The 81,732-nt window shown below is 69.2% G+C and carries 72 protein-coding genes and 1 tRNA gene (1 of these 73 running past the window's edge); 42 read left to right on the top strand and 31 right to left on the bottom strand.

Annotated elements, in window-relative coordinates; all coding sequences use genetic code 11:
* Positions 1–336 precede the first annotated feature (336 nt).
* Positions 337–1,017 (top strand): DedA family protein, encoded by a 681-nt coding sequence (locus FV560_RS05495; RefSeq protein WP_159620195.1) that lies wholly within the window; start codon positions 337–339, stop codon positions 1,015–1,017.
* On the opposite strand, the gene FV560_RS05490 is transcribed toward FV560_RS05495, so the two are convergent.
* Positions 1,006–2,490, bottom strand: coding sequence for a carboxylesterase/lipase family protein (locus FV560_RS05490; protein WP_159620193.1), 1,485 nt, complete (start codon positions 2,488–2,490; stop codon positions 1,006–1,008). The genes FV560_RS05495 and FV560_RS05490 overlap by 12 nt on opposite strands.
* A gap of 3 nt (positions 2,491–2,493) precedes the next feature.
* Positions 2,494–3,459, bottom strand: coding sequence for a type I pantothenate kinase (coaA, locus tag FV560_RS05485; protein WP_200837539.1), 966 nt, complete (start codon positions 3,457–3,459; stop codon positions 2,494–2,496).
* 56 nt (positions 3,460–3,515) lie between these two features.
* Here coaA and glmS point away from each other — a divergent pair, with 56 nt between their 5' ends.
* From glmS to FV560_RS05420, 13 genes are all read left to right on the top strand, one after another.
* Entirely contained in the window at positions 3,516–5,375 is a 1,860-nt protein-coding gene (glmS, locus tag FV560_RS05480; protein WP_159620189.1) for a glutamine--fructose-6-phosphate transaminase (isomerizing), read from the top strand.
* Between the two features lie 28 nt (positions 5,376–5,403).
* Entirely contained in the window at positions 5,404–5,754 is a 351-nt protein-coding gene (locus FV560_RS05475) for a holo-ACP synthase (protein ID WP_159620298.1), read from the top strand.
* The gene (locus FV560_RS05470; protein ID WP_159620187.1) at positions 5,754–7,484 is read left to right on the top strand and encodes a bifunctional ADP-dependent NAD(P)H-hydrate dehydratase/NAD(P)H-hydrate epimerase; all 1,731 of its coding nucleotides are present in this window, start codon (positions 5,754–5,756) and stop codon (positions 7,482–7,484) included. Before FV560_RS05475 ends, FV560_RS05470 begins: the two co-directional genes overlap by 1 nt.
* Positions 7,485–7,635: 151 nt before the next feature.
* Complete coding sequence (gene alr / locus FV560_RS05465; RefSeq protein WP_159620185.1) at positions 7,636–8,775, top strand: alanine racemase; 1,140 nt, start codon at positions 7,636–7,638, stop codon at positions 8,773–8,775.
* Positions 8,772–9,314, top strand: a complete 543-nt coding sequence (gene tsaE, locus FV560_RS05460; RefSeq protein WP_159620183.1) for a tRNA (adenosine(37)-N6)-threonylcarbamoyltransferase complex ATPase subunit type 1 TsaE — start codon at positions 8,772–8,774, stop codon at positions 9,312–9,314. The genes alr and tsaE overlap by 4 nt, the downstream gene beginning before the upstream one ends.
* Before the next feature lie 98 nt (positions 9,315–9,412).
* A complete protein-coding gene (gene tsaB, locus FV560_RS05455) occupies positions 9,413–10,111 on the top strand; it encodes a tRNA (adenosine(37)-N6)-threonylcarbamoyltransferase complex dimerization subunit type 1 TsaB (protein ID WP_159620296.1) in 699 nt (232 codons plus the stop codon).
* Positions 10,108–11,493 (top strand): ribosomal protein S18-alanine N-acetyltransferase, encoded by a 1,386-nt coding sequence (gene rimI, locus FV560_RS20595; protein ID WP_159620172.1) that lies wholly within the window; start codon positions 10,108–10,110, stop codon positions 11,491–11,493. The genes tsaB and rimI overlap by 4 nt, the downstream gene beginning before the upstream one ends.
* A 75-nt stretch (positions 11,494–11,568) precedes the next feature.
* Complete coding sequence (gene tsaD / locus FV560_RS05445; protein WP_159620169.1) at positions 11,569–12,633, top strand: tRNA (adenosine(37)-N6)-threonylcarbamoyltransferase complex transferase subunit TsaD; 1,065 nt, start codon at positions 11,569–11,571, stop codon at positions 12,631–12,633.
* A 32-nt stretch (positions 12,634–12,665) separates the two neighbouring features.
* The gene (locus FV560_RS05440; RefSeq protein WP_159620167.1) at positions 12,666–14,324 is read left to right on the top strand and encodes a glycoside hydrolase family 3 N-terminal domain-containing protein; all 1,659 of its coding nucleotides are present in this window, start codon (positions 12,666–12,668) and stop codon (positions 14,322–14,324) included.
* Between the two features lie 320 nt (positions 14,325–14,644).
* The gene (locus FV560_RS05435; RefSeq protein ID WP_159620165.1) at positions 14,645–14,989 is read left to right on the top strand and encodes a PadR family transcriptional regulator; all 345 of its coding nucleotides are present in this window, start codon (positions 14,645–14,647) and stop codon (positions 14,987–14,989) included.
* The gene (locus FV560_RS05430) at positions 14,986–15,654 is read left to right on the top strand and encodes an HAAS signaling domain-containing protein (RefSeq protein WP_159620163.1); all 669 of its coding nucleotides are present in this window, start codon (positions 14,986–14,988) and stop codon (positions 15,652–15,654) included. Before FV560_RS05435 ends, FV560_RS05430 begins: the two co-directional genes overlap by 4 nt.
* Complete coding sequence (locus FV560_RS05425) at positions 15,651–16,280, top strand: HAAS signaling domain-containing protein (RefSeq protein WP_159620161.1); 630 nt, start codon at positions 15,651–15,653, stop codon at positions 16,278–16,280. The genes FV560_RS05430 and FV560_RS05425 overlap by 4 nt, the downstream gene beginning before the upstream one ends.
* Complete coding sequence (locus FV560_RS05420; protein ID WP_159620159.1) at positions 16,277–16,906, top strand: HAAS signaling domain-containing protein; 630 nt, start codon at positions 16,277–16,279, stop codon at positions 16,904–16,906. Before FV560_RS05425 ends, FV560_RS05420 begins: the two co-directional genes overlap by 4 nt.
* A gap of 156 nt (positions 16,907–17,062) precedes the next feature.
* Here the strand turns inward: FV560_RS05420 and FV560_RS05415 are convergent, their stop codons facing one another.
* Both FV560_RS05415 and FV560_RS05410 read right to left on the bottom strand, forming a co-directional pair.
* Positions 17,063–18,214 (bottom strand): glutamate--cysteine ligase, encoded by a 1,152-nt coding sequence (locus tag FV560_RS05415; protein ID WP_159620157.1) that lies wholly within the window; start codon positions 18,212–18,214, stop codon positions 17,063–17,065.
* Positions 18,215–18,252: 38 nt separating this feature from the next.
* On the bottom strand, positions 18,253–19,458 hold the full coding sequence (locus FV560_RS05410; RefSeq protein WP_159620155.1) for a THUMP-like domain-containing protein: 1,206 nt from the start codon (positions 19,456–19,458) through the stop codon (positions 18,253–18,255).
* Between the two features lie 189 nt (positions 19,459–19,647).
* Between FV560_RS05410 and FV560_RS05405 the strand changes: the two genes are divergently transcribed.
* Entirely contained in the window at positions 19,648–21,027 is a 1,380-nt protein-coding gene (locus FV560_RS05405; RefSeq protein ID WP_159620152.1) for a PrsW family intramembrane metalloprotease, read from the top strand.
* 122 nt (positions 21,028–21,149) lie between these two features.
* The gene (locus FV560_RS05400; protein ID WP_159620150.1) at positions 21,150–22,262 is read left to right on the top strand and encodes a PrsW family intramembrane metalloprotease; all 1,113 of its coding nucleotides are present in this window, start codon (positions 21,150–21,152) and stop codon (positions 22,260–22,262) included.
* A gap of 23 nt (positions 22,263–22,285) precedes the next feature.
* Here the strand turns inward: FV560_RS05400 and FV560_RS05395 are convergent, their stop codons facing one another.
* From FV560_RS05395 to FV560_RS05375, 5 genes are read right to left on the bottom strand one after another with little or no spacing between them, the layout of a single operon-like run.
* Positions 22,286–23,428, bottom strand: coding sequence for an ROK family transcriptional regulator (locus FV560_RS05395; RefSeq protein ID WP_159620148.1), 1,143 nt, complete (start codon positions 23,426–23,428; stop codon positions 22,286–22,288).
* Positions 23,429–23,437: 9 nt separating this feature from the next.
* Positions 23,438–25,753 (bottom strand): glycosyl hydrolase family 95 catalytic domain-containing protein, encoded by a 2,316-nt coding sequence (locus FV560_RS05390; protein WP_159620146.1) that lies wholly within the window; start codon positions 25,751–25,753, stop codon positions 23,438–23,440.
* A gap of 5 nt (positions 25,754–25,758) precedes the next feature.
* The gene (locus FV560_RS05385) at positions 25,759–26,682 is read right to left on the bottom strand and encodes a carbohydrate ABC transporter permease (RefSeq protein ID WP_235019940.1); all 924 of its coding nucleotides are present in this window, start codon (positions 26,680–26,682) and stop codon (positions 25,759–25,761) included.
* On the bottom strand, positions 26,672–27,610 hold the full coding sequence (locus FV560_RS05380) for a carbohydrate ABC transporter permease (protein WP_159620144.1): 939 nt from the start codon (positions 27,608–27,610) through the stop codon (positions 26,672–26,674). The genes FV560_RS05385 and FV560_RS05380 overlap by 11 nt, the downstream gene beginning before the upstream one ends.
* The gene (locus tag FV560_RS05375; protein ID WP_159620142.1) at positions 27,607–28,869 is read right to left on the bottom strand and encodes an ABC transporter substrate-binding protein; all 1,263 of its coding nucleotides are present in this window, start codon (positions 28,867–28,869) and stop codon (positions 27,607–27,609) included. Before FV560_RS05375 ends, FV560_RS05380 begins: the two co-directional genes overlap by 4 nt.
* A 284-nt stretch (positions 28,870–29,153) precedes the next feature.
* On the opposite strand from FV560_RS05375, the gene FV560_RS05370 reads away from it, so the two are divergent.
* Positions 29,154–30,125, top strand: coding sequence for an acetylxylan esterase (locus FV560_RS05370; protein WP_159620140.1), 972 nt, complete (start codon positions 29,154–29,156; stop codon positions 30,123–30,125).
* A 264-nt stretch (positions 30,126–30,389) separates the two neighbouring features.
* On the opposite strand, the gene FV560_RS05365 is transcribed toward FV560_RS05370, so the two are convergent.
* Positions 30,390–33,458: a glycoside hydrolase family 2 TIM barrel-domain containing protein gene (locus FV560_RS05365; protein ID WP_159620138.1), complete on the bottom strand. Its 3,069-nt coding sequence runs from the start codon at positions 33,456–33,458 to the stop codon at positions 30,390–30,392.
* Between the two features lie 135 nt (positions 33,459–33,593).
* Here FV560_RS05365 and FV560_RS05360 point away from each other — a divergent pair, with 135 nt between their 5' ends.
* Together FV560_RS05360 and groES are read left to right on the top strand one after the other, a co-directional pair.
* A complete protein-coding gene (locus FV560_RS05360; protein ID WP_200837538.1) occupies positions 33,594–34,421 on the top strand; it encodes a TetR/AcrR family transcriptional regulator in 828 nt (275 codons plus the stop codon).
* 177 nt (positions 34,422–34,598) lie between these two features.
* Positions 34,599–34,895: a co-chaperone GroES gene (groES, locus tag FV560_RS05355; RefSeq protein WP_159620136.1), complete on the top strand. Its 297-nt coding sequence runs from the start codon at positions 34,599–34,601 to the stop codon at positions 34,893–34,895.
* Positions 34,896–35,130: 235 nt separating this feature from the next.
* On the opposite strand, the gene FV560_RS05350 is transcribed toward groES, so the two are convergent.
* Entirely contained in the window at positions 35,131–35,421 is a 291-nt protein-coding gene (locus FV560_RS05350) for a WhiB family transcriptional regulator (protein ID WP_159620134.1), read from the bottom strand.
* Positions 35,422–35,673: 252 nt separating this feature from the next.
* On the opposite strand from FV560_RS05350, the gene FV560_RS05345 reads away from it, so the two are divergent.
* Together FV560_RS05345 and guaB are read left to right on the top strand one after the other, a co-directional pair.
* Positions 35,674–36,603, top strand: coding sequence for a MerR family transcriptional regulator (locus tag FV560_RS05345; RefSeq protein ID WP_235019939.1), 930 nt, complete (start codon positions 35,674–35,676; stop codon positions 36,601–36,603).
* A 52-nt stretch (positions 36,604–36,655) separates the two neighbouring features.
* Positions 36,656–38,197 (top strand): IMP dehydrogenase, encoded by a 1,542-nt coding sequence (guaB, locus tag FV560_RS05340; RefSeq protein ID WP_159620290.1) that lies wholly within the window; start codon positions 36,656–36,658, stop codon positions 38,195–38,197.
* Positions 38,198–38,307: 110 nt separating this feature from the next.
* Here guaB and FV560_RS05335 read toward each other — a convergent pair whose 3' ends face one another.
* The 3 genes from FV560_RS05335 to FV560_RS05325 all read right to left on the bottom strand — a co-directional run bounded on the left by FV560_RS05335 (position 38,308) and on the right by FV560_RS05325 (position 41,438).
* On the bottom strand, positions 38,308–40,116 hold the full coding sequence (locus tag FV560_RS05335) for an ABC transporter ATP-binding protein (protein WP_159620130.1): 1,809 nt from the start codon (positions 40,114–40,116) through the stop codon (positions 38,308–38,310).
* A gap of 90 nt (positions 40,117–40,206) precedes the next feature.
* On the bottom strand, positions 40,207–40,953 hold the full coding sequence (locus FV560_RS05330; RefSeq protein WP_159620128.1) for an exonuclease domain-containing protein: 747 nt from the start codon (positions 40,951–40,953) through the stop codon (positions 40,207–40,209).
* 95 nt (positions 40,954–41,048) lie between these two features.
* A complete protein-coding gene (locus FV560_RS05325; RefSeq protein ID WP_159620126.1) occupies positions 41,049–41,438 on the bottom strand; it encodes a VOC family protein in 390 nt (129 codons plus the stop codon).
* Between the two features lie 85 nt (positions 41,439–41,523).
* Here FV560_RS05325 and FV560_RS05320 point away from each other — a divergent pair, with 85 nt between their 5' ends.
* The 6 genes from FV560_RS05320 (at position 41,524) to FV560_RS05295 (ending at position 45,829) form a co-directional block, all read left to right on the top strand.
* A complete protein-coding gene (locus FV560_RS05320) occupies positions 41,524–42,393 on the top strand; it encodes a hypothetical protein (RefSeq protein WP_159620124.1) in 870 nt (289 codons plus the stop codon).
* A 3-nt stretch (positions 42,394–42,396) separates the two neighbouring features.
* On the top strand, positions 42,397–42,768 hold the full coding sequence (locus FV560_RS05315; RefSeq protein WP_159620122.1) for a GntR family transcriptional regulator: 372 nt from the start codon (positions 42,397–42,399) through the stop codon (positions 42,766–42,768).
* Positions 42,769–42,838: 70 nt separating this feature from the next.
* Positions 42,839–43,306: an aminoacyl-tRNA deacylase gene (locus FV560_RS05310; RefSeq protein ID WP_159620120.1), complete on the top strand. Its 468-nt coding sequence runs from the start codon at positions 42,839–42,841 to the stop codon at positions 43,304–43,306.
* 38 nt (positions 43,307–43,344) lie between these two features.
* Entirely contained in the window at positions 43,345–44,181 is an 837-nt protein-coding gene (locus FV560_RS05305; RefSeq protein ID WP_159620118.1) for a uracil-DNA glycosylase, read from the top strand.
* A 139-nt stretch (positions 44,182–44,320) separates the two neighbouring features.
* The gene (locus tag FV560_RS05300; protein ID WP_159620116.1) at positions 44,321–45,724 is read left to right on the top strand and encodes an NAD(P)/FAD-dependent oxidoreductase; all 1,404 of its coding nucleotides are present in this window, start codon (positions 44,321–44,323) and stop codon (positions 45,722–45,724) included.
* A 31-nt stretch (positions 45,725–45,755) separates the two neighbouring features.
* A tRNA-Leu gene (locus FV560_RS05295) sits at positions 45,756–45,829 on the top strand.
* A 135-nt stretch (positions 45,830–45,964) separates the two neighbouring features.
* Here FV560_RS05295 and FV560_RS05290 read toward each other — a convergent pair.
* Positions 45,965–47,740: a serine/threonine protein kinase gene (locus tag FV560_RS05290; protein WP_159620114.1), complete on the bottom strand. Its 1,776-nt coding sequence runs from the start codon at positions 47,738–47,740 to the stop codon at positions 45,965–45,967.
* 107 nt (positions 47,741–47,847) lie between these two features.
* Between FV560_RS05290 and FV560_RS05285 the strand changes: the two genes are divergently transcribed.
* The gene (locus FV560_RS05285) at positions 47,848–48,711 is read left to right on the top strand and encodes a hypothetical protein (RefSeq protein WP_159620112.1); all 864 of its coding nucleotides are present in this window, start codon (positions 47,848–47,850) and stop codon (positions 48,709–48,711) included.
* Here the strand turns inward: FV560_RS05285 and FV560_RS05280 are convergent.
* The 5 genes from FV560_RS05280 to FV560_RS05260 are packed head-to-tail and all read right to left on the bottom strand — an operon-like array spanning position 48,693 to position 53,140.
* On the bottom strand, positions 48,693–49,271 hold the full coding sequence (locus tag FV560_RS05280; protein ID WP_235019938.1) for a GNAT family N-acetyltransferase: 579 nt from the start codon (positions 49,269–49,271) through the stop codon (positions 48,693–48,695). The genes FV560_RS05285 and FV560_RS05280 overlap by 19 nt on opposite strands.
* Positions 49,268–49,942 carry a response regulator gene (locus tag FV560_RS05275; protein WP_200837537.1) on the bottom strand — a complete coding sequence of 225 codons (675 nt, stop codon included), beginning with the start codon at positions 49,940–49,942 and terminating at the stop codon, positions 49,268–49,270. The genes FV560_RS05280 and FV560_RS05275 overlap by 4 nt, the downstream gene beginning before the upstream one ends.
* A complete protein-coding gene (locus tag FV560_RS05270) occupies positions 49,939–51,270 on the bottom strand; it encodes a sensor histidine kinase (protein ID WP_159620110.1) in 1,332 nt (443 codons plus the stop codon). Before FV560_RS05270 ends, FV560_RS05275 begins: the two co-directional genes overlap by 4 nt.
* Positions 51,271–51,320: 50 nt before the next feature.
* On the bottom strand, positions 51,321–52,187 hold the full coding sequence (locus FV560_RS05265; RefSeq protein ID WP_159620108.1) for an ABC transporter permease: 867 nt from the start codon (positions 52,185–52,187) through the stop codon (positions 51,321–51,323).
* Positions 52,184–53,140, bottom strand: a complete 957-nt coding sequence (locus tag FV560_RS05260; RefSeq protein ID WP_159620106.1) for an ABC transporter ATP-binding protein — start codon at positions 53,138–53,140, stop codon at positions 52,184–52,186. Before FV560_RS05260 ends, FV560_RS05265 begins: the two co-directional genes overlap by 4 nt.
* Before the next feature lie 367 nt (positions 53,141–53,507).
* On the opposite strand from FV560_RS05260, the gene FV560_RS05255 reads away from it, so the two are divergent.
* The 3 genes from FV560_RS05255 to FV560_RS05245 all read left to right on the top strand — a co-directional run bounded on the left by FV560_RS05255 (position 53,508) and on the right by FV560_RS05245 (position 56,069).
* Positions 53,508–54,386: a Bax inhibitor-1/YccA family protein gene (locus FV560_RS05255; protein WP_159620104.1), complete on the top strand. Its 879-nt coding sequence runs from the start codon at positions 53,508–53,510 to the stop codon at positions 54,384–54,386.
* 108 nt (positions 54,387–54,494) lie between these two features.
* The gene (locus tag FV560_RS05250) at positions 54,495–54,896 is read left to right on the top strand and encodes an FKBP-type peptidyl-prolyl cis-trans isomerase (protein ID WP_159620102.1); all 402 of its coding nucleotides are present in this window, start codon (positions 54,495–54,497) and stop codon (positions 54,894–54,896) included.
* An 18-nt stretch (positions 54,897–54,914) separates the two neighbouring features.
* Entirely contained in the window at positions 54,915–56,069 is a 1,155-nt protein-coding gene (locus FV560_RS05245) for a glycoside hydrolase 5 family protein (RefSeq protein WP_159620100.1), read from the top strand.
* Positions 56,070–56,144: 75 nt separating this feature from the next.
* Here FV560_RS05245 and FV560_RS05240 read toward each other — a convergent pair whose 3' ends face one another.
* Positions 56,145–57,824, bottom strand: a complete 1,680-nt coding sequence (locus tag FV560_RS05240) for an acyltransferase (protein WP_159620098.1) — start codon at positions 57,822–57,824, stop codon at positions 56,145–56,147.
* Positions 57,825–58,059: 235 nt separating this feature from the next.
* Here FV560_RS05240 and FV560_RS05235 point away from each other — a divergent pair, with 235 nt between their 5' ends.
* Entirely contained in the window at positions 58,060–59,709 is a 1,650-nt protein-coding gene (locus FV560_RS05235) for an extracellular solute-binding protein (RefSeq protein ID WP_159620096.1), read from the top strand.
* Positions 59,710–61,036: 1,327 nt separating this feature from the next.
* Here FV560_RS05235 and FV560_RS05230 read toward each other — a convergent pair.
* Complete coding sequence (locus tag FV560_RS05230; protein WP_235019937.1) at positions 61,037–61,984, bottom strand: carbohydrate ABC transporter permease; 948 nt, start codon at positions 61,982–61,984, stop codon at positions 61,037–61,039.
* Entirely contained in the window at positions 61,981–63,018 is a 1,038-nt protein-coding gene (locus FV560_RS05225; protein WP_159620094.1) for an ABC transporter permease, read from the bottom strand. Before FV560_RS05225 ends, FV560_RS05230 begins: the two co-directional genes overlap by 4 nt.
* A 246-nt stretch (positions 63,019–63,264) precedes the next feature.
* Between FV560_RS05225 and FV560_RS05220 the strand changes: the two genes are divergently transcribed.
* The 4 genes from FV560_RS05220 to FV560_RS05205 all read left to right on the top strand — a co-directional run bounded on the left by FV560_RS05220 (position 63,265) and on the right by FV560_RS05205 (position 69,480).
* Positions 63,265–64,272 (top strand): LacI family DNA-binding transcriptional regulator, encoded by a 1,008-nt coding sequence (locus FV560_RS05220; protein WP_159620092.1) that lies wholly within the window; start codon positions 63,265–63,267, stop codon positions 64,270–64,272.
* Positions 64,273–64,416: 144 nt separating this feature from the next.
* Complete coding sequence (locus tag FV560_RS05215) at positions 64,417–66,681, top strand: hypothetical protein (protein WP_159620090.1); 2,265 nt, start codon at positions 64,417–64,419, stop codon at positions 66,679–66,681.
* Between the two features lie 38 nt (positions 66,682–66,719).
* Positions 66,720–68,033 (top strand): polysaccharide pyruvyl transferase family protein, encoded by a 1,314-nt coding sequence (locus FV560_RS05210; protein WP_159620088.1) that lies wholly within the window; start codon positions 66,720–66,722, stop codon positions 68,031–68,033.
* A gap of 115 nt (positions 68,034–68,148) precedes the next feature.
* A complete protein-coding gene (locus tag FV560_RS05205; RefSeq protein WP_159620087.1) occupies positions 68,149–69,480 on the top strand; it encodes an AI-2E family transporter in 1,332 nt (443 codons plus the stop codon).
* A gap of 120 nt (positions 69,481–69,600) precedes the next feature.
* Here FV560_RS05205 and greA read toward each other — a convergent pair whose 3' ends face one another.
* Together greA and FV560_RS05195 are read right to left on the bottom strand one after the other, a co-directional pair.
* On the bottom strand, positions 69,601–70,080 hold the full coding sequence (gene greA, locus FV560_RS05200; protein ID WP_159620085.1) for a transcription elongation factor GreA: 480 nt from the start codon (positions 70,078–70,080) through the stop codon (positions 69,601–69,603).
* A gap of 212 nt (positions 70,081–70,292) precedes the next feature.
* Entirely contained in the window at positions 70,293–70,766 is a 474-nt protein-coding gene (locus tag FV560_RS05195) for a DUF4307 domain-containing protein (protein ID WP_159620083.1), read from the bottom strand.
* A 114-nt stretch (positions 70,767–70,880) separates the two neighbouring features.
* Here FV560_RS05195 and mca point away from each other — a divergent pair, with 114 nt between their 5' ends.
* The 3 genes from mca to FV560_RS05180 are packed head-to-tail and all read left to right on the top strand — an operon-like array spanning position 70,881 to position 72,783.
* Positions 70,881–71,726, top strand: coding sequence for a mycothiol conjugate amidase Mca (gene mca, locus FV560_RS05190; RefSeq protein ID WP_159620282.1), 846 nt, complete (start codon positions 70,881–70,883; stop codon positions 71,724–71,726).
* Complete coding sequence (locus FV560_RS05185) at positions 71,723–71,989, top strand: hypothetical protein (RefSeq protein ID WP_159620081.1); 267 nt, start codon at positions 71,723–71,725, stop codon at positions 71,987–71,989. The genes mca and FV560_RS05185 overlap by 4 nt, the downstream gene beginning before the upstream one ends.
* On the top strand, positions 71,986–72,783 hold the full coding sequence (locus tag FV560_RS05180; protein WP_159620079.1) for a nitrilase-related carbon-nitrogen hydrolase: 798 nt from the start codon (positions 71,986–71,988) through the stop codon (positions 72,781–72,783). Before FV560_RS05185 ends, FV560_RS05180 begins: the two co-directional genes overlap by 4 nt.
* Positions 72,784–72,878: 95 nt before the next feature.
* Here FV560_RS05180 and FV560_RS05175 read toward each other — a convergent pair whose 3' ends face one another.
* On the bottom strand, positions 72,879–73,880 hold the full coding sequence (locus FV560_RS05175; protein ID WP_200837536.1) for a PPK2 family polyphosphate kinase: 1,002 nt from the start codon (positions 73,878–73,880) through the stop codon (positions 72,879–72,881).
* A gap of 157 nt (positions 73,881–74,037) precedes the next feature.
* Entirely contained in the window at positions 74,038–74,721 is a 684-nt protein-coding gene (gene trhA, locus FV560_RS05170) for a PAQR family membrane homeostasis protein TrhA (RefSeq protein ID WP_159620077.1), read from the bottom strand.
* Between the two features lie 176 nt (positions 74,722–74,897).
* On the opposite strand from trhA, the gene FV560_RS05165 reads away from it, so the two are divergent.
* The 3 genes from FV560_RS05165 (at position 74,898) to FV560_RS05155 (ending at position 79,181) form a co-directional block, all read left to right on the top strand.
* Entirely contained in the window at positions 74,898–75,659 is a 762-nt protein-coding gene (locus FV560_RS05165; RefSeq protein ID WP_159620075.1) for an isoprenyl transferase, read from the top strand.
* A 477-nt stretch (positions 75,660–76,136) separates the two neighbouring features.
* Complete coding sequence (locus FV560_RS05160) at positions 76,137–77,468, top strand: PhoH family protein (protein ID WP_235019948.1); 1,332 nt, start codon at positions 76,137–76,139, stop codon at positions 77,466–77,468.
* 162 nt (positions 77,469–77,630) lie between these two features.
* A complete protein-coding gene (locus tag FV560_RS05155) occupies positions 77,631–79,181 on the top strand; it encodes a UDP-N-acetylglucosamine 1-carboxyvinyltransferase (RefSeq protein ID WP_159620073.1) in 1,551 nt (516 codons plus the stop codon).
* Positions 79,182–79,262: 81 nt separating this feature from the next.
* On the opposite strand, the gene FV560_RS05150 is transcribed toward FV560_RS05155, so the two are convergent.
* The 4 genes in view from FV560_RS05150 to xseA are tightly spaced (at most 4 nt apart) and all read right to left on the bottom strand, a layout consistent with a single transcriptional unit that may run on beyond the window.
* A complete protein-coding gene (locus FV560_RS05150) occupies positions 79,263–79,922 on the bottom strand; it encodes a carbonic anhydrase (RefSeq protein ID WP_235019936.1) in 660 nt (219 codons plus the stop codon).
* Positions 79,919–80,845 carry a carbohydrate kinase family protein gene (locus FV560_RS05145; protein ID WP_159620071.1) on the bottom strand — a complete coding sequence of 309 codons (927 nt, stop codon included), beginning with the start codon at positions 80,843–80,845 and terminating at the stop codon, positions 79,919–79,921. Before FV560_RS05145 ends, FV560_RS05150 begins: the two co-directional genes overlap by 4 nt.
* 1 nt (position 80,846) lies before the next feature.
* The gene (locus FV560_RS05140) at positions 80,847–81,170 is read right to left on the bottom strand and encodes an exodeoxyribonuclease VII small subunit (protein WP_159620069.1); all 324 of its coding nucleotides are present in this window, start codon (positions 81,168–81,170) and stop codon (positions 80,847–80,849) included.
* A 4-nt stretch (positions 81,171–81,174) separates the two neighbouring features.
* Positions 81,175–81,732, bottom strand: partial view of an exodeoxyribonuclease VII large subunit gene (gene xseA, locus FV560_RS05135; RefSeq protein WP_200837535.1) — the end only. Its footprint extends 741 nt past the window's final position; 558 of the gene's 1,299 nt are visible here — the last part of the coding sequence; the start codon falls outside the window, past its right edge; the stop codon is at positions 81,175–81,177.

Genomic DNA, 81,732 nt, shown 5'->3' with positions numbered 1-81,732 from the left:
CGCCGGACACCCATTCCAACAAGGGCCACCCCACCGGGGTGGCCCTTGTTGCGTTCGTGCTCTGGGTGCGTGCCCGCTGTGGGCGTCCTCGCTGACACTGGCCCCGATAGTGCACCACGCCCGACAAGTAGCTGCGCCGACAAGGTGCCGGGTCGTGGCGGGTCAGAGGGTCCGCTACCGTCCGCTACCGAGGGAGTACCTCCGGCTCGCACCAGCCCACCTGGAGTGTGATGACGCATCGGCCCGCCTTCAGGGATGATTCAGGGAAGACCCCGATGACGTCAGGCATGGGCTTGCGTACGGTGGGATCTCCCGAAGAGAACGCGAGGAGCGCAGGTGCTAGACGCCGTTGAAGGTCCCATCCTGGAGCTGGCGGCTTCGCCGTGGGTACTGCTTGTCCTTCTTGCCTGCTGCATCATCGACGGCTTCTTCCCACCGATCCCGAGCGAGTCGGTGGTGATCGCCCTGACGAGTCTGTCGATCTCCCACGAGGCTCCGAGTCTGTGGTGGATCGGGATCGTCGCGGCAGCCGGTGCGTTCATCGGCGACAACATCGCCTATCTCATCGGCACGCGACTGCCGATCCACCGGTTCCGCGTCTTCCGCAGCAGACGGGGTGCCAAGACGCTGGCGTGGGCAGAAGGTGCGTTGGCCCGCCGCGGTGCGGTGTTCATCCTCGCTGCGCGCTACATCCCCATCGGGCGCGTCGCGGTGAATATGACGGCGGGTGCGGTGGGCTACCCCTATCGGCGCTTCGTGCCGATCGCTGCGGTAGCGGCGGTGATGTGGGCGGTGTACTCCATTGCGCTGGGAGCCGGCGCCGGAGCAGCACTGCACGCCAATCCGTTGCTGGGTGTGGTGGTGGGCGTCGTCCTCGGCGTGGCGATGGGCTTTCTGGTGGATGGCGTGGTCCGGCTGGTCCTGAGGCGCCGTGGTGTCGACCCGGTCGCGGAGATCCGGCAGGCGGAGGTACGGAAGGAAGCAGCCGATACAGGCTCCTTGGAGTCACGATCCTGAGAGCACCCCGAGGGCGATCCGTTCGAATCGGAACGGATCGCGCCCTGTCCATGCCGGGGTGTCCCAGACCCGCGCCGACGGCTGCTCCGTCGTGAACGTCTGCCATCCGGGGCTGCCATCGCTGACGAATCCCGCAATCGCCGAATGCACCTCCCGTGCCAAGGTCTCGGGTGGACTCGTTCCCGCGATCCGCTCCACGCGGTCGGCGTCCAACCGCCCCCACGCGAAGGGCAGATCGACGCAGTGCACGGCGCGATCGGTGACGGGGGAGCGCCACCGGAAGTCCCACAACCACGTGCAACTTGCTGGTGATGCTGCGCGCGCAGTCGCGACCCGGACCGCCGGGATGCGGAAGACCCGGTCTGTGACAGCCTGGCCCAGCAGCTCGGCCGGGCTCCAGGCCGGGAACGCACGAGGATAGGCACGCGCCAAGGCTGGAGGCACGCCGAGACCCATCAGCACCGCGCCACCCACGCCCCGAGCGAGATACCGCTCGATCGGCGCCGTGACCCGATTGAACTCGTGGCTGGTGGCACCGAGCATCAGGGGGATACGGGGATCGCCTCGGAGCAGGTCCTGTGGGTCCTCGGGAAGCAGATCGCCGTCCAGTACCGGGCCGAACGTCGTAACCGGTTCCTCCCCGGCGAGCATCCGGTACAGGTTCGCGAGCGCGGAGAACAGATCGGCCGATCCGGTGGCCCGTTCGGCAGCCACGATGTCTGCGCGAGGAACGGCGCGCCACCCATCCAGCGTGTGCTCCACCCCGCACGCTGCGGCAAGGTCGCGACCGACCCGCTGCGCCGTGGCGACATCGATATCCGGCAGTGGAGCGGAGTGCGACACGGCACGCTGGAACAAGCCCGCGGCACGTGGCGCAGCGAGGAGGGCCAGCACGGCTCCTGCCCCGGCGCTCTGTCCGCCCAGGGTCACCTGACCGGGGTCGCCGCCGAAGGCCCCGATGTTCTTCTGTACCCACTCCAGCGCCGCGATCATGTCCCGCAGCGCACGGTTCGACGGCGCGCCGGGCACGTCGCCGTACCCTTCGAACCCGAGCCGGTAGGTGATCGTGACGACGACCACGCCGGAGGCGTTGAACGAGGCTCCGTCGAACCACGGCCCCCCGGGTGAACCACCCACGTAACTTCCGCCGTGCACCCACACGTAGACCGGCAGCTGGCCCGCCGTGTCCGGGGTGAACACGTTGAGATTGAGCACCTCGTCCCCGCCGACCACGGGTTCGGGGATCGAATAGGTGTCCCCGACTGGCCCCAGCGACGGTGTCGGCCCGTTCTCCAGCGCGTCTCGGACGCCGTCCCATCCCGGGTGCGGTGCCGGCGCAGCGAACCGCAGCTCGCCCACGGGTGCCGCTGCGTACGGGATGCCGCGGAACGCCAGCGACCCCGGCCGCACCACACCGCGTACGGTGCCGGCCCGGGTGGCCACGAGCACGGTGTCCTGCGTTCCAGCAGCCACGACTCAGATCTTCCGCAGGCCGAAACGACTGAGCCGGTGGTCGGAATCCTTGGTCAGCACCAGCGTCGCCCGTCCACGCGTCGGCAGTACGTTCTCCACCAGGTTGGGTTCATTGATCGACTCCCAGATCTGCAGCGCCCGGGCGCGCGCCTGCGCATCGTCCAGGGCGGCGTACCGGTGGAAGTACGAGCGCTCGTCGGCGAATGCCGTCTGCCGCAGGTCGAGGAACCTGTCGACATACCAACGCCGGATGTCCTCGGTCGCAGCGTCGATGTAGATCGAGAAGTCGAAGAAGTCGCTGACGGCGAGCGACGCCTCTCCCTGCGCCGTCACGCGCGCCGGTGCCAGCACGTTCAGGCCTTCCACGATGAGCACCTCGGGTGCCCGCACCTCGACCGTGCGGTCCGGCACGATGTCGTAGGTGAGGTGGGAGTACACCGGTGCGCTCACGCGATCGGCTCCGGCCTTGACCTGAGTGAGGAAGTCGAGCAGGGCTCGCCGGTCGTAGGACTCCGGGAAACCCTTGCGGTCCATCAGCCCTCGGCGCTGCAGCTCGGCATTGGGGTGCAGGAATCCATCCGTGGTGACCAGTTCCACCCGCGGCGTCTCCGGCCACCGACGCAGCAGTTCACGGAGGACCCGCGCCGCCGTCGACTTCCCCACCGCGACCGAGCCGGCGATGCCGATCACGAACGGCGTACGGTGCGTGCGCTCACCAAGAAAGGTCGACGTCGTGGCCCGCAACCGCTGCGAGGCGGCCACGTAGAGCGTCAGCAGTCGCGAGAGCGGGCGGTAGGCAGTGTCCACCTCGGCCAGATCGATCGGATCGCCCAGACCGCGTAGGTGCTCGACGTCATCGGCGGTCAGCGGGAGCGGTGTGGAGGCGGACAGGCGGCTCCAGGCCGTCCGGTCGAACTCCACGTACGGACTCACCGGAATGTCGGCACGAGTGAGGTCGGAAGCAGTCACACGCCTACTCTTCCACTCTTGCGCCTCGCGCGCGTACACGCCGTTACGCTGTGCGCATGTGCGGAATCGTCGGATACGTCGGCCCCGCGGCTGCCAGCAGCCGCCCGCTCGACGTGGTCATGGAGGGCCTCGGCCGGCTCGAGTACCGAGGGTATGACTCGGCTGGGATTGCGATCGCCACGCCCGGCGGCCTGGTATCGGCCAAGAAGGCGGGCAAGCTGACCAATCTCACCCAGGAGCTCGACGCGCGCCCGCTGCCTGAGGGCACGGCCGCGATCGGTCACACCCGGTGGGCCACCCACGGCGCACCGACGGACGCCAACGCTCACCCGCACCTCAGCGGCGACGGTCGCCTCGCCGTCATCCACAACGGGATCATCGAGAACTTCCACTCACTCAAGAGCGCGCTGGTCGCCGACGGGACGCAGTTCCACTCCGAGACCGATACCGAGGTGGTCGCCCACCTGCTCGCGGGCGCCTACGACGAGACCGGTGACCTGACCGAGGCGATGCGCCAGGTCGTGCGTCGTCTCGAGGGGGCCTTCACCCTGCTCGCCGTGCATGCTGACCAGCCCGGCACCGTGGTCGGCGCCCGCCGCAACTCGCCGCTCGTGATCGGCCTGGGCGAGGGCGAGAACTTCCTCGGCAGCGACGTCTCCGCGTTCATCGCCTTCACCCGCGAGGCCATGGAGATGGGGCAGGACGAGGTCGTCACCATCACCGGCGGTGACGTCGTGGTGACTGACACCGCCGGCACCGTCGTCCAGCCGCGCCGGTTCACCGTCGACTGGTCCGCCGACGCCGCCGTCAAGGGTGGCTTCGAGACCTTCATGAACAAGGAGATCCACGACCAACCGCAGGCCGTGGCCGACACTCTCCTGGGAAGGGTCGGAGAGAAGGGCGAGTTGATCCTGGACGAGATGCGTATCTCGGAGACCGTGATGCGCTCGGTCGACAAGATCGTGGTCATCGCCTGCGGGACTGCCGCCTATGCCGGGCACGTCGCCAAGTACGCCATCGAGCACTGGTGCCGCATTCCGGTGGAGGTTGAGCTGGCGCACGAGTTTCGCTACCGCGACCCGGTAGTCAGTGAGAAGACGCTGGTCGTCGCGATCTCCCAGTCCGGGGAGACCATGGACACCATCATGGCCGTCCGGCACGCACGCGAGCAGGGGGCCAAGGTGCTGGCCATCGTCAACACCCACGGCTCCACCATCGCGCGCGAGTCCGACGCCGTGCTCTACACCCACGCCGGCCCCGAGGTCGCCGTCGCCTCCACGAAGGCATTCCTCGCTCAGATCACCGCGTGCTACCTGCTCGGGCTCTACCTCGCTCAACTACGCGGCAACAAGTTCCCCGACGAGATCGCCGAGGACCTCGAGGAACTGCGGCTGATGCCCGAGCGCATCCAGCAGGTGGTCGACACCGAGGGCCACGTGCAGGCCGTCGCTCGCGAGCTCGCCGAGGAGCGCACGGTGCTGTTCCTGGGCCGGCACGTGGGATTCCCGGTCGCCCTGGAAGGGGCGCTCAAGCTCAAGGAACTCGCCTACATTCACGCCGAGGGGTTCGCCGCCGGTGAGCTCAAGCACGGTCCGATCGCTCTGGTCGAGCCTGGGCAGCCGGTCTTCGTCATCGCCCCCTCCCCGCGCGGGCGCGACGCCCTTCACGCCAAGGTGATCTCCAACATCCAGGAGATCCGTGCCCGTGGCGCCCGCACCCTGGTGATCGCCGAGGAAGGCGACGACGCCGTCGAACCGTTCGCGGACGTCGTCTTCCGGGTCCCTCAGACACCGACACTCCTAGCGCCGTTGGTGACTGTGGTTCCGCTGCAGATCTTCGCCGCGGCTCTGGCCACGGCGAAGGGGCTCGATGTCGACCAGCCGCGCAACCTCGCCAAGTCGGTCACCGTCGAGTAGGCGGACAGTCGGAGAGGTGCGTGATCGAGTGATAGTGGGTGTCGGGATAGACGTGGTGGACGTCGAGCGCTTCCTCGCCACGCTCGACCGTGCCCCCGGCTTGAGGGAGCGGCTGTTCACCCCGGCCGAGCGTGAGCTCCCGCCCTCCTCGCTTGCCGCCCGGTTCGCGGCCAAGGAGGCGATCGCGAAGGCGCTCGGCGCCCCAGGCGGGATGAGCTGGCAGGACGCTACCGTGCACCGCGTGGTCGGCGGCGCGCCCGTCGTCGACCTCAGCGGTACCGTGCTCGCGGCCGCTGAGGCACGTGGGGTGAGTTCCTGGCACCTGTCGATCTCCCACGACGCCGGTATCGCCTCCGCGGTCGCGGTCGCGGAGGGCTGATGATCCGCGGCTACGGCAGGCAGGCGGTCCAGGCAGCGGAAGAACGGCCGCTCGCTGCCGGCCGGCCGTTGATGCGCTGGGCCGCCCGCGGCATCGCCGCAGCCGTCCGGGAAGAGCTCGATGACCTCGCCACTCCGCGGAGCACGGCGCGTGTGCTCGTGCTCGTGGGAGGGGGTAACAACGGCGGGGACGGCCTCTTCGCGGCCGGCCTCCTCGCCGAGCGTGGTGTGGTTGTCTCAGCGCTGCTCCTGCGCGAGCAGGTCCATGCGGACGGCCTCGCCTTCGCGCGGCGCCATGGCGTGCGGATTCTGCACGCCGGCTCCCACGACGGCGACCCTCACCTTCCCGGAGCCGTCTCCGGTACCGGTGCGCAGCCCGTGGAGAACCCCGACGGCGTCCCGCACCTGCCGAACATCCCGGATGACTGCGAGTGGGCCGGCGAGGCGAGGCACGCTCACGTGTGGGTGGACGCGATGGCCGGTATCGGCGTCCGGGGCGGTCTGCGCGGGCCGAGCGCCGTCGTCGCCGGCGTGCTGGAGCAGATCCGTTCGATCCGTTCGACCCAGTCGTCAGCCAGCTCTGTGCGCGTGATCGCCGTCGACACCCCGAGCGGGCTCGGTGCTGACGACGGTGTGGTGCCCGGGCCGGTGCTACGCGCCGACCGGACCGTGACCATGGGGGCGATGAAGGCGGGTCTGCTGCTGCCGCCGGCGGCCGGGCTCGCGGGCAGGGTGGAGGTGCTGGATCTCGGACTGCAGTCCGAGATCGCCACCCAGCCGGTCGCCGTGGAACGGCTGGAGGCGGCGGATGTGGCGCGGCTGTGGCCGGTACCGGTGGAGTCGGACCACAAATACACCCGCGGCGTGCTCGGTGTGGTCGCCGGTTCCGCGACCTATCCGGGCGCGGCTGTGCTGACCGTCGGGGCCGCGCTGCGCACCGGCTGCGGCATGGTGCGCTACCTGCCCGGTGATGCGCCCGAGGTCGCCGATCGCGTGCTCGACCACTACCCCGAGACCGTGACCGCCCCCGGCCGGGTCCAAGCACTGGTCCTGGGGCCGGGCCTGTCGGTCGAGGCCGACCGGGATCGGGTCCGGGCGCAGGTGGCCGAGGCGGATGAGCTGGCCGGCGCGGCGGGCGCGCCGCTGCCGGCGCTGGTTTACGACGCCGGGGCACTGGCGGCACTCCCGCAGGATCCGCAGGTCAACCGACGCCGCCGGATCGTCCTCACCCCGCACGCGGGGGAGCTCGCCGAGCTGCTGACCGCGCGCGGGACGCCGGTCGACCGTTCCGAGGTGGAAGGTGACCCCGCTCGCTGGGTGCGTACCGCCGTCGAGGTCACCGGCGCCACGGTGCTGCTCAAGGGGGCGATCACACTGGTCGCCGGACCGGAGGGCAGTCCGTTCGAATCCACCTCCGCCGATGGAAGCCCGCTGCGGTCTACCGGATCGGGATTCGAGCGCGGGAACGGGATTCGGACGGGCGCGGCCGTGCTGCTGAGTCAGGCGGGCGGGCCGCCCTGGTTGGCCACCGCCGGCTCCGGAGACGTGCTCGCCGGGATCCTCGGCGCGCTGCTGGCCACCAGCGAGGCACCGGTGCCGCTCCTGGCCGCGATGGCGGCGCTGGTGCACGGCCGCGCCGCGCACCGGGCGAACCCGGGCGGCCCGGTCACGCCGTCCGACCTCATCCGTGCGCTCCCGGGGACCCTCGCGCAGATTCTCACGCTCCGATAACCGCCGCTGACACCCACATCGACACCCACAGTCGGTCCTCGAGCGTTGCCGCACTCTGTCGTCCACGGCGCGGCACTGGCGACGGAACGGGGCAACGCGCTGAGTTGTCGCTGACCTCGACCGGTCACGACGCGGTGGCAGACTGAGAGGCGTGACCTACTACCCGGGACGCGCCGTCGTCGACCTGGACGCCATCGCTGCGAACGTCGGCCGGTTGCGCGAGTGTGCCCCGACCGCGCAGGTGATGGCCGTCGTCAAGGGGGACGCCTACGGCCATGGCCTGGTGCCCGCGGCCCGGGCCGCACTGCGCGGGGGCGCGACGTGGCTGGGGGCTGCGCAGGTGCCCGAGGCACTCGCCCTGCGGGCCGCCGGGATCACTGCCCCCGTCCTCACCTGGCTATACGGCCCGGGTGCACCGCTGGACGAGGTCCTGCGCAGCGACATCGATATCTCCGCTCCCGCACCCTGGGCGCTGGCCGAGATCGCCCACGCTGCACGTACCACCGGGCGCACGGCCCGGCTCCACCTCAAGGTCGACACCGGCCTCGGCCGCGGCGGATCCTTCCTCGACACCTGGACCGAGATGCTCGAGGAGGCGATGCGCCTGCAGGCGGAGGGACTCGTGCGGCTGGTCGGCGTCTGGTCGCACCTCGCGCGCGCCGACGAGGTCGACCACCCCAGCGTGCGTGAGCAGTTCGGCGTCTTCGCCGAGGCGGTCCGCCGCGCAGAGAACGCCGGAGCCACGCTGGAGGTGCGGCACCTGGCCAACTCGGCGGCCACCATCAGCCTCCCCGAGGTGCACTACGACCTGGTGCGCCCCGGGATCGCCATCTACGGACTCTCCCCGATGCCGGTGACGCACCCGTCACCGCAGGTGGGGCTCACCCCGGCGATGCGGTTGGAAGCCGATCTGCACGTGGTCAAGAGCGCGGCCGCCGGACAGGGCGTCTCCTACGGGCACACGTACACCACCTCCTACCCGACCACCCTGGCGACGGTGCCGCTGGGGTATGCCGACGGCATCCCACGGCGGGCGAGCAACGCCGCGCCCGTGCAGGTGGCCGGTCAGCAGGTGCGCATCGCCGGGAGAGTGTGCATGGACCAGTTCGTGCTGGACGTACGTGACCTTCCCGTGGCCGCGGGCGACACCGCGGTCCTGTTCGGCAGCGGCTCCCAGGGTGAGCCGACCGCGCAGGACTGGGCGGACGCCGTCGGGGGAATCAGCTACGAGATCGTGACGCAGATCGGCCCGCGAGTGCCGCGGGTCTACACCGGGCAAGGAGCAGCATGACGGCGCACAGCGGGATCACGACCGGGAGCACAGGTGGCGTGGAGTCCACCCTGACGGACGCCTCCGCCACCCAGGAGCTGGGGCGCCGCCTCGCGCAGGTGCTGCGAGCCGGGGACCTCGTGATCCTCACCGGGGACCTGGGTGCCGGCAAGACCACCCTGACGCAGGGGATCGGGGAGGGCCTCGGCGTGCGCGGCCGGGTCGCCTCGCCGACGTTCATCATCGCCCGCGAGCACGCCCGGACCGGATCCGGGCCCGGGCTCATCCACGTGGACGCCTACCGTCTGGGTTCGATCGCCGAGGTCGACGCGCTCGACCTGGACTCCTCGATGGCCGAATCGGTGACCGTGGTCGAGTGGGGTGCCGGTCTGGTCGAGGGGCTGGCGCAGGACCGGCTGGAGATCGAGCTGGAACGTCCGCGCGGGGTGGGTGAGGGCTCCGGCACCGACGTGGCCGAGGCCGCGGCGGCTGACCAGCCGCGGCGAGTGATCCTGCGAGGCGTCGGAGAGCGGTGGGCGGGAGTCGACCTGCCGGTGTGAGCCACCGATTCCATGACCAACCCGATGCCGGCAGTCAGGCCGAGGCTCCGCGGATCGACGCAGAAGTATCCGTGCGCTCGTAGAGTAGGTGCGTGACCATGACCTCCACTCTGCTGTGCCTGGACACCTCCGACGGGGCGGCCGTGGCCGTGCTGCGCGACGGGCAGACGCTCGCCGCGGCCCGCAGCGATGACCCGCGCCGACACGTCGAGCACCTGGCACCCCTGATCGTGGGCTGTCTGGACACCGCCGGTATCACCGCCGCCGACCTCACCGCGATCGCCGTGGGAACCGGACCCGCGCCGTTCACCGGACTGCGAGTCGGCCTGGTGACCGCCCGCACCTTCGCGCAGGCGCGCGGGTTGCCGATCCACGGTGTCAGCTCCCTCGACGCGATCGCTGCCGATGCGCTGGCCGAACAGGACGTCGAGGACGTGCTCGTGGTGACCGATGCCCGGCGCCGCGAGGTCTACTGGGGTCGCTACCGCCGCGACGAGGCGAACGTCGTTCACGCCGTGGCCGGACCGGGCGTCGACACCGCCGCCCAGGTCGCGACCGACCACGCCGACCTCGTCGAGGCAGGACAGGTGACCGGCCGGGGACTTGCGCTCTACCCCGCGGACCTCGCGGGCGGGGTGGTGAGCGACGACGAGAGAGCAGCGGACGCCGTCGTGGATGCGTCGCGACTGGGCCACCTCGCCCTGATGCGGGCCCGTGCCGGGGTGGCACAACCGACCGAGGCGCTGTACCTGCGCCGCCCCGACGTCCACGTGCCGGGGCGGGCCACGGGCAGGTGACTGTCCCACCCCCCGGGCTGCGCCCCCTGCGCGCCTCCGACCTGCCGGAGGTGATGCGCCTCGAACCGGTGCTGTTCGGGGCTGGGCAGTGGAGCCGGGCGGTCTACCAGGACGAATTGGCGCTGCCGGATCGTTCCTATGTGGCCGCCGTCGAGGGCGCGCGGCTGGTGGGCTATGCCGGCCTGGCCCACGGGATCGATGCCTCGGTGATGACGATCGGGGTGGACCCGGCCTTCCGCCGCCGGGGGCATGCGGCCCGGATGCTGGCGGAACTGGTTGCACGGGCGCGTGCGGCCGGGTCGGAGAGCGTCTTCCTCGAGGTGCGGGCCGCCGACGGCGGAGCACAGGCTCTGTACGTCTCGTTCGGATTCGAGGCGCTGGGTATCCGGCGCGGGTACTACCAGCCGGAGGGGGCTGACGCGCTGGTGATGCGGCTACGGTTGAGGCCGGACCCGAGTCCCGGACCGGTGGGGGCGGAGGCAGTCGAGGAGGCGGAGACGATGGGCAGCGCGGACACGATGCGGCGGAGCGTGCTGGTCACGGCCGAGGAACTGGCTGAGCAGCTCTCGGAATCTGATCCCGCCCGGCGCCCGGTGCTGCTGGATGTGCGCTGGTCCCTCGCCGAACCGGACGGCCGGCGCTTCTACCTCGCCGGTCATGTGCCCGGTGCCCAGTACGCGGATCTCGATCACGACCTCGCCGGCCCCGCCAGCCGGGAGGAGGGCCGGCACCCGTTGCCCGATCTGGAAACACTCCAGGCAGCGGCGCGCCGCTGGGGGATCGACGACGGGGACCCGGTGGTGGTCTACGACGACACGGGCGGCACCTCCGCCGCCCGTGCCTGGTGGCTGCTGCGCTGGGCCGGTATCGCCGATGTGCGCATCCTGGACGGCGGTCTGCGGGCCTGGAGCGAGAGCGGGGGGATCCTGGAGGACGGGGATGTGCAGGTGGCACCCGGTGCGGTCACTCTCTCCTCCGGTCACATGCCGGTGGCCGACGCCGAAGAGACGGCGGCCGTCCCCTCCCACGGGGTACTGCTGGACGCTCGGGCCACCGAGCGCTACACCGGTGAGGTCGAACCTGTGGACCCGCGGGCCGGGCACATCCCGGGCGCGGTGAGCGCTCCGACAGCGGAGAATCTCGACTCCGAGCAACGGTTCCGGCCCAGCGAGGATCTGCGGCGGCGCTTCACCGCCGTGGGTGCCGGCGATGCCGAGGACGTGGTCGTCTACTGCGGTTCTGGAGTGACCGCGGCGCACGAGGTGGCGGCGCTGGCAGCGGTGGGGGTGGCTGCACGGTTGTATCCGGGGTCCTGGTCGCAGTGGTCGGCCGACGAGGCGCGTCCGGTGGCTACCAGTGAAGGAACCGGTTCTCGGGGGTGACCCCGGCCCTGAGCCCGGTGGGGCCACCCGGTGCGGGTGCAGGCGGCCCGGCGGGCGGGCGTAGGCTTGGTGGTCATGGCAGCAGCGCATGATCACCCGCCCCTCGTCCTCGGGATCGAGACCTCCTGCGACGAGACCGGGATCGCCCTGGTCCGCGGGCAGGAATTGCTCACCGACGTGACCGCCTCCTCGATGGACGAGCACTCCCGCTTCGGCGGGATCGTCCCGGAAGTGGCCAGCCGTGCGCATCTGGAGGCCTTCGGTCCCACCCTCAGTGCCGCCGTCGAGCGGGCGGGAGTCGGCCTCGGGGACATCGACGCGGTCGCCGTGACCTCCGGGCCCGGTCTGGTCGGGTCGCTCACGGTCGGTGTGGCCGCGGCAAAATCCCTCGCGCTCGCGCTCGGCGTACCGCTGTACGGGGTCAACCACATCCTCGGCCACGTGGCCGTGGACGTCCTGGTGGACGGCCCGTTCCCGGAGGAGTTCCTCGGTCTGGTGGTCTCGGGCGGGCACTCGAGTCTGCTGCACGTGCGCGACATCGCCACCGACGTCGTGGAGCTGGGCCAGACGCTCGACGACGCCGCCGGCGAGGCCTTCGACAAGGTGGGCCGGCTGCTCGGGCTGCCCTATCCGGGCGGACCGCACGTGGACAAGCTCGCCCAGCAGGGCGACCCAGCGGCGTTCGCGTTCCCGCGCGGGCTCTCCCGCCCCAAGGACATGGCCGCCCACGCCTACGACTTCTCCTTCTCCGGCCTCAAGACCGCCGTCGCCCGGGTGGTGGAAGGCTTCACCGACCGAGGTGAGGAGGTACCCGCCGCCGACGTCGCAGCCTCCTTCTCCGAGGCTGTCGCCGACGTGCTGGTCACCAAGACGCTGGCCGCGTGCGAGCGTCACGACGTCGGGTGCGTGGTGATCGGGGGAGGGTTCTCCGCCAACAGCAGGTTGCGCGAGCTGGCCGCGCAGCGGTTCGGCGAGGCGGGGATCGACGTGCGCATCCCGCCGATCCGGTATTGCACGGACAACGGGGCGATGATCGCTGCCCTCGGCTCGGCCGTGGTGGCCGCTGGGTTGCCGGCCTCGGAGTTCGACATCACCATCGACTCCCAGATGCCGCTGACGCGGGTGCTCGCGACGGCATGATGGTGACCAGCTGGCTCCGGCGAGGTCGAGCGGTGACGGTGCTGGCCGCCGTCGGGCTGCTCGCCTTGGCAGGGTGCACCTCACCCACCGGCGACGGCGCAGGCTCGCCCTCACCGTCGACGTCACCGAGCGCATCGCCCGGGCAGAGCGAGGAGCCCACCTCCTCCGCCTCCCCGACCGGTGAAACCCTGACCTGGGGGCCCACCGAGGGTGACGTGGCGGCGGCCACCGCACTCGCTGCCGGGATGAGCCCGGAGGAGGTGGCCGGGCAGGTGATCCTCGCTCGCTATCCGGGCACGGATCCCGACGCTGCCGCCGCCGAGCTCACGCAGTACGATCTCGGTGGACTCGTGGTCTTCGGAGCCAACGTGGACTCCACCGAACAGGTGGCTCAGACGGCGGCCGCCGTGCAGGAGGCGCAGGCCGACCTCGGCCGGGACTGGCCGGCGATCATGGCGGTGGACAACGAGGGCGGGCTGGTGCAGCGCCTGTCTGCCGCGACGGGCGACTGGACGTCGTTCCCGCCGTTCATGGCCGCAGGGGCCGCCGACGATGCTGCGGTCGTCTCGGATGCGGCTGAGGCGATGGCGACCGAACTGCGGGCCACGGGTATCAACTACGACTTCGCACCCGTGGCGGACGTGACGATCGGCTCGGCGGACCCGGTGATCCGGGACCGGTCGCCTGCCGGCGACACCGACCGGGCTGCGCGGGCAGTGGAGGCGGCGGTGCAAGGTTTCGCCGACGGCGGCGTACTCTCCAGCCTCAAACACTTCCCCGGGCACGGGGCGCTGACGGTGGATTCTCACGAGGACCTGCCGGTGCAGTCGGCATCTGCGGACGAGCTCGCCGAACGAGATCTCGCTCCCTTCCGGGCCGGGATCGAGGCGGGCGCTCCGACGGTGATGATGGGGCACATCTCCGTCGAGGCCTGGGACCCGGGAGTGCCGGCGTCGCTCTCCCCGGAGGCGTACCGGGTGCTGCGGGAGGAGCTGGACTTCACTGGTGTGGCGATCACCGACGGACTCGACATGGGAGCACTGACGCAGACCCGGACCTCGGCCGAGATCGCAGTGGAGGCGCTCGCGGCCGGTGCCGACCTGTTGCTCGGGCCCGTGGACGTGGCCGAGGCGCATCACGGGATCGTCAGCGCACTCGAGGACGGGACGTTGGAACGTGACCGCGTCGACGAGGCGGCCGGGCGCGTGATCGCGCTCATGCAGTGGCAGGAGCAGTCTGCTGCGGATGCCGGGGCGGTGGATCTGGCCGAGTCGGAGTCAGGGGCGCAGGCCTCGGCCGCGCTGAGCGAGGCGGCCGTGACAATCGTGCAGGGCGAGTGCTCGGGCGCGCTCGCCGGGCCACGGATTCACGTGCGCGGCGGATCAGCGGACGACTGGGATGCCTTCGTGGCCGCGGCCGAACGGGCCGGATTGCAGGTGGTACCGCTCGAGCAGCCCGCGGACACCGACGTGCGGTTGATCACGGGGGCGACGCCGTCGGGGACGGGCGACGTGGCGGTGAGCCTCGACGCGCCGTGGTTGCTCACCGGGACGGACGCGCCGGTGCGGGTCGCCGCCTTCGGCAGGACGACCGGGGCGATGGGCGCGGTTGCCGCCGTGCTCGCGGGTGAGGCGCCTGCGCCGGGGAGCCTGCCGATCGACGTGGAGGGGCTGGCGGCGACCGCCTGCTGAGGCTGCTGCCGTTCCCTCCGTACGCCGGTGGAACTGCTCTCGACCCTCTCGGCGGGCCCAGGACCGCGATCACTGTTGCCCGTGACCGGGCCGACACGGGTGCGACAGTCTGCGGCAGCATGGCCCCGCACTCCACGCATTCGTGTCGCTCCGGTCACGGCTCCAGCCGACGTGCCCAGCACTCGCAGCTTCAGGGGGCTGGGGCCCCTGGAGCCGCACACGGCCGAACAGTCGAGGAGCCAAGCGCGGAAGCTGCGCGCTTCGCCGGAGGGGCGGTCGAGGGGTTGCGAGGGTGCTTGTCGCTAGGTACCTTGTGAGGCATGGTACCTAGCGAGGAGGGCATCCTCACCAACCTGCGGCGGGGCGCGGTGGAGTACTGCGTGCTGGCATCGCTGCGCGGTGGGGCCTCCTACGGCCGGGACATCGCCCAGCAACTCAGTGCTGACGGGGTGCTGATGAACGGCGAGGGAACGCTGTATCCGCTGCTCGCGAGGCTGCGGAAGTCAGGGCTGGTGGAGACGCACTGGCAGGAATCGACATCCGGGCCGCCTCGGAGGTACTACGCGCTCACCGGGGAGGGGGAGCGGGCGCTCGAGGTGTTCATCCGCGCCTGGTCGCCGTTCCGGTCTGCAGTCGACTCCAGTTTGGGGGAGGGAGAGCAATGACGGAGAGAACCCAGCGGCTCGCCCGCTATCAGGACGATCTCGCGCGTCTGCTTGCGGCATTGGAGCCCGCGGAGCGTGCCGAGGTGCTGGACGGCGTGCGTGAGCACATCGAAGGCGCACTCGCCGAGGTGCCGGGGGAGGCGTCCGAGGCGGACGTGAACCGGATCCTGGCCGACCTCGGATCGCCGGGGCAGGTGGCCGAGGCGGCGTTGGCTGAGCGGCCGGCGACGGGGCCCTACACGCCGGGCGCAACTGGCGTCGTCACCACGATCGACCTGCTTCGGTCGAAGCTGGTGGGCCGATGGGTACCGCCCGTGGCCTTGGTGGCTGTGATGGTCGGTGGGGCGTTCATCTTCTGGGGCTTCCCAGCCATTCTGCTGGGTGCGGGAATCCTGGCGATCGCGATCTCTCCGCTGTGGACCGGAGCCGAGCGAGTGTGGGGTGCCATCGGGTTGCCCGTCTTCAGCTTCATGATCTTCGGCAGCTTCTTGATACTGCATCGCTGGGAAGCGTCGGTCGCCGGCCTGGGTGTCCACACGATCAGCTTCTACCTCTTTGCGGCACTGTCGCTCGCCACCTTCATCGTCCTGTGGATCCGCGGCACCCGACGCGCCACGAGACTCTCACGCGATGTCAGCCATCAGAGTGACGGGAGGTTGGTATGAGTGAGGCAGCCCAGCGGCTGGCCCGCTATCAGGACGATCTCGCGCGTCTGCTTGCGGCATTGGAGCCCGCGGAGCGTGCCGAGGTGCTGGACGGCGTGCGTGAGCACATCGAAGGCGCACTCGCCGAGGTGCCGGGGGAGGCGTCCGAGGCGGACGTGAACCGGATCCTGGCCGACCTCGGGTCGCCGGGGCAGGTGGCCGAGGCGGCGTTGGCGGACCGGCCGGCAGCGCAGCATTTGGTCACTGCTGCCGGTGGATCCGGCCGCTGGCGAGAACAGCTGATGGGGCGCTGGGTTCCACCGACCGTCACGATCGGCCTGCTTGTCATCGGACTGCTCTCGTTCACTCCGTTCGTGTGGATACCCCTTGTCGTCGTTCTCGCCGTGCTTGTGGCATCACACCTGTGGTCGGTGCCGGAGAAGGCCCTCGGCGTGGCGATAGTCCCGACCGGATTGGCGCTTATGTCGCTCTACTGGATCACGGGCAAGGACCGTCTGCTGTTCGGGCTCGGTCTAGGACTGGTCGCCATTGTTCTTCTCGTCGTTCTCGCCATCCGCGGCTCCCGGCGCGCCGCCCAGCACGCCCATACCCAACGCTCAGCCCCTGCTTCAGGAGGAGTGTCATGACCATGACCACCGACCACACCGGCCGCACCGCCCGCTACCTGGACGATCTCGCCCGCCTGCTCGACCCGCTGGATCCGATCGAACGCGCCGAGGTGCTCGATACCGTCCGGGAACACCTCGACTCCATGATCGCCGAGCTGGATCAGGAGCCGACCGATGCCGATATCGACCGCATCCTCACCAGTCTCGGGGCACCCGGTCAGGTGGCTGAGGCGGCCCTTGCCGACTGGACCAACCGCACCGCATCGTCCACGACGCCAGCGCCGCAGCAGCGACCGGCCCTGAGCCGAGTATGGGTGCCGCCCGTGGCACTGGCCGCGATCGTGCTCGGCTCATTGTCCGCACCGTTCCTCGTGCCGATCCTCGTGCTCGTCGCCGGCGTGGTGCTGCTGTGCGTGTCGCCTTTGTGGTCGCCCTGGCAGAAGGTGCTGGGAGCCGTCGGTATCCCCCTCGGGCTGGTCCCGGTGCTCCTGGCCACCCTGGTGGTGATGCGCACCACCAGTGCCGGCGAGCAGGAGAGCCTGAACGCGTGGGCCGTGATCGTGCCGGCCAGCGCGATTCTCTCCCTGGCTATCACCGCGTACGTGCTGGTGGTGGGCATCCGCCGTGCATCTCGCTGGGAGTAGCTCATGGCTTCGTGATGGCCATAGCCGCGGTAGGTGCCGTTCATCGTCGCTATACCTGGCTTGAGTCGACGAGTAGTGGCACCTACCCACCTTCACTGACGCGGCAGGTGCCATCCCTCGTCGCCATGCCCGGGCCAGACCGACGAGGAGTGGCGCCTACCTGGGATCGAGCGGACGCCCCGCGTGGAACTCGGCCACCAGGTGCGCCACCACCGGTGCCAGATCCCCGGGTGCCGACGCCGCCGCGATCGTGCGCTGCCGTGCCGCGGACCCGCCGGTGCGGACGATCTCACGCACGCCCTCCAGCTCCTCTGCACACCCCAGCTCCGCCGCGATCGGCGCAAGATCAGCAAGCACCGCCTCGAGCGAGTCGGTCACAATCTCCTCGTTGCCCGCCTCGTCCAGGATGATGATCGCCTCCATCCCGTACCGGGCCGAACGCCACTTGTTCTCGGCCAGGAACCACGGTGAGATCCGCGGCAGCTCCTCGCCGGCATCGATCATCCGGGAGAACTTCTCCACCAGGCAGTGCGTCAGCGCCGACACCGCCGCGAGCTCGAGCGCGTTGGAGATCCCGTCGCAGATCCGCATCTCCAACGTTCCGAACTTCGGTGAGGGCCGTAGGTCCCACCGCACCTCGTCGAACTCGTCGATCACCCCGGTGAGCAGCATGTCGTCGACATACCGTTCCAGGTCTGCCCACGTGGCGATGGACGTGAACGGAAGCCCCGCCGTCGGGAGTTGCTGGAAAAGGAGCGCACGGTTGGAGGCGTAGCCGGTATCGCGCCCGTCCCAGAACGGTGAGGAGGCCGAGAGTGAGAGCAGGTGCGGGTAGTACGTCAGCAGCGCGCCCAGGATCGGCAGCACCTTGTCGCGCTCCTCGATGCCCACGTGCACGTGCACGCCATAGATCAGCATCTGCCGCCCCCACCACTGGGTGCGGTCGATGAGGGTGGCGTACCGCTCCTTGTCCGTCACGCGCTGGTTGCCCCAGTGGCCGAAGGGGTGGGTGCCCGCGCACATCAGCTCCACCCGCAGCGGGTCCGTGACCTCCCGCACGAGCGCGGTGGAGCGCTCCAGATCAGCCATGGCCTCCGGCACCGACCGGCACACCCCGGAGACGATCTCCACCGTGTTCAGCAGGAGTTCCTGCCGGATCGTCGGGTGCTGGGAACCGTCCGCAGGCGCGACGGCATCGAGGACCGTCTGGGCCACCTGGCGCAGGTCGCCGGTATCGGTGTCCACGAGCGCCAGCTCCCACTCGATCCCGAGAGTGGAACGCGCCGAGGGCGAGAACTCGATCGTCACGTGGTCATCCTTCCACCCACGCCCGTTGCATGTGCCGCTCAGCCCCGCGGCAGCGGTTCGACCACGATCACGCTCTGCTTGCCGCGCAGCCGGGTGAGCACGATCGTGGCTTCGTTCGGCCCCCGTAATCCCAGCTGCTGGCGAAGCTGGTCAGGCACGACGGCGGTGCCTCGCTTCTTGATCGTGACTCGCCCGACCTCCCGCGTGCGCAGGTAGGCCCGGAGCCGCTTCAGTCCGAAGTCGAAGGAGTCAAGGACCCGATATCCGACGGCGAAGGGCGTCTCGTGCGCGCTCGCGGTGCTCACGTAGGCGATGGACTCGTCCACGAGGTGTCCCTCGATCCGCTCCGCGAGCTGGGCCACCAGGCCGGCCCGGATGACGGCACCGTCGGGCTCGTACAGGTAGGCGCCCAGATCGGCCGCGGGGGCCTGCACGGGCCGGGCGTCGGCGTCGCCCGGTGCGGACATGACGTGGGCGCTCTCGCCGGAGAGCAGCAGTGCGCTCCTTCCTGCCCCCTCGGTCGCCAGGTCCCCGAACCACAGCCCTGCCTCGACGACGTTGCCGTCCACGCTGACCCACTGGGCGTGAGTCTGGGACGGGAGGGCCGTGTACGGGATTCCGGGGCCGACCTTGAGCCCGAGATTCGGCACCTGGTGACGTAGCCCGAGCAGAGTGTCGAGATCGGGGGAGTACGCGCGGGGGTCGAACACACGAGCCCCGGACCGGGTGCGTCGGGCCGGGTCGGCGAAGACGGCGTCGATACCGTCGGCGGCCAGATCCACCTCGGTCGCATCGGCGAGGCGCACCTGCGCGTGCTCGAAAGCGCGCAGGTTCACAGTCGCGAGCGTGGCGGTCTCCTCGTCGAGCTCCACAGCCAGCACCCGCAATCCGAGTGCGGCCATCGCCATCGCGTCGCCGCCGAGCCCACATCCGAGGTCGGCGACGTGCTGGACCCCGGCGTCGGCGTAGCGGCGTGCGTGCCTGGCGGCGACTGCCAATCGCGTGGCCTGTTCGAGCCCGCTCTCGGTGAAGAGCATCTCGCCGGAGAACTCGCCGAACTTGCTTCGCGCGCGGCTGCGAAGGCGGCTCTGCGTGAGAGCGCCGGCGACGAGGTCGGGATCGAGCCCCCGAGCCCGCAGCCCTTCGGACAGCCGCAGCGCCTGCTCTTCGTCGTAGGGTGGGAGTTGGGCGAGCAATGCCCACCCCTCCGGGGAGAGCAGCTGAGAGAGAGTCCGGCGATCCACTCCCCGATCCTGCCACGTGGATGGGCAGATCAGCCCACTCGGGTGCTCGCCCACTACGGGGGAACCCACTAGCGTTCGGCTGTGAGCTATCAACCGCCGAACCAACAACCTCCCGCGCGACAGCCTGACGGACAGGGTCAGCAGCCGGCCCAGGCATCGCCGGTGCAGCAGGCTCCCCAGGGTTACCCAGTGCAGAATCCGCCTCAGCACCAGCAGGCGCCGCCTCAGGGCTACCCGGTGCAACAGAGTGCACCGCAGCAACCGCAGCAGGGCTACCCGGCACAACAGGCTCCGCAGGGTGCACCGCACCAGCCCTATCAAGCCTCCTATGGCGGGCCGGCTCACCCGCAGCAACGGTCGGCCTACGGCAGCCACCTGCAGTATGCGCAGGCGCCTGCCCCCGTCTCGGTGGCACCGCCATCGGAGCAGTACGCCCCGTCAGCGCAGCACGGGTGGGTCGCCGCGCCCGCTCGTCGGCACCCCCGCCGCCGGGTGGTCTTCGAGATCCTGGTGCTGGCCCTGGGCACCCTCGGCGTGCTGTCCTCCGTGGCGGTCACCGCCCTCGCCTTCGGGGTCGGGAACAGCTTTACCGCGACCTTCGTCGCGTTGATCCCGCTGGCCATCGTCGGCTTCGCCGTGATCTGGGTGGACCGATGGGAGCCGGAACCGCGGCTGCTCCTCGCCGCAGCTTTCGTGTGGGGAGGCGGTGTGGCCGTGTGGCTGTCCAGCCTGCTCAACGGTGCCGTCGGCACAGCCCTCGGCAGCAACTTGGCGCCGTCGATGCCTCCTGAGGTGTTACCGGCGGTCTTCGGCGCCCCGGTCGTGGAGGAGTTCTGGAAGGGCCTGGGAGTGCTGCTGATCTTCCTCATCCGGCGTCGTCACTTCAACGGCCCTGTCGATGGGATCGTCTACGCCTCGGTGATCGCCGCCGCCTTCGCCTTCGTCGAGAACATCCAGTACCTGAGCAGCGCCGGCGACCAGATGGCCTTCATGTTCGTCCTGCGGGGGCTGCTGTCCCCGTTCGGACACCTGATCTACACCGCCTGCATCGGCGTCGCACTCGGGCTGGCGTCCCGCCACAAGAGCAAGCTGGCCTGGCTGTGGATGATGCCGATCGGCTACCTGGGCGCCATGCTGCTGCACGGTGCCTGGAACGGCGCCGCCTCGTTCGCCGGTGGCCTGGGCGGGCTCGCGGCCATGTTGGTCTTCCTCAACTGGGTGCCGTTGGTGATCTGGGCGATCATCCTGGTCTGGTTGCGCAAGAAGGAGACTCAACTGCTGGCTGAGCGGTTGAGCGAGTACGTGCCCTCCGGATGGCTGGTGCCGCAGGAGGTGGCGATGCTGACGTCGATGCAAGGGCGGCGCAATGCCAAGCAGTGGGCAGCGAAGGGCGGCCCGCAGGCGGCCGCAGCGATGAAGTCCTTCCAGAAGGCAGCAGTGAACCTGGCCTATGCCCGGCAGGACTTGTACACCGGTCACACGGGAATCCGCGCCCGTCAGGATGAGATGGCACTGCTGGAAACGATCGGCCGCACCCGAGCGCAGTTCAAGACTGCGCTCGGAGTGTGACCGGCCCCGGCCCGGTGCCAGGCCAGGGCCCGGCTTACGGGCAGGGACCGGTGCCAGGCCAGGGTCCCGCGCGAGGTATTCCTGCTCACGGCCCGGTGAACGCCGGGACGCCCTGGCAGCTCATGGCACCACCGGGAAAGGCCCGCCGCGACCACCCGGCGCTCGAGTTGGTCATGGTCATCGCCGGATCGATCGCCGTCCTGGCCCTGATCGCGGTGTACGCGTACGGCAACGGCGTCCCGGGAGTGGCGATGTCGTTGGTGCTGGGCCTGGTCCCACTGGCGATCGTGATGGCTCCCGTGGTCTGGGTGGACCGGTGGGAGCCGGAGCCGCGGCTGCTGCTGGTCGCGGCCTTCCTGTGGGGCGGGGGCGCGGTCATGGTAGCGGTCCTCTTCGATCCGCTGGTGGGCCGGGCCATCGGGTCGGTCGTGGCTCCGGGCCTGGACGCGTTGCTGCAGACCATGATCTTCGGTGCTCCGGTGGTGGAGGAGTTCTGCAAGGGCCTGGGAGTGCTGCTGATCTTCCTGGTGCGGCGCCGTCAGTTCAACGGCCCGGTGGACGGGATCGTGTACGCCTCGGTGATCGCCGCCGCCTTCGCCTTCGTGGAGAACATCACCTACTTCAGTACCGGCCAGGACCTCGCCGTGACGTTCGTGGTACGGGGGTTGCTCTCCCCGTTCGTGCACCTCATGTGCACCGCCTGCATCGGTGTGGCCCTTGGCCTCGCATCTCGCCACCGGAGCACACTGGCGTGGTTGTGGACGCTGCCGCTCGGCTTCCTCGGCGCGATACTGCTGCACGGGGGGTGGAACGGTGCTGCGATGTTCGCCGGCGGGCCGGGCGGGCTGGGCGGGCTGGCGGCGGCGGTCGTGTTCCTCAACTGGGTGCCGTTGGTGATCTGGGCGATCATCGTGGTCTGGTTGCGCAACAAGGAACGGCGGCTGATCGGCGAGCGGTTGAGCGAGTATGTTCCCTCCGGTCATCTGGTGCTGCAGGAGGTGGCGATGCTGACGTCAATGCAGGGGCGGCGGCAGGCCAGGGTGTGGGCAACGCGAGGTGGGCCGCAGGCGTTGGCTGCGATGAAGTCGTTCCAGAAGGCAGCAGTGAACCTGGCCTATGCGCGGCAGGATCTGTACACCGGTCACACCGGAATCCGTGCTCGCCAGGACGAGATGGCACTGTTGGAGACAATCTGGCGCACGCGCGCGCAGTTCACGACCGCGCTGGGAGTCTGAGAGACACGCACCCGGTCGCGGACTCAGCTGCTGAGCAGCTCCCGCATCGCGGCCACTGCCGCACCGCGGGCGTACAGGCCGAACGTGAACGGCGGACGTTGCACCAGGACGTCCTCGACATCGCCCTGCTCGAGGAACTCCGCCATCGCCTGCTGCACGTGCCCGGGAGCCAGGTCGAGCATGTCCACCCCCTCGCCCATCACCGCGACAGCCTCCGGGTCGAAGGCGTTGACAGCATCCGCCACGACGGCCCCGAGGGCACGTGCGGCATCCTGGAAGGCGCGTACCGCCGTCCGTTCGCCGGCTCGTGCGCGCTCGAGGGCGAGGGTGTACTCGCCCTGTCCGACGCCCGCGTTGTGCTCGGTGGCCGGGATCGTCACGAAGCTGTGCACACAGTCGAGGTGACCGTTTTCGCAGCGCCGTCCCTCGCCACCGATGCGCGTGTGCCCCACCCGCCCGGCGCGACCGTGCGCCCCGGGGTGCAACATGCCGTCAATCACCACACCGGACCCGATCCCGGCGCCGACACCGAAGACGACCATCGATCGGTGGCTGCCGTCGGAGCCGAACCAGTGGTGGGCCCCAGCCAGGGCGTGCACGTCGTTGACGACCGTCGTGGGCATCCCTGTCGCCTCGCTCACCAACCCGCTGAGCGGCACAGCATCCCACCCCAGGAAGTTGGAGTGCCGGAGCACCGTGCCCTCGGTGGTCGAGCGGACGTCGCCGGCAACGGCGATCCCGATGCCGACGACGTCCCTCACCTCGGTCTGCCGGATCGAGTCGGCGATCAGGGTCACCACGTCACGGACTTCACGCGAGTGCAGTGGGACTGCGACCTCGGCGACAGGCTGGGCACGTAGATCCGTCACCTCCAGGTACATCGTCTCGGCGGTCAGCTTGACCCCGGCGAAGTGCGCTGCGTCGTGGCGTAGGTGCAAGGACTCGGCTGGTCTGCCCCGGCCGCCCAGGGGAACCGATTCGCCTTCTGCGATCAGGCCGGCCTCGATGAGTCCTCGGGCGATTCGTGACAGGCTGGTACGCGAGAGGCTGAGGCGTTCGGCGATCCGCACCCGGGGAAGGGCGCCATGCACCAGCAGCTCCAGCAGGACGCGGCGTTCGGTATCCGGGACCGCCGGCCAGCACGACGATGGCGGCGAGGTGTGCACGGCCACAGCCTAGGCTCGCCCGGCCTTTGTGAAGTCGGCTGCTACGAGCTCGAGCGGCTCGGTCGTCACGACCCGGTCCAGGTGATGGCCCGCCCAGCGCACCCGCACCGGGATCGCCCCGGCGCCCGACCGGAGCCGTGCGCTCACCAGTGCACCGTCGGACCAGGTGAGGTCGACGATGACGCCCGGCCGGGCCAGCAGCCCCTCGGCACGCCCCTGCCCCAGTGACGGGGGCAGCGCAGGCAGCAGGTGCAGACCGTCGTGGCTCTGCAGCACCGCCTCGGCGAGCAGTGCCGGGAGCCCCAGGTTCGCATCGATCTGGAACGGGGGGTGGGCGGCGAACAGGTTCGGGTACAGCCCGCCGGCGAACGGGCCCGAGAGGCTTTCCGCGTCCCGCAGCAGGGGCTGCAGGTGCGACTCGACCCGTTCTCCTCGGCCCAGCCGCGCCCAGAGCAGGCCCTTCCACATGAGAGACCAGCCTGAGGACTCATCCCCTCGTTCCGCCAGTGTGCGGGCCGCTGCCTCACGTGCCCGCTCCGACCAGCGTCCGTGCCCGGGGTAGAGACCGACCAGATGGCTCACGTGCCGGTGGTGGGGGTCGGTGGCGACATGCTCGCTCGCCCACTCCACCAGCGTCCCATCGGTGGCCACCTCGGGTTCGGCCGGCAAGATGGTCAGGCGCTCGCGTGCCTCGGCCACCACGTCATCGTCGACCTCGAGCAGCTCGGCCACCCGGATGGCGGTGCGACAGGCCTCGTAGGCCAGGCTCAGGTCCATCGCACTCGTCACATCGAGCGCTGCCTCCGCACCGTCTGCTGTCCAGTAGGCGTTCTCCGGGGAGGATGCCGGAGCGCTGGTCCAGCGGCCGTCCTCCTGCCGGACGTGGTCGAGCGTGAAGGCGACGGCACCGCGCACCGCCGGCCACATCCGGCGCAGGGCCGCCTTGTCGATCGCACCGAACTCGACGGCGTCCAGCACGTGCCGTGCGAGCCATGGTGCGGCCATCGGCCATGCCGACCAGCGCACGTCCCCGTGCCCGCCTCCGACGGGGGAGGTCAGCAGCCAGGCATCGGAATTGTGATGGGCCACCCAGCCGCGGCTGCCGTACAGTCGCTCGGCGGTCGGCTCGCCCGCCTGGGCGAGCGCCGCGACGAAGTCGTGGAGCGGTTCGGCGCACTCCGGCAGTCGGGTGGTGTGGGCCGCCCACATATTCATCTCGGCGTTGATGTTCAGGGTGTAGTTCGAGCTCCACGGAGGCTGCATCTCCTCGTTCCAGATGCCCTGCAGTGTCGGTGGCAGCGAGCCGGGCCGGGAGGAGGAGAGCAGCAGGTAGCGCCCCAGGTCGAACAGCAGCGACAGCAAGCCCGGGTCGGCGGCGAGCGGGGTGTCAGCATGCTGAGCCCGGCGTACGCGCTCATCGGGGCTCAGGTCGGCCACGGCGGCGTGCTGCTCAGGTGTCCCGAGCTCGATCCGGGACCGGGCGAACCGCGGCTCGTAGTCGTGTGCGTGCGCTGCCGCCAGTTCGTCCCAGCCGAGGGCGAGGGCGCGGTCGACCCGCTGCCGGGCCACCGCCGCCGCGTCGTGCGCCGACCCCGCCGGAGCCTGCCCGAGGCCGGTGTAGGTGGTCTCGGTCGCGAGCACCACCAGGGTGGCCCCACCCTCTCGTCGCACACGAGCCACCACGGCACCCTCGAGCGACTGGCCCGGAGCGGCCGGCCAGGTCACCGCGGGAGCATCGGGTTCGTGCTGCGGGGCGACGTCGGCCGGCAGCCGCAGCAGCAGCTCGGTCCCGTCCGCGGACGTGCTGCTCGCCAGCACCTGGTGCGGGGAGTGCAGCTCCACGGCCGTCAGCGCGGTGCCTTCGATCCGGTGCACCAACACCCCGTGCGGCGCCGAGACAAAGGTCGTCTCGACGACGGCGCCTGCCCCGCTCGTGCGGTGCCGGGCGGTGCGCAGGTCCAGCTCGCGCTCGTATCCGGTGACCGGTACCTCCCGGGTGAGCTCCGCCGTCGCGAACGGCAGAAAGGCCTGGGAGTAGCGCACCTGGGTGGGCAGGAGCGCCTGGGCGGCGGCCATGGGGTCCCCGGCCCCGACGGCGTCCCTCGCCTGCCGGAGGCAGGCGGCGGCGCTCGTGGCGTCGAGGAGCCCTCCGGTGCTCTCGCTCTCTGGTGATCCGGACCATGCGGTCTCGTCGTTCAGGCGGATCCGGGTGACGGAGGTTCCGCCGTCGAGCATGGCACCGAGGGTGCCGTTCCCGAGCGGCAGGCACTCCAGCCAGCGGGAGGCGGGTGTGCGGTAGCGAAGCGTGGTCCTGGACATCGTCATGGGCATCAGCCTCGCACGCTTCCGGCGGTCAGCCCGGCCTTCCAGAACCGTTGCAGGGAGAGGAAGACGATCGCGATCGGGATGATCGAGACGAGTGAACCCACGACCGTCAGGATCTGCAGTCCGGGAATGGTGATCGAGGCCTGATTCCAGCCGGTGAGCCCGACCGTCAGTGGCATCAGTTCCGCATCGGTGAGCACCAGCAGCGGCAGGATGTAACTGTTCCAGCTACCGAGGAAGGCGAACAGCAGCACCGTCACCAGGCCGGATGCCAGCAGACGCAGCCCGATGGCGACGAAGATGCGCAACTCACCTGCGCCGTCGAGCCGGGCGGCCTCCACAAGCTCCAGCGGGACGGAGGACTGGGCGAAGATGAAGCACAGCAGCACCCCGAACGGGTAGACGAGCGCCGGCAGCAGCAGACCCGCGTAGGTGTTGTCGAGCCCGAGGGAGACCAGCAGCACGTAGGTAGGCTGGGCGATCACCGTCCCGGGGACGAGCAGGCTGGCCAGGACCACCGAGATCAGCGCGGCGCGCCCGCGGAAGCGGTACACGGCCAGGGCGTACCCCGTGATCGCGCAGACCAGTGTGGTCAGCGCGGATCCGAGGACGGAGTAGATGATCGAGTTCAGACCCCACCGCCAGAAGATCCCGTCCTGGTAGGTGCTCAGTGCCTGCAGGTTCTCCAGCAGGTTGAAGTCGGCGAAGGCGAAGCCGGGCGTGGAGAAGAGGTCTCCGGTCGACTTGGTCGCCGCGATCACGAGCCAGACCACCGGTACGAGGAAGTAGATCGAGGCCAGGGCCATCACCGCAGTGGCGATGACCATCCAGGTGCGGGAGACGCGTTCGCCGCTGACGAAGGTGGTGCGGCGCCCGGCGGGTGCCGGTGCGGAGTCGCGGACGGGGGGAGGGGCAACGTCAGAGGCCATGGCCGGCTCGATTCGTGGTGCGCTTGTTCGCGGCGAGCACCAGCAACGAGACGACGAGCGTGGCCAGTCCGAGGATGACGGCCATCGCCGATGCCAGGTGCGGGTCCTTGCCGAGGGTGGACGTGGCGTAGATCGCCATGTTCGGGGTGTAGTCGCTGGGGATGTTGGAGGTGATGGTCTGCAGCACCTGCGGTTCGTTGAACAGCTGCAGGGTGCCGATGATCGAGGACAGGGTGGTCAGCAGCACCGCGGGTGCGATCATCGGCAACTTGATCTGCAGTGCCGTGCGCACCTCTCCAGCACCGTCGATCCGTGCCGCCTCGTACATCTCCCGTGGCACCGACTGCAGCGCCGAGAACAGGATGATCATGTTGATCCCGACCAGCGACCACAGGGCCACGTTGGCGATCGACCACAGCACCACGGTGGAGGCGAGCGGACTGAGGGTGATACCGACCGACTCGAAGAACTGCAGCACCGGACTGACCGAGGGCTGGTAGAGAAACCCCCAGAGGAGGGCGGCGATCACGCTGGGCACCGCGTAGGGCAGGAAGACGGTGAACTGGAAGAACCGGCGCCCTTTCACCAGCGCAGTGTCGAAGAGCAGCGCGAAGAAGGCGGCGATGGCCATCATCACCGGTACCTGCACGGCTCCGTACAGAAGCACCCGCGGGAAGCCGATGAGGAAGTCCCGGTCGGCGAAGGCGCGCACGAAGTTCGCGAGCCCGACGAACTCGATGCTGGAGCCGCCGAAGCCGAGCCCGCTGGATTGCCGGGAGAAGAGGCTGTTGACGAACGCGACGGCGATGGGGGCGACCAGGAACAGCAGGAAGAGCACCACGAACGGTGCCACGAACAGGTAGGGAGCCCAGGGGCTCACGGCGCCGTGACGACGGCGCCGTGAGCCCGTGGCGGTGCTGGTGCTCATGGAGCGGCGACCTCGAGTCCGCGGTTCTCCAGGTCTGCGATGGCGGCTTCCTGAGTGACGTCGAGCGCCTCGGCGAAGGTCTGATCACCGTTGACCACCCGGGCGAACTCATCGAGGATCGTGGTCTGGATGAAGCCGTAGTTCGGGCCCTCGACCCAGGTGGCGGGCGTGTTCTCGGCGGCTTCGATGAAGACCTCGTTGATGACCTGCCCGCCGTAGAACTCGTTCTCCTGCAGCAGCGCCGGGGAGGCCAGGCCGTTCTGAGTGGACGGGAACAGGCCACCGACGGTGATCAGAGCCTCCTGGGTGTCGTCCGAGCCGTTCAGCCAGCTGGCGAACTCGGCGGCCGCGGCGGGTTGCTCGGCGTTCGCGAGGACCACGACGGCCGCCCCACCGGAGTCGCCGCCGTTCGTGGAACCGTCGTTCGTGGGCATCGGGGCGATCGACCACTGCCCAGCCAACCCGGAGGCGTTCTCGGCCAGGATGCTCGGGAACCAGGCGGCGTAGGTGATCGAGGCGATCGTGCCGTCGTTGACCAGGGACCAGTACTCGGGTGTCCACATGGGTTCGGTGGTCACCAGGCCCTCGTCGAGCAGGGTCTGCCACCGCTCGGCGACCAGTTGGCTGCCCTCGTCGTCGACCCCGACGGTCCAGGCGTCGTCGGCGATGCCGTACCAGCTGCTCTCGGCCTGCTGGATCTCCTGGAGCCACTGGCCCATCTCGCTCGGGGAGAGGTTGGCGATGTAGAGATCCTCGTCTGCTTCCTGGAGTGCGCGGGCGGCATCCAGGTACTCCGTCCAGGTGGTGGGGAACTCGATGCCGTGCTCGGCGAAGATGTCGTGGCGGTACATGGTCGCGGCGGGGCCGATGCCCTGTGGGACGCCGAAGACGCGCCCGTCGAAGCTGACCGACGCCCAGGAGGCGGGCGTGTAGTTGCTTTCGTCGTCGGCGACGTAGTCGGTGATGTCTTGCACCCGCTCGGCAATGACGTAGTCAGGCAGGTTGTGCGTGCTCAGCTGGACCAGGTCAGGTCCGGCGCCTGCGTCGACGGCAGCTTCGACCTTCTGTCCGTCGTCACCAGTCATCCGATGAAAGGCGACCTGGACGTCCGGGTTCTCCTCGTTCCACTGGGCCACGAGATCCTCGAGCCCGGGAACCCAGCCCCAGAATTCGATCTCGACCGGTTCGTCGCTGGGGCCAGCCCCTTCTTCGGGTGAACAGGCGGCGATCCCGGCGACGGCGACGGCGCCTGCGAGCATCGTTGCCGCGGTTCGTATTCCTCGCCGTGCTGGACGGTGATGTGCACTCATGGGGTTCCCTTCCGGACAGCTCTGTCGGTCTCCCGGCGGCCTCCTTGTCGGCACCCGGGGCACCGAGGCGACTGCGATGAGCAGTGCTACGCTCGGCGCCGTCATTTTGTGTCATGCAGGAACAAAAAGTCAAGGCGATTCGAGCGCAGACATCCGATGAATAGTTTGGGTGGGTGGTTCGCGTCGTCCCCTGCGCGGCACGGACGCCCTCGCGGCGATGGAAGGATGAAGCCATGGCTCTCAGTCGCACCGATATGCCCCTGGACGATCTGCGCCGGTACGCACCGGATCTGCCCGAACCGCCGGATCTCGACGAGTTCTGGTCTCGGACGCTGGCCGAGGCGCGTGCCGCTGGCTCGCCCGCGCGGCGGGAGCAGGTGAGCGGCCCGATACGAGAGCTCATCGTCGAGGACCTCACCTTCCCCGGGTTCGCCGGCGACCCCGTCCGCGCGTGGATCACCCGGCCCAAGGGCGACAGTCCGCGCCCCGCCGTCATCGAGTACGTCGGCTACGGCGGTGGGCGCGGCCTGGCTGGGGAGAAGCTCGCCTGGGCGGCGGCCGGGTATGTCCACGTGCTGATGGATACGCGCGGTCAGGGCAGCGGCTGGGGAACCGGTGGCGACACCCCCGACCCACACGGCTCCGGCCCGGCGACGCCCGGCTACATGACTCGTGGCATCACCTCGGCAGCCGAGCACTACTACCGCCGCGTTTACACCGACGCCGTCCGGCTCGTCGACCACGTGGCCGAGATGCCGTTCGTGGACCGGGAGCGGATCGCCGTGACGGGCGGCAGCCAGGGTGGCGGGATCGCGATCGCCGCCGGAGCGCTCTCGGATCAGGTGCGAGCGGTGATGCCCGATGTGCCCTTCCTGTGCGACTTCCCGCGGGCGATCACGCAGACCCCGCAGCCGCCGTTCACGGAGATCACCCGGTATCTCTCGGTCCACCGGGACGAGGAGGAGGCGGTGCTGACCACCCTGTCCTACCTCGACGGTGCGATCCTCGCCCGCCGGATCCAGGTGCCCGTGCTGTTCTCAGTGGCGCTCATGGACGAGGTGGTCCTGCCCTCGACGGTCTTCGCGGCGTTCAACGCGGTGCCCGCGGCGGACAAGGAGATCGAGGTCTACGGCTTCAACGGTCATGAAGGCGGCGCGTTCTGGCAGTGGCATCGCCAGGTGGAGTGGTTGCGCGAGCGCATCTGAGGAGCCTCCGAACACGAAATCCCTCGTCGATCTGGTCGCTGACGGCGACCAGATCGACGAGGGATTTCTGGGGGAGGGGCGCCCAGACTCCATCCCCGGCACCCGACTACCGACGCCAAGCTCACCCCCGGTGAGGGTGACGTCGAAGATCAGGCCATAACCGACGTCAGGTTCACCCCCGGTGAGGGTGACGTCGAAGATCAGGCTGTAACCGACGTCAGGTTCACCCCCGGTGAGGGTGCTCGCCGGGGGTGAGGGCCGATGTCACAGAGCTCGGAAGCGCAGCCGCAACGTCCGCGCCTGCGGGCGCAGCATCGCCGTCGGCCACACGTCCGGACCGCACGCACGTGAGCCCAGGCCGTGCTGGGCGGCATCGATGTACAGGTGATGCGCCGTCGGGTTCGGCAGCTCGTGCGGGTGTGCGGCCGTAGCCAGTTCGTGCGCACTGTGCCTGCTCAGGGTGAATCCTGGACGGCGGCCCTGCGGGTCGGCATCGGCGCTCACCTGCAGCCAGTCTTGCCCGCCGCGGCGCAGCACCAGCTCCCGCAGCCCGGAGCGGTGCCCGGACTCCTGCGGGCGCGCGTACGGCACCGTCAACTCCTCGATGCCGGCGCTGAACCGGCCCAGCCGCACCGAGGTGGCCGTGTCCGGGTAGGAGTCGTGCGGTCCGGTCCCGAACCATGCTGCGCCGTCTACATCGGTGGGCAGCTCTAGGTGCAGGCCCAGCCGCGGCCAGACGTCGTGCCAGCCGGTGTTCGGCGTCATCGTCACCTCGAGCACTGCCTCGACCGTTCCCTCCGCGTCCCGCTGTGCCGACCAGCGCTCGGTGACGTCGACCGCGGCCCGGCTCTGCGCGGCCGACACCCGCCGGATGACGGTGCGGGAGGTCGGGTCCGCGGTCACGGACACCACCCGCCGCACCAGCCGGTCCAGGCCCGCCTGCGTCCACAGGTCGGCCAGGGACGGCGTCATCACGCCACCGGTGCGATCAGCCGGGTCGGCGTAGTCGTAGTTGGTGGAGTTGGTGCCGTGGTCGTTGTCGGTGGGGGCGCGCCACAGCTCCACATGCGGACCGCGCACGGCGGCCCCGGCCAGCGTGGTCAGCGTCGGACCGTCCAGCACCGCGGGGGAGTCGCCCAGGCTCACGACGGCGGAGCGAGCGCGGCCGGTCGCCGGCAGGTTCGCACCGCCGAAGGTGCCGGGTGTGCCCACCTGCCACTGCGCCCGGGCGACCACGTGTCCGGCCGGAGCCCACGTGGTCTGCTCGGCGAGCACCACGGCCACGGTGACGGTCACCTCGGCGCCGGGCTGCGCCGTCGGGAGCTCGGAGAACAGGTGCAGGCTGCCGGTGCCGCCGGCGGGGATCGGGGCGCCGGACTCATCCACCAGCGCCGTCTCGCCCTCGGTCACCACACGCCCGTCGTGCTCGATACTCCAACTCACCTGCAGATCGGAGGTGTCGGCGATGAACCGCCGGTTGCGCACGACGGCGGATCCATCGCCGGTGGGAGTGATGAGCACCGGCTGCTCGACGGCCGCGAACTCCAGTAACCCGGGGGAGGGAGTGGAGTCGGAGAGCACCATCCCGTCCATCACGAAGTTGCCGTCGTGCACGACCTCGCCGAAGTCGCCGCCGTAGCCGAAGTACTCGGTCCCGTTGGCAGTCCTCGTGCGCAGCCCGTGGTCGCGCCATTCCCAGATGAAGCCGCCGTGCAGGCGCGGGTAGTGGTCGACGAGCTCGCGGTAGGCATCGAGGGCCCCCGGACCGTTGCCCATCGCGTGGGCGTACTCGCACTGAAGGAATGGCTTAGAGCGCTGGCGGGCGCTGTCGCCGGCGGTGATGTCACGCCCGAGCACGCTCGTGTCGTCATCCCGGGCGATCGACTCTGTCTCGGGGACCGAGGCGTACATGCGGGAGTAAACGTCGGTGTACTCCCCGGCGTAGTCGCCCTCGTAGTGCACCGGGCGGGTGGCGTCGCGGCCATGGGTCCACTGCGCCATGGCGGCGAGGTTGGTTCCCGTGCCGGACTCGTTCCCCAGGGACCACATGATGATCGAGGGGTGGTTCTTGTCCCGCTCGAGGGTGCGCTGCATCCGGTCGAGGTAGGCCTCGCGCCAGCGCAGATCGTCGCTGGGATTGTCCACCCAGCCGCCGGCCTCGAACCCGTGCGTCTCCAGATCGCACTCGAGGATCACCCAGAAGCCCAGCTCATCGGCCAGGTCCAGCAGCCGCGGGTGCGGCGGGTAGTGGCTGGTGCGGATGGCGTTGACGTTGTGCCGCTTCATCAGCGCGAGGTCCTCGCGCGCGAACTCCTCGTCGAAGACGCGCCCGCGGTCAGGATGGACCTCGTGGCGGTTCATCCCCGAGAACGTCACCTGCCGGCCGTTGATCAGGAAGCGGTCGCCGTCGATCTGCACGCGCCGGAACCCGGTGCGCAGGGTGATCGTCTCGGCAGTGCTGGACACGGTCGCCTCGTACAGCGTGGGCTCCTCCGGGGACCACGCGGACACCTGCCCGACCTCCACCGGCGCCACGTCCTGCGGGGAGTCCCATGTCACGTCCACGTCCAGCTCCGGCAGGCGCAGGCGCACCGGGAACGCCCCGACGGCGGCCCTCACCTCCGGCAGGATCGTGCCCACTCCCGTGGCCGGGTCGTAGTCGGCGGTCAGCCACACGTCCTCGATCCCGCCCTCGGGGCGGTGCAGGAGCGTCACGTCCCGGAAGATGCCCGGCAGCCACCACTGGTCCTGGTCCTCCAGGTAGCTGGCGGCCGACCACTGCACGACCCGCACGGCGAGGGTGTTGACGCCCGCGGCCAGCTGCTCGGTGACGTCCACCTCGTGTGCGAGCCTGCTGCCGGTGAACGTGGCGACCTCGATGCCGTTGACCCAGACGCGCGCGTGCGACTCGACGCCGTCGAAGCGCAGCAGCACCTGGCCGGACTCGAGCCACGCGGCGGGTACGTCGACGCTGCGGCGGTAGTCACCGGTGGGGTTCTCGTCCGGGACGAATGGCGGATCGACGGGGAAGGGGTACTGGACATTGGTGTAGATGGGCTTGCCGTGGCGGAAGCCCTCGGCGAGCACCCAGTGGGAGGGCACGGCGAGGGTGTCCCAGCCGGTGGCGTCGTAGTCAGGCCCGGCGAACGCCGTCGGGGACTCTTCGCTCAGCACCCCGTGGCCGCCGGGCGTTCCGGGGACGGCCGGGGACAGGCGGAACTGCCAGTCTCCGGCGAGGTCGATCCGCGGTGCGTCGCTGGTCAGCCAGGATCGGGCCGGGGCCAGGGCGCCGGCGACCGGGTCGTAGGACGTGTGCAGGGGGAAGGTCGTCACGTGCTTCTCCGAGTGTCGGGTGAAGCCGCGGGCGTCTGGGACCCGCGGCCCGGTCCGGGCGTCGACGTCCGGAATCCGCACCGTAACACAAACCCGATCACGTGTTCGAGATTGGCTCCGGTACGCTGGCCGGCCATGAGCAGCAGCGATCCGCGCGAGGCCCCCGGGGCCTGCGAGCCGGCGGTGCCAGCCGAGTCCACCACGCCGGCAGGGGCGACCGGGCTGACTGGGCCGGCTGGGCCGACTGGGCCGGCCGGCTCAGGCGCGCCGGGGGAGACGGCGCATCCCGGTGGCCGGGGACCCCGCGGTGAATACCGGAAATCCGCCGAGCGGCGCCGGCGCATCGTCGACGCTGCGGTCGCCGTGTTCTCTGAGCGCGGCTATCGCGGGGCGACTATCCGTCAGATTGCCGCCGAGGCGGGTTTGAGCCCGTCCAGCCTGCTGCACTTCTACGCCTCCAAGACCGAGCTGCTGTGGGCGACCATGACTCATCGTGATTCGGTGCGCTTCGCCGGCGGTCCCGGCCACTCCTTCCCGGACCGGGTGGTCGGGCAGGCGATCGCCAACGAGGACGTCCCGCATCTGGTGCGCCTGTACGGGGTGCTCATGGCGGAGTCGGCCACGGCCGAGCATCCCGCGCGGGACTACTTCGGCGGGCGGTTCGCGGTGCTGCGCCGCCAGTATGCCGATGAGCTCGGGGCGCTCGCGGCAGCGGGACTATTGCGCCCCGGGGTCGACCCGCAGGTCGCGGCCGTGACACTGGTGGCGCTGTGGGACGGTGTGCAGCTGCAGGCGCTCTACGAACCGGACACGATCGATGCCGCGGACGTACTCCGCGACTACTTCCGCCTGGTGTTGACCGACCCGCACGTGCTGACTCCTCCGGCGGATCTGCGCCAGTGGTGGGCGGGTCATCGTCCCGATATCGGCGACGGGGAAGGTCGTCCGCGGAGACTCGTTTAGCACTCGCCTTGACCGAGTGCTAATCGGTGCCTAGATTGTTCCTTGAGGCCTCTTCCCTCGGGAGGAGGCGTCACCCACGTGCTGTGGTGCATGCCCGACCCCCGCGACGGCGGACGGCACCGAGGCCGGGGGAGACCCTTGTCATTGTTCACCACTCATGCGAAGGGGAGGTCCGCAGTGTCGGTCTCCATCAAGCCGCTCGAGGACCGGATCGTCGTTAAGACGCTCGAGGCCGAGCAGACCACTGCGTCCGGGCTGGTTATCCCGGACACCGCCAAGGAGAAGCCGCAGGAGGGCGAGGTCCTGGCCATCGGCCCGGGTCGCGTCGACGACAACGGCAACCGCGTCCCGCTCGACGTGGCCGTCGGTGACGTTGTCATCTACAGCAAGTACGGAGGCACCGAGGTCAAGTACGCCGGCGAGGAGTACCTGATCCTCTCGGCGCGCGACGTGCTCGCCGTCGTGTCGAAGTGATCAACTGATCGCCTGACGACACAGCGAAGGCCCCGGTCCTCATATGGACCGGGGCCTTCGTCGTGGAGTGCGCCTGTCACATTCCGAGGGTGCAGACGTCCGCTCGGGTACTCGGACAAATCCCGCTTCCGCGCGGGAATCCCGCGAGGGGTACCCGCAACGGGATTCGAACGCCAGGGCGGGATTCGAATGTGATGCGGACAGGATGCGGGGGGACTGGGATGGCCGGAGCGGTTCAGCTGGCCGCCGGAGTCTGCCGGGCGAGGATCGCGGCGCGTTCGTCCTCCGACAGTCCGCCCCAGACGCCGTAGGGCTCCCGTACGCGGAGTGCGTGCTCCCGGCACTGCTCGATGACCGGGCATCGAGCGCAGACGGCTTTGGCGTTCGCATCGCGTCGTCGCCGGGATGCACCGCGCTCACCGTCGGGATGGAAGAACTGCTCGTCCCCTGTCTCGCGGCAGGCACCCTGGTACTGCCACTCCCACACGTCCATGATCGGCCCCGGAAGCCTTGAGAGTTCCGCCATGGTCTCACCCTTCCGTTTCGTCCTGAGGTGCCGTATCGGACGATGCGGCACCGGACCTTCCTGCCGCTGAGGCCCATCCCCTCGAGCCTCGATGCGACATACCGCCAACCTACAAGTGATGCAGAAGTTGTTCAAGAGACTTGTTCAAGATCGATGCGAGATCGGTGCGCCCGACGGTCTCAAGTTGTTCGATACCGGGCCGCGCCGTACGCTCGATGGCGGTGGCGACGAGTGGGACGAGAGGAGACGGGCGTGCCCGCAGCACGGTCCGACCCTGACGAGGGCGAGCGCGCCCGCGTGCGCCTGACCGTCGCTGCCGTCGCAGGGCGTCTGGGTGTGGCGGCCTCGACGTTGCGTACCTGGGATCGCCGGTACGGCCTCGGCCCCTCCACGCGCACCGCGGGGCGGCACAGACGCTACAACTCCGACGACGTCACGCGGCTGGAGACGATGCGCCGCCTGACCCGCGAAGGCGTCGCCCCTGCCGATGCGGCACGGGTTGCGCGCGGGCTGGACGCCGCCGACGAGGCTGTCACCGACCAAGCGCCCGATCACCCTGACGACATCCTCGACCCGCTCTCGATGGCAGCCGCTGCGGTCGAGGCGGACGAGCGCCGGTTGCACCGGATGGTTCACCGTGCCGTTCGTCAGAGCGACGGGCTGAGCACCTGGCAGAACCTGGTGCGCCCGGCGCTCGACCTGCTGGAGGCCCGCGACCACGGTGATCAGCCCGGCCGGGATCCGGTCTCGGCGCTCGGTGCTGCACTCCTGGCGGCGCTGCGTTCTATCGCTCCCGACCCCGGTGCCGAGGCGCCGGTGATGATTCACGCTGATCTTGACCACCACCTCGATGCGCACGTGCTTGCCGCGGAGCTGGCCGGTCATCGGATCGGGGCCCGGGTGCTGCGCCCGGCCAGGCGCAAGCGTGCGGCCGACTCCGCCGCGGTGGCCGCAGCGCCCCATATCCAGATCGCCGTCCTGCTCGGTCAGCCGCACGACGGCGCGGCCGTGGTCGATGCGATGCGAGCCTCGGACCGCATTGCATTCGTGATCTCACTCACGGGGGTCGCATCGGAGTATGCGGACCTGCCCCGCGCCAGGACCCTTGCTGGTGCGGTGCACGAGATCGCGAGCCTGCTCGCCGAACCGGTCGCGGTCCACCCAGCGGGAGCACTCGGCTGATCGATGGAGGTGACCTCGCGGTTATGATCGCCACGTGACTGAGCCGCCCGCCATGCCCGCCACGCCCTCCTCGTCCGCCGCGCCGTCCGCCCCCGTCGCCTCCGACCCCTTCGGTTTCGTCGGGCTCACCTACGACGACGTCCTCCTACTTCCGGGGGAGACCGACGTCATCCCCAGCGAGGCCGATACCGCAACCCACCTGACCCGCGACATCGAGATCGCTGTCCCGTTGGTCTCGGCCGCGATGGACACCGTCACCGAGGCGCGGATGGCGATCGCCATGGCCCGCCAGGGCGGGATCGGCATCCTGCACCGCAACCTCCCGATCGCCGACCAGGCCGGGCAGGTCGACCTCGTCAAGCGGTCCGAGTCCGGCATGGTGACCAATCCGTTGACGATCGGCCCCGACGCGACGCTGGCAGAGATGGACCGGCTGTGCGCCAAGTACCGGGTCTCCGGGATGCCGGTGGTGGACGGGGCCGGCGTGTTGCTGGGCATCATCACCAACCGGGACATCCGGTTCGTCGCTCTCGATGCCTTCGAGACGACCCTCGTGCGCGAGATCATGACGCCGATGCCGTTGGTGACCGGCCATGTGGGCATCTCGACCGATGACGCGGCCGCCCTGCTGGGCAAGCACAAGATCGAGAAGCTCCCGCTGGTGGATGACGCCGGCCGGCTGCAGGGCCTGATCACCGTCAAGGACTTCGTCAAGTCCGAGCAGTACCCGCTCGCGACGAAGGATGCCGAAGGGCGGTTGCGGGTGGGGGCCGCCGTCGGGTTCTTCGGCGACGCCTGGGAGCGGGCGACCGCACTCGTCGAGGCCGGGGTGGACGTGCTCGTGGTGGACACCGCGAACGGTCACGCCCGGCTCATGCTGGACATGGTGCGCCGCCTGAAGAGCGATCCGGCGACGTCGCACGTGCAGGTGATCGGCGGGAACGTCGCCACCCGTGAGGGTGCTCAGGCGCTCGTGGATGCCGGCGTGGACGCCGTCAAGGTGGGCGTCGGACCGGGGTCGATCTGCACCACCCGCGTGGTCGCCGGGGTCGGTGTGCCACAGGTGACGGCGATCTACCAGGCCTCGCTCGCGTGCAAGCCGGCCGGTGTTCCCGTGATCGGTGACGGGGGACTCCAGTACTCCGGTGATATCGCCAAGGCACTGGTGGCTGGGGCCAGCTCGGTGATGCTCGGCGGTCTGCTCGCCGGGTGCGACGAGTCCCCGGGGGATCTGGTCTACGTCAACGGCAAGCAGTACAAGCGCTACCGGGGTATGGCCTCGCTCGGCGCCATGCAGTCGCGCGGGGACCGTCGTTCCTACTCCAAGGACCGGTACTTCCAGGGCGATGTCTCCGATGACGACATCATCACCGAGGGAATCGAGGGGCAGGTGCCCTACCGTGGCCCCCTCGCACAGGTGGCGCACCAGCTCACCGGCGGGCTCGGCCAGTCGATGTTCTACGTCGGTGCCCGGACCGTGCCCGAGCTGCAGGCGCGCGGGAAGTTCGTGCGGATCACCTCGGCCGGGCTGAAGGAGTCGCACCCGCACGATGTGCAGATGGTGGCCGAGGCGCCGAACTACGGCGGCCGCTGAGCCGCAGGGCCCTCCGCGCGGACACAGGTTCCTGGTGGGGAGTGACCGTCCCGGCGCGGACCGACGTCCCCCATGTGTCGGTGCCTGGAACCTCGGTCCGGCGACGAGGTTCAGCCGACCACGTCGAAGGACTTGAGGCGCTTCCGGGCGGACGCGGTCGAGGCGTTCTGCAGTGCCAGCAGCTCGGCGTAGATGCCTCCGGAGACGGCCAGTTCGTCCGGGGCACCGATCTCGTCGATGCGTCCGTCCCGGAGCGTGATGATCCGGTCCACTTCGGAGATCGTGGAGAGCCGGTGGGCGATGATCAGCGAGGTCCGATCGGCCATCAGGTTCTCCAGGCCGGCTTGCACGAGCCGCTCGGACTTGGTGTCCAGTGCGGAGGTCGCCTCGTCGAGCACCAGGATCGGGGCATCCTTGAGCATGGCCCGGGCCACCGCGATGCGCTGCTTCTGACCGCCGGAGAGCTTCATCCCGCGCTCGCCGATCACCGTGTCGTACCCGCGCGGGAGCTTGCGCACGAACTCCTCGACGGCGGCGCGACGGGCCACTGCCTCGATCTCCGCCCGCGTGGCCTCCGGCCGGCCGTAGGCGATGTTCTCGGCGATCGTGCCGGAAAACAGTGATGCGTCCTGGAAGACGACGCCGATATTCGTCCGCAGCGACTCCAGGTCGGAGCCGGCACCGACGACCTCGATCTGGCCGTCCCGCATGGCGTACAGACCCATGAGCAGATTGATCAGGGTGCTCTTCCCGCCACCGGATTCACCCACCAGCGCCACCCGCTCACCTCGGGCGATCTCGAAGGTGATGCCGTCGAGTACGTCGGCGTCGTTGTCGTAACCGAAACGGACGTCGCGGAACCGGACGATCGGACCATCCGGATCCGACGTCGCCGGCCGGCGAGGATGACTGCCGGCGGGTTCGATGTCCGAGGGCTCCAGGCTCATCACCTCGAAGTAGGACCGTGACCCCGCGATGGCCCGCTGGGCGGTGTCCACCACATAGCTCAGGCTTGTCACCGGCTGGCGTGCCATCGCCATCAGCTGCACGAGCATCACCATGTCCCCGGGGGAGAAGCGGCCCTGCACGGTGCGCACGAAGATGATCGCGTAGAGCCCGAAGAAGATGACGTTCAGGGCGGCGCGGCGGATCACGTCCATCCGATGCCAGTGTCGGGACTGCTCCCCGGTGAGTTCGACGGTGGTGTCGAAGTGCTGGGCGAACTGGTCCTGCTCGCTGCGCTCGCGGCCGAAGGACTTCACCACGCGGATCTGACCGACCACCTCGGCGAACCGGCCGGAGGCGACGTCGACGTGCTCGTTCTTGCGTCCCTCCAGGCGCTGCCAGCGGGTTGAGGTGAGGGCCGTCAGCCACAGGTAGAGGGGGTAGGCGATCAGCAGCAGCGCGGCGAGCGGCCAGTAGTGCCAGGCGCTGATGATCAGCACGGCGATCGTCGTCATGATCAATGTGACGAACATGTTCGAGAACGACTTCATGAAGTTGGTGATCTCGGCGATCGACCGGTTCAGCCGCGCCACGATCGTTCCCGTGAGCTCGTTGTCGAAGTAGCGCTGGGGGAGCGAGAGCAGCTTCTCGAAGTAGCGGGTGGACAGGATCGTGCGCATCCTGGCGCTCATCACGTCACCCCAGTAGCCGCCGATGTTGCTCACCACGGTGTCGACCAGTTCGGCGAGCAGCAGTGCGAGGGCCAGCAGTAGTACGGTGCGGATCGTCGCCGCGAGAACATCGTTCCCGGTGCCGGACTGCTCGATGGCATCGACGATCACGTCGGTGGCCCGCCCGGTGATGAAGGGAACAGCCAGTCCTGCGCCGGTCACGACCATCGCCGCGAGCATGATGCCCACGTAGTAGGGCGTCAGGGAACGCGTGAATCGCAGGATGCGCGCGAGCGCAGACATGGTTCTCCTCGAGATGGGTACAGGCAGGGGCCACCAGGTGCAACGCGCGCCGGCACGGGAGATTCCTCCCGGTCCAGCATCTGTGCCGACTCAGGCCGAGAGTGCTCCTGGTCCGGGCGTGCTCGGGGCAGTGGGGTCGCTGGTGTGCAGGGGCCAGCCGGGAGCGGGTGCGGGGTGTCGGGAGCGTCGCCGGCGCTCCACCTCCGCACTGGCCCACCGGCGGTGCTGGCGGACCTGCCAGTGGTGGAGGGTGGCCGGCGACTCGCGGATCAGCTCGGGATAGTCGCGGACCTGCGCGGCGAGGATGTCCAAGGTGGCGGTGACATCCACGTCGGCCGTGTGCAGGCGCCCGTTCTCCTGCACGCCGTAGTATCCGCACAGGTCCAGCAGGGTGCGCCGGCCATTCCGGTCGGCGGCCAGGCCTCGGTCCAGCAGCAGGGGGTCGAGCACTGGGGCGAGCGGGCCGCCGACCTCTTCGCCGAGCGTGGGCAGTCCGTGCCGCTCGAGCTCGCGTTCGAGGATGGTCAGGTCGAAGGCGGCGTTGTAGGCCACCACCGGTGTACCGCGACGGAAGGCGGCCAGCAGCTCGGCGGAGATCTGGGCGAGCGCTTCGCGAGGTGCCATTCCGTGCTCAGTGGCGTGCGCCGTCGTGATCTGGTGGATGGCCGCGGCCTCCTCCGGGATGGGGACGCCAGGGTTCAGCAGCCAGACCCGCTGGGCGCTGCCGCGGGGACCGCGGCCGATCAGGGCCGCGCTGACGATCCGGTCGCGGAACGGGTTGACGCCGGTGGTCTCGGTGTCGAACCCGAGCAGTGGTCCGTCCAGCCACGTGGTCATCTGCGCCTCACCTTCCGTGCACCTTCAGCCAACCACAGGGTGCTGACACTGGTGGTGAGCACACCGGCGTTTCGCCGTGCTCCGGCGGCGTGGCGTCAAGGTGCGACGATCTCGACCTCGAATCCGTGCCCGTCCTCGAGGTAGGCGGCGTAGTGATCGTCTCCTCCTGCCCACGGATGTCGGTCGGCGAACATCAGGGTCCACCCGTGGTGCCCGGCCGCCACCGTCAGGGCGTCCACCTGAGCCCGGGTGCCGCCGTCGAAGGCGAGGTGGTTCATGCCCGGCTGACGGCGCAGCGCGCGATCTCCGGTGACGTCCGGCCCGTGCTCGAGCACCAGGTAGGTCGGTCCGAGTGACCAGGACGATCCCTCGGGCCAGCGGGAGGTGCAGGCGTAGCCGAGTTCGGTCAGGAGCCACGTCCAGCTGTGCGTTGCTGCCTCACTCGGTAGCCAGATCTCCAGGTGGTGCAGGGTGCCGCGGTTCATGAACTCCTCTTGTACTTACTGTTTGACACAAACTCTTGGTGTGATGCATATTTGTGTCAGATCAACGATACAAGAAGGTGGGTTCATGGTGACAGGAGTCGTCTGGCTGTTCCTGGCGTTCGTGCTCATCGCCGCTGTCGCGCTCGTCGTCGTGCTTGCGGTGTTCAGCCGGGGCACGGCGCCCCGCTCGGGTCACGACGGCGTCCGTCGCGTCCGGCAGGTGATCACGCTCGCACGGGTAGTCGCCGTCGTCCTGGCCGTGCGGGTGGTCATGGACGTCTCAGCCGTGGGGGCGCACGGTCAGGGTCTCGCGCTCACCCCGTTCGTGGCTGCGATCGTCTGGGTGATCGGTGGGATCGCGGCGGAGATGGTGACCCGGTCCGCCTTGCGGGACGGGGGAGCCGTGTTGGAGGTGCGCAGTCTGGGGCGCTACCTCCCGCGGCGTGGTGCGGTGCTGTTGGTGTTCGGCATCGCGCTGCTGGTGGCTGCGGCGGTGATCACGACGCTCGCGGCCGACCCGGACGGTCGCTCCCTGAGCTACACCTGCGGGCCGAACTGCCATGGAACCAGGTCGCCCTGGGCCGGGGCCTTCTATACCGCACCGTTGGCGGTGGCGTTCGTGGTGCTGCTCGTGCTGGTGGCGGTCAATGTCCGCCTCGTCGTCTCGCGCCCCCGGGGCCGGCTCGACGCGCCCGACCAGGCGGCCGATGACGCCACGCGCACCAGCGCGGTGGCCGCCACACTTCTCGTGGTCGCACTGGCGGTCGCGGCCACGGCGGCAGGACTGGTGATGTTCAGCCTGCTCTCGCCGACGTTCGCGCCCGATACTCCGGCCTCGGTGCGGGTAGCGATGGCCACGACCGTCGCCTCCCTGGTGATCGCAGTCGTGAGTGCGACGGCCCTGGCGGTGACTGCCTTCTCCCCGCGACAAGCCCGCACCTCACTGGAGGCGTGAGTCGTGCACGTGCGTATCGATGACGGCGACCCCACCCCGCCGTACGAACAGCTCCGCCGCCAGCTGCTCGCCCTGGTGCACGCCGGCGGGCTTCCGGCAGGAGCCCGGCTGCCTCCGATCCGCCAGCTGGCCGCCGATCTCGGGGTCGCTGCCGGGACTGTCGCGCGGGCCTACCGGGAGCTGGAGGATGCGGGGTGGCTGGTTTCCCGGAGAGGTGGCGGGACCCGGGTGGCCGAGGGGGCCGTGGCCCCGCAGGTGCCGCCGGCAGTGCTCACACTGGCCGAGGAGCTCGTTCAGCGTGCCCGGGAGCTCGGTGCCGACGCCGCCGCGGTGCGAGCGGCGATCGATCGCGCACTCGCCCGGCCGGAGCCCTGACCGACCCCCGCCCCGCCCACCCTCAGCCAGCACCAGCGTTCGCGCGGGTGAGGAGTGGGATGATCGGGTGATGGTCGACACTCCCTCCACTCCCGCACTCGAGGCCCTCGCCACGTCCGGGATCGCCCACGACGTCACGCGCCACGGGCCGGTCAGCTCGCTCGAGGAGGCCGCCGCCGTACGCGGGCTGGAACCAGACCGGCTCATCAAGACCATGGTCGTGCGCCGCGGGGAGGACGACTACCTGTTCGTGCTGGTGCCCGGCAGCCGCTCCATCTCCTGGCCGAAGCTGCGCACCCTGCTGGGCGTGAACCGCCTGTCCATGCCGGATGCGGCCACTGCCAAGGAGGTCACCGGGTACGAACGCGGCACGATCACCCCGTTCGGGGCGACCCGGGCGTGGCCGGTCGTCGCCGACGAACGCATCACCGGGCGGGTCTCCATCGGCGGCGGCGCCCACGGGGTCGGGGTGACGCTCGACGGCGGGGTACTCATCGCTCACCTGCAGGCCACGGTCGCGGATGTGACGGATGCGTGAGTATCGCCCCTGAACCGGCGCAGATGACTCACTGACCCATGACCTCACTGCCGCATCCACGCACCGGAGACCTCTTCGGCTCTCCGGTCCCGCCTGGTACCGGCTGGCCCGGCGACCCGGCTCGTCCACGCACCACCCACGCCCGCACCCCTGAGGACGTCGCCCGCCTGGCCGCCACCGCGCGCTCCCTGCCGGTGCTCGACGCTCGGTCCAGCGTCTGCCGTGCCTGCCCACGACTGGTGTCGTGGCGCGAGCAGGTGGCGACCACACGCCGTCGGGCATTCGAGAATGAGCCCTACTGGGGCCGGCCGGCCCCTGGCTTCGGCGACGAGCGTGCCCAGCTGCTGATCGTCGGCCTGGCACCCGCAGCCCACGGCGCCAACCGCACCGGCCGGGTGTTCACCGGGGACCGCTCCGGGGACTGGATCTTCGCCGCACTCCACCGTGCCGGGTTCGCCAGCCAGCCGGAGAGCCTCGATGCGGCCGACAGTCTGCGGCTCACGGGTGCGCGGATCGCGGCCGCCGTCCGGTGCGCACCGCCTGACAACGCCCCCACGCCTGAGGAGAAGCGTGCGTGCGCCCCGTGGCTGGACCGCGAGGTCGAGCTGCTCTCACCCCACCTGACGGCGATCCTCGCCCTCGGCGGTATCGGGTGGCAGGCAACCTTCGCTTCCCTGCGCCGGCTCGGCTGGCACGTGCCGCGGCCGCTGCCTCGCTTCGGGCACGGCGACGAGGCACTGGTGAGGAGCCCGGGCGGGCGAGGGGTCGCCGTCATCGGCAGCTACCACGTGTCCCAGCAGAACACCTTCACCGGGCGGCTGACCGAGGCCATGCTCGACGAGGTGCTGCTGCGCTGCCGCCCCCGAAAGGCGTAGCTGTCCGGGGCACTCCGGGGCACATCGGGCACATCGGGCACATCGGGCACATCGAGGGCGCCGGCGAGGGTGCGTCAGTGAGCGCGGTGGTGTGCAAGCACACAACGTCCGCGCTCGCCTGCGGTCCTAGACTGAAGGGATGAGCGAATTGGCCGCCACCACGCACTCTGTCTCCAGGGCCCGGAAGGTCCCGCGCATCCTCATCCTGGGTGGCGGGTACGTCGGCCTCTACACCGCATTGCAGATCCGCAAGCGCATGGGGCGCCGCGAGGTCGCGATCGTGGTGGTGGATCCGCGCTCGTACATGACGTACCAGCCGTTCCTGCCCGAGGCAGCGGCCGGCTCGATCGAGCCGCGCCACGTCGTGGCCCCGCACCGGCGGCTGCTGCGTGGCTGCACCGTCATCTCCGGTCGCGTGACCGGCCTGGACCATGCCACGCGCAAGGCCAGCATCGCCCCGATCGAGGGTGACCCCTACCAGGTTTCCTACGACCACGTGGTGGTGGCGCTGGGGGCCGTGGCACGCGTGCTCCCGATCCCTGGCCTCGCCGAGAACGGCATCGGCTTCAAGCAGATCGAGGAGGCCATCGCCCTGCGCAACCAGGTTCTCAACAAGATGGATGTGGCGGCATCCACCTGGGACCCCGAGCTGCGGCGGCGGATGCTCACCTTCACCTTCGTCGGTGGCGGTTTCGCCGGTATCGAGGCCATCGCCGAGGTCGAGGACATGGCCCGGCATGCCTGTAAGGACTTCGACTCGATCCGCCAGGAGGACCTGCGGTTCGTCCTCATCGAAGGAGCCCACCGCATCCTGCCCGAACTCGGTGACGAGCTCGGTGGCTACGCACTCGAGCAGCTGCGCGCTCGTGGCATCGAGATCAAGCTGAACACTTTCCTCAGCTCCGCTGAGGAGGGCAAGATCGTCTGCTCCGACGGTGAGGAGTTCTACTCCGACACGCTCGTGTGGACGGCCGGTGTGAAGGCCAACCCGGTGCTCGCCGAGACCGACCTGCCGCTGGACCAGATGGGGCGCGTGCGCGCCCTGCCCACGTTGCAGGTGGCCGACGAGGACGGGGAGATCATCGACGGCGCCTGGGTGGCCGGCGACTGCGCCGCCGTCCCGGACATCTCCACCAGTGAGGAGGGCGTGTACTGCGCCCCGACCGCGCAGCACGCCGTGCGCCAGGCTCGCCACCTCGGAGACAACATCGTGCGCTTCCTCGGCGGCGAACCGATCGAGGAGTACTCGCACCGGAACGTCGGCACCGTCGCCTCGCTCGGGCTCTACAAGGGCGTCGCGCAGATCCAGGGGATCAAGCTGCGGGGCCCGATCGCGTGGTTCATGCACCGGACCTACCACATGTGGGCGATGCCGAGCTTCAACCGCAAGGCCCGCATCCTCCTCGACTGGACCACCGCGCTACTGTTCAACCGCGAGATGGTGGCCCTCGGATCGCTGCAGAGCCCGCGAGAGGCGTTCATCAGCGCCGCCACGAGCAAGAAGCCGGGCGCTCAGAAGGCCAGCGCCGGGGCACGCAAATAGCGCGACTGACGGCCCGTAGGATCGAACGGCCGCCCCCATAGCCCAATCGGCAGAGGCAGCCGACTTAAAATCGGTCCAGTCAGGGTTCGAGTCCCTGTGGGGGCACGAACCTGCCGCTCGACCTGCACGCCTGGCTCGACCCGTGCAGAGGCGGTACAACCCAACGCCTCCGGACCCAGGCTCCCAGCACAGACCGAGGCTGAAATCTCACTCGGTACCTGGAAGTCGTGTCGGCAGAACTCAGCGGTCGGCGACGTAGACCAGGATCAGCGTGGACTCGCTCGCCGAGATCCCCAGCTCCGGCGCGACATTCACGAAGTAGGCCTCCGGGGCTGCGGCCAGCACCACCAGTCCCGGGGTGATCGGTTCGGCCAGATCCAGCGCTTCCTGGAGCGCACCGGCCTCGACCTCGACCAGCGTCCCGGCCGTCGTGCCCTCGTGGGGGTTGAGCACGACCGTGCCGCCTTCGGCCCACACCTCGGCATCGAGGGAGAGCAGCACCGTGTCGTCCTCATCCAGGGCCGGGCCCGGGACCGCGGCCACGGCCCGGGACTGCACATCGTCGGGCGGGCCCAACCCGTCCGGCACGCTCACGTCATAGGCACCCGCCGAGGTGAGCCGCACCTCGAGGTTGTCCACCGTGCGGCCGCTGAAGTGCGGGACGGAGAACCAGTCCACGAGCACACTGGCACCGACGACCAGGGCCAGCACCACGAACGTCACCGCAGCGATGAGCACCACTCGGCCCGCCGTACGGACCGCCGGGCTGTCATCCGTCGGCAGGCCGGTGGGCACCATCGGCGTCAGCGTCGCCGGTCCGGCCCGCCAGCGGGCAGAGGGGGCCTCCGACGGCGGTGCCTCCTCCCGGCGCTCCTCGCCTTCACCCGGTGCTGAGATGCCCGGTGCTGGGTTGTCTCGTGCTGCGCTGCGTGGTGTGCCCGCAGCGGCAGCATCCTCCTGCCCGGGCAGCCAGGTGGACTCACCGGGTGCGGCGACCGGTAGGCGTGTGCCTGGGGCGCCCTCGGGCTCGGTGACGGTTGCGGCGGGGGAGGGGACGCCGTCGGGAATCTGCGTAGGCGCCGGATCGGCCGGGGAGGGCAGCGGGCCGACCCCACGGGGCACCTCGAGCGCCGTGACGCCCGCGCCGAGCTCGCGCTGGACTTCTTGCAGCGCGAGCGCCAGCTCCAGGCACGAGTCGAACCGGTCCGAGGGGGCGTGGGCCATTCCGCTGCGCAGGAGGTCCTCCAGCGACGGCGGCACATCGGTCCGTGCCATGGCGGCGACGAAGCCGCTGCGGATCCGGCCGGTCAGGTGTGCCGACCCATTCGGGCCGTCGGGGATCTCGTGCGGGGAGCGTCCTTCCAGCAGTGAGTACAGCGTGGCCGTCAGTCCGTACTGGTCGGAGCGGGCATCCGAGACCGGTGGTGTGGCCAATGCTTCCGGTGCCGCCCACGGCAGGCTCATCCCGACGGCGGAGCTGGGGTGGTCGAGCAGGTCCAGCTCGAGCCGGGTCGTGCGGGCCTCGGGGAAGGCGTCGTCGATCGTGGAGATGCCGAAGTCGGCGAGCACGGCCATCCCGTACTCGGTGAGCAGGATGTTGGCAGGCTTCACATCCCGGTGCACAATGCCCTGCTGATGCGCCGACTCCAACGCGCATGCCAGCCGCACCCCGAGGCGCAGCACATCCGGCACAGTCATCGACTGCGTGCGGTAGACCTCACCCAGGCTGCCGCCTGGGCAGTACTCCATCACCAGATACGGCTCACCGTCGGCGTCCACATCGGCGGCGAGCACGTCAGCGATCCCGGTGTGCCCGGACAGTCGTGCCATCAGATGGGCCTCGGCCGCGAATCTGGCGCGCGCTTCGGGGGTCAGGGAATCGGTGCGCAGCACCTTGATCGCGACATCCCGCCGTGGCATCTGCTGCAGGTAGAGGTAGACGTCGGAGAACCCACCGTGCCCGAGCGGGCGGAGCAGTTGGAAGCCCGGGATGGTGGGGGCGTCGAGGTCGGTCATGGCCCTTCCTTCCCGGCTCGTAGTCGTGGACTCTCGCGCTAGCGATCCTACGCAGGGCGGGCGTTGGATACGTTGGTGCTGACCACCGCGAGACTTGGAGCACTTCGATGCCACGATCCACCCCGTCCTGGCGGCGTCTCGGCGCCGTGATGAGCCTGACGGCGTCGCTCGGCCTCGCCGCTGCCTGCGCACCGGCCCCGGTGCACGTTCTGGACCCTGCCCCGGAGCCCGTGCCGGGTACCGGTACGGTCAGCGCGGACGTGCAGGCGTTGCTGACCGAGGTGGCGCGCGCATTCGGGACCGAGGCAGCGGCGACGGACATCGTCTCGGCGGGGGCTGGGCCGGCGATTGCCGCCAGCGAGCTCGCCGATGCACTCGAGCTGGGCGACCAGCCCACCGCAGTGGCCGCGGCGCTGGCGCACGCATGGTCTGCGAGCGGGGGAGCGCGGCAGGTGAGCGTCGAGGTGCTGACCGCGGAGGTGGTGGGTGCCTATCGGGGCGATCCGGTGGCTCGCCTGCAGGTGGACCTGGAGGTCAACCGAGCTGGCGAACCGAGCCGGGTCACCACGATCGAGTATCTCGCCGCCTGGGACGGTGGGGAGCTGACGCTGCTCGTTCCCGCCCAGGACGACCGTGGTCGTCCGGTGGTGGATTCAGGGACTGGCCTGGACTCCGCGACCGGTGCGACCCGGCGGTTCCTGCAACTGCTCGACGATGGCAACTGGGCCGCGATCGCCGAGCTCTCCGGCGCTGAGAACACCGACCGTACCGAGCTGGAGGTGCTGCGCTCGGTGGTGGAGGACGCCGCCCGGATCGAGATCGTGGAGATCGTCCCGCCGCCGCCCGCCGAGGGCACGGCCGAGGCGCAGGCACCGCACGTGGTCTACGCCATCGCTGGGACCCACCAGGTGGTGGGGAGGTTCGCGGTCAGCGTGGACGAGCGTGACGTGGTCTACGAGCGGACCGACTGAGCCAGCGTCGCGACATCCGCGACCATGGTCGTGGCGGTCTCCTGCTCGGAGTGCAGGGTGAACCCGAGCCGCTCGTACAGGCTCTTGGCCGGGTTGCCGTGCTCGACGCTGAGGCTGATCCGGGTGATCCCGGCCGCCTGAAGTCGAGTGGCGAGCGCACGCAGGAGACCGGAACCGATCCCGCGCCCGCGGTGGTGGCTGATCACCGCCATCGACAGCTCCGGCACGTCCTCGGAGACGAAGCCGAACCCGGGATTGCGAGCCGGGAAGCGGCGCACCCAGGCGGCCCCGATCGGAATCTGCAACCCGTTGGGGCCGGCGAGGTCCACGGCGATCACGCCGAGGTCACCCTCCCGCTGCCACCCGGCTACATAGAGAGACGTCGACTTGTCCTTGAGGATCTGCTTACGTGTGTAGCGATCCTCTCCGGTCCAGTTGATGGCGGCGAGAAGCATGTCAACGAGGAACTCGGCATCCTCCGGACCTGCCTCACGGACGCCGACCGGTCCCTGGCGGACCTGCTCACCCATCAATGCCCTTTCCTGCACGCGCTGTTTCATGCGGGGCGGATCAGACCGTTCTCATAGGCGTAGACGACAGCCTGCACACGGTCCCGCAACCCGAGTTTCGCAAGCACTTTACCCACATGAGTCTTCACTGTCGCCTCGGAGACGTACAGCCGCGTGGCGATCTCGCTGTTGGAGAGCCCTTCGGCGATGGCCAGGAGCACCTCGTGCTCGCGCTCAGTGAGCCCGGGCGCCCGGTCCGGGAGCACGTCGCCGGCGCTCGGGGGAGCAGGCGCTGAGGGCAGTGAGGGAGCGAACATCTCCAGCATCCGCCGCGTGATCCTGGGGGAGACGACGGCATCGCCGGCGTAGACGGTGCGGATCGCGGCCACGAGTTCCTCGGGATCGGTGTCCTTGAGAAGGAAGCCACTCGCACCGGCACGCAGGCCGGCGAAGGCGTACTCGTCGAGGTCGAAGGTGGTGAGGATGATCACCCTGGTGTCCGGGCGTTCAGCGACGATCTGCTCGGTGGCATCGATGCCGTTGGTACCCGGCATCCGTACGTCCATCAGCACCACGTCGGGTTTCAGTTCACGCGCCATGCGTGCCCCCACGGCACCGTCGGCGGCCTCACCCACCACCGTCAGGTCCTCCTCGGCGTCCAGGACCATCGAGAATCCCATCCGCAGCAGTGACTGGTCGTCCACCAGTAGTACCGAGATCACCCGTGTCTCCCCTTTTCGTCCGGTCCGGAAGTCGTCCCGGTGTCAGCCTCGGCTGTGAGAGCACCTTCCAGCACCAGGGTGGCGTGGGTTCGCCAGCCGCCGGCGTCATCCGGGCCCGCCTTGACCGTACCGCCGTATGTGGCGGCACGTTCGCGCATCCCGATCAGTCCTTGCCCGCTGCCCGGTCGCCGTTCGGCCGGTGCGTCCGAACGACTGTTGTGAACGGTGACCGTGATCTCGCGCGGTCGCCGAGCCACGATGACGGTGATCCTGCGTGCACGGGGGGCGTAGCGGAGCACATTCGTCAGGCCCTCCTGCACGATCCGGTAGACGGTCAGTTGCAGGGCGGCGTCGTCGGGGATGGCGGGGCCGCTGTGGCTGAAGGCGACATCGAGGCCCGCGGCGCGGAACTGCGCCACCAGATCCTCCAGCGCCGGTGCATCCGGTTGAGGTTCCATCGTCGCCCGCGTGTCCTCTTCCCGGAGCACACCGAGGATGCGGCGCATGTCACCCAGTGCCGACCGGCCGGTTCGGGAGAGCTCGGTGAGGGCGTCGGCGCTGCGCTCGGGAGCCTTGACCACGCTCGCCCGTGCACCATCGGCCAGGGCGACCATCACCGAGAGGCTGTGTGCCACCACGTCGTGCATCTCTCGGGCGATGCGGGCGCGTTCGTTGGCGGTGGCGATCTGCTCGCGTTGATCGCGTTCCAGACGGAACTGGTTGGCCTGGTCGACAAGCCGCTGCAGCTGCTCGCGGCGACTACGGACGCTGACCCCGACGGCGAGAGCGACCAGCAGCGTGACGAGGATGCCGACGACATTCCCCGCCACATAGGCGGCGCGGTCCAGCAGGGCCGGTTCGCCGTCGACGGTGAAGGACTCCGCGGCCGAGTTCTGGTCACCCCAGAGCAGGACCGCGACGGTGGAGACGATGGTGGCGACGGCGAGGCCGAGCCACCCCGCGCGTGAACCGTAGGTGGTGACGACCGTGTACAGCGAGAAGGCGAGTGCGAGCTCGATGCCACCGGTGTCCCCGCCGACGAGCACATGAACGGCGATCAGCGCGCACAGCACGAGTAGGACCGTGCGTGGCCGGTGGCGGCGCCAGAAGAGCGCGGCTGCTGCTGCCAGCAGTGTCACGTAGGGGGCTGGACGGGGGTCGATCACGGCCCGCAGCACGACGTGCGGCACCAGGAAGATCACGACCAGCAGCACATCCATCGCGATCGGATGGGCGACGAAGAATCGGCGGACCGGTCCGCGCCTGATGTGATCGTCGAGGATCACCGGCGAACCGGCCGAGACCGGATGCGGTTGTCGTCCGGACATGCCAGACGCCGGCGGGTGGTGACCCGCCGGCGTCTGCCCTCCAGCAGTGCTCAGGCGTCCCTCCGACGCAGGAGCACCGCGGCAGCCGCCAGCACGACGACTACGTAGATCCCGAGCACGCCGTACCCTTGCCACGGGGTCAGGGCTTGGCCCGGGTTGTCAATACCGACGATGCGCTCACCAGCTGCGCCTGGGAAATACGGCGCGATGTCGGCCATCCAGTCCAGCGGGATGAACGAGAGCGCGGGCAGGACGATCAGCAGACCGAGCACGGTGGCGATTCCGCCCGCAGCGTGCCGAAGCAGCGCTCCGAAGCCAAGGGCCAGGAGAGCGATCGCAGCGAGGTACAGCGGAGCTCCCAGGAGAACCCGAATCGTTTCGCCGTCGCTGAGGTCCAGCGTCAGGTCGATCGAGGAGAGCATGGGGGCAGTCGCGAGTACGGAGGCCGCGATTCCCACTGCTCCGACGATGAACGAGACGGCTGCGACTAGCACGCCCTTGGCAGCAAGAACTGGAAATCGCGTGGGGACGGCCGCGACAGTGGAGCGGATCTGTCCGGTGGAGTACTCGCCCGAGATCACCAGCACGCCCAGCACCGCGACGACGATTTGAGCCATCACATAGCCACTGGCGATCGCGGTCGCGAGGCTCACGCTGTCCGTCCCGATCCCCGCAGCCTCCGCGCCCTCCGCGCCCCCCATCATCTCTGGGTTGTTCACGAACTGCGTCACGCTCCAGATGGAGAGCATCGCAAACCCCGTCATCACCACGACGGTCATGGCAAGGGTCCAGGCTGTCGAGCGGAGCGAAATGAGCTTGATCCACTCCGAGCGCAGCACGCGCGCGAAGTTCACATGGGCACCGGTCAAGGGGTCGCTGCGCCGGGCGGAGCGGCTCTCGGTTGCGACGGCGGTCATCGGTTCGCTCCTTCGGGGACGGTGGTCTCGTCGACCTGGTGCTCGGGGACGGCGCCGGAGTGGTACTCGACATCTGCGGCCGTCAGGCTCATGAAAGCATCCTCCAGAGAGGCGCTCTGCGGCGTGAGCTCGTGCAGCACGATGCCGCCCGTGAGGGCAGCCTCGCCGACCTGGGGTGCGGTCAGGCCGTCCACGTCCAGCAGGGACGGCTCCACACTGGTGACGGTGACGCCCTCGGACTGGAGCCGTGCCGCGAGCTCGGTGGCCTGCGGGGTGCGCACCCGCACGGTCGACTTGGTCGCGGAGTCGATCACGTCCTGCACGTCACCAGTGGCGACGATCCGGCCGCGGCCGATCACGATGAGCCGGTCGGCAGTGATGGCCATCTCGCTCATCAGGTGCGAGGAGAGGAAGACCGTGCGGCCCTCGTCGGCGAGGTAGCGGACCATCGTGCGCACCCACCGCACACCGTCCGGGTCCAGGCCGTTGACCGGTTCGTCCAGGATCAGGGTGCGCGGGTCGCCGAGCATGGCCGAAGCGATGCCGAGCCGCTGGCCCATGCCCAGGGAAAAGCCCCCGGCCCGCTTACGTGCCACGGCAGCCAATCCGGTCATCTCGATGACCTCGTCCACGCGCTTGCGGCCGATGCCGTGCGTGGCGGCCAGGGCGCGCAGGTGGTTGGTGGCGCTGCGGCCGGTGTGCACCGCCTTGGCCTCGAGCAGGGCGCCGACCTCACGCAGCGGTGCCTTGTGCTCGGCGTAGTGCTTGCCGTTCACCGTGACCTCGCCCTCGGTGGGGCGGTCCAGACCGACGATCATCCGCATCGTGGTGGACTTTCCCGCGCCGTTCGGTCCGAGGAATCCGGTGACCTGGCCGGGTTCGACAGTGAACGAGATGTCGTCGACGGCGGTCTTGGCGCCGTACCTCTTGGTCAGGCCTCGTGCCTCGATCATGATGGGCTCTGCCTCGCTCTCGTGTGGGTGACGATGCCACCGTATTGCGCGGTGCTACCGCCGCGGCACCCGCCCAGGGCTGATCTTCGCAGCGGCACGCGTTCGTCCGGCAGGTGGAGACCTCATCCTTCTGGTGGAGTCCGCGGATGCGTACCGGTCAGGGAGGACCCTGACGGCGGCCGGTGGGTGGCCGGTAGGTGGCCCGGTCCGGGAACACCGGGCGCTGGGCGTGCGTTGAACAGATCGAGAGCCCACCGTGAGTCCTTCGTGTGATCGCGCCGTCAAGACGGCGCGGATTCTGCGTAGGATGAGACCAGGCAAGGCCGCGAGTGCGGCAGGAGTCCAGCGCCCACAACCAGGAGGCGAGATGAGCAACCCGTACCTGTCGAACAGCTCGCTGTTCGGCAAGAGCAAGCCCGGGGCGGTGAACCCGTACGGCGGCGTCCCACAGGGCGCTCAGTCCAGCGGGTATGCCACCACGGCCACCAGGCCCAGCTATGACCAGCAGTTCGCCGGAGTCGAGCAGTCCTACTACGGCCCGGATGCCGGACCTGCACAGACCGGCCGACTGACCTACGACGACGTGATCATGAAGACCGGTGGCCTTCTCGCGGTTGTCGTTGGCGTCGCGGCGGCGTCCTGGTTCCTCGTCCCGGCTTCACTCCAACTGCCGGCCATGATCTTCGGAGCTGTCGGTGGTTTGATCCTGGGGCTCGTGAACTCCTTCAAGAAGGAGCCGAGCCCCGCGTTGATCATTGCCTACGGCGTGCTCGAGGGTGTCTTCCTCGGTCTCATCTCGGGGTTCTTCGAGACGATGTGGCCGGGAATCGTGGTCCAGGCAGTGCTCGCCACGTTCATCACGTTCGCCGTCACGTTGGCGCTCTACAAGTCCGGAAAGGTGCGGGTGACACCGAAGTTCACACGTTTCCTGATGATCGGGCTGATCAGCTACGCCCTCTTCTCCCTCGTCAACATCGGCCTCATGCTCTTCACGGATGTGGGCGGCGCGTTCGGCGTGCGGAGCATGGAGATCTTTGGCATCCCGATCGGTGCCGTGATCGGGCTCTTTGCTGTGGTGCTCGCGGCGATGAGTCTCATCATGGACTTCGACATGATTGCCAAGGGCATCCGCAACGGCGCCCCGCGCAAGTTCGCCTGGTCGGCCGCCTTCGGCATCACCGTCACGCTGATCTGGCTCTACATCGAGTTCCTCCGCCTGATCGCCATCCTGCGTGGCGGTGACTGATCCACTCCTGCTGTGGCTGAACGGCACGTCGAGCAGTTCTCGAGTCTTTGAGGACCTGCACGACGTGCCGTTCGCCATGTCCGACTCCCACCACCGATTGGAAGAACCATGACTGCACTGCCCACCGCCACCGGCACCTTCGGCGACAAGCCGGTGCTGACGTTCCCCGACAACCCGGCACCTGCCGAACTCGCCGTTGAGGTCCTCAGCGCCGGTGAGGGGCCGCTCGTCGAGGCCGGCCAGACCATCGACGTCAACTACTACGGCCAGGTGTGGGGCGGGTCGATGTTCGACAACTCCTACGACCGTGGCTCCTCCATCCAGTTCCCGATCGGCGTCGGTACCGTGATCGCCGGGTGGGACAGCAGCCTGGTCGGCCAGCCGATCGGCTCGCGCGTGCTGGTCTCCATCCCGCCGCACGAGGGCTACGGGCCGAACGGTGTGCCGCAGGCAGGGATCGGCGGCGACGACACCCTGGTCTTCGTGGTGGACATCCTCGGCGCCTCCTGATCAGGCGCACGAACAGTGATGAAGGTCGGCGTCAACTACACACCGCGGCGCGGGTGGTTCCACTCCTGGTACGCCCTGGACCTCGACGAAGTACGTCACGACCTGGATGCGATCGCAGGGCTTGGCCTGGACCACGTGCGCATCTTCCCCGTCTGGCCCATCCTGCAGCCGGACCGTGCCGTCATCCGTGACGATGCGCTCGCTGACGTGGCCGCCGTCGTGAGTGCGGCGGGTGAACGCGGACTGGACGTGTGGGTGGACGCCCTGAACGGGCACCTGTCCAGCTTCGACTATCTACCGGCCTGGGTGACGAGCTGGCACCGCCGGAACCTGTTCACCGATCCTGAGGTGCGCTCCGGTCAGGTGGCGCTGGTGACGGCGCTCGCGGGCGCCGTCAAGGATCTCCCCGGTGCTCGTGGGATCGGGCTGGGCAACGAGTTCTCCCAGTTCGCTGCACCGCGCCACCCGGAGCGGCACGTGGTGCGTTCGGACCAGGTGCACGGCTGGCTGGCCGAGCTGATCGGGGCGGCGGAGGTTGCGTGGCCGCACGGGCGGCACTCGCACAGTTTCGACGACGACCTGTGGTTCGTCGACTCCCATCCCTTCGGGCCCGCGCACGCCGTGCGCCACGGGGCGATGACCACGGTGCATTCGTGGGTCTTCGGTAAGAACTGGGACCGCTACGAGGACGAGGTGGAGCAGGCGCTGCCGTACTTCGCGCGCTACCTGCTCGAGCTGGCTGCGGCGCACTCGGGCCCCGGCAGACCCGTCTGGCTGCAGGAAGTGGGGGCCCCGATCTCGCACGTGCCCTCCCGCCATGCGCCCGACTTCCTGCGGCGGACACTGGAACTGGCCGCCGGGGCTCCTGGCCTGGAAGCGGTGACGTGGTGGTGCAGCCACGACGTCACGCGCACGATGCCGGACTTCCCCGAGCTGGAGTACTCCCTCGGCCTGTTCGACGCCGATGGTGAGGTCAAGCCGATCGGCCGGGAGTTGGCGGCCATGGTGGAGGATCTGCGCGCCGTGCAGGCGAGACCGTCAGTCGCCGAGCGGGCGGTTGTCGCGGTACCGGCCGATGCGGCCCGGGCGGATCTGACGCCCGATGGTGAGGTGTTCGCGCAGTGGTACGCCCAGGCTCGCACCGGCACGGTGCCGGCCCTGCAGCTCCCCTGAGCTCCACGGCGCTGCCGGATCCCACGGCTCCTCGGCCTGGCCAGGGGCCCACTTGTGCGCCTTGGGCCGCTGCGGTCAGCGCGCCCAGGGCCGGTGCACCCCGCGTGGCTCATAGCCGAGGGCTCCGGACTCCCCGAGCAGATCGGCCAGGTACCACGCGATCGCGAGCCACATCTCGGTGCCCTGCAGGCTCGGGGTGGCATCGCCGCGCGCATCGGCGCGTTGTGCGAAGCCGAACCCGGCGCCGGGGCGCCAGGCACTCACCAGTCGCGGTATCTGCGCGGCCGCCCAGGCGCGTACCTCACTGCGGCGGTGGTTCGTCTGGTGGCCGGCGAGCCACAGTGGGTGGGCGATGTCGAGGACGTCGCAGGCCGTGGCGCGACCGGGTGCGAACCGGCGGTCGTCCCGGGTGTGGGCAAGGACGGTGTCGATCGTGCGCTCCGGCTGTGGCAGCGGCAGACCGAACTGTGCGAACGTCCCGCGGGTGAGCCGGTAGAAGCCGTTCACCGGTTGCCGCAGCCCGTCGCTGGGTTGCGGTGAGCCCCACATGCCCGAGCTTCGGTCGACGTTCAGGTGCAGCCAGCCGATCAGCGTCTCCAGCGGCCCGGCGAGGCCGAACCAGGCGCGGTTCCACAGCAGGGCGGTGCCGACCGAGTCGACCCAGTCGCCTGCGCCCCAGGCGCGCTCGGACCATGGCTGCTGTTCGAGTGCGGCGATCATCGCGTCCCCGCGCAACTCATCCACCACGCGGATCGGATGGGTGAACCGCTCTCCGAGCAGGTCGAGCGCGTATCCGGCGCACAGCAGGTGGTATCGGATGGGACCGCCGCCCAGATCTGCCGCGGTCGGTTCCGTCGCGGCCTGCCCGATCGTGCTGCGGAGCTGCGGGATCAGGCCGGTGGCCGGGTCCTGGGAGCGAGTCAGCGTCTCGACGATCTCCTCCCGCCCGATCTGCTCGGGAACACCGAGGCCGAGGAGGTCGGCCAGTTCGACGGCGTCACACAGTGCCCGCACTGTGGGATCGGCTCCCGGGGTGTTCGAGAAGGTGCCGTCGGTCTCGTCCCAGCAGCGGGCGAGAAGTGTTGACGCGTCCTCGCGGGCCCGGTCGGCGAGTTGGGCGAGGGCGTCGGACGGGGAGGACGAACCGTCACGGCTGTCAGTGCGGTCACTGCGGTCACTGCGGTCGCGGCGGTCGCGGATGCGCCGGGCCGGGTTTCCGACGACGATCGACCACTCCGGGACGTCCTTGGTGACGACGGATCCAGCGCCGATGACGCTGTGCGCTCCGATCGTGACGCCGTCGACGACGCTGACGTGGGAGCCGATGTAGACGTCGTCGCCGATGGAGATGCCGGTGCTCGTCACCGGTTGCTCGTGCACCGGGCGGTCGGGGGCGAAGGTGTGGTCGAAGCCCAGCAGCGCCGTGTGGGCGCCGATCCGCACGCCGTCACCGATCCGGATCGTCCCGCGGACGACGGCGTAGGCGTTGACGGTCGAGTTGGCCCCGATCTCGATATCTCCGGTCACGTAACTGAAGGCCGCCAGGTACGAGCGATCCCCGAGCGTGAGCGAGTCGGGGTAGCAGGCGGCCCACTCGGAGACCACACAGTTCTCGCCAAGGTGAGCTCCGCCGTCGGCGAGGGCGTGCAGGCGTGCACGCTGCGCCTGCTGCTGCTCCGCACTCGCTGTGGACCAGAACGCCCAGGTGTTGAAGTCGGGTTCCGCGTCGATCAGTCCGGTGGTGTGGTCACTCATCGGGTGGGTGGCTCCTCGAGTCGGCCTTGACGTTGTCTCGTCGCTGTGGCTAGAGTCACGCTACACGTTGATGCATCGATGCATCAAAGAGTGACGGTTCGATGTGGCACTGTGTGGCTGGTCGCATCGCCCGCCGCTCGACAGCACGACCCATCCCGTACCCGCACGAGAGCGGAAGCCCCTCTCCGCGACCGTGCACCAGAGCGCAGCGAAGCCACAGAGCTGGAGGTTGGTCATGAGTGGAACCGCGATCAGTAGGCGTCGGATTCTTCAAGGTTTCGGTGGTGCCGCACTTCTCGGCACCACCGGAACGCTGGCAGCATGCGGAAGTTCGTCCTCCGGCGAGGAGACCGGTGCGCCTGACCCGTCGGCCGGGAGCGCTCCGAGCGAGGTCATCCCGAACTTCGTCGCGAGCTCCTTCGTCGAGCCCGACCTGCCCGGATCCGAGGCGGGAGTACAGGCGGGGTTCCTGAGCTACCCGGCCGACCCGGTCCAGGTGCACAGCGAGGCGCCCGGAAAGGGCGGGACAGTCTCGGCGCTCACCTTCACCTGGGACGCGGCCGCGCCGGGCCTCGGGCAGAACGCCTACTGGCAGACCCTGAACGAGAAGCTCGGAGTCGAGCTCGACCTCACCTACTCACCCGGTGGGGACTACCCGAACAAGTTCGCCACCACTATTGCCGGTGGTGACGTCCCGGACATGACGGTCGTGCGCACCCCCCAGCCGAATCTGCCTGACCTGCTCGCCGCACAGTTCCAGGACCTGAGCGAGTATCTCGGCGGCTCGGCCGTGGAGCAGTACAGCGGCCTCGCCGCGCTGCCCACGGTCAGCTGGAAGGCGTGCGTCTTCGGGGGCCGGCTGTTCGGTATCCCGATCGCCCGGCCACTGGTGGGCACCGTGCTTTTCGCGCGTCGCGACATCCTGCAGGACATGAGCCTGCCGGAGCAGCCGGCCGACTATGACGAGTTCCGCGAGCTCGTCGGCGAGCTGTCCAACGCCAGCGAGAACCGGTGGGCGATGGCTGACCCCGGCGCCGGCCTGCAGGCGGTCAAGGAGATGCTCCACCTGCCCGCCACCTGGATGGAGGACGGCGGCTCCTTCACCCACGTGATGGAAACCGAGGAGTACAAGCAGGTCCTCGCCGATGTCACCGAGATGTGGGAGGCGGGCATCTTCCACCCGGACTCCCTCAGCGCCAACAACAACCAGCGCAACGACTGGTTCACCGCCGGCACCATCAGCCTGAACCGCGCCGGTGCCGCGGGCTGGAACAAGTTCTACGACTGGGGCGCCGACGTGCCCGGCTACGAGCCGATGGGGCTGGCGATGCCCGGCTACGACGGCGGTCCCGGCGGTCATACTGCCGGTTCGGTCACCACCGGGATGCTCTCGTTCAAGCAGGCCGACGCCGGCCGGATCGAGGAGCTGCTCGCGATCGCCGACTACCTCGCCACGCCGTTCGGCACTGCCGAGTACCTGTTCCGTCACTTCGGTGAGGGCGGGGTGCACCACGAGCTGGACGGTAGTGACCCGATCCTCACTGACCAGGGCAGCGTGGAGACGGTGCTGCCGGTGAAGTACCTCGCCGACTCCGACGGCGTCGTGTACGCACCTGGGAACGAGGCCGCCACCCGGTCCCAGCACGACTACCAGTCCACGGTCATCCCGAATGTCATCCCCGATCCGACGGTGGGGCTGTTCTCCAACCTGGACGCGACGGATGGGAACACCATCAACGGTGCGTTGCGCGACTTCCAGATCGACGTCATCGCCGGGCGTCGCTCACTGGATGAGTGGGACGCCGAGGTGGCCTCCTGGCGTGAGGCAGGCGGCGACGACATCCGTGCCGAGTACGAGGCTGCTTTCGCCGAGGCCAACGGCTGAGTCGGCTGGAGTAGGCCGCAGGCGCCGGGTGGGAGAGGGCTTCCGCCCGGCGCCGACCGAACTATCGAATCCCCTTTCCGTCGCCGAATCCCCCCCGCACCCCTGCCCACCGCGGTTCGGCGGTGGAAAGGGGATTCGGTGCGTCCGCACACCGCTTTCCGGTGCGTGCTTGCGTGAGGTGCCCGCGGACTCTCACGCCCGCGCGAACTGCTACCGCAGCACACGGGGAGGTGCGGACGGGGGAACCCGGCTCCGACTGCGTTGTCGCCGACCATCCGGTACTTCGTGTCGCCGTCGGCCTCTCCACCGACCCTGGCGTGCTCCCAGTAGAAGTCCAGATACGCAGCACCGGTGGCAAGGTCGAATCGCACCTGGTTCCGTGGCCGCTCGAACCCCAACTCGTCGATGGTGAGGTCGCTGAGCGTCTCCAACGGTGACTCCGCGTTGTCGCGTACCCGTGTGAGGACCGCCTGCACACGTCGATGGTCGCGGAAGGGCAGGAGGCGCTCGTACTCGGCCCACAGTCGCGCCAGGGTCGTGAGGCCGCCGTCCTCACGGCGAGTCAGGCATGCGGCGTTGGCGGCGACCAGGGCACTGATGAGCGGGGCGTGTCGGGCGAGCTGGATCAGCGTGCACTCCTCGCCGGTGAGATGGATCCCGTGTCGGGCCGTGACCGCGACGTCGGATCGTCGAGCCACACTCACCAAGCCGCGGCGCCGCTTCCCATGCGCGGTGCGTGACATGACATACACCTTTTGCGGCCACCGTCCCACGATCGGTAGCCCGAGCAGGGCGGCCGCGGACCAGCTCGTGAATACCGGAGCGTGGAGGCGTCGGGACGCCGCTAGCACGAGGTGCAGATAGGAACTCGCCCGCTGCTGCCCGGCCGAACCCCGCGTGGTCGCGCTGCGGGGGACGTAGACCCCGCGCGCCACCCGCTCCAGCCGGCCGTCGCGGTAGGCGCGAAGCAGCGGCTTCTCGAGTCCGAGCTCGGCGGCGGCCGCGTAAGTGATGAGCTCCTTGCCGAGGTTCCAGGCTGACGGTGTCATCGCTGCAGCAGATCACCCGGGCAGGTGCTCCCGCCGGCAGAGGCACCCCGGGCTGTGGATGCCAGGGCATCTCGGGCCCGCTGTGGATCACCCCCTGCCCGCACACCGAATCCCCTTGTCGCCACCGAGCCGCGTTGCGGACGGTGCCTCGATGGTTCGACGGCGGAAAGGGGATTCGGCAGCGAGCGGATGCGAGTTCGCGTGGGTGCGGGGGAGGCGTCGGTCGGCTCAGGATGAGTCCGCCGTGCCCGGCCGGATGGCCGCGCCCGGGCTCCGATTCAGCCCTTCACGGCGCCGATCACCACGCCCTGGGCGAAGTGCTTCTGCAGGAAGGGGTAGACAAGGCAGATCGGCACCAGTGAGACCACCAGGATCGCCATCTGGAGTGAGAGCTGGGGCGGGACCATCTCGCCGGAGACGTCGGCCTGAACCGCTGTCCCGTCCACCACGTACGTCCTCAGCACCAGCTGCAGCGGCCACTTCTCCGTGGAGTTGATATAGAGCACGGCGTTGAAGAACGCGTTCCAGTACGTCACTGCGTTGAACAGTGCGATCACCGCGATCACTGCCTTCGACAGCGGCACCATGATCGTGGTGAGGATCCGCAGCTCGCCCGCCCCGTCGATCCGGGCAGCGTCGATGATCTCGCCTGGCACCTCCAGGAAGAAGCCACGCATCAGGATGATCTGGAAGGCGTTCGTCAGGGTCGGCAGGATCAGCGCCCAGTAGGAGTCGATCAGCCCGAGCTCCTTGATGAGCAGGTAGTTCGGGATCATCCCGGCGTTGAAGAGCATCGTGAACAGCACCAGCAGCAGGATCTTGCTGCTGCCGAAGCTGCCCGGCCGGGAGAGCGAGTACGCCAGCAGTGCCACCACCGTCACCGACAGGCCCGAGCCGACGAGCGTGACGAAGATCGAGACCAGCGTCGCGCGCGTGACGACTCCGCCGCGGAAGATTGCCTCGTACGCCGCCAGGGTGGGTTCCTTCGGCCACATCACGTACCCACCCTCGGCGAGTACCTGCGCCGGGTCCGCGAGCGAGGTGGCGATGACCGACCAGAACGGCACCACCACCATCGCGCAGGCGATCAGCAGGATGACGCCCTTGAGGCCGCGCACTACCGGATTGGGCGGTTTGGCGCCGTTGATCAGGCGCATCTGGGACGCGCGATCCGACCCGCCTGGCTTGGACGTGCGCGCGTTGGGGCGCTGAGTTGCTTGGGTCACCACTTGGAGTACACCCCTCTCTCACCGAACAGGTGCGCGATCTTGTTCGCGCCGAGCACGAGCAACGTGCCCACCAGACCCTTGACCAGCCCGACGGCGGCCGAGGCGCCCCAGTTCCCGCCGATGACGCCGTAGTTGTAGACATAGGTGTCGAGCACTTCCGAGGCTTCACGGCCCACGGGTGCCTGTTGCAGGTAGATCTGCTCGAAACCGACGGTGAGCACGTCGCCGAGCTTGAGGATGAGCAGGAGAATGATCACCCCGCGGATCGCCGGGAGGGTGACATGCCACAGCTGGCGCATGCGCCCGCCACCGTCGATGGCCACAGCCTCGTAGAGCTCGATGCTCACTCGGGAGATGGCCGCGAGGAAGATGATCGTTCCCCATCCGGCGTCCTTCCAGATCACCTGCGAGGTGATGAGCGTGATGAACAGCTCCGGTTCGCCGATGAGGTTGATCTCGAAGATGTTGTGCTCGCGGGCCCAGGTGTTGTAAAGCCCGGCATCGCCCAGCATGTGCTGGAAGGTCGCGACCACGATCACCCAGGACATGAAGTGCGGCAGGTACAGGATCGATTGCACGGTCCGCTTGATCTTCTCGCTCAGCAGCGAGTTGAGGAGCAGGGCGAGCGCGATTGGTATGGGGAAGACCAGCACGATCTGCACGAAGGAGATCACCAGCGTGTTGATCAGGGCGTTGATGAACGCCGGGTCGCCAGTGAAGATGATGTCGAAGTTCTCCAGGCCCACCCACGGGGATTCCCAGATGCTGAGGTAGGGCTGGTAGTCCTTGAACGCGATGATGTTGCCGATCAGCGGTACGTACTGGAACAGCAGCACCAGGAAGACTCCGGGAACGGCGAGCAGGAGCAGGAACTTATCCCGTTTGAGCCGGGCCCACCAGGTCGTCTTCCGGTTCGGCGCAGGGGAGCGGCTCGTCTTCGTCGCGCCTCCTGACGGCGGTGCGTCGTCGGGCGATCCGCTCACCTCGGGCCGGGGCGAGCGTGCACCTCGACCTCCGGTGGTTACTGCCATGCCGCGCTCCTTTCGACCCATCCTTGGGCCGTACCTGGTCGTGGGCGTGAGATCCATCTGATTTAACGATGCATCTACTGCTGCTCCGGGACGTTAGTCCGCAATGGTGCGCTCGTCAAGGTGGACCCGCCCTCGGACCGCGTGGGCCGGTGGCCGAACCCGGTTCTCGTGGTCTGAAGATTGAAGGTTGCATCGTGCCCTCACCTGCGGAGATGACGAACCGGCCGGGTGTTAGCATCCCCTCTCATGACCACCTTGCGCGATGTGGCCGAGCGGGCCGGTGTCTCCGTCTCGGTGGTCTCCGCCGTGCTGAACGGGAGCAAGCACGTACGCACCAGCGCCGCCGTCCGTGACCGGGTGCTGCGGATCGTGGACGAGATGCAGTACGTGCCCAATCATGCGGCACGGTCATTGCGCCTGGCCAAGTCCGGTCTGGTCGCGGGCGTGATTCCGCAACTCGGTATCCCGGTGTACGCCGAGATGCTCCGCGGTATTCAGGACGCGGCCGAGGCGACCGGGTATGTGCTCATCCTGACCGAGGCGAATCGGATCCTGCCTGAGTCGAACCTGCTGCGAAAGCTCGTCGGGGAGGGGCGAGTGGACGGACTGCTGCTCCGGTCCCCGCACACGTTCGAGATGGACATGAAGAGTGCGAAGCGCCAGTACTCGGTGGTCCAGCTCGACCACGGGAAGACTGCCACTGACCGCGGCGGCGTCCAGCTCAACCATCGTCGAGGTGCCCGCGTGGCGACGGACTATCTGACCGGTCTGGGTCACGAACGGATCGCCTTCGTCGGCGGCACCATCGGCTACTTCGCCGATGACGAGCGCCGTGTCGGGTTCCGTGAGGCGCTGGCCGACGGTGGCCACGAGGTGCGTGAGGAGTGGGTCTGCCCCGTCGGCTTCGCGCCGAAGGATGGGTACGAAGCTGCTCGGTCGATCCTCGGCGGTGGGCAGCGCCCGACGGCCATGCTCGTGTCGAACTCCACGACCGCCACCGGTGTGCTCGGCGCCGCTGCCGATATGGGCATCCGCGTCCCCGAAGAACTGTCCGTGATCGGCTACCACGATATCGAGGCGGCTGACTTCACCCGGCCGGCGCTGACCACGCTGAAGATGCCCTTCTACGAACTCGGTTACGCCGGGCAGTCCGCCCTCGCCGCGATGATCGATGGTGGCGCGCGGGTGGACGAGGTTGTCGATGATCCGGCGCCCCGCGTGATCGTGCGCGGATCGACCGCCGAAGCGCCCTGACGCTCGTACCCTGACGTTCGCGCTCTGACGCCTGCTGCGGCGCCCTTGCCGGTCAGGTGCCGCTTGACAGGCTGTCGCCGCATGATGCAACGTTCCATCTCACGGGAGCAACGACGCACCTACGCACAGAAGGAGCACAGCACCATGACTGAGACGAGCCCGCGACACGAACTGCCGCCCCTGACCCGCCGAACCGTGCTCGGTGTCGGTGCGCTCAGCGCGACGGCGATCCTCTCCGGACCGATCACGGCCGGCCCTGCCCATGCCACCTCGGCGGGAACGGTGCTCCCACTGGTGGCGCCCCTTCCCGCCGGCCTGCCGGACCGCTCTCACTTTGCGCCTGAGGAGCAGGTCTTCGCCGGCTATCTGATGATCCTGGCACCGCTTGCGAACAGCGTGGTCGACGACGATCCGGCCACGTACGGGTGGATGGAAGACGGCTGGTGGCGTACACCGAACGTCGAGAACAACTCCCGCATCATGGAGCATGTCGCGACCCTGGCCTGGTTCCTGACCAACGACCGCCCCTGGAACCCCTACTACCTCGACGCGAACCTGGCCGGGCGCCTGGATGCGGCGATCGGCTACTACCTCGGTCTGCAGGGTGCGAACGGCGCCTTTCCCGTCGATTACCAAGCCAACAGCCTGGCAGCCACCGGGTTCGGTGCCGTGGCGCTGGCCAGCGCCTATGGCGACCTCGACCGTCAAGGTGTGCTGACCGCGCGGCTGCCTGCGATCGAGTCTGCGCTTCGCTCCGCGTGCGCCTACCTGCTCGACACCACGACGTACCACTGGCAACTCCCGATCCGGTATACCAACCAGATCGCGGCGGCGTTGGCAGGAGTGGGGCACACGGCTGAGGTTCTCGGCGATGCCGCCATTGCCGCGGACCTGGATGACCGGATCGAGTTGCTCGCCGACGAAGGCCGAGCGCCCGCCGGGTACTTTCATGATCCGGTCGGTTTCGACCTGGCCTACAACGCGACCGTGATGCTGCCCGACCTTGCTGATCTGTACCTCATCACCGGCAACCCGACGCTCGTGCAGATGGCCGAGGACTGGATGGACTTCGCGCAGTACGTCCTCCTTCGCGAGCCCGGTACCACGGCGTTCGCCACCCTCTCCGCCGCCTCGGCGCGCAACTTCGGAGTCTCACGGGACGACACCCCAGCCGACGCCGACGATCGGTCCGCACTCTCGCGCGTGTTCGTGCCTGAGGTGCCGATGCTCGGGGCCCTGCACGTCAGTTCGGGAAAGAAGCATCAGAAGCGCACTCAGTGGGCATCCAGCCCCGATCCGGTGGCGCCGCTCGCCAAGGGAGCGACGTCGCCACGGCTGTGGATGCATGTGCCCGACGCGCCAGAGAATGTCTCCGGTACCTCCCGGCTCGCCCAGTTTGCCGCGATGCGCCCACTCGCCGAGAGCACCTTCACCGAGCACCGGGAAGGCACGCTCGACCAGGACATGCTGTTCGTGCGCCGTCCCGGTTACTACACGGCTGCCGTCGACGGTGAGATCGAGGGGCGTGCGCGGACCGGTACCGGCCTCTATTGGCATCCTGATGCCGGGACGATTGTCTGCTCACTGAACGGGTACTTCGACTCCTGGTGGACCACATTCGTTCCAGGAGCAGGGCCTGAGGGGGCGGACGTGGACAGTGCTCTGACCGACTCCACGGTCACCTACTACGCTGGCCCTGATGCCGGCGGCGCACCGCTGACGGCAGGCGACCTGTCCGCCGTCACTGGCACCTTCACCACCCGCTCGGTGAGTGCCGACGGCATCGTGAGTACCGACGTCGTCCATCACCAGAACGGCATCGAGCGCACCGTGACCACGAACGGCGCTGCCCAGGAACGCATTCCCTTGCTGCTGTTGGCCGAGGATGAGGTCGAACTCTCCGACGGAACTCACTGGGGTGGCGGTCAGGCCACGGTCTCCACCACCGCCACCTGGATGGCGGTGACCCGCGGCACGCACCGCTTCCTGTTCTCCTGGGGTGCGGCCTTGCCGGTGCGGTTGGAGTCGACCTCGAAGTGGTACTTCCCCGCGGGCACCCACAACGTCACCCGGTGCTGGATCGATCATCCCGGCACGATCACGCTGGAGCTGACCACCGTCGACATGACCACTGTCTCCGGTGACGTTGCTGTGGCCACGACCGGCACCGTCGTCGACGATCTGAGCGGGCGGTACCTCGACGTGCACGCCGTGAACCTCGAACCGACTGCCGTGGACGTGCGCATCGCTGGGACCGGCGGTACGGACCACCAGTTGCTCGCTCCGGGGGAGGGCCTGCGTCGACGTGTGCGGACCGATGACCCGGATGTTCGAGCCGTCGTGCTTGCGCGGCTGCACAGCACCACGGGAGTGCGCGTCTCGACCACGCACCTGCCCACCTCGTCCTGACATCCGCCCGACTACCTGAATCCTGGAGAACCTTCCCCGTGACCACCACCGCTGCCTCTGCCCGCCGGATCCTGCTGCGTTCATCCTGGGCGACCGTGAACATCGGCGACGTTGCGCACTCGCCCGGCGCGGCGGCGGTACTGCACGAAGCTGACCCGGAGGCGAGGATCACGCTGTGGGCGATGCGCCTGAACGATCGTGAACGTGCGATGTTCGCCGAGCGCCAGCCCTGGCTGGAGATCGTCGAGGGACGGTTCGACGAGCACGACGTGGCCAGCACACCTGAGCTCGCCCGGGCCTGGGAGGAGGCGGATCTGCTCGTGCACGGCTCCGGCAGCGGACTGGTGGCGGGCCGGGACATGTACCGGTGGCAGCGCACCGGACGTCCCTACGGCGTCTTCGGCATCACCTATGACCCGTTCGGTCTGCTCACCCCGAGCACCTTGGCACAGGCGCGTGCGCAGATTGAGGCGCTGCCCGGCGACTACATGTACGAGCGGGACCGTGACCTGTTCGCCGGTGCGGCGTTCCTGTACTGCCGCGACTCCCTCAGTCGTGACTACCTCGCCGGTCAGAGCACGGGCGCACCATGCCTGGAGTGGGGGCCCGACGCGACGTTCGCTTACGACCTCGCCGACGACCACGCGGCAGCCGCGCTCATCACCGAACTCGGCTTGCGCCCCGGGTTCCTCGTCGCTGTACCGCGCTCGCGGTATGCGCCCTACCACCGCATCTACAACCGGGCGCCCGAGCAGCTGGACCACTACAAGGACGCCGTCAATGCTGCTCATGACGAGCAGGACATGGCCGTACTGGCCTCGGCGATCACCTCCTGGGTGCGCCGCACCGGGCAGGACGTGCTCATCGGACCCGAGATGAGCTATGCGGTGCAGCTTGCCGCGGAACACTTCCCGCGGATCCTTCCCCGTGATGTGGCGCCACGGGTGCGGGTGCTGGCCGAGTACTGGGACCTCCCGACAGCGACAGCGGTGTACCGGCAGGCGGCCGCAGTGCTCTCGATGGACTGCCACTCGCCGATCCTGGCCACCGCGGTTGGCACGCCGTCGCTGTACCTGCGTCAACCCACGGAGACGATCAAGGGCGCGATGTTCGCCGATCTCGGTGCGCCGGAACGGGTGGTGGAGATCGAAGCGCACGACGCCGCCGAACGTCTCGCCGATGCGCTGGCTGAACTGGTCGCCGACGGTGGCGGGCCCGCTCGGGAGCTGACCGCTCGGATGCGCGAGCAGGCGCAGTCCCGCCTGGAGCAGATGGCTGAGAGAGCGGTGTCGGCGGCGGATCGGCTGGATGCGGCCGAGAGGTCAGCCCGGCCCGCCCTCGGGCTTGTCTGACAGTTGTTGCGCAGGGGTGCGCCGTGAGGGCGCCCGATCGACTCGTGGTTGCCGGTCAGACCGGTAGCCGGGAGGTACCCTGACGGCTATCGCCGAGGAGGGGATAGCAGCGCACATGTCGCATACTCACGAGCGTCAGCCCGAGGACGATTCGACGGTGCCCGAGAATGACGTAGCCGAACGCGACGCACCACAGGCGTCCGGTGTGTCCACCGCAGCCGTCGGGTCCGATCGTGGCCAGGTGCCGGCCGCGTCCAGCACGTCGTCGGCCGGCAGCGCAGGGCCGGCCCATCCGGACGCTGACCCGACCTCCCCCGTGACTCGCCCGATCCGGGCAGCTGCGGCGTGGTCCTGGCGATTCGTCATCATCGTGCTCGCGATCTCCGTGGCTGCCGTCGCCCTCGCCCAGATCAAGACGGTCGTCGTCCCGGTTCTGGTGGCCCTCCTCGTCTCCTCGCTGCTCTCGCCGCTGGTCAACTGGCTCGATCGGCGAGGGATCCCGCGCACGCTCGCCACAGTCGGCACCCTGCTGGCGACGATCGTGGTGATCGGTGGCCTGCTGACTCTGGCGGGCGCCTCGATCGCCTCCGGCATCCGGGACCTGGCGGACACGGCCTGGGAGGGAATCCAGGAGTTCCTGGGATGGCTGAGTACCGGGCCGTTGCAGCTGTCCACCGAAGAGCTGAACAACTACATCGCCCAGATCCAGGACCAGCTCGAGGCGAACGCCCAGCAGATCTTCAGCGGCGCTCTCTCCGTGGGCACCTCCGTCGGGCACGTCGTGGCCGGTGCCCTGATCGCGATCTTCTGCCTCTTCTTCTTCCTCAAGGAAGGCCGTGTCGTCTGGAACTGGGTGGTGCAGTTGTTCCCCCGCGCCACCTGGGAGCGGGTCGACGGCGCGGGCCAGCGGGGCTGGGTCAGCCTCAGCGTGTACGCCCGCACCCAGCTCCTCGTGGCCTTCATTGACGGCGTTGGTATCGGGCTCGGCGCCTGGATCCTTGGTGTCCCGCTCGCGCTGCCGCTTGGGGTGCTGGTGTTCGTCGGGTCATTCATCCCGATCGTCGGTGCGATCGTGACCGGATCGATCGCCGTCGCCGTGGCAATGGTCGACCAAGGGCCGTGGATCGCGCTGGCGATGCTCGGTGTGGTGCTGCTCGTGCAGCAGGCAGAGTCTCACCTGCTGCAGCCGATCCTCATGAGCCGCGCCCTCAAGCTGCACCCCGTCGCTGTGCTGCTCGGGGTGACCACCGGCACCATCATCGGGGGAGTGGTCGGTGCACTGTTCGCGGTTCCGGTCATCGCGGTCGGCAACACTGTCGTCAGTTTCCTCGCGGGCCGGCCCGAACCTGCACCGTTCGAACCACGCCTGCGCCGGCGCAAGCGGCGCCGCAACGCTGAGGTCCAGGACCCCGGGACGCAGAGCGCGCCGGAAGGGCCACCCGGCTGAGGTGAGCGCTGCCTTGGCGGAATCGTCCCGCGACGGTGAGCTCCGCCGTCCTCGTGCCCGAGGGACGACGATGCCCGCCCGATCTGAGCGACCGGGCGGGCATCACGTGTGTAGGCAGCCTCAGCCGGAGAAGGGCGTTGCCTTGATGATCTCCACGGCGATGGTCTTGCCGTTGGGTGCCTCGTAGGAGGCCTTCTCCCCGACCTTCTTGCCGAGGATCGCCGATCCGAGCGGGGAGCCCGAGGAGTACACGTCCAAGTCCGTGTCCCCGGCCACTTCGCGGGATCCGAGCAGGAAGACCATCTCATCGCCGGCGACCTTCGCCGTGACGACCATGCCGGGTTCGACCACGCCATCATCGGCAGGTGCCTCTCCGACCTCGGCGTTGCGCAGCAGGTCGTCGAGCTGACGGATGCGAGCCTCCTGCTTGGCCTGCTCCTCGCGAGCGGCGTGGTAGCCCCCGTTCTCCTTCAGGTCCCCCTCGTCGCGCGCGGCCTCGATGCGATTGGCGATCTCGGTCCGGCCGACACTGATGAGGTGGTCGTACTCCGCCTGAAGACGTTCGAATGCGTCCTTGGTCAGCCACGTGGTCTCGGACACGGTTCCTCCTTCAATCTGCGTTGGCCGGTGCTCGACCGCATCACACCGCGATGTGGGTGTGCGGGAGTTCCGGCCCCCGGGCTGGCTAGCCTATGTGCGGCCGCACCGGGGCGGCGGGAAACAGTCATGATAGCGCGTTCGGGCCAGAACGTGCGATTCCGGGCCCGGTGAGTCGCTGCAGGAGCCGTGTGCGAACCGCTTGGGCACTCGGCTCAGTCGATGAGCCGGCACTCCCGCACGATGCCCGTGGTCGCCAGCTCGGTGGTCGCGATCTCCGCGGTCATCCTGGTCGTGTGTTCCGTGCTGGCTGGTACCGGGACCTCGAGGAGTCCGACCTGCCCGAATCCGGTGTGCAGGGCCTCCAGCGTGCACTGGGCCTCGCGGCCGACCGGACGGGAGACGTCGAAGGTCACCCGGACTGTCTCGGCATCGACCACTTCGAAACCGACGTCCTGCGACGTGACAGTCGGTTCGAAGAACTGGACCGACACCATGGTCAACGCGGCCAGGCCCAGGACTGCGCAGATCGAAGCGACCACCCAGGTCCAGCGGCGCCGGCGTGCGGCATCTCCCGGACGCTGCCCGTATCGCTGGGCCATCAGTTCCGCGGTGTCATCCCTGGCAGATCGCTCGCGGTCGTGACCAGGGCGCGCATCGGCCTCGGACCGGGGCGGTGCTGGCGGCACGCGTTCGTCCTTAGACTAGAGGGCATCACGTCTCGCCGTCGCGGCGAGATGTGACCATTGTCCATCATCTCTCCCCCGGAGGATCCAGCTGTGCCTGGCGAGAACTTGCGGCTGATGGCCGTCCACGCTCACCCGGACGACGAGTCGAGCAAGGGCGCCGCCACGATGGCTCGCTACGCCCACGAGGGCGTCGAGGTGCTCGTGGTCACCTGCACCGGCGGCGAGCGGGGAGACATCCTCAACCCCCGCCTGCAGGACGACCCCGAGGTGCAGCGGGACATGACCGGCTACCGGCGCCGGGAGATGGCCGCCGCCGCGCAGGCGCTGGGCGTGCGCCAGCTGTGGCTCGGGTTCGTCGACTCCGGGCTGCCGGAGGGTGACCCGTTGCCCCCGCTCCCGGAGGATGCTTTCGCGCTGGTGCCGGTGGACGAGGCGGCCGAGGCGCTCGTGCGCGTGGTGCGCGAGTTCCGCCCGCACGTGATGACCACGTACAACGAGAACGGCGGCTACCCGCACCCGGACCACATCATGACCCACACGGTGTCGATGGCGGCCTTCGATGCCGCCGCCGACCCGGAGAAGTTCCCGCAGGCGGGTCAGCCGTGGGAGGTCTCCAAGCTGTACTACGACCACGGTTTCTCGCGGGCGAGGATCCACGCAGTGCACGAGGCCATGGTCGAGCAGGGCCTGGAGTCGCCGTTCGCCGAGTGGATGGATCGCTGGGACCGCGACGATCGCGCCGAGAAGGTCACCACCCGGATCCACTGCGCCGACTACTTCGATCATCGTGACCGCGCGCTGCTCGCGCACGCCACCCAGATCGATCCGGACGGGTTCTTCTTCGCCGTTCCTCGTGACCTCGAGCGGCAGGTGTGGCCGATCGAGGAATACGAACTGGTGCACTCGCGGGTGCCGACCTCCACGCCCGAGGACGACCTCTTCGCCGGGTTGCGTCCATGACCGGCGTGCCGCTGGCCGAGGGGGTCGATCCCACCCTGGTGAGTCCCGGCGTCGGTGCCTTCTGGGCGATGCTGGCGCTCGCCGTCGTGATCATCCTGATTGCCCGCTCGTTCACCGTGCACATGCGGCGGATCCAGGCACGTGCCGCCGAGCAGGCCGAAGGCGACCGGCAGGCGGAGGAAACTCCCGGTGAAAGCAAGGAGCCTCCTGACGGCGCCCCCTCCTCACCGGATGAGCCTCCCCGGGAGGGTGGAACCCCATGAGGGTCGCCGTCGTGCAGCTGAGCGCCCAGGACGATCGCGGCCAGAACATCCAGGCGGCGGTCGCCAGGGTGCGGGCCGCTGCAGAGGCCGGGGCACGCCTGGTCGTGCTGCCTGAGTACACCTCCGGATGGGCCTCGCGCCTGAAGGCAGACCTCGCCGAAGCACCTGGGGGAGAGTTCCATGAGGCGATGTCGCAGGTGGCGGCCGAACGGCAGGTGACGGTGATCGTCGGCGCGTTGGAACCTTCGTCGCAGGAGGGGCGGTGCGTGAACGTCGCCCTCGTCTACGGCCCCGACGGCGCAGCATGCGGCCGGTACGAGAAGGTGCACCTGTTCGATGCGTTCGGCGTGAGGGAGTCCGAGGTGCTCGACCCTGGCGCTCCCGGCCAGGCTGTCGTGGTCGAGGTCGATGGCCTGACGGTCGGGATCGCCACCTGCTACGACCTGCGGTTCCCCGAGTCCTTCCGACTGCTCGCCGACGCCGGAGCGCAGGTGCTCGCCGTCGGGGCAGCCTGGGCGGACGGTCCGGGCAAGGCGGACCAGCTGGAGGTGCTGGTGCGTGCCCGTGCGATCGAGAACACGGCCTATGTGCTCCTCGCGAGCCAGGACGGGCGTGGTCGCAGCGGTCACAGCCAGGTGGTGGATCCGGTGGGTCGGCCGATCGCCCGGGCCGGTGACGAGAGCGCGCCCGATGGCGTGATCGTCGCCGATCTCGACCCCGAATTCCTCGCCCGCGTCCGTGACCAGGTGCCGAGTCTCGCGCACCGCAAGTACGCCGTCATCCCTCGCGCGTGAGAGAAGGATGCGGCGGGCGGGCTGTGGTGGGCCCCAGGCAGGGATCCGGACGATAATGATCAGGACGCCTGGGTCGACCTGATCAGCGACGCCGGCTACTTCTTCTTCGACTTCTTCTTGCTGGACTTCTTGGAGTCCTTCTTCGTGGAGTCCTTCGTCGACTTCTTGTTCTTGGAGTCCGTCGCGTCGCTCTTCCCGGACTTCTTGTTGTCCTTGCCGGTGTCCTCCTCGCCGTCAGCGCGGATGGTCTCGGCGAGCAGCTCGCGCTGAGCCGTGATGTCGAAGTCGGCCTCGGGCCAGGTGAGGTCCATGGATTCCAGCGCCTCGAGCAGCAGCTCGGTGACCGCCAGTCGCGCGTACCACTTGCGGTCGGCCGGGACGACGTGCCACGGCGCCTCATCGATGGAGGTGCGGTCGAACATCTCCTGGTACGCGGCCTGGTAGTCGTACCACTTGTCCCGCGTCTGGAGGTCGGCTTCGTTGTACTTCCAGTGCTTGTCCGGCCGGTCGAGCCGCTCCATCAGGCGTTCGCCCTGCTCCTCGTGGGAGACCATGAGCGCCACCTTGATCACGATGGTGTCGGACTCGACGGTCTTGCGGTCGAAGCGCACCAGCTCCTCGTACCGCTTGTCCTGCAGCTCCAGCGACTCGAGCTCCTCCACCTTCACCACGAGTACCTGCTCGTAGTGCGAACGATCGAAGACGCCGATCTGACCCGGGCGGGGCAGGGCGCGGCGAACTCGCCACAGGTGGTGGTGCTTCTTCTCCTCCGCGGTGGGCACACCGAAGGAGGCCAGATCCACGCCCTGTGGGTCGACCATGCCGATCGCGTGTCGGACGATGCCACCCTTGCCGGCGGTGTCCAGTCCCTGCAGTACGAGCAGCACGGAACGAGTGCCGCCGCCTCGTCCCTCGGCGAACAGGCGCTCCTGCAGCTCGGAGAGGCGTTCCCCGCGCTCCGCGAGCGCCTCCTCGGCCGCCTTCTTCCCGTGCTCCCAGCCGGGGGTGCTTCGGCGGTCGAAAGTTCGCAGGTCGAATCCTTCGTCCACGCGGAGTAGGTCACCGACGGGTGCGTCGAAGTCGTGAGCCATGGGCATGGGTCCTCTCGTTCTCGGGAGTCCCACCCTAGCGGCCCGCGGATCTGCGGACAGCGGGTGCCCCACCGGTTGACGCGCCTGACACGGAGGCGTGGAGCCGTGCACCATGATGCGCGGCTTCACGCATCTGTGTCGATGCGGGCAGAAGAGGGGTGGCTCAGAGAGCGAAGACGGCCAGCGCGATGGCCGCCGCGTGGCAGCCGTACCCCACCACCGTGCCGGCGTGGAAGATCTCGTGGAAGCCGAACCATCCCGGGATCGGGTTGGGGCGCTTGAGCCCGTATGCGAGCGCGCCCAGGGTGTAGCCGAGGCCGCCTGCGATCACCAGGCCGGCGATCGCGGGAGTGCCTCCGGTCCAGAACTGCGGCAGGAACCAGATCGCCACCCAGCCCAGTGCGATGTAGACGGGCACGTAGAACCAGCGCGGAGCACTCATCCAGAACACGCGGGCGAGGAGCCCGGCCAGCGCACCGGCCCAGACCACGATCAGCAGGATGCGCGCCGTGGCCTCCGGCAGCAGCAGCGCTGCCAGCGGTGTGTATGTGCCCGCGATCACCAGGAAGATGTTCGAGTGATCCAGGCGTCGCAGGACGGCGTGCACCGCCGGTGACCACGTGCCCCGGTGGTAGATCGCGCTCGTACCGAACAGCACCACCGTGGTCAGAGCGAAGACGGCGGTGGTGAGGGCCGCCGTCGTGGTCTCGGAGCCGATCACCAGGACGAGGCCCACGATGAGGGCGACCGGTGCCATGACCGCGTGGATCCACCCACGCAGGCGAGGTTTGCCGGCCGCGGCCGCCTGGGCAGAGGCCTCGGCCGGAGCCGTGCGGTGAGGTGACATGGGTGCTCCTGGTGTGAGGGGTCGCCTCCGGACCGGATGCGCTTCCTACGCCATCGTAGGTTACGCAAGCGTAGGTACGCGAGCGATCCTGTGAAGGTACGGTGTGGACGCAGGCGTGAGAGTTGGCCGGTGCGGATGGACCCGCCATGCTGTGACGCGAAGGAGGTCACTACACGATGCGTCCACCCGCCTTTCTGTACGGGCTGTACGAGCGCCGGCTCACGCGCACCCTCGACGGCGCCCGGTTGCCGCACCATGTCGGCGTGATGCTCGACGGCAACCGCCGGTGGGCACGCTCGGCCGGACTGGAGCCGGCGCAGGGCCATCAGGCCGGGGCGGACCGGATCGCCGATCTGCTCCGGTGGTGCGAGGACGTCGAGATCCCGGTCGTCACGCTGTGGATGCTCTCCACCAAGAATCTGCTCCGGGACTCTCGTGAGGTCACCGACCTGCTCGAGATCATCGCGAGCACGGTGGCGGGGCTCGCTGCCGCGCGCAGGTGGCGGCTGCAGCTCGTCGGTGAGCTGGATCTGCTGCCCGAGGAGATCGCGCAGCGGTTGCGTGCGGCCGAGTCGCTGACCAGCGACGTGGACGGGCTTCATGTCAATATCGCGGTCGGCTACGGCGGGCGGGACGAGATCGCGGGGGCCGTGCGCTCGTTGATCACCGAGTTGCAGGACTCCGGTCGCGGGCTGGACGACCTGGACGAGGTGATCACCCCGGAGGCCATCGCGGGGCATCTGTACACCAAGGGTCAGCCGGATCCGGACCTGGTGATCCGCACCTCCGGTGAGCAGCGCCTCGGGGGCTTCCTGCTGTGGCAGAGCGAGCAGAGCGAGTTCTACTTCTGCGAGGCGTTCTGGCCGGACTTCCGTCGGGTCGACTTCCTGCGTGCGCTGCGGGCCTATGCCGGCCGGGAGCGGCGGATGGGCCGATGACGCGCCCTCCAGTCTCCGGCGAACGCTGACTTCCTCGGCGTTGCGGCGCCGGACGCCGAACAACTCAGCGTTCGCGGCGGGTGGGGCAGGGCTGCGGGTGGGGCAGTGGGGTGCGTGCGCGGGTGGGTTGAGCAGGGGGATGAGTGCGAGGTAACGGGCACGTGAACTCTTGCCCCGGATGTCCCACCGCGGCGCGCCGATCGACGAAACCGCTCCAGCGCCGTCGTAGGTTGGGGCTACCGGACGACATCCCGGTCGTTCGCCGGAAGGCCAGCCCATGACGCAGACGAGTCCGCAGGTGGAGCCACCGGCGGCCCGCGCTCATGTGGTGCCTCCCGCTCTCACCCCGATCCTGTCCTGGTCGCGTGAGCGGCAGGGCAGGCCCTGCTGGAGGAGCTAGCCGTGAGCCGAGAGTCCCTCACGTTCGACACCCCGGTCCCCGATGTGCCGGAGGGTGGTGAGGGACAGGCCGCACCGTTGCCGGTTGCCGGTCCCTCGCCGGACGGTGAGCGCATCACCTATGTGCTCGATACCTCCGTACTGCTGTCGGATCCGCGGGCGATCTATCGCTTCGCCGAGCACGACGTGGTCCTGCCGATCGTCGTGGTCACCGAACTGGAAGGAAAACGCCACCACCCCGAGCTCGGGTACTTCGCCCGCAGCGCCCTGCGGCATCTCGACGACCTGCGCCAGACCCACGGGTATCTCGACCGGCCCGTCCCGGTCGGGGAGTCCGGCGGGACCATCCGGGTCGAGCTCAACCACTCCGACCCGGAGATCCTCCCGTCCGGCATGCGTCTCGGTGACAACGACACCCGCATCCTCTCCGTCGCGGCGAATCTGCGCGCCGAGGGCGTCTCGGTGGTGGTGGTCTCCAAGGACCTGCCGATGCGGGTCAAGGCCTCTGCCGTCGGGATGCGTGCCGAGGAGTACCGGGCCCAGCTGGCCGTCGACTCCGGGTTCCGCGGGATGGCCGAAGGGTCGCTCTCGGAGGAGGAGATGAACCGCCTCTTCGCTGAGGAGACGCTCGCGGTGGCCGATGTCGTGGCATCGGAGCCGTTGCGTGACCTGCCCTGCCACACCGGGCTGGTGCTGCACTCCCCGCGCGGGTCCGCGCTGGGGCGGATCACCCCCGACAAGCAGATCCGCCTGGTGCGCGGGGATCGCGATGTGTTCGGGATGCACGGCCGCAGTGCCGAGCAACGGATCGCCATCGACCTGCTGCTCGACTCCGATATCGGCATCGTCTCCCTCGGCGGGCGAGCGGGAACGGGGAAGTCCGCGCTCGCCCTCAGTGCCGGGTTGGAGGCGGTGCTGGAGCGCCGTGAGCACCGCAAGGTGATGGTCTTCCGGCCGCTGTATGCGGTGGGCGGGCAGGATCTGGGCTACCTGCCCGGGAACGAGTCCGAGAAGATGAACCCCTGGGCGCAGGCGGTCTTCGACACGCTCGGCGCGGTGGTCTCCTCCGATGTGGTGGATGAGGTGATGGACCGCGGGATGCTCGAGGTGCTGCCGCTGACCCATATCCGCGGGCGCTCGCTGCATGACGCCTTCGTGATCGTGGACGAGGCGCAGTCGCTGGAGCGCAACGTGCTGCTGACCGTGCTCTCCCGGATCGGGCAGAGTTCGCGGGTGGTCCTCACTCACGACGTCGCCCAGCGCGACAACCTGCGCGTGGGGCGCCACGATGGCGTCGCGGCGGTCATCGAATCGCTCAAGGGGCACCCCCTGTTCGCGCACGTCACGCTCACCCGGTCGGAGCGTTCGCCCGTGGCGGCCTTGGTCACCGAGATGCTCGAAGGGGCCTGAGTAGCCCACGACGGCGTCCCTCACCCCGCGTGCGCCGGTCCGCCTCAGCCCATGGTTGGGGCGGGCCGGACTATGCTCCGGTTGGGTGGAAGCTCGTGAAGATTCCGTGATCGTGGTCTCAAACGGCTGAAGATATCTCAGATCCGAGATAATATGGGCGGCATGACGGTGATCGACGAGACCCAGACCTCGCTCACGGAGATCGGCACGCTGATCCGGGGGGCACGACAGAACCGGGGGCTGACTCAGACTCAGCTCGCCGAACGCCTCGGCACCAGCCAGAGTGCCATTGCCCGCATCGAGCAGGGCAGCCAGAACCTGTCGGTCGAGCTGCTCTCGCGCATCAACGCCGCCCTCGACGCTGATCTGTTGTCCATCGGCACCCCGCGTGCCTCTCACTTGCGCGTGACCGGCGGGCAACGGCTCTCGGGGACGATCACGGTGAAGTCCTCCAAGAACGGGGCAGTCGCGCTGCTGTGTGCCTCGCTGCTCAACCGGGGTCGCACCACACTGCGGTCAGTGGCCCGGATCGTCGAGGTTGACCGGATCGTCGACGTGCTGCGCTCGATCGGGGTCCGCGCCACCTGGTCGGCGGACGGCAAGGATCTCGAGATCGTGCCCCCGGCCGAGCTCGACCTCAGCTCGATCGACGCCGACGCGGCCCGTCGTACCCGCAGCATCATCATGTTCCTCGGCCCGCTGCTGGGGAGGGAGCAGTCGTTCGAGCTGCCCTATGCCGGTGGCTGCGACCTCGGCACCCGCACCGTGGAGCCGCACATGATTGCGCTGCGGCCGTTCGGGCTGGACGTGGTGGCCACGGCCGGGAACTACGAGGCCACCGTCAGCAGCATCAGCACCGATCGCGGTGACGGTCCCACTATCATCCTCACCGAACGCGGCGACACTGTCACCGAGAACGCTCTGATGGCCGCGGCCCGCCACCCGGGCGTGACCACGATCCGCAACGCCAGCCCGAACTACATGGTGCAGGATCTGTGCTTCTACCTCGAACTGCTGGGTGTGCGGATCGAGGGCATCGGCACCACGACCCTGCGGGTCCATGGTGTCCGCGATATCGACACCGACGTGGAGTACTCCCCGGGAGAGGACCCGGTGGAGGCGATGAGCCTGCTGACTGCCGGGATCGTGACGGATTCGGAGATCACCGTGGCCCGCGTGCCGATCGAGTTCATGGAGATCGAGCTCGCCACGCTGGCCGAGATGGGTCTGAACTACACGCTCTCGCCGGAGTACGCCGCTGCCAACCGGCGCACCCGGCTGGTCGATGTGACCGTCCATCCCAGCCAGCTGCGAGCCCCGATCGACAAGATCCACCCGATGCCTTTCCCCGGGTTGAACATCGACAACCTGCCGTTCTTCGCGGTCATTGCGGCCACGGCTTCGGGGACCACGCTCATCCACGACTGGGTCTACGACAACCGGGCGATTCACCTGACCGACTTGACCCGTCTCGGCGCGGACGTGCGGTTGCTGGACCCGCACCGGCTGGACGTCACCGGTCCGACCCGCTGGTCCGGGGCCGAGGTGAGCTGCCCGCCTGCGCTCCGCCCCGCCGTCGTGATCCTGCTGGCAATGCTCGCGGCCAAGGGGACCTCGGTGCTGCGCAACGTCGACATCATCGCCCGCGGCTACGAGCAACTGCAGGAGCGGCTGATCGAGCTGGGTGCGCAGATCGAGACGTTCCGCGACTGATGGCCCGCCGCGGGCAGGTGGTTCCTGCCCGTGCGCGGCACACCGACGCATGCTGCACCCACGTGGTGGTGGCGGTGCGCCTCAGATCTCGCCCAGCACCTCGACGACCCGGGCGGTGCCCTCACCGAGCGCGTACTCCATCCCGACGATCGCGCAGCGACCCTCGGCCACCGCATCGGCGAGCGTCGCCGAGTACGAGTGCAGCATCCGTACCGTGGCGCGCACGTGCTCGGACTGCAGGTTCTCCGGGTCGGGAAGCCGGACCGAGCGTGGGTCCTCGGACTGCTCGCGCGATCCGTCCGCGCTGCCGGCGCCGGTGACCAGGCTCGGGATCACCCTGTCCACGACGGCGCGCACGAAGTTGCGGGGCAGGTCCCCGGTCGTGAGGGCTTGGTGGGCGGCGGCGATCGCACCGCAGCTGTCGTGGCCCAGCACGACGACCAGCGGGGTGCCGAGCATCTCGACGCCGTACTCGATCGACCCGATCACGGTGGTGTCGACCACGTGCCCGGCGGTGCGGACCACGAACAGGTCACCCAGGCCGCGGTCGAAGATGATCTCTGCCGACAGGCGTGAGTCCGAACATCCGAACAGGACCGCGAACGGGTGCTGTGAGGAGGAGAGCTCAGTACGTCGCTGAGCGTCCTGACTGGGGTGAGCCATCTCGCCGGCGACGAATCGCTGGTTCCCCTCGGTCAGGGCTGCGAAGGCTTCGGCGGGGGTGGTGGGTCGCTCGCTCACGCGTTCTCCTCACGGGTCAGCTCGGCAGTGGTCGGTGGGTTGGCGCCGGCCCGGGAGACGACGATCGCCGCGATCCGGGCGGCGTGGGTCATGGCCGCACGCAGGGCGTCCTCCTCGATCAGGCGGAGCGCGTCGCGGCGCCTGGCGCCGAGCAGGTTCGCGCTCCAGAGACCGTCCAGCAGACCTGCCATGTAGGAGTCGCCTGCACCGACGGTGTCGACGACCTCGGTGCGCGGGGCCGGGACCTCGACGGATCCTCCGGTGACGGTGACGCCGACCGAGCCGGTCCCACCGCGGGTGAGGACGACGACCGACGGTCCAGCGTGCACCCACCGCTGGATCACCTCGATGTCGCTTTCTCTCGGGTAGAGCCAGGCGACGTCCTCGTCCGAGACCTTGACGACGTCGGCGAGGGAGACGAGATGCTCGATCACCGGCCGTGCCTCGTCGGCGCTGCCCATGATGGTCGGGCGGGCGTTCGGGTCGTAGCTGATCGTGGCGTGCTCACGTGCTGCGGCAGCGATCTCGGCGACGGCCGCTCCTCCGGGTGCGAGAGTCCCGGCGATCGAGCCCGAGTGCAGCACCGCGACAGTGTCATCGAGGGCGACCTCGGGCACGCGCCACGCGAGGTCGAACTCGTAGGTTGCACTGCCGTCCCCGGCCAAGGTGGCCACGGCGGTCGGGGTGCGTTCGGCCCGGTCGGAGCCGGGTACCAGCCGAACCCCGCTCGCGGTGAGGTGAGAACTCACCAACTCGCCGCGAGCGTCCTTGCCCAGCCAGGTCGCGAGCTCGGTGTCGCGTCCCAGCCGTGCCAGTCCGAGGGCCACGTTCGCCGGTGACCCTCCGGGGTGTTCGGTCACCGTTCCATCGGCAGCTCGGACGACGTCCACGAGGGCCTCGCCGATCACCAGGGCGTGCGTCATCTCAGTTCTCCTCGTCCGGGTCGCTCGCCGCGACTGGCTCGTTCGTGACAGCCATCGTGTCTTCGCCCTCGTTCTCGCCGCTGTTCTCGTCGGGGTCGTTGCTCGCCTCGGCGGATGCGCCGCGCGCAGCGTCGATCCGCTCGCGGGCCGCGTCCAGCCAGCTCTGGCAGCGGTCCGCCAGCGCCTCGCCGCGTTCCCACAGGTCGAGCGACTCCTCGAGCGAGGCGGCGCCGCTCTCGAGCTTGTTCACCACCTCGACGAGCTCATCACGGGCCTGCTCGTAGCTGAGGTCACGGACGTCGGTACTGGCGCTCACGCAGGTCATCCAATCACGTCGAGGTCTCGCGGGTGGGTCCGGTTCCACGCACCGACACGGTGAGCTCGCCACCGGCCACCAGGGCACGCAGGTCATCACCGACGCTGACGGTTGCCGGGTCACGTACGACCGACCCGGTGGGGGTGCGGAGCACGGCGTATCCCCGTCGCAGGGTGGCATCGGGGGAGAGGGTGCGCAGCGCCGTCCTGAGAGCGGCCACCTCACCGGCCGCCCGCTCGAGGCGAGAGGTGAAAGCCGCCCGGCCCTGGTCGCGCCACCGGTCCATCTGCTCGGCTCGGCTGTCGGCGAGCACATGCGGCTGGGCAAGGACCGGGCGCGAGCGCAGCGCTGCCAGGCGGTCGGACTCGACCGCGAGCCTGCGATGCAGCGCCGCCCCCATCCGGTGCCGGGCCTGGTCGATGCGACTGAGCTCGGCGGCCATATCGGGCACGATGCGCTTGGCGGCGTCCGTGGGGGTGGAGGCGCGGTAGTCGGCCACCAGGTCCAGCAACGGGCAGTCGGTCTCGTGACCGATAGCCGCTACCAGCGCGGTACGGCATGCAGCCGCTGC

Source organism: Ruania rhizosphaerae, assembly GCF_009805705.1.
Taxonomy (GTDB): Bacteria; Actinomycetota; Actinomycetes; order Actinomycetales; family Beutenbergiaceae; genus Ruania; species Ruania rhizosphaerae.
Note: the sequence above shows the minus strand (reverse complement) of the source record. Positions and strands in the feature narration are given on the sequence as shown.

What these genes read in the sequence shown, in the direction of transcription:
- FV560_RS05425 (WP_159620161.1), top strand. Translation starts at nt 15,651, where the DNA reads ATGAGTGAGGCAGCCCAGCGGCTGGCCCGCTATCAGGACGATCTCGCG.
- tsaE (WP_159620183.1), top strand. Translation starts at nt 8,772, where the DNA reads ATGACGGCGCACAGCGGGATCACGACCGGGAGCACAGGTGGCGTGGAG.
- FV560_RS05435 (WP_159620165.1), top strand. Translation starts at nt 14,645, where the DNA reads ATGGTACCTAGCGAGGAGGGCATCCTCACCAACCTGCGGCGGGGCGCG.
- FV560_RS05305 (WP_159620118.1), top strand. Translation starts at nt 43,345, where the DNA reads ATGACCTCACTGCCGCATCCACGCACCGGAGACCTCTTCGGCTCTCCG.
- FV560_RS05155 (WP_159620073.1), top strand. Translation starts at nt 77,631, where the DNA reads ATGACGGTGATCGACGAGACCCAGACCTCGCTCACGGAGATCGGCACG.
- FV560_RS05335 (WP_159620130.1), bottom strand. Translation starts at nt 40,116, where the DNA reads ATGTCTGCGCTCGCGCGCATCCTGCGATTCACGCGTTCCCTGACGCCC.
- FV560_RS05225 (WP_159620094.1), bottom strand. Translation starts at nt 63,018, where the DNA reads ATGGCAGTAACCACCGGAGGTCGAGGTGCACGCTCGCCCCGGCCCGAG.
- FV560_RS05260 (WP_159620106.1), bottom strand. Translation starts at nt 53,140, where the DNA reads ATGATCGAGGCACGAGGCCTGACCAAGAGGTACGGCGCCAAGACCGCC.
- FV560_RS05320 (WP_159620124.1), top strand. Translation starts at nt 41,524, where the DNA reads ATGGTGACAGGAGTCGTCTGGCTGTTCCTGGCGTTCGTGCTCATCGCC.
- FV560_RS05470 (WP_159620187.1), top strand. Translation starts at nt 5,754, where the DNA reads ATGATCCGCGGCTACGGCAGGCAGGCGGTCCAGGCAGCGGAAGAACGG.
- tsaB (WP_159620296.1), top strand. Translation starts at nt 9,413, where the DNA reads ATGACCTCCACTCTGCTGTGCCTGGACACCTCCGACGGGGCGGCCGTG.
- FV560_RS05400 (WP_159620150.1), top strand. Translation starts at nt 21,150, where the DNA reads ATGGCACCACCGGGAAAGGCCCGCCGCGACCACCCGGCGCTCGAGTTG.
- FV560_RS05290 (WP_159620114.1), bottom strand. Translation starts at nt 47,740, where the DNA reads ATGACCGACCTCGACGCCCCCACCATCCCGGGCTTCCAACTGCTCCGC.
- FV560_RS05250 (WP_159620102.1), top strand. Translation starts at nt 54,495, where the DNA reads ATGACTGCACTGCCCACCGCCACCGGCACCTTCGGCGACAAGCCGGTG.
- FV560_RS05185 (WP_159620081.1), top strand. Translation starts at nt 71,723, where the DNA reads ATGACCGGCGTGCCGCTGGCCGAGGGGGTCGATCCCACCCTGGTGAGT.
- FV560_RS05140 (WP_159620069.1), bottom strand. Translation starts at nt 81,170, where the DNA reads ATGACCTGCGTGAGCGCCAGTACCGACGTCCGTGACCTCAGCTACGAG.
- FV560_RS05215 (WP_159620090.1), top strand. Translation starts at nt 64,417, where the DNA reads ATGACTGAGACGAGCCCGCGACACGAACTGCCGCCCCTGACCCGCCGA.
- FV560_RS05325 (WP_159620126.1), bottom strand. Translation starts at nt 41,438, where the DNA reads ATGAACCGCGGCACCCTGCACCACCTGGAGATCTGGCTACCGAGTGAG.
- FV560_RS05310 (WP_159620120.1), top strand. Translation starts at nt 42,839, where the DNA reads ATGGTCGACACTCCCTCCACTCCCGCACTCGAGGCCCTCGCCACGTCC.
- FV560_RS05145 (WP_159620071.1), bottom strand. Translation starts at nt 80,845, where the DNA reads ATGACGCACGCCCTGGTGATCGGCGAGGCCCTCGTGGACGTCGTCCGA.
- FV560_RS05270 (WP_159620110.1), bottom strand. Translation starts at nt 51,270, where the DNA reads ATGTCCGGACGACAACCGCATCCGGTCTCGGCCGGTTCGCCGGTGATC.
- FV560_RS05300 (WP_159620116.1), top strand. Translation starts at nt 44,321, where the DNA reads ATGAGCGAATTGGCCGCCACCACGCACTCTGTCTCCAGGGCCCGGAAG.
- FV560_RS05245 (WP_159620100.1), top strand. Translation starts at nt 54,915, where the DNA reads ATGAAGGTCGGCGTCAACTACACACCGCGGCGCGGGTGGTTCCACTCC.
- FV560_RS05360 (WP_200837538.1), top strand. Translation starts at nt 33,594, where the DNA reads ATGAGCAGCAGCGATCCGCGCGAGGCCCCCGGGGCCTGCGAGCCGGCG.
- FV560_RS05285 (WP_159620112.1), top strand. Translation starts at nt 47,848, where the DNA reads ATGCCACGATCCACCCCGTCCTGGCGGCGTCTCGGCGCCGTGATGAGC.
- FV560_RS05240 (WP_159620098.1), bottom strand. Translation starts at nt 57,824, where the DNA reads ATGAGTGACCACACCACCGGACTGATCGACGCGGAACCCGACTTCAAC.
- FV560_RS05165 (WP_159620075.1), top strand. Translation starts at nt 74,898, where the DNA reads ATGCGTCCACCCGCCTTTCTGTACGGGCTGTACGAGCGCCGGCTCACG.
- FV560_RS05430 (WP_159620163.1), top strand. Translation starts at nt 14,986, where the DNA reads ATGACGGAGAGAACCCAGCGGCTCGCCCGCTATCAGGACGATCTCGCG.
- FV560_RS05180 (WP_159620079.1), top strand. Translation starts at nt 71,986, where the DNA reads ATGAGGGTCGCCGTCGTGCAGCTGAGCGCCCAGGACGATCGCGGCCAG.
- FV560_RS05350 (WP_159620134.1), bottom strand. Translation starts at nt 35,421, where the DNA reads ATGGCGGAACTCTCAAGGCTTCCGGGGCCGATCATGGACGTGTGGGAG.
- guaB (WP_159620290.1), top strand. Translation starts at nt 36,656, where the DNA reads ATGCCCGCCACGCCCTCCTCGTCCGCCGCGCCGTCCGCCCCCGTCGCC.
- FV560_RS05390 (WP_159620146.1), bottom strand. Translation starts at nt 25,753, where the DNA reads ATGACGATGTCCAGGACCACGCTTCGCTACCGCACACCCGCCTCCCGC.
- trhA (WP_159620077.1), bottom strand. Translation starts at nt 74,721, where the DNA reads ATGTCACCTCACCGCACGGCTCCGGCCGAGGCCTCTGCCCAGGCGGCC.
- FV560_RS05370 (WP_159620140.1), top strand. Translation starts at nt 29,154, where the DNA reads ATGGCTCTCAGTCGCACCGATATGCCCCTGGACGATCTGCGCCGGTAC.
- FV560_RS05375 (WP_159620142.1), bottom strand. Translation starts at nt 28,869, where the DNA reads ATGCTCGCAGGCGCCGTCGCCGTCGCCGGGATCGCCGCCTGTTCACCC.
- FV560_RS05255 (WP_159620104.1), top strand. Translation starts at nt 53,508, where the DNA reads ATGAGCAACCCGTACCTGTCGAACAGCTCGCTGTTCGGCAAGAGCAAG.
- FV560_RS05420 (WP_159620159.1), top strand. Translation starts at nt 16,277, where the DNA reads ATGACCATGACCACCGACCACACCGGCCGCACCGCCCGCTACCTGGAC.
- FV560_RS05330 (WP_159620128.1), bottom strand. Translation starts at nt 40,953, where the DNA reads ATGACCACGTGGCTGGACGGACCACTGCTCGGGTTCGACACCGAGACC.
- FV560_RS05175 (WP_200837536.1), bottom strand. Translation starts at nt 73,880, where the DNA reads ATGCCCATGGCTCACGACTTCGACGCACCCGTCGGTGACCTACTCCGC.
- FV560_RS05380 (WP_159620144.1), bottom strand. Translation starts at nt 27,610, where the DNA reads ATGAGCACCAGCACCGCCACGGGCTCACGGCGCCGTCGTCACGGCGCC.
- FV560_RS05385 (WP_235019940.1), bottom strand. Translation starts at nt 26,682, where the DNA reads ATGGCCTCTGACGTTGCCCCTCCCCCCGTCCGCGACTCCGCACCGGCA.
- tsaD (WP_159620169.1), top strand. Translation starts at nt 11,569, where the DNA reads ATGGCAGCAGCGCATGATCACCCGCCCCTCGTCCTCGGGATCGAGACC.
- FV560_RS05235 (WP_159620096.1), top strand. Translation starts at nt 58,060, where the DNA reads ATGAGTGGAACCGCGATCAGTAGGCGTCGGATTCTTCAAGGTTTCGGT.
- FV560_RS05265 (WP_159620108.1), bottom strand. Translation starts at nt 52,187, where the DNA reads ATGACCGCCGTCGCAACCGAGAGCCGCTCCGCCCGGCGCAGCGACCCC.
- FV560_RS05220 (WP_159620092.1), top strand. Translation starts at nt 63,265, where the DNA reads ATGACCACCTTGCGCGATGTGGCCGAGCGGGCCGGTGTCTCCGTCTCG.
- FV560_RS05280 (WP_235019938.1), bottom strand. Translation starts at nt 49,271, where the DNA reads ATGAAACAGCGCGTGCAGGAAAGGGCATTGATGGGTGAGCAGGTCCGC.
- mca (WP_159620282.1), top strand. Translation starts at nt 70,881, where the DNA reads ATGGCCGTCCACGCTCACCCGGACGACGAGTCGAGCAAGGGCGCCGCC.
- FV560_RS05205 (WP_159620087.1), top strand. Translation starts at nt 68,149, where the DNA reads ATGTCGCATACTCACGAGCGTCAGCCCGAGGACGATTCGACGGTGCCC.
- glmS (WP_159620189.1), top strand. Translation starts at nt 3,516, where the DNA reads ATGTGCGGAATCGTCGGATACGTCGGCCCCGCGGCTGCCAGCAGCCGC.